Origin of the sequence: Psychrobacter sp. YP14 (genome assembly GCF_003209315.1) — a bacterium.
In the GTDB taxonomy this organism is placed as follows: domain Bacteria; phylum Pseudomonadota; class Gammaproteobacteria; order Pseudomonadales; family Moraxellaceae; genus Psychrobacter; species Psychrobacter raelei.
The window spans coordinates 634,387-749,729 of the sequence record NZ_CP029789.1; the positions used below are offsets into that span (position 1 = coordinate 634,387).

Annotated in this window: 94 protein-coding genes, 1 tRNA gene and 2 pseudogenes (2 of these 97 only partly in view); 54 read left to right on the forward strand and 43 right to left on the reverse strand. The window is 44.3% G+C overall.

Annotated elements, in window-relative coordinates; all coding sequences use genetic code 11:
• From ftsH to pgsA, 9 genes are all read left to right on the forward strand, one after another.
• Positions 1-554, forward strand: partial view of an ATP-dependent zinc metalloprotease FtsH gene (gene ftsH, locus DLE54_RS02740; protein WP_011959817.1) — the final stretch only. It extends 1,330 nt beyond the left edge of the window; only the last 554 of its 1,884 coding nucleotides appear in the window; its start codon lies off the left edge, out of view; it ends in the stop codon at positions 552-554.
• A gap of 166 nt (positions 555-720) precedes the next feature.
• Complete coding sequence (gene folP / locus DLE54_RS02745; protein WP_110816158.1) at positions 721-1,632, forward strand: dihydropteroate synthase; 912 nt, start codon at positions 721-723, stop codon at positions 1,630-1,632.
• 94 nt (positions 1,633-1,726) lie between these two features.
• Positions 1,727-1,999 (forward strand): succinate dehydrogenase assembly factor 2, encoded by a 273-nt coding sequence (locus DLE54_RS02750; protein ID WP_110816159.1) that lies wholly within the window; start codon positions 1,727-1,729, stop codon positions 1,997-1,999.
• A gap of 46 nt (positions 2,000-2,045) precedes the next feature.
• Positions 2,046-2,492, forward strand: a complete 447-nt coding sequence (locus DLE54_RS02755) for a hypothetical protein (RefSeq protein WP_110816160.1) — start codon at positions 2,046-2,048, stop codon at positions 2,490-2,492.
• 133 nt (positions 2,493-2,625) lie between these two features.
• Positions 2,626-3,315, forward strand: a complete 690-nt coding sequence (locus tag DLE54_RS02760; protein WP_011959821.1) for a YidB family protein — start codon at positions 2,626-2,628, stop codon at positions 3,313-3,315.
• Positions 3,316-3,552: 237 nt separating this feature from the next.
• Positions 3,553-4,245, forward strand: coding sequence for a tRNA (adenosine(37)-N6)-threonylcarbamoyltransferase complex dimerization subunit type 1 TsaB (tsaB, locus tag DLE54_RS02765; protein ID WP_011959822.1), 693 nt, complete (start codon positions 3,553-3,555; stop codon positions 4,243-4,245).
• 81 nt (positions 4,246-4,326) lie between these two features.
• A complete protein-coding gene (locus tag DLE54_RS02770) occupies positions 4,327-5,178 on the forward strand; it encodes an undecaprenyl-diphosphate phosphatase (RefSeq protein WP_011959823.1) in 852 nt (283 codons plus the stop codon).
• Positions 5,179-5,259: 81 nt separating this feature from the next.
• On the forward strand, positions 5,260-6,138 hold the full coding sequence (locus DLE54_RS02775; protein WP_110816161.1) for a class I SAM-dependent methyltransferase: 879 nt from the start codon (positions 5,260-5,262) through the stop codon (positions 6,136-6,138).
• Between the two features lie 103 nt (positions 6,139-6,241).
• Complete coding sequence (gene pgsA, locus DLE54_RS02780; RefSeq protein ID WP_110816162.1) at positions 6,242-6,904, forward strand: CDP-diacylglycerol--glycerol-3-phosphate 3-phosphatidyltransferase; 663 nt, start codon at positions 6,242-6,244, stop codon at positions 6,902-6,904.
• Between the two features lie 128 nt (positions 6,905-7,032).
• Here pgsA and DLE54_RS02785 read toward each other — a convergent pair whose 3' ends face one another.
• On the reverse strand, positions 7,033-7,527 hold the full coding sequence (locus DLE54_RS02785) for a pyridoxamine 5'-phosphate oxidase family protein (RefSeq protein ID WP_011959826.1): 495 nt from the start codon (positions 7,525-7,527) through the stop codon (positions 7,033-7,035).
• 424 nt (positions 7,528-7,951) lie between these two features.
• Between DLE54_RS02785 and purL the strand changes: the two genes are divergently transcribed.
• Complete coding sequence (purL, locus tag DLE54_RS02790) at positions 7,952-11,977, forward strand: phosphoribosylformylglycinamidine synthase (RefSeq protein ID WP_110816163.1); 4,026 nt, start codon at positions 7,952-7,954, stop codon at positions 11,975-11,977.
• Between the two features lie 126 nt (positions 11,978-12,103).
• Here purL and DLE54_RS02795 read toward each other — a convergent pair whose 3' ends face one another.
• Complete coding sequence (locus tag DLE54_RS02795) at positions 12,104-12,310, reverse strand: hypothetical protein (RefSeq protein ID WP_110816164.1); 207 nt, start codon at positions 12,308-12,310, stop codon at positions 12,104-12,106.
• Positions 12,311-12,534: 224 nt separating this feature from the next.
• On the opposite strand from DLE54_RS02795, the gene DLE54_RS02800 reads away from it, so the two are divergent.
• Both DLE54_RS02800 and DLE54_RS02805 read left to right on the forward strand, forming a co-directional pair.
• Complete coding sequence (locus DLE54_RS02800) at positions 12,535-14,475, forward strand: acyltransferase family protein (RefSeq protein WP_110816165.1); 1,941 nt, start codon at positions 12,535-12,537, stop codon at positions 14,473-14,475.
• Between the two features lie 250 nt (positions 14,476-14,725).
• A complete protein-coding gene (locus DLE54_RS02805; RefSeq protein ID WP_110816166.1) occupies positions 14,726-15,532 on the forward strand; it encodes a M48 family metallopeptidase in 807 nt (268 codons plus the stop codon).
• Positions 15,533-15,601: 69 nt separating this feature from the next.
• On the opposite strand, the gene DLE54_RS02810 is transcribed toward DLE54_RS02805, so the two are convergent.
• Positions 15,602-16,528, reverse strand: coding sequence for an N-acetylmuramoyl-L-alanine amidase (locus tag DLE54_RS02810; RefSeq protein ID WP_011959831.1), 927 nt, complete (start codon positions 16,526-16,528; stop codon positions 15,602-15,604).
• A 479-nt stretch (positions 16,529-17,007) separates the two neighbouring features.
• Between DLE54_RS02810 and DLE54_RS02815 the strand changes: the two genes are divergently transcribed.
• Positions 17,008-17,454 (forward strand): DUF2147 domain-containing protein, encoded by a 447-nt coding sequence (locus DLE54_RS02815; RefSeq protein WP_011959832.1) that lies wholly within the window; start codon positions 17,008-17,010, stop codon positions 17,452-17,454.
• A gap of 174 nt (positions 17,455-17,628) precedes the next feature.
• Here DLE54_RS02815 and DLE54_RS02820 read toward each other — a convergent pair whose 3' ends face one another.
• The 7 genes from DLE54_RS02820 to map form a co-directional block, all read right to left on the reverse strand.
• A complete protein-coding gene (locus DLE54_RS02820) occupies positions 17,629-18,171 on the reverse strand; it encodes a DUF421 domain-containing protein (RefSeq protein ID WP_110816167.1) in 543 nt (180 codons plus the stop codon).
• A gap of 80 nt (positions 18,172-18,251) precedes the next feature.
• Entirely contained in the window at positions 18,252-20,285 is a 2,034-nt protein-coding gene (locus tag DLE54_RS02825) for a D-alanyl-D-alanine carboxypeptidase/D-alanyl-D-alanine-endopeptidase (RefSeq protein ID WP_110816168.1), read from the reverse strand.
• 129 nt (positions 20,286-20,414) lie between these two features.
• A complete protein-coding gene (locus DLE54_RS02830; RefSeq protein ID WP_197708903.1) occupies positions 20,415-21,020 on the reverse strand; it encodes a 3'-5' exonuclease in 606 nt (201 codons plus the stop codon).
• Between the two features lie 64 nt (positions 21,021-21,084).
• Positions 21,085-23,130: a DUF294 nucleotidyltransferase-like domain-containing protein gene (locus DLE54_RS02835; protein ID WP_011959836.1), complete on the reverse strand. Its 2,046-nt coding sequence runs from the start codon at positions 23,128-23,130 to the stop codon at positions 21,085-21,087.
• Between the two features lie 140 nt (positions 23,131-23,270).
• Entirely contained in the window at positions 23,271-24,500 is a 1,230-nt protein-coding gene (dapC, locus tag DLE54_RS02840) for a succinyldiaminopimelate transaminase (protein ID WP_110816169.1), read from the reverse strand.
• A gap of 60 nt (positions 24,501-24,560) precedes the next feature.
• Positions 24,561-27,260: a [protein-PII] uridylyltransferase gene (gene glnD, locus DLE54_RS02845; RefSeq protein WP_110816170.1), complete on the reverse strand. Its 2,700-nt coding sequence runs from the start codon at positions 27,258-27,260 to the stop codon at positions 24,561-24,563.
• A gap of 169 nt (positions 27,261-27,429) precedes the next feature.
• Entirely contained in the window at positions 27,430-28,230 is an 801-nt protein-coding gene (gene map / locus DLE54_RS02850) for a type I methionyl aminopeptidase (protein ID WP_110816171.1), read from the reverse strand.
• A gap of 659 nt (positions 28,231-28,889) precedes the next feature.
• Between map and rpsB the strand changes: the two genes are divergently transcribed.
• The 3 genes from rpsB (at position 28,890) to DLE54_RS02865 (ending at position 31,804) form a co-directional block, all read left to right on the forward strand.
• Positions 28,890-29,678: a 30S ribosomal protein S2 gene (gene rpsB, locus DLE54_RS02855; RefSeq protein ID WP_041773277.1), complete on the forward strand. Its 789-nt coding sequence runs from the start codon at positions 28,890-28,892 to the stop codon at positions 29,676-29,678.
• A gap of 192 nt (positions 29,679-29,870) precedes the next feature.
• Positions 29,871-30,749, forward strand: a complete 879-nt coding sequence (gene tsf / locus DLE54_RS02860) for a translation elongation factor Ts (RefSeq protein WP_110816172.1) — start codon at positions 29,871-29,873, stop codon at positions 30,747-30,749.
• A gap of 176 nt (positions 30,750-30,925) precedes the next feature.
• Complete coding sequence (locus DLE54_RS02865; protein WP_110816173.1) at positions 30,926-31,804, forward strand: hypothetical protein; 879 nt, start codon at positions 30,926-30,928, stop codon at positions 31,802-31,804.
• 158 nt (positions 31,805-31,962) lie between these two features.
• Here DLE54_RS02865 and ppc read toward each other — a convergent pair whose 3' ends face one another.
• Complete coding sequence (gene ppc, locus DLE54_RS02870) at positions 31,963-34,761, reverse strand: phosphoenolpyruvate carboxylase (RefSeq protein ID WP_110816174.1); 2,799 nt, start codon at positions 34,759-34,761, stop codon at positions 31,963-31,965.
• A gap of 86 nt (positions 34,762-34,847) precedes the next feature.
• Positions 34,848-35,153, reverse strand: coding sequence for a monooxygenase (locus DLE54_RS02875; protein ID WP_011959844.1), 306 nt, complete (start codon positions 35,151-35,153; stop codon positions 34,848-34,850).
• Positions 35,154-35,368: 215 nt separating this feature from the next.
• Between DLE54_RS02875 and DLE54_RS02880 the strand changes: the two genes are divergently transcribed.
• Positions 35,369-36,331 (forward strand): DMT family transporter, encoded by a 963-nt coding sequence (locus DLE54_RS02880; protein WP_110816175.1) that lies wholly within the window; start codon positions 35,369-35,371, stop codon positions 36,329-36,331.
• A 115-nt stretch (positions 36,332-36,446) separates the two neighbouring features.
• Here the strand turns inward: DLE54_RS02880 and DLE54_RS02885 are convergent, their stop codons facing one another.
• From DLE54_RS02885 to DLE54_RS02895, 3 genes are all read right to left on the reverse strand, one after another.
• Positions 36,447-37,826 (reverse strand): solute carrier family 23 protein, encoded by a 1,380-nt coding sequence (locus DLE54_RS02885; protein ID WP_011959846.1) that lies wholly within the window; start codon positions 37,824-37,826, stop codon positions 36,447-36,449.
• A gap of 288 nt (positions 37,827-38,114) precedes the next feature.
• Complete coding sequence (locus DLE54_RS02890) at positions 38,115-38,666, reverse strand: protein disulfide oxidoreductase (RefSeq protein WP_011959847.1); 552 nt, start codon at positions 38,664-38,666, stop codon at positions 38,115-38,117.
• A 35-nt stretch (positions 38,667-38,701) separates the two neighbouring features.
• Positions 38,702-40,339 carry a carbon-nitrogen hydrolase family protein gene (locus DLE54_RS02895; RefSeq protein ID WP_110816176.1) on the reverse strand — a complete coding sequence of 546 codons (1,638 nt, stop codon included), beginning with the start codon at positions 40,337-40,339 and terminating at the stop codon, positions 38,702-38,704.
• A gap of 641 nt (positions 40,340-40,980) precedes the next feature.
• Between DLE54_RS02895 and DLE54_RS02900 the strand changes: the two genes are divergently transcribed.
• Positions 40,981-41,610, forward strand: a complete 630-nt coding sequence (locus tag DLE54_RS02900) for a BLUF domain-containing protein (protein ID WP_110816177.1) — start codon at positions 40,981-40,983, stop codon at positions 41,608-41,610.
• Positions 41,611-41,724: 114 nt separating this feature from the next.
• Here the strand turns inward: DLE54_RS02900 and DLE54_RS02905 are convergent, their stop codons facing one another.
• The gene (locus tag DLE54_RS02905) at positions 41,725-43,239 is read right to left on the reverse strand and encodes an FAD-binding oxidoreductase (protein ID WP_227535457.1); all 1,515 of its coding nucleotides are present in this window, start codon (positions 43,237-43,239) and stop codon (positions 41,725-41,727) included.
• A 367-nt stretch (positions 43,240-43,606) separates the two neighbouring features.
• Between DLE54_RS02905 and serA the strand changes: the two genes are divergently transcribed.
• The 4 genes from serA (at position 43,607) to DLE54_RS02925 (ending at position 47,060) form a co-directional block, all read left to right on the forward strand.
• Positions 43,607-44,833, forward strand: a complete 1,227-nt coding sequence (gene serA, locus DLE54_RS02910) for a phosphoglycerate dehydrogenase (RefSeq protein ID WP_011959851.1) — start codon at positions 43,607-43,609, stop codon at positions 44,831-44,833.
• 326 nt (positions 44,834-45,159) lie between these two features.
• Entirely contained in the window at positions 45,160-46,047 is an 888-nt protein-coding gene (locus tag DLE54_RS02915; protein WP_110816178.1) for an MBL fold metallo-hydrolase, read from the forward strand.
• Positions 46,048-46,358: 311 nt separating this feature from the next.
• Positions 46,359-46,727 carry a hypothetical protein gene (locus tag DLE54_RS02920; protein WP_110816179.1) on the forward strand — a complete coding sequence of 123 codons (369 nt, stop codon included), beginning with the start codon at positions 46,359-46,361 and terminating at the stop codon, positions 46,725-46,727.
• A gap of 42 nt (positions 46,728-46,769) precedes the next feature.
• Entirely contained in the window at positions 46,770-47,060 is a 291-nt protein-coding gene (locus DLE54_RS02925; RefSeq protein WP_110816180.1) for a hypothetical protein, read from the forward strand.
• On the opposite strand, the gene DLE54_RS02930 is transcribed toward DLE54_RS02925, so the two are convergent.
• The 6 genes from DLE54_RS02930 to gmk form a co-directional block, all read right to left on the reverse strand.
• The gene (locus DLE54_RS02930) at positions 47,054-48,127 is read right to left on the reverse strand and encodes a cation diffusion facilitator family transporter (RefSeq protein WP_110816181.1); all 1,074 of its coding nucleotides are present in this window, start codon (positions 48,125-48,127) and stop codon (positions 47,054-47,056) included. The genes DLE54_RS02925 and DLE54_RS02930 overlap by 7 nt on opposite strands.
• A 130-nt stretch (positions 48,128-48,257) precedes the next feature.
• Positions 48,258-50,582: a primosomal protein N' gene (locus tag DLE54_RS02935; RefSeq protein WP_110816182.1), complete on the reverse strand. Its 2,325-nt coding sequence runs from the start codon at positions 50,580-50,582 to the stop codon at positions 48,258-48,260.
• 99 nt (positions 50,583-50,681) lie between these two features.
• The gene (locus tag DLE54_RS02940; RefSeq protein WP_011959856.1) at positions 50,682-51,077 is read right to left on the reverse strand and encodes a Rid family detoxifying hydrolase; all 396 of its coding nucleotides are present in this window, start codon (positions 51,075-51,077) and stop codon (positions 50,682-50,684) included.
• Positions 51,078-51,132: 55 nt separating this feature from the next.
• Entirely contained in the window at positions 51,133-53,316 is a 2,184-nt protein-coding gene (locus DLE54_RS02945; RefSeq protein ID WP_011959857.1) for a RelA/SpoT family protein, read from the reverse strand.
• Positions 53,317-53,887: 571 nt separating this feature from the next.
• Positions 53,888-54,148, reverse strand: coding sequence for a DNA-directed RNA polymerase subunit omega (gene rpoZ / locus DLE54_RS02950; RefSeq protein WP_011959858.1), 261 nt, complete (start codon positions 54,146-54,148; stop codon positions 53,888-53,890).
• A 138-nt stretch (positions 54,149-54,286) separates the two neighbouring features.
• On the reverse strand, positions 54,287-54,901 hold the full coding sequence (gene gmk, locus DLE54_RS02955) for a guanylate kinase (RefSeq protein WP_011959859.1): 615 nt from the start codon (positions 54,899-54,901) through the stop codon (positions 54,287-54,289).
• Between the two features lie 218 nt (positions 54,902-55,119).
• Here gmk and ispH point away from each other — a divergent pair, with 218 nt between their 5' ends.
• From ispH to DLE54_RS02980, 5 genes are all read left to right on the forward strand, one after another.
• Entirely contained in the window at positions 55,120-56,076 is a 957-nt protein-coding gene (gene ispH, locus DLE54_RS02960; RefSeq protein WP_110816183.1) for a 4-hydroxy-3-methylbut-2-enyl diphosphate reductase, read from the forward strand.
• A gap of 31 nt (positions 56,077-56,107) precedes the next feature.
• Positions 56,108-56,920, forward strand: coding sequence for a thioesterase family protein (locus tag DLE54_RS02965; protein WP_110816184.1), 813 nt, complete (start codon positions 56,108-56,110; stop codon positions 56,918-56,920).
• Between the two features lie 233 nt (positions 56,921-57,153).
• On the forward strand, positions 57,154-59,115 hold the full coding sequence (gene htpG, locus DLE54_RS02970; protein WP_227535459.1) for a molecular chaperone HtpG: 1,962 nt from the start codon (positions 57,154-57,156) through the stop codon (positions 59,113-59,115).
• 200 nt (positions 59,116-59,315) lie between these two features.
• Positions 59,316-60,539, forward strand: a complete 1,224-nt coding sequence (gene pncB, locus DLE54_RS02975; RefSeq protein ID WP_110816185.1) for a nicotinate phosphoribosyltransferase — start codon at positions 59,316-59,318, stop codon at positions 60,537-60,539.
• A 251-nt stretch (positions 60,540-60,790) separates the two neighbouring features.
• A complete protein-coding gene (locus DLE54_RS02980) occupies positions 60,791-62,530 on the forward strand; it encodes an AMP-binding protein (RefSeq protein WP_197708923.1) in 1,740 nt (579 codons plus the stop codon).
• A gap of 173 nt (positions 62,531-62,703) precedes the next feature.
• Here the strand turns inward: DLE54_RS02980 and DLE54_RS02985 are convergent, their stop codons facing one another.
• From DLE54_RS02985 to DLE54_RS03020, 8 genes are all read right to left on the reverse strand, one after another.
• Positions 62,704-63,381 (reverse strand): HupE/UreJ family protein, encoded by a 678-nt coding sequence (locus DLE54_RS02985; RefSeq protein WP_110816187.1) that lies wholly within the window; start codon positions 63,379-63,381, stop codon positions 62,704-62,706.
• Positions 63,382-63,496: 115 nt separating this feature from the next.
• Positions 63,497-64,156: an urease accessory protein UreG gene (gene ureG, locus DLE54_RS02990; protein ID WP_110816188.1), complete on the reverse strand. Its 660-nt coding sequence runs from the start codon at positions 64,154-64,156 to the stop codon at positions 63,497-63,499.
• A gap of 97 nt (positions 64,157-64,253) precedes the next feature.
• Positions 64,254-65,099 carry an urease accessory protein UreF gene (locus DLE54_RS02995; protein ID WP_110816189.1) on the reverse strand — a complete coding sequence of 282 codons (846 nt, stop codon included), beginning with the start codon at positions 65,097-65,099 and terminating at the stop codon, positions 64,254-64,256.
• The gene (ureE, locus tag DLE54_RS03000; protein ID WP_110816190.1) at positions 65,092-65,682 is read right to left on the reverse strand and encodes an urease accessory protein UreE; all 591 of its coding nucleotides are present in this window, start codon (positions 65,680-65,682) and stop codon (positions 65,092-65,094) included. Before ureE ends, DLE54_RS02995 begins: the two co-directional genes overlap by 8 nt.
• A 98-nt stretch (positions 65,683-65,780) precedes the next feature.
• Positions 65,781-68,006, reverse strand: a complete 2,226-nt coding sequence (gene ureC, locus DLE54_RS03005) for an urease subunit alpha (protein WP_110816191.1) — start codon at positions 68,004-68,006, stop codon at positions 65,781-65,783.
• A 116-nt stretch (positions 68,007-68,122) separates the two neighbouring features.
• Positions 68,123-68,425 carry an urease subunit gamma gene (gene ureA, locus DLE54_RS03010; protein ID WP_007394072.1) on the reverse strand — a complete coding sequence of 101 codons (303 nt, stop codon included), beginning with the start codon at positions 68,423-68,425 and terminating at the stop codon, positions 68,123-68,125.
• Positions 68,426-68,630: 205 nt separating this feature from the next.
• Positions 68,631-69,674: an urease accessory protein UreD gene (locus DLE54_RS03015; RefSeq protein WP_110816192.1), complete on the reverse strand. Its 1,044-nt coding sequence runs from the start codon at positions 69,672-69,674 to the stop codon at positions 68,631-68,633.
• A gap of 309 nt (positions 69,675-69,983) precedes the next feature.
• Positions 69,984-71,621 carry a purine-cytosine permease family protein gene (locus DLE54_RS03020; protein ID WP_227535461.1) on the reverse strand — a complete coding sequence of 546 codons (1,638 nt, stop codon included), beginning with the start codon at positions 71,619-71,621 and terminating at the stop codon, positions 69,984-69,986.
• Between the two features lie 425 nt (positions 71,622-72,046).
• On the opposite strand from DLE54_RS03020, the gene fghA reads away from it, so the two are divergent.
• The 5 genes from fghA (at position 72,047) to DLE54_RS03045 (ending at position 74,970) form a co-directional block, all read left to right on the forward strand.
• The gene (fghA, locus tag DLE54_RS03025) at positions 72,047-72,901 is read left to right on the forward strand and encodes an S-formylglutathione hydrolase (RefSeq protein ID WP_110816193.1); all 855 of its coding nucleotides are present in this window, start codon (positions 72,047-72,049) and stop codon (positions 72,899-72,901) included.
• Between the two features lie 79 nt (positions 72,902-72,980).
• Positions 72,981-73,691 carry a ribulose-phosphate 3-epimerase gene (gene rpe, locus DLE54_RS03030; protein ID WP_110816195.1) on the forward strand — a complete coding sequence of 237 codons (711 nt, stop codon included), beginning with the start codon at positions 72,981-72,983 and terminating at the stop codon, positions 73,689-73,691.
• A gap of 69 nt (positions 73,692-73,760) precedes the next feature.
• Entirely contained in the window at positions 73,761-74,099 is a 339-nt protein-coding gene (locus tag DLE54_RS03035; protein WP_110816196.1) for a hypothetical protein, read from the forward strand.
• A 44-nt stretch (positions 74,100-74,143) separates the two neighbouring features.
• Entirely contained in the window at positions 74,144-74,455 is a 312-nt protein-coding gene (locus tag DLE54_RS03040) for a hypothetical protein (RefSeq protein ID WP_011959868.1), read from the forward strand.
• A 188-nt stretch (positions 74,456-74,643) separates the two neighbouring features.
• Complete coding sequence (locus tag DLE54_RS03045) at positions 74,644-74,970, forward strand: hypothetical protein (protein ID WP_110816197.1); 327 nt, start codon at positions 74,644-74,646, stop codon at positions 74,968-74,970.
• A gap of 123 nt (positions 74,971-75,093) precedes the next feature.
• Here the strand turns inward: DLE54_RS03045 and rpmG are convergent, their stop codons facing one another.
• Positions 75,094-75,249 carry a 50S ribosomal protein L33 gene (gene rpmG, locus DLE54_RS03050; RefSeq protein WP_007394061.1) on the reverse strand — a complete coding sequence of 52 codons (156 nt, stop codon included), beginning with the start codon at positions 75,247-75,249 and terminating at the stop codon, positions 75,094-75,096.
• A gap of 66 nt (positions 75,250-75,315) precedes the next feature.
• Positions 75,316-75,552, reverse strand: a complete 237-nt coding sequence (gene rpmB, locus DLE54_RS03055) for a 50S ribosomal protein L28 (protein WP_011959870.1) — start codon at positions 75,550-75,552, stop codon at positions 75,316-75,318.
• 480 nt (positions 75,553-76,032) lie between these two features.
• On the opposite strand from rpmB, the gene DLE54_RS03060 reads away from it, so the two are divergent.
• The gene (locus DLE54_RS03060; RefSeq protein ID WP_227535464.1) at positions 76,033-77,574 is read left to right on the forward strand and encodes an MFS transporter; all 1,542 of its coding nucleotides are present in this window, start codon (positions 76,033-76,035) and stop codon (positions 77,572-77,574) included.
• Between the two features lie 112 nt (positions 77,575-77,686).
• Here the strand turns inward: DLE54_RS03060 and DLE54_RS03065 are convergent, their stop codons facing one another.
• Entirely contained in the window at positions 77,687-78,478 is a 792-nt protein-coding gene (locus DLE54_RS03065; protein ID WP_110816198.1) for an inner membrane protein YpjD, read from the reverse strand.
• Between the two features lie 462 nt (positions 78,479-78,940).
• Between DLE54_RS03065 and ffh the strand changes: the two genes are divergently transcribed.
• Positions 78,941-80,488, forward strand: coding sequence for a signal recognition particle protein (gene ffh, locus DLE54_RS03070; RefSeq protein WP_110816199.1), 1,548 nt, complete (start codon positions 78,941-78,943; stop codon positions 80,486-80,488).
• A gap of 276 nt (positions 80,489-80,764) precedes the next feature.
• Positions 80,765-82,495, forward strand: coding sequence for an ABC transporter ATP-binding protein (locus tag DLE54_RS03075; protein ID WP_110816201.1), 1,731 nt, complete (start codon positions 80,765-80,767; stop codon positions 82,493-82,495).
• A 19-nt stretch (positions 82,496-82,514) separates the two neighbouring features.
• Here DLE54_RS03075 and DLE54_RS03080 read toward each other — a convergent pair whose 3' ends face one another.
• From DLE54_RS03080 to metH, 3 genes and pseudogenes are all read right to left on the reverse strand, one after another.
• The gene (locus DLE54_RS03080) at positions 82,515-83,933 is read right to left on the reverse strand and encodes an MFS transporter (protein WP_227535468.1); all 1,419 of its coding nucleotides are present in this window, start codon (positions 83,931-83,933) and stop codon (positions 82,515-82,517) included.
• Between the two features lie 260 nt (positions 83,934-84,193).
• Positions 84,194-84,361, reverse strand: a pseudogene (locus DLE54_RS03085) (bile acid:sodium symporter family protein); the annotation flags it as partial.
• Between the two features lie 542 nt (positions 84,362-84,903).
• Entirely contained in the window at positions 84,904-88,722 is a 3,819-nt protein-coding gene (metH, locus tag DLE54_RS03090) for a methionine synthase (protein WP_110816203.1), read from the reverse strand.
• Positions 88,723-89,044: 322 nt separating this feature from the next.
• On the opposite strand from metH, the gene DLE54_RS03095 reads away from it, so the two are divergent.
• Entirely contained in the window at positions 89,045-89,695 is a 651-nt protein-coding gene (locus tag DLE54_RS03095) for a fasciclin domain-containing protein (RefSeq protein WP_110816205.1), read from the forward strand.
• A gap of 73 nt (positions 89,696-89,768) precedes the next feature.
• Here DLE54_RS03095 and DLE54_RS03100 read toward each other — a convergent pair whose 3' ends face one another.
• Positions 89,769-91,316 carry an alanine/glycine:cation symporter family protein gene (locus DLE54_RS03100; RefSeq protein ID WP_110816206.1) on the reverse strand — a complete coding sequence of 516 codons (1,548 nt, stop codon included), beginning with the start codon at positions 91,314-91,316 and terminating at the stop codon, positions 89,769-89,771.
• Positions 91,317-91,876: 560 nt separating this feature from the next.
• Between DLE54_RS03100 and DLE54_RS03105 the strand changes: the two genes are divergently transcribed.
• The 3 genes from DLE54_RS03105 to DLE54_RS03115 all read left to right on the forward strand — a co-directional run bounded on the left by DLE54_RS03105 (position 91,877) and on the right by DLE54_RS03115 (position 94,670).
• Positions 91,877-92,488, forward strand: coding sequence for a LemA family protein (locus DLE54_RS03105; protein ID WP_110816207.1), 612 nt, complete (start codon positions 91,877-91,879; stop codon positions 92,486-92,488).
• Positions 92,489-92,746: 258 nt separating this feature from the next.
• A complete protein-coding gene (locus DLE54_RS03110) occupies positions 92,747-93,937 on the forward strand; it encodes a TPM domain-containing protein (RefSeq protein ID WP_110817288.1) in 1,191 nt (396 codons plus the stop codon).
• A gap of 157 nt (positions 93,938-94,094) precedes the next feature.
• A complete protein-coding gene (locus tag DLE54_RS03115) occupies positions 94,095-94,670 on the forward strand; it encodes a TPM domain-containing protein (protein ID WP_110816208.1) in 576 nt (191 codons plus the stop codon).
• Between the two features lie 130 nt (positions 94,671-94,800).
• Here the strand turns inward: DLE54_RS03115 and DLE54_RS03120 are convergent, their stop codons facing one another.
• Positions 94,801-95,550: an NAD-dependent deacylase gene (locus DLE54_RS03120; protein ID WP_110816209.1), complete on the reverse strand. Its 750-nt coding sequence runs from the start codon at positions 95,548-95,550 to the stop codon at positions 94,801-94,803.
• Between the two features lie 61 nt (positions 95,551-95,611).
• Between DLE54_RS03120 and DLE54_RS03125 the strand changes: the two genes are divergently transcribed.
• Positions 95,612-96,037, forward strand: a complete 426-nt coding sequence (locus DLE54_RS03125; RefSeq protein WP_110816210.1) for a hypothetical protein — start codon at positions 95,612-95,614, stop codon at positions 96,035-96,037.
• 33 nt (positions 96,038-96,070) lie between these two features.
• Here DLE54_RS03125 and DLE54_RS03135 read toward each other — a convergent pair.
• Positions 96,071-97,174: pseudogene (locus DLE54_RS03135) on the reverse strand (RNA-guided endonuclease InsQ/TnpB family protein).
• 266 nt (positions 97,175-97,440) lie between these two features.
• On the opposite strand from DLE54_RS03135, the gene DLE54_RS03140 reads away from it, so the two are divergent.
• A complete protein-coding gene (locus DLE54_RS03140; protein WP_110816211.1) occupies positions 97,441-98,415 on the forward strand; it encodes a hypothetical protein in 975 nt (324 codons plus the stop codon).
• 145 nt (positions 98,416-98,560) lie between these two features.
• Here the strand turns inward: DLE54_RS03140 and DLE54_RS03145 are convergent.
• A tRNA-Arg gene (locus tag DLE54_RS03145) sits at positions 98,561-98,637 on the reverse strand.
• 408 nt (positions 98,638-99,045) lie between these two features.
• Here DLE54_RS03145 and DLE54_RS03150 point away from each other — a divergent pair.
• From DLE54_RS03150 to DLE54_RS03205, 12 genes are all read left to right on the forward strand, one after another.
• Positions 99,046-99,696, forward strand: coding sequence for a c-type cytochrome (locus tag DLE54_RS03150; RefSeq protein WP_110816212.1), 651 nt, complete (start codon positions 99,046-99,048; stop codon positions 99,694-99,696).
• Positions 99,697-100,066: 370 nt separating this feature from the next.
• On the forward strand, positions 100,067-101,032 hold the full coding sequence (locus DLE54_RS03155; protein ID WP_011959887.1) for an ABC transporter ATP-binding protein: 966 nt from the start codon (positions 100,067-100,069) through the stop codon (positions 101,030-101,032).
• Positions 101,029-101,844 carry an ABC transporter permease gene (locus tag DLE54_RS03160; protein WP_011959888.1) on the forward strand — a complete coding sequence of 272 codons (816 nt, stop codon included), beginning with the start codon at positions 101,029-101,031 and terminating at the stop codon, positions 101,842-101,844. The genes DLE54_RS03155 and DLE54_RS03160 overlap by 4 nt, the downstream gene beginning before the upstream one ends.
• 142 nt (positions 101,845-101,986) lie before the next feature.
• A complete protein-coding gene (gene queF, locus DLE54_RS03165) occupies positions 101,987-102,889 on the forward strand; it encodes an NADPH-dependent 7-cyano-7-deazaguanine reductase QueF (RefSeq protein ID WP_110816214.1) in 903 nt (300 codons plus the stop codon).
• A 1,080-nt stretch (positions 102,890-103,969) separates the two neighbouring features.
• Entirely contained in the window at positions 103,970-105,685 is a 1,716-nt protein-coding gene (locus tag DLE54_RS03170) for an acetolactate synthase 3 large subunit (protein ID WP_197708924.1), read from the forward strand.
• Positions 105,685-106,179, forward strand: coding sequence for an acetolactate synthase small subunit (gene ilvN, locus DLE54_RS03175; RefSeq protein ID WP_011959891.1), 495 nt, complete (start codon positions 105,685-105,687; stop codon positions 106,177-106,179). Before DLE54_RS03170 ends, ilvN begins: the two co-directional genes overlap by 1 nt.
• Positions 106,180-106,288: 109 nt before the next feature.
• Positions 106,289-107,305: a ketol-acid reductoisomerase gene (gene ilvC / locus DLE54_RS03180; protein ID WP_011959892.1), complete on the forward strand. Its 1,017-nt coding sequence runs from the start codon at positions 106,289-106,291 to the stop codon at positions 107,303-107,305.
• Between the two features lie 190 nt (positions 107,306-107,495).
• Complete coding sequence (locus DLE54_RS03185; protein ID WP_110816216.1) at positions 107,496-107,909, forward strand: hypothetical protein; 414 nt, start codon at positions 107,496-107,498, stop codon at positions 107,907-107,909.
• Positions 107,910-108,321: 412 nt separating this feature from the next.
• Positions 108,322-108,537, forward strand: a complete 216-nt coding sequence (locus DLE54_RS03190) for a cold-shock protein (protein WP_007394029.1) — start codon at positions 108,322-108,324, stop codon at positions 108,535-108,537.
• A gap of 508 nt (positions 108,538-109,045) precedes the next feature.
• A complete protein-coding gene (locus DLE54_RS03195; protein ID WP_011959894.1) occupies positions 109,046-109,795 on the forward strand; it encodes an electron transfer flavoprotein subunit beta/FixA family protein in 750 nt (249 codons plus the stop codon).
• A 182-nt stretch (positions 109,796-109,977) separates the two neighbouring features.
• A complete protein-coding gene (locus DLE54_RS03200) occupies positions 109,978-110,910 on the forward strand; it encodes an electron transfer flavoprotein subunit alpha/FixB family protein (protein WP_011959895.1) in 933 nt (310 codons plus the stop codon).
• Between the two features lie 225 nt (positions 110,911-111,135).
• Complete coding sequence (locus DLE54_RS03205; protein ID WP_110816217.1) at positions 111,136-111,687, forward strand: GNAT family N-acetyltransferase; 552 nt, start codon at positions 111,136-111,138, stop codon at positions 111,685-111,687.
• A gap of 88 nt (positions 111,688-111,775) precedes the next feature.
• On the opposite strand, the gene DLE54_RS03210 is transcribed toward DLE54_RS03205, so the two are convergent.
• The 3 genes from DLE54_RS03210 to trxB all read right to left on the reverse strand — a co-directional run bounded on the left by DLE54_RS03210 (position 111,776) and on the right by trxB (position 114,781).
• Positions 111,776-112,612: an arginyltransferase gene (locus DLE54_RS03210; RefSeq protein WP_110816219.1), complete on the reverse strand. Its 837-nt coding sequence runs from the start codon at positions 112,610-112,612 to the stop codon at positions 111,776-111,778.
• Positions 112,613-112,630: 18 nt separating this feature from the next.
• Complete coding sequence (aat, locus tag DLE54_RS03215; RefSeq protein ID WP_413775369.1) at positions 112,631-113,338, reverse strand: leucyl/phenylalanyl-tRNA--protein transferase; 708 nt, start codon at positions 113,336-113,338, stop codon at positions 112,631-112,633.
• Between the two features lie 414 nt (positions 113,339-113,752).
• The gene (gene trxB / locus DLE54_RS03220; RefSeq protein WP_110816222.1) at positions 113,753-114,781 is read right to left on the reverse strand and encodes a thioredoxin-disulfide reductase; all 1,029 of its coding nucleotides are present in this window, start codon (positions 114,779-114,781) and stop codon (positions 113,753-113,755) included.
• A 376-nt stretch (positions 114,782-115,157) separates the two neighbouring features.
• On the opposite strand from trxB, the gene DLE54_RS03225 reads away from it, so the two are divergent.
• Positions 115,158-115,343 carry the beginning of a DNA translocase FtsK gene (locus DLE54_RS03225; protein WP_110816224.1) on the forward strand. The gene runs 2,997 nt beyond the window's last position, so only the first 186 of its 3,183 coding nucleotides appear in the window; the start codon lies at positions 115,158-115,160; the stop codon falls past the right edge of the window.

The following is a 115,343-nucleotide window of genomic DNA, read 5'->3' on the forward strand; positions in this document are numbered from 1 at the left end:
GGGCACTGGGTGTGACTTGGCAGCTGCCTGAGTTTGATCAGACCAGCTTAGATAAGTCAAAGATGTTGAATGATATTGCGATTTTATTTGGCGGGCGTATTGCAGAAGAGGTCTTTGTTAATCAAAAGACCACAGGCGCATCAAACGACTTTGAACGTGCGACTAAAATGGCGCGCGCTATGGTGACCAAGTATGGCATGTCAGATGCATTGGGAGTGATGGTTTATGAAGATGATGATGCCTCTCAAGGTTATTTCGGCGGTGGTGCCCGTGCTATTTCTGAAGCCACACAGCAAAAAGTGGATGAAGAGATCCGTCGTATTTTAGAAGAACAGTACGCCATCGCTCGTGAGATTATCGAAGCCAATAAAGATAAGATGCATGCTATGGTTGAAGCGCTGATGAATTGGGAAACTATTGATAGAGATCAATTGCAAGATATCTTGGCAGGTAATGAGCCACGTGCACCTCGCAATTATCAAGAAAAAGATGTTACCCCAAAAAAGGAAGTCAGCTCTTCAGGTCCAACACCGCCACCTTTACCTGCAATGTAGTGTATTAGACTATCTCACAACTTGTAGATTTAAGTGGTCGTAAACAAGGTCTTTTCTCAATGAAAAGGCCTTTTTTTATGCGCCGCCACCGGGCGACATATCTGTTAGAATAGCGGATGAAATCTATGGAGTATTTGCCAGAATAATTATAAACAGATGAGCCATTATGCAACTACATTGTCTTCCCAATATTAAAATTAAAGCGCCTTTATCTACCAAGCCAGGTATCGCTAGCGGCTATAAACAGCTAGACTTGTCTCAGCCTCAAGTAATGGGTATTTTGAATGTGACCCCTGACTCGTTTTCTGATGGCGGGCAGTTTAATAATATCGAGTCGGCTATACGGCACTGTGAACGCATGATTCAAGAGGGTGCCACTATTATTGATATCGGCGGAGAATCAACTCGGCCAAATGCCAGTCCAGTGAGCGAAGAAGAAGAATGCGCGCGCGTAGTGCCTGTGGTTGCAGCGATTCGTGAACGCTTCGGTGATAAGCTGTGGCTGTCTATTGATACCAGCTCACCGACAGTGATTGAACAGGCGGTGCACGCGGGTGCTGACATCTGGAATGATGTGCGAGCATTGACTCGGGAGGGCGCACTTGAGATGGCGGCCAAGCTCGATATCCCTGTGGTACTGATGCACATGCGCGGTGAGCCTACTACCATGAATGCCAAAGCCCATTATCAAGATGTGATCAGTGAAGTACTTGATGAGCTTAAGGTACGAATTGAGGCAGCTCAGCAAGCTGGCGTAAAAGCACATAATCTCATTATTGATCCAGGCTTCGGCTTTGCTAAAGAGTATGAGCACCACAAGCGGTTATTAAATCATATGTCGCAGTTGCATCAATTGCAGTTGCCCATCTTATTCGGTGTCTCACGTAAGCGCTTTTTAGGTCAGGTGCTAACCCATACCGGCCTCGGTATCTTTGATGATCATATGGCAACTGATAGAGATGGCGTGGGTATGGTTGCAGCATTATTAGCAGTACAGCAAGGCGCTAGTATTATACGCACTCATAATGTCAGATTAAGCGTAGAGGGTCTGGCTTTGTGGCAGCAATTGAGCCAATAACAATACATTATAAATTTTAAAACCGTACTACCTCAAAGCATTGGCTTTTATCGCTATATTATTTTTATTTTTTTTACTTAGTTAGGAGTGTCTTATGAGCACACAGCCCGAGCCCACCAATGAACAAAGACGTGTTATCTACCAAGCTCGCCGCGGTCTAAAAGAGCTGGATTTTTATATTGATCCTTACGTCAAACAGTACTATCTAACCGCAGATGAAGATGAGCAAGCAACCTTTGCTAAGCTACTGACTTATGAAGACCCTGATTTATTGAATTATTTCATGAATCAAGATACGCCAGACGATGCCAAAGTGAGTGAGCTGGTATTAAAGCTCAAAAAACTGCAGCATGGTGATCTATCTTAAATGCTCAGTCTATAAATACCAACGCCTGCCGTAAGGTATGTTGTTTATGAGCCGTCAACTCAACTCTTGCATTGCCGCAAAGAGTGGTTGGCGGCTTTTATATGCCACAACCTTTTTGGCTGTGCCGGTATTGTTGATAGTGACAACCTTGGTGACTTGGGCCGGGATTATGGTGCTGCTTTTAAGCAGTGCACTGCTTGCTATGGTGTTCTACGTTCATGATACACCGTTACACATTAGCGTCAGTGATTGTGATGATATGACAAAAGGCTGGCAGCTTTTATATAAAGCTGGGGCAAATGCTAAGGCGGCTGGTGCAGCGCCGGTACTTTGGGAGGCAAAGCTGGTAAGTGCCAATGCTTTACGTCACTGCTTGCAGCTGAGCTTTGTGACTCATTATCCTATTGTGCAAAAAAAGACAGTCGTGCTTTGGCAAGATCAAGTTCAAGCGGATACTTGGCGGCGCTTGATGGTATTGGCTCAGTGGCACTAATAACGCAGCACCATCTTCTGATATACAAATTACATAACAAGTAATTGTAATTGCTAACGCACTAAGCGCTAAGCTTTGCTATAGTAGTGGCATGTTATTTGTAACCTATTTTGTAAATTACTAAGGAGATATTATGAGTCTACTCGGCAATCTAATCACTCAGGTGGCACGCCAAGCATTGGATCCTAATGAAGCCAAGCGCAATCCGGTTAATCAGCGTATCGAGCCACGTGCTACCGGCGGCTTAGGGGATATTTTAGGGAGTGTTTTAGGCGGCAACAATCAAGCGCATCAAAGCCAAGCACAGGACAATGGCTTTGGTTTAGATGACCTATTAGGCGGCGTTCTGGGTGGTAGTATGGGCGGCAATCGCAATACGGGTGGCTTAGGCAGTATCTTGGGTAGCGTCTTAGGTGGCGGTAGCATGGGCGGCGCTCGCGCAGGTGGTGGTAAAGCCATGTTAGTAGCGGCGCTGATGCCTATTGCACTTAATTGGATTCAACGCAATGGCGGCTTGTCTGGTGCTTTATCTAAGATCCAAGACTTAGGCTTTGGCCATCAGGCGCAATCTTGGCTGAGCAATGAGCAACAAAACCAAAACCTTGACCCCAACCAAATCAATAAACTATTTGATGAGCAAGAGCTTGAGCAAGTTCGTAGCCAGACAGGCGCAGATGATACAGAAGTACGCCAAGGTTTAGCCGAGCTATTGCCTGAGATTGTTAACCAATTGACCCCAAACGGCGGCTTAGATAAAGAGCAAGAAGCCAACCAAGAGATTGAAGATATCTTACGTCAAATCTCAGGCAGCTTGCCAAAATAAGAGATGAGTCTTGATTGGCGGTTAATAACATAAAAATGGTCAAAACCAGATTACTAAATGAGTGGTCTGGTTTTTTTAGTTGATAGCAAATGAGGTGGGTTGCATAAATGGAACCAACTACTGATTTATCAAAGCCATGTGCAGTGGTATGATACTGCCACTTATTTGGTTCACTCAAGATTAGATTTTTTGTCTTATATTTTTGCTTGTATTTTTTAGTTGTATAAAGAGGCTCCCATGTTTTTGGCAATAGATACCGTTTTTGATCAATGTTCTGTGGCGATAGTGAGCCAAGATTTACAAGTAATCAGTGATCACACCGAAACCGGTAAACGTGATCAAACCCAGCAGATATTGCCTATGATTGACAGCGCTTTACAGCAAGCGGGAATTAAATTGGCAGATATTACGGCGTTAATTTTCAACCGTGGCCCTGGCCCTTTTAGTGGTATTCGAATTAATACCGCAGTAATACAAGCGTTGTCTGTGGCGCATAATATTCCTTGCGTTGGGGTATCAAGCTTAGCAGCCATTGCACAGGCGGCCTTTGATAAACAAGGTGTGCAGCAGGTCTATGCCGCGTTAGATGCGCGCATGAAGCAGGTCTATTTTGGAGAGTATCAGCTTGCCCAAATGCAAGGCACGCCAGATGTTCAGGTGATGACTCAGGTAGAGGGCAGTGAGGAGAGGTTGGTTGATTATGATCAAAGCACCGATAAGGCGCTGCCTATTGCTGGTAACGGCGCCACTTTGCTGCATGCAGTGGAGGATCAACCTTTGTTTGCTGAGATTATTCCTGATGCGGTGAGCTTAGCTAAGCTGGGTATTGCCCAGTATTTAGTATCAGGTGGTGTCAGTGCAGATCAAGCTCTGCCTGTTTATTTGCGCAATAATGCTTGGAAAACACTCAAAGAGCAGGGCAAAGCTTAAGTCACACAGAAAAGTTGGTCTAAGCGACAGGTTTAGTTGAGCGAATTTTTTATTTTTCTTATTTTATAGTGAGCACTTATTTTGGATTTACTACTCATTCTCAAAGCCGTCATCATGGGTATCGTCGAGGGCATTACTGAGTTTTTGCCCATATCCAGTACCGGTTATCTGATTCTCTCTGCCGACTTGATGAGCTTTTGGACCAAAGAAAAAGCCGATTTATTTATCGTAGTCATTCAGCTGGGCGCTATCTTGGCAGTCATTTATGAGTATTGGGGGCGCTTATGGCATGCTTTAATGGGTCTGATAACGGGTAAATCTGAAGGTCCTAATGCGCTAAAAAACCCCCGTCAGCTGGGGCTTAGCCTGATTGTGGCGACCATTCCGGTGATGCTTGTCGGCTTTACGTTAGCCGATCAAATCAAAGAGTATCTATTTAACCCTTATACTGTAGCGATTATGCTGATATTAGGGGGCCTGCTTATCTTCTATGTTGAGCGTAAGCAGATTCCGGTGATTGCTGAAGAGGCAGAAGATGTGAGTCTAAAAACAGCGCTACTGATTGGTCTTATGCAGTGTTTGGCGCTTATTCCTGGTACATCGCGCTCAGGCTCTACCATTATCGGTGCGCTATGGCTGGGTGTGTCCCGCAAGGCTGCGGCAGAGTTTTCTTTTTTCTTAGGCATCCCCGTGATTATTGGTGCCGGCTTGCTGGATTTATTAAAACACAAAGACGTACTCAGTAGTGGTCAAGATTGGCTGATACTGGGTGTTGGGGTATTGGTATCCTTTGTGGTGGGTTTGTTGTGTATCCGCTGGCTGGTAGATTGGGTAAGTCGTCGTGACTTTACCATATTTGCTTGGTTGCGCATTATCACAGGTATCATAGTGCTGTTGGTGGCTTGGATATTTGGTTATACCATTCAGGGTTAATCGCCTTAATTGAGAAGGCATTAATTTTCAAAATATCAGCTTTCAAAATATCAGTTTGCAAAACAGGGACTTACGCCAGCCATGACTTCGCCTATATCTTGTGTGACGCTTATTTATCCTCAGTCTATTGCTGAGCAGGCCTTGATACTGATTCAAGCGTTGCAGCAGCTGATAGTAGAGGCTAAGCTGCCGCTGAGTATCGAGGCGGTCGCCAGTGAGCAAAAGCTGACTCAAAAAATACGCAAACAGCTTAGTCAGCAGTATCAGCAGCCGCTACTGGTGATAGATGACAAGCAGCAACTGACCTTGCTGACTAATGGGGTGAGTGTCTCGCCAGAATGGAATAGCCTACAGCGTCGAGTGGTCAGTGCCGGCAGAAAGTCAGAATTGCTGCTGCAAGCCACCAAGCTTACTGCCAGCAGTCGGGTGCTTGATGCCACTGCAGGCTTTGGTCATGACAGTTTGATTTTGGCCAGTAGTGGCGCCCAGCTTACCTTACTTGAGCGCAACCCCTTGATGGTATTATTGCTCAAGTATGAGCAGCAGATGATGGCCAAGCAGCCCAATTGGCAAAAACTGATGGCGCGCTTGCACATAGTTTGTGCAGAGTCTACTGAATATATGCAGCCTGCACCGACTGCCTGTGACTTGCAAGCCCAGACTATCAGCCACGCCTTTGACGTCATCTATCTAGACCCTATGTTCCCAGAGAACAGCTATGCGCATAGCTCTAAAGGTGCTAAGGTGGGTAAGCATATGCAGGCGCTACACCAGATTGCTGAGCCACCTAGCCTTAAAGAAGAGCAGGCCTTATTAAGCCTGGCCTTATCTTTTGTGGCCCCTGGGGGACGAGTGGTGGTCAAAAGACCAATACAGGCACCTGTTTTTGCCTCACAAGCTGCCAATGAAAGTTGGCAAAACGACGTGGTACGCTTCGATGCCTACTTTACCTATTTATAGCTTATTAAGTTAACAATAGTGTTTAGATATGCCCGATTGGGGCTTACTAAATCTGGGTATAAATGCTAAGCTAGATTAAATCAAACGCTGTCTAAAAGTTATTATGAGCCCAACACCTATACAGTCAAATTCACAATCTAGCATTTTTAATTTGCCTAATAACTTAACCATCGCCCGTATTGCGATGATTCCGTTGTTTGTGGCGATCGCCTATTGGCCGCCAGCTTTAGGTATTGGTGTGCCGATGATTTCGGACAATACCATTGCCAATATTGGTATGAATATGGATGCGTTTAGTGACAGCATGCTGCGCCATTTGCTGTTGACTTTATTGTTTGTGTTGGCAGCCATTACCGACTGGTTAGATGGTTATTTGGCCCGAAAAATGAATATCGTATCCGCCTTTGGTCGCTTTTTAGACCCAGTGGCAGATAAGCTGATGGTGGCTGCGGCGCTGATTGTATTAGTGCAGTGGCATCCTAATATTATTATGGCCATTGCCGCCATTGTTATTATTTCACGTGAGATTGCGGTATCTGCGCTGCGTGAGTGGATGGCAGAGCTTGGGGCCCGTACTAGCGTGGCGGTGTCCTATGTGGGTAAGTTGAAAACTACGTTCCAAATGATAGCCATTACTGTGCTGCTGCTTAATATAGAGTCACTGGAGTTGTTAGGCTATGGCTTGATGGTGGCAGCGGTTGTATTAACCTTATGGTCTATGATGATCTATATGCGCGCGGCTTGGCCTTATCTCAAACAAAACTAGTCAATTACTTGCAGCTGAGCGATGAGTAAATCAAATCCACAGCTTACCAATCGCTAAAAGCCCCAACCAATTGCAATTGGTTGGGGCTTTTTTGTTCATATTTTGAGATGAAGCTGAGCTGTTTTGGCTTAAAATTCAACAGAACCATTGTCGCCTAAGCTGTCGGCTATTTTACCATCTTGAACAGCTGCTACGGCCAACTTGGCGGCATTAATAATACCGTTGCCACTGCGCCAGAATTCAGCACCATTCGGCACCACTTTAATCAGCTGCACGTTTTCATCTTCTTTGCCATGCTCATAAAAGGCATTGTAAATAGGGGACCACAGCTCATCAAGCTTGGCTTTATCATCTACCAGTTCCGCCTTACCATTAATAGACACATAGTCTTTGCCATCTTGGCTAACATAAGATAAATTTACTTGCGGATTGTTGTTGATATTATCAACGGCCTGAGTGGTTTTATCACCAATAAACCATATCTCACGGGCGCCAAGGCTGGTCTCACTTGTGGTCATAGGACACGCGTGCAAATGCCCCTCTGTAGTAATGCTGGTGAACATTGCAAACTTAACCTCTTTTACAATCTCACGAATAAGGTCAATGTGGTCTTGTTTACTCATAATAATTTCCTTATATCAAAATATCGTTATTGGTTTATTGTCTTTGAATTTTTATAAATATCTTTAACACAGTGTTTATGCTAAATGGCTGGTCAAACAAATGATACCCTGACCCTGTAAGAGCACGTGAGCCTTTGTAAAAAAGCGGCTTATTTAGTTAATTTAAGTAAGATTATCTTTTGGTTATCTAATAATCACTGTACTAGATGCTGCTAAAGGGTAGATAAAATAATAATTGCCATCAAAAGCTGTTTTATGAGGTGGTTCACTAGCACCTTAAGCGTAACTTCTTGCTATAATAGCCAAGGATTTTATGGACTGCCAAAAGCTTGCCTTATAAATAGGCGTATCAGTTCACTGTGACAACTTTTGTTTTCATTAATCTCGTTTCTACACTCTACTCAGACACTGCGGAATTTGCCTTATGATGATCCTCGCTGGACACCGTTTTTTAACCGAGTTCAAAGCCCAACAATTAATTGAGCAGTTAAATAGCCAGACGGCCCTCAAGGTGACAGGTATTGATACACAACAAGTGTACGTCCTATCACGCGAACTTAACGATGCTGAGCGTAAAAAGGCTTTAGACCTATTAAATCAAGGCGAAGAAGTGGCCGCTATCACAGCCACTGCCGGCCAGTGCCAAGTCATCGTTAGCCCACGCTTTGGTACCATTTCTCCTTGGTCAAGTAAAGCCACCGATATCTTTAATAACTGTGAGTTAGCAGTAGAACGTGTTGAGCGCGTTATCGTATTTACCTTAACTGGCGAGGATTTGCCATCGAAGCTACCAAAACAAGCTGAGCAAATCTTACATGACCGTATGACCCAAAGCTTAGTTTATGATTTAAATCAGTTGAGCCAATTATTCGATGATCATACACCAGCGTCACTCAAGCATGTGGATATCATTGGCCAAGGCCGCAGTGCCTTAGAAGCGGCGAACCGAGAGTTTGGTTTTGCGCTATCGGTAGAAGATATCGATTACTTAATGCAGGCTTATGGTGAAGAGCTTAAACGTAACCCTACAGACGTTGAGCTGATGATGTTTGCTCAGGCCAACTCAGAACATTGCCGTCATAAAATCTTTAACTCAGAGTGGACGGTTGACGGTGAAGTGCAGCCCAAATCACTGTTTAAAATGATTCGCAACACCCATGAAAAAAACCCTACCGGTATCTTGTCAGCTTATAAAGACAACGCTGCGGTGATGCAAGGCTTTGAAGCTGAGCGCTTTTATCCGCTGCCTCAAAAAGAGCTGGGCGAAGATGTTTTATCCTCACAAATGCACCAGTACGACTTTCATAATGAGCACATCGACATCTTAATGAAAGTCGAAACGCACAACCATCCCACCGCTATTGCTCCGTATGCCGGCGCATCAACCGGTGCTGGTGGTGAAATTCGTGATGAAGGTGCAACCGGCCGAGGGGGCAAACCAAAAGCGGGCTTAACTGGATTTAACGTCTCACACCTACACCTGCCAGATATGCCAGAGAAGTGGGAGCAATCAGGTCAATTTAGCACTAAAGACTATGGTAAGCCGGAGCGCATGGCGTCAAGCTTAGAGATTATGACAGAAGCGCCGCTAGGCTCAGCCAATTTTGCCAACGAATTTGGTCGTCCTAACCTTTGTGGTTATTTCCGTTCTTTCCAATTAGATACCAGTGCCAATCAAGATGGTAGTGAGATGCGCGGTTATCATAAGCCGATCATGATTGCTGGTGGTTACGGTAACATCAAACGCAACTTGGTTGAAAAAAACAGCATCCAAGAGGGCGACTTACTTATCGTCTTGGGTGGCCCTGCGATGCAAATCGGTCTGGGCGGCGGTGCAGCCTCATCAGTAGACAGTGGTGAGCTTGATGAAGGGTTAGACTTTGCTTCTGTACAACGTGATAACGCTGAGATGGAGCGCCGTTGTCAGGAAGTGATCGATCGCTGCTGGGCGCTTGCAGGTAATGACATTGAGGCGAGCGCTGCCAGTAAAGATGGTAACCCGATTGTGTCTATCCATGACGTGGGTGCAGGCGGCTTATCAAATGCTATGCCTGAGCTGGTCAATGATCACGACATGGGTGCGGTGCTAAACTTACGTCAAATTCCTTCACTAGAGGCGGGCATGTCACCGATGGCCATCTGGTCAAATGAGGCGCAAGAGCGTTATGTGCTTGCCATTCGCCCTGAGAGCGAAGCCTTATTTGATGCCATTTGTAAGCGTGAGCGCTGCCCTTATGCCATCTTAGGTACCGCAACCGCCATCCGTCAGCTGCAAGTGGATGATGCATTATTAGACGAGCAACCGGTTGATATGCCGATGCAAGTGTTGCTTGGCGGTACACCGCAAATGAAGCGTACCTTCGAGCGTGAACAAAAAAACCTTGCCCCGCTTGATTTCGCTGATGCTGGTGACAGCTTTGATATCAAAGAGGCGGTGCATGATGTGCTGCGTCATCCAACGGTAGCCAGCAAGTCATTCTTAATTAGTATTGGCGATCGCTCAATCACAGGTATGGTAACCCAAGATCAATACGTGGGGCGTTATCAAGTGCCTGTGGCCGACTGTGCGGTAACCAGCTCAGGTTTACTGGCCAATACCGGTGAGGCCATGAGTATGGGTGAGCGTCCACCTGTGGCATTAATCAATCCTGCCGCATCGGCACGCTTGGCAGTGGCTGAAGCCATCACCAACATCGCAGGCGCGCGTATCGATAAGATTTCAGACATTACGTTATCAGCTAACTGGATGGCCGCTTGCGGTGAAGATGTCGAAGACGCAGCCTTGTTTGATGCAGTATATGCCGTAGGTGAAGAGTTGTGTCCTGCCTTGGGCATTGCAATTCCAGTAGGTAAGGACTCATTATCTATGCGCGCAGGCTGGAGTGATGAGGTGGATGGTCAAGCCGTGGATAAAGCTGTTGTGAGCCCCATGAGCTTAGTCATTACTGCCTTTGCGCCGGTGATTGATGTCAATAAAACTTTAACGCCTGAGTTAAAAAATACGGATGCTGCTTTATACCGTCTAGATTTGTCGCAAGGTAAGCTGCGATTGGGTGGCTCAATCTTAGCGCAAACCCAAAGCCAGTTGGGTAATGAATGCCCTGATTTAGCCAGCCCTCAAGATTTAATTAATTTCTTTAATTTTATCCAGGCCGGTAACCAGCAAGGCGTTATCAGTGCTTATCACGATATCGGTGATGGAGGCCTATTGGCAACAGTGGCTGAGATGCAGTTTACTAATCGCTTGGCGATTAACCTAAACCTAAGCAATGACAACCTCTTAGGCCAGCTGTTTGCTGAAGAACTTGGTGCAGTGATCCAAGTACTGCCTGAGCATATTGACGCTGTTATGGCGTTGGCTGAAGAGCACAACGTTTCGGCAATGTTAAGCCTCATTGGTCAAACCATTGAGACCCCAGTAGGCGGCGCCAATCAAGATAAATTAACCCTAATTACGCCGCTACATCAAGGCGATGATGCCTTGGTATTTAGCCGCAGTGATCTACAGCAAACTTGGACTCAGGTGAGTTACCAGATTGCCAAACGCCGTGATAACCCAGAGTGCGTGCAGCAGGAGTTTGACTTAATCGCTGACCCTAATCACCATGGTCTGATTGCTCAAGCTAACTTTGATTTAAATCAAAAAGTAGATGAGCCTTATCTCAACAGCCGCCCCAATAAGCCAAAAGTGGCTATCTTGCGTGAGCAAGGTGTGAACGGTCAATTAGAAATGGCAGCCGGCTTCGTGCGTGCAGGATTCGATGCAGTTGACGTGCATATGAGTGATCTACTTGAGGGTCGTATTGATTTACGCGACTTCAATGGTTTGGTGGCCTGTGGTGGCTTTAGTTACGGTGACGTATTGGGTGCAGGCTCAGGTTGGGCCAACTCAATCTTGTTCCATGACGAGCTGCGTATGCAATTTGTGCGATTCTTCACTCGTCCGGATACTTTCAGCTTAGGCGTGTGTAACGGCTGTCAGATGATGGCTCAGTTAAAAGACTTAATCCCAGGCGCGGAGAATTTCCCACGTTTTACTTACAATAAGTCAGCCCGCTTTGAAGCGCGTACTGTCAACGTAAAAATTGAGCGCACCAAGTCGATCTTATTAAAAGGTATGCAAGACAGCATCTTACCCATCGCTGTGGCACACGGTGAAGGTTTTGCTACCTTAAATGAGTCAGAGATTGACGGTATGGCCAATCATGGTCAGATCGCCATGCGTTATGTCGATAGCCAAGGTAATCCCACCGAGACTTACCCATTGAACCCGAATGGCTCATTGGGCGGTGTGACAGGTATTTGTAGTACTGACGGTCGTGTCACCTTAATGATGCCACACCCTGAGCGTACGCTACGAGCAGTTAATCACAGCTGGAAGCCAGATGAGTGGGATGAGGACGGCGCGTGGATGCGTATGTTCCGTAATGCCCGTGCTTGGTTACGCTAGTATTGTTTTGACGCTACTTTTTTAACCAGAGTAGAGTAAATCTAACGTTTAATAAAAAGGTGAGTCATAAAATGGCTCACCTTTTTTATTGTTTTTTTATTACTGATATCACACAAGAGATTGGCTTTAATCCTTGTGCCCATCCTTTGCTTGCGCCTGCGCAATCAACTCTTTGACTCGCGCACTTTCCTTTAGCACACAGGCGTCATAGGCGGACAGCTCTTTTGCCTCTTGCTCCGCCTGTGCTTGCGCTAGACTTTCTTGTTCTGCCTTACGTTTAAAATAAGCTTCTAGCGCTTCAGGCTGTGAGTAATCTGGTTGTGAGTCACTCATGACAGGCTCCTTTTTAGGTAATCTACAGTAGGTATTAGTGATCTATTTTATCATCTTAATGTTGCCAATTAGCCAGAGCGTTACCTGCGGTTACTGGGAGCGTTTTTACTTGATACCACCATTATCAAATACTAGCCTACGCTTTGTAGTGGCTATGGTTATAATAGCGAGTATTTGCCTTTATTCATGCGTCAATAAAACTTATCAATCAATAGAATCAACTTATGAAATTTAGAACAGATATCAACGGCTTAAGAGCAATTGCGGTAATAGCGGTTGTGCTATTTCACTTTAATCCTGCATGGATGCCTGGTGGCTTTGCTGGTGTTGATGTGTTTTTTGTTATCTCAGGTTTTTTGATGACAGGCATTATTTTTCGCGGGCTTGAAAATAACCGCCTTTTACTGTCCAAGTTTTATATGGCACGTGCCAATCGGATTGTTCCTGCATTAGCGGCACTGTGTATTAGTTTACTGGTATTTGGTTGGTTTTATCTGATTCCCTTAGATTACAAAATATTGGGGCGTCATGTCACTAGTAGCATTGGTTTTTTCTCAAACTTCACCTATAACGATGAAGCAGGGTACTTTGATACTGCTTCACACCAAAAGTGGCTATTACACAGCTGGTCATTATCTGTTGAATGGCAGTTTTATATCATCTACCCATTAATCTTAGTATTATTGCGTAAAGTTTTTAGTCTACAGACACTAAAGCGACTGATATTGGTTTTAGCCGTTATTGGTTTTGTCTACTGTGTTTATGCGTCTTACGATACCCCAGATAGTGCCTATTATCTGCTGTCGTCAAGAGCGTGGGAAATGATGGTGGGTGGTATTGCCTACTTATACCCGCTTACCATCCTACACCGTTATAAAAAATACGCCCAGTGGATAGGCTTAACTGCTATAGTCGGCTCTTATTTATTGATTTCCGCTGAGAATGCCTGGCCAGGTTACCTAGCCTTAATTCCAGTATTAGGCACTTTTTTAATCATTCAAGCACAGCGAGAAGAAGGGTTAATCAGTCGCAGTATGGTTGCACAAAAACTGGGTACATGGTCGTACTCAATTTATCTGTGGCATTGGCCATTAGTAGTGGCGATTTATTACTTTGAGCTACCAAGATACAGTATTTTTATTGGCGTGATGCTATCTGTGTTTTTAGGCTTTATCAGCTATCATTTTATCGAAAAAAGAAACTGGCACTCGGCATATCAAAGCATGAAAAAGGTGCTTACCTTTAAGCCACTATATATGATGATACTGATTGCCATTGTTGGGCGGGCAGCGTATAAATCAGAAGGTTTCATTTGGCATTATTCGCCTAGTGTCATTGCAGCAATTGAAGAGGCAGATAATAAAAATCCTTATCAGTGTATGCTAGATGAAAAATTTCCTTGTTATATTGGCAATAAGGATAACATACGCGCCATTATGGTTGGAGATAGCCATGCAGACGCTATAACCACTGCTTTAGCGGATGCTTTTGACTTAGATAAGGAAGGCATCATTGCTTTAACAAGAGCTTCTTGTCCTTTCATATTAGATGCTCATATTCGTGAGAAAGGAGTAGCCTGTCAGCAGGAAAATTTGAAACGACTTGAGTTCTTACAACACAATTATCAAGACATTCCTGTGTTCTGGAGTGCTAGAACAGCGGTATATCTGCATGGGCAAAATGATCCTGAACGTATTATCAATTCAATAGATACGCAGCCATTAATCTATTTTGATAAAGAGTATCAAACAGCGACACCTGATCTGTTATCACAATTTGATACCAACCTTGATAGAAGTATTCAACAAATATCTGCTAATCGAACTATTTATGTGGTGCTACCAATACCTGAAATGCAGCAAAATATTCCTAAGAGGGTGAGCCGAGCACTATTATTAGACAAGCAGCAAGCCGATGTCGCTTTGCCCCGCCAAGCCTATGATAACCGTAACAAAGAGGCATTAAGCATTCTTTATAACGTAGCCAGAATGGATAATGTCCAGCTATTAGATCCAGCCCTGTATTTATGTTCTGAAACTGCTTGTATGGGTGAGTACCAGGGTCGGCCCATTTATTATGATGGTGACCACTTAAGTGAATATGGCAACAGATTGCTAATCCCCATGTTTAAGCAAGCATTATCTGAAAATAAAACAGCTCCTTAGTGAAGGGATAAGTGAGTATTTTTTATTATAATAAAAATAACTGTTAGTAGTTAAACTTAATGGTAGACAGGTTTTTAGTTATGTGATAATTTTATTATTGGCAATAATTTAGACATATTAGTTACATAGAATCAACATATATTATAGAAGCATCAACGTTGACTCCTCGGTTTTAAATTTCTTTAAAACCGCTGGTTTTGTAAGGGCCTAGATATTTTCCCCAATAACTTCTTTTTTATAAGGATATTTTATGGCTGTATTTGGCAAACTGAAAATCTCTATCTTAACCGTAACTATGACCACTTTGGTGGGCTGTGCAACCGTCGCTGATGTAGCCGGATATAACACGGCAGCACTCAACGAGGATGCAGCAAAAAGCTACAGTCAAGTAGTCTCTAAAGCAAGCAGTCAAGGGGCAGTGGATAGAACGTCGAGCACAGCCGTGCGAGTTAATAGGGTCTTTAACCGCTTAAGACCTTATGCAGATCGTGCCAATGCCACAAGTGTTCCTTTAGACTGGCAGCTGACAGTCATTCGCTCATCTGAGCTTAATGCTTGGGCAATGCCAGGCGGTAAGATGGTGGTGTATACCGGTATTGTAGAAAAGCTTAATCTCAATGATGCAGAGATTGCGGCCATTATTGGTCACGAGATGACGCATGCCTTACAAGAGCACAGCAAAAAAGATGCAGGGCAAAAGATTTTAACCGGATTGGCATTGCAATTAGGGGGTGCAGCGATACAGTCTAAGACCGGATTAAGCGCAGACTCTATCGGTATGCTCAGTGATTTAGGTATCGACAAGCCATTTTCTCGCAGTCAAGAGTCACAAGCTGATGCCGGCGGCCTGCATCTAATGTCTCAAGCGGGCTATAACCCAGAGGCAGCCATCTCTGTGTGGAAAAAAATGGAGGCGGTAAATGGTCGCAGCAATGCGGTTGTTACCTTAATGTCTACTCACCCAAACTCTCAGCAGCGTATCAATAAAATACAAGCACTATTGCCTGAAGTGACACCAATCTATCAAGCCGCTGCTAAAGCCCCTAATGGAAAATAAGCAATTTCGGCTCATCGCTATTTAGTCTATAAGCAGGCCGTGTACCAGCTTATAGGTTCATCAAGGCGCTTAATTTGAAGGATGATACTTCTTATTAAGCGCTTTTAAAATAGCATAAGTTTCTAAGTCCATTTGTCCGGTAAGCTTCTGTGGCCGAAAATGTAATTGAAATGCATACACCACATTGCGGCTAGATCGGTCCCATTCATCACTAGGCGTGATGTCGTAGCCATAATCGCTGAGCATCTGCTGAATGTCGGCAACAGTGGCTGATTGAAAAGAGCCTTCTGTCATAAATTGCTGCTTATCGGCCTCCTCATACCACGCCCCAATGCCATATTCTTTATACAGTCGCTCCCAAGGAAACTTAGCCCCAGGGTCAATCTTACGAGACGGTGCCATATCAGAGTGACCGATAATCAACGTTGGTTCTATCTCATACTTTTGCGCTAAGTCTTGTACCAGCTGGGCAATTTTTTTAATCTGTATGTCCGTAAATTCAACATAATGCTCGGCAGGATGATAACCATCATTGTCGGTATTTTTGGCTTTGCGAAACTGCTGTTGGATGCCTTCATTAACGATTTCTATGCCAATTGAGGTGTCATTTAAGATACTTCTACCAGCAAAGCTACCTTGTCCTGCATGCCAAGCCCGCTGGTTATCGGGCACCAGCTGATAAATAGGTTTGTCATCGGTGATTGGGATTAGATAGTGGGCACTGACATTGGCCGTGGTCAAAATGCGCAGTGACTCAGGCTCATTTTCAGCAGTGTAATGCAATACGATATACTTAATACGCTGGCTTTTGCCTTGGGCCTGATAGCTTTGTGAATCAATCGCATAAGTTGTAGCAGGTAGACCCATACATCCTGATAACGTTAAGCTCACTGCTGCCAAACTTATGATACCAAGGGCAGTATTTAGGCCATGACAATAGGCTTTAGCTCGATAAAAGGCGGGGGTATGAGGTGCGTTAGGGCGAAAGTTAAGCATAAATTTTTTCTGTCTTTGTGTAGGATAAAAGAGGGGGCTATTTTAGCTTTAATGGTAATGAGTTTGTATGTAGACAAGCAAAACCGCGCAAGGCAAGCTAGTCTAGCGTGTTACTAATCTCAAAGCTTCTGCCGATAGACAGGGTTAAGAGCCTCTGTAAAAGTGGCTTAAATACACAGCTTAGCAATAATACTGCGCGATTGTTTCACTAATAAGTAGATTTTATACGTTAACAGTGATTTAAGTTTAATTATATTATTTTGTCTCGACAACTTAGTTTTTGGACGGTATTATCGGGTTAATCAAGTTTAGCTGGAGCTTGAGTGTTCACTAACTATTCTGAATTCATACTCGGCTTAATGCTAGGTCTTTTAGATATGTTTTTTAGATATTTAGTTATGAATATTGCTGTTATTTGATTCAGCTTTTTTTAACTTTTAACCTTAAATGGATTTGTATTTTTTCGAATTGGAGTCGATATGAAATTTCTTACTACTTTACTGACCACCACGGCCCTGACAGGCCTAATGTCCACTGCGGCAATGGCAGCCTCATTGAACAACACTCAATGGCAATCTATAGATGACAAAACCGGTGAAAAAAAAGCCGTTATCAAAATGACGGAGTCTAATGGTGTAGTAACCGGTACAATTGTGAAAGTTAACGATGCGTCAAAGGCCAAAGAAGTTTGCTCAAAATGCTCAGGCTCATTAAAGAACAAACCGATCGTGGGTTTACCTATCTTAACCGGTCTTAAAGCGGATGGTAATAATAAATGGTCAGGTGGCGATCTGGTTGATCCAGAAACTGGCAAAGTTTATGGCGGTAAAGTCACTCTAGCTGACAATGGTCAGTCTTTGAAGCTTACTGGTAACATCAAGCACACACCTTTTAAGCGCAGCCAAACTTGGACACGAGTCAAATAAAATCATAACTAAGTTGGCTGAGTAACAGCCGCTTAAGTAAACACAAAAAAGGTTAGATGGCCAAGCTGTCTAACCTTTTTTGTGCAGATGTGGTTTGCTGCTGGTTTGTAGGCTGTGCTGGTTTGTAGGCTGCATTGGTAGCTTGAGCGGCCTAAATATCGTATTGGTACACTCTTAGTACAAAGGTTTGAGCGTATCTGAGGGCTTTATATTACCCTGTTCATCTAGTCTGTCTAAGGGGTCTCGCTTTGGAATTATGGTGAGCTTGGCATCGCTTTCAAACACCACAGCTGCTACCTGATCATAATCATGAATCCCTTCACTGCGCATGGCGCATTCAATCTCTTGGCGGGTTAAGCGCTCTTTGCGCATGGCTTCTGGTAGAAACTGGCCTTGATAAAACACCACGCGTGGTTCGGAGACGATGAAGTTTGCAAACTCAGGTGAGATAGCGGCGTATTTGGTCACTAAGTACTGTAAGGCTAATAGGCTCACGATGGATGCCATGCCCTCAACGATGGGGACGTTATCAAGCACAATGGTACTGGCGCCGATAGACCCAATCATCACAGTCACTACCCAGTCGAAGTTGTTAAGCTGTGAGGTAGACCGCTTGCCTGATACCTTGTGAAACGCCACAATGCAGATATAGACAATAACTGACGATAGCACAATGCGTATCAAGGTCTCGCTACTGTCAAAAAATATATTCTGCATGAGGTACTCCTTGGTCAAAGCGTTAAAAACAGCCAAGCGATTAAAACAGCAATAATAGTTTAGATGACCATTGCAGGTATTTAGTGCTTGGCTGTCCAGTCTAGCATGGTATCAAGCACATAACGGGCCTCGTAGGTATTTAAAGGTGCTTGGTTGGTGCTGCCATTGATAATACCGACCACAATATAGTCCTGACCAGATTTGCCATGTACGTAGCCTGCCATGGAGGTGACGTTATTTAAGGTGCCCGTTTTAATCCAAGCACGGCCAATGGCTGCTGAGCTGGGTAAACGCTCAGCGTGCTCAGTAATGGTGCCACTAATGCCGGCCACCCCTAAAGAATTGACATAAGTGTCAAAGTAGCGGTGGTTGTAGGCGAACTGCAGCAGATCAGCTAGATTTTCAGCAGTCACACTACAGTCGCGGCACAGTCCTGAGCCGTTAGACATGACAGGGGCGGGGGTCGTAAGATTTTTTTGCCACCATTGGTTGATGGTGCCCAGTGCCTTGGTGTAGTTAGAGTAGCTGTCTTTTTGTGGTTTTATAGCGTGGCCTGTGGTATCAGGTGCAGCGCTAGGGTCTGAAAATAATGGCAAAGTCAGCGTTAGCTGCTCAGTCATGACGTTATTGGAGTAGTGATTGATATCGAAAATTTGCTGCGATAAAGGCAGCGAAGGATAACGTACAAAAGGCAGCGGCGAGGCGGGGAGAACAGAGACAGATTGTGCCAGTACGGCGTTTTTATCGGTGCTGCTGCTCATGTCTAAGTAAGTGCCAGCGCTTGTCTTAAGCGGCGTTTCGGTATTGATCATATCGCCCGCTACGGTGTTACCGAGGCCCAAAAACTTAATAGAGCCTGATAAGGTATTGCCCAGACTTAGCCACTGGCCTTTGACCACTCGTTTAGCGAAGTCTTTGGCATCAGGATAGGCGATATAAAAAGTGCGAGCACCGCAAGAGGTAGGCAAGCTTTTATTAAATTTTAGGCCTTGTGCTTGCCATATGGGTGCCAAGCTTGAGCGGGCCGATGAGCAGTTACCTAGGCTCGCTGTGGGTAAGGTTGTGGGCAGATCATAATCGGCCATTAGCGGTTTATAGTATAGCTTGGCAGTGCCGCGCTGAGCATCATTTAAAAGTGGGACAGCGGTGAGCTCTAGGGTGCTGAAGTTAACCAATAAGCCATCTGGGCTGGCATTATAAGGGCGCAGTGGATCATTATCAAAAGCGGCCGGATCCTTGGTCACACCTTGAAATACGGAGCTGTCTAATACAATGTCGCCTTTGATGTGCTGAATACCGGCCTGTTTTACCTGCTCTAATAGTTTATTTAAACGCTGAAGGGTCAGCTTAGGGTCACCACTGCCTTTGATGATTAAATCACCATATAAAGTATTGGCTGAAATGAATCCTGTGTGATAGGCCTGAGTGACCCAAACAAAATTGGGGCCGAGCAGATCAAGCGCAATAAAGGTAGGGATCAGCTTCATGGTGCTGGCAGGGGTACGCGGTAATTCAGATAAATGACGCAGCGGATAGGCTAAGGGCTGATTGTCGTCGACAGTGCTTGGATTGACAGCAGCTAGGGCGTCACTGGCTGACTCATGGGCAGGGGTATCGATTAAGCCCTGAGTCAGCGCTGGGTTGTTATGAGCTGGGGCACTTGATTTATTCTGAGATGCAGTACTTGAGGCTGGCGCAGTTTTTTTCTCGGCAGGGTTTGATTGAGCAGGCTGAGTTTGCAGCTTCTGGGCGGCAATTTTTGAGGGCGAAGCGGTGCTTTCAAGCTCAGGCGGCAGCTCATCAGCATCAACCAAATCTGGCTGCTCAGCCTTGACTTTCTGGACTAGATTAAGCGGTACTACCGCCGGCAGACGGCTTTTTACAGTTTTGGTACTGGTGGTAGTGTTATTGTCTGCAGTAGCGGTTACCGGCATAATCACTAAACTGATGTCATCGGTGCTAATGTGAGCACGATTAAGCGCCGCTTCCACAGGTGCGGGTAGCTGAGCATACAGTAAGGGGCTAATCCCTAAGCACAAACCGATAGCCGTTGCCATCTTGGTTAAGGTTTTGGCAGGCAATAAGTCACAGAAGTTATATCTAGGCACAGTCATAAGCTTACTAAGTATCAGTTGATTTAAGGATAAAAAAACAGGGGTGTCATGAGCGGTTATTATAACTGCTGATGAGGTCAATAAACACTGACGCCAAAAATAAATAGGGCCAGAGCAAATAAGCTTTCGTTACTTTAATAGTAAAAAAGCCATGGCGGTCATAATGGCATCATTATAGGCATCATGGGCAGCCATATCAGGCAACTTGAGCTGCTGACAAATGGCGCTAAGGTGCGAAGATTGATGAGGTATGCCTTGGGTGCGGTTACCGCTGTAGCGATTATAAAGCGTACGAATATCAATAACTGGATTAGGCAGATAAGTACCCATATAAGCTTTGACTAACGGGTTTAAAAAACTGATGTCTAGCTGAGGACAAAACCCAACGATGGGGCGATTACCGATAAACGGCAGCAGCTTCGCCAACATTTGCTCATAACTTAAACCATTTTCGACATCTATCGGGCGCAGGCCATGAATGATGATGGTGTCCTTGGTGGGCATCACCGGCGGGCGACAAATAAGATGAAGCCCCTGTCCGGTATCGATGACAGACCCGTTAATATGAATGGCTGCGATAGACAGTAAATGGTTTTTTTTGGCGTTAAGACCGCTCATCTCACAATCAATGGCCACCCACTGATTCTCCACCGGCGGCTCAAACATCTCATTGAGCTCAGGTCGTAGCAGGCGCTTTTGGTACCAACTGGATTTTAGGTGCTGCATAAAGCTCATAATCAGACCTCCAAGAGGACACAGATAGCAAATTAAGACAATAGCAGATAGGGATGGTTTTTCGCTAAGCGACTTCGAGCTGATAACGTTGACGCAGCTCATTTTTGAAACTTTTGACCACGTTTAGGCACTCTTTTAACAGATCTCTTTCAAGCGCGGATAGGCTTGAGGGATCAACTTGGCGGGCCAGTCGGTCTTCTGTGGCCAAGGCAATATCCAAACGACGAGCCATAAAAAACTCCAGCGCCTCATTGAGTGTCTCTGCCCGATTATGCGTCATGACGCCAGCGCGCGCCAGCTCTTGTAGCCGAGCCTTACTGCTTGTGACATCAAAGATGTCGTTTTCTAAGGCCAGTGCTCGAATGCCGTGTACCAAAGGAAATATACCCGCTTTTTTTAGATCAATATCTTGCGCCATGGGCTTACCGATAAGCGGCATAAATTTTTTCCACCACTGATTGATATCGCCAAATTGCAAAGCGGCCTGAGCAAAGCCGCGCACGAACATGGGGTCTGTGCTGCGATGCGCCACTTGGATATGTTTGCGTAGGCTCTCAAGTAGGCGCTCATCGCCGCATACGTAAGAGGCATCTAGTAGACAAGATAACCAAATGGCGTGCTGCGGCTCACGCTGATTAAACCAGATTGAAATCTCTGACTTAAAGCGGTTTAACGACTGACGCCATAAGGGATTGCTCATCATGATGTTCCCCTCACACAGTGGGTACCCCATTTCTGCCAATACGTGATTGAACTTCTGGGCATAATCGGCCAAATTGGAGTCATTAAAGCCATTACGTATAATTAGCGCATTGTCTTGGTCAGTGCGCATAATTTGCTCGCCGCGGCCCTCGGAGCCCATCACGATAATGCAGGTGTTCTCATACACCATATCGGGCACGATAAGTCGCCACAATTTGGCAAAGACATGGGCATTGAGCGCTTGTACAATGCGGCTAATTACCCCGATTTTGATGCCATTGTTGTGTTGTTCTCGAATGTATTGGCCAATCTGTTCTACCGGACCTTTGAGCATGTCTATACTACGGGCTTGCTCAATTTGTAAGGTAATAAGCTGAGAGTGATGACTCAAAAACGCCAACAAGTCACTTTGACCCAGTACCCCGATCACTTCTTGATTTTCATCAAGTACTGGTAAACGGTGGACTCGGTAGCGAATCATCGCCAGCAGCGCCTCGCTAATGTCTTGATGATGGTCGATGGTGTGTAGCTTGAACTTGGCATAATCTCGGCATAAAGCTGTGCTCATATCCACCCTTTCACTCACAGCTCGGCAAATATCGGCATCTGTTAAAATGCCTAAGTTACTTTGATGGGAGCGGGTGGGGTGGCGCTCCACGGTAGGGATGCGCTTGACCAAGACATGCTTAAGCCCAGCTTGGGTCATGGTGGTGGCAGCATCTACCAAGGTGGCGGTCTCTGCAATGGTATGCACGTCAAGCATGCGAATGGCAGTGACTGGCTGTAGCATAAGCTGCTGCGACTCAGCTTGAGTGGCGGCAACAGAAGCATTTAATACATGGCCATTTAATACATCACCATTTAATACATCGGCTGAGCCTTGGGTATCTAGGGAGTCGGCATGACTGAGCGTGCGAGTAGTGCGTAAGGCGGGTTTTTGACTGCGCGCGCTATACGCCTGCATACGCTCAGCCAACTCGCCGCTGAGTAAATTTCTGATATAACGATTTTGTACCGATAGTCTGTCTATCGCTGCTGGATTCACTTGCAGCAGCAAGCTGTCTTCAACGGCTTGGTAATGATAGGCATCGCTTGGGTATGCGTCTTTTGTTGAGTGATTTATCGGTGTGGCGGCTGGTATCGGTAGGTGTACCTCTTCATCTGTGGGTAGCTTGCGGCCATCGAACCAATCATTGCTAAGTGCTGTGGCGACAAACTCACCTAGTGTCTCACCTGCTAGGCTTTGCTGGATACGCCCTTTTAGTACCACATAAAAATAGGCAGTATCTGCGATGCTTAACGCCTCATTTTTAGCCAAATAGCGGATTTGAGTTTGTTTTTTTAGACTTTCACGCTCATTTGAGCTCAAAACGTCAAAAGGAGGCTGCGTAAAGTCTAGCCTGGTCATAAACCACTCCCTGGTTATGTCGAATAAATTACATAGGGTACACATCTTATTTTAGCAGGCATTGTACCGCTTCTTGAGCAATGACGCACGGCTTATCTGGCGCCTGTGCTTTATTGAAGCACAGGCTGTGGAGCAAAAGACTAAGGCTGTGCCAATAATCCTTTGATACGTTCAATGGCTTGCCGGCTTTCATCGACACTGGCCACCAGTGCTAGGCGGACAAAGCCTTTACCTGGATTTACGCCATCAACTTCACGTGACAAGTAACGTCCTGCCAACGCATTGATATTGACCTGCTCATATAAGGCTTTGACAAAGGCCTCGTCATCTGGCTTGCCTTGTTCATCGACAAAGGGTGGGGGTACTTGTACCCATAAATAAAATCCAGCATCTGGTTTTGTAAGAGTTAATGCCTCACCCAGCTCACTGATCCATAAATCGAACTTTTGGGCATAAAGCGTGCGGTTGTGCTCAACGTGTGCTTCATCTTGCCAAGCAGCGATAGAGGCCAGTTGGTGATGAATGGGTAATGCGGCGCCTTGATAGGTACGATATTGCAGGTACGGCTGTAATAAGCTGGCATCACCTGCGATAAAGCCTGAGCGTAGCCCTGGCAGATTTGAGCGCTTGGACAACGAGTGGAACACCACGCAGTTTTTGTAATCATCGCGGCCCAGCTGCGCACACACTTCAAGTAGCCCAACAGGAGGCGACTCAAAATAAAGCTCGCTATAGCACTCATCACTGGCGATGATAAAGTTGTGTTGGTCCGACAGCTCAATCAATGCCTGCCAATCATCGGCATCAAATACTGCTCCAGTGGGGTTGTTGGGGCTACACACAAAGACCAGCTGGGTACGCTCCCAAACGTCACTTGGCACCGAGCGGTAATCGCCCTTGAAATCATTATCCGCAGTACAAGGCACAAAATAGGGCTCTGCGCCGGCAAGCAAAGCGGCACCTTCATAAATCTGATAAAAAGGGTTTGGCATGACAATGAGGGGTTTATCAGATACATCATTGCCTGCGTCTAAGTTAATAGCGGCTTGCACGAAGCTAAATAAGGCCTCACGAGTACCCATCACCGGGATAATCTGTGAGTCTGCACTGATGCGATTTAAGCTAAAGCGGTGTTGTAGCCAATCAGCAATGGCTTGGCGTAGCTCAGGTAAGCCACTGGTTGAGGGATAGTTTTGTACCTTGATTAGGTTGTCCGCTAGCGTCTGTAACACAAAAGAGGGCGGCTCATGCTTCGGCTCGCCAATACCAAGCTTGATGGTTTCAAACTCAGGGGCTGGGGTAGAGTGTGCCAATAAGGTAGCCATCTTGGCAAACGGATAAGGGTGCAGCAGCTCTAATTTTGGGTTCATGATGGACCTATTTAAATATAGTGGTTAAGGTGCACAGACAATAACAGGTTTGTAAACCGCTCAACAGCTCGGTGTAAGCACGTCAATTAAGGTGGTTCTTAGGCGCTCAAGCTTAGCGTCACTGAGCATATTATCCTCAATGTCACTAATATAAAACATATCCTCAGCACGCTCGCCTAAGGTAGTAATGCGCGCGGCATGGACCTCAATGCCCTCGTTCAAGAATACCTGACCAATGCGCGCCAGTAACCCCGGCTGATCTAGGGTAGTTAGGCTCATCACATGCTGGCGACTGGCTTCATTATAGTTAAAATCAATGGTGGTGGGTACTTGAAAGTTCTTTAAGCGCCGTGGTAAGCGCTTTTGAACCAGCTTGGGCGTTTCAGGGTTTTTAAAGGCGTCAATTAAGCGGCGGGTCAACTCCTCACGCGATTCAGGGTCAGTCAATAAGGTGCCATGGCGATCAAGTAACACATAAGAATCTAAGGCAAAGTCGCGCGTGGCAGTAATAATACGTGCATCGAGCACATCTAGATTCATTTGATCAAACACCGCCATAGTCACTGCAAATAAGTTGGCCTGATCTTGGGTGTAGATAAAAATTTGTACCGCATCGAGTGCCAATTCTCTATGCTCACGCAGCACAATTAAGGGCTCACTGTTGGCATCGGAAGCACGGCCAATAGGGGGGTGATTTAAGATGGCCTCAGTATGCCACATAATGGCTTCTGGGATTTCACGTAAAAAATACTCATCGCCGAGCTCATCCCATAGTGCCAATACCTCCTCACGGTTCATGTGCTGATTGTCGACTTTATCCAGCATGGTCAGTGCCTGTTGACGAGTGGTGGCAATCATTTCTTGACGGTTGGTGGGCGCATCTAAATCGGCACGTAAAATACGCCGAGTTTGGGTATATAACTGCTTCATTAAGCTGGCACGCCAGCTGTTCCATAGCTGAGGATTGGTGGCGTTCATGTCTGCAACGGTGAGTACATACAGGTGATTTAGATGAGTGACATTACCGACCAGATTGGCAAACTTAGTCACCACTTCAGGGTCAGAGATGTCTTGTTTTTGTGCAGTCATCGACATGAGCAGATGATATCGAGTCAGCCAACCAATCAATTTGGCATCGGCCTCACTCATGCCATGGCTGAGACAAAACTCAATGGCATCACGCTCTCCAAGCTCGCTGTGATCACCGCCGCGGCCTTTGGCAATATCATGGAAGATAGCTGCCAGTACAATAATCTCTTTACGCTCGATGCGTTTGTAAATAGAGCCTACCAGTGCAAAGTCATCTTGGTATTTGGGGCTGGTAAAGCGGTGCAGCATACGAATAAGTAGCAAGATATGTGCATCCACGGTATAGCGGTGGAACAAGTCATACTGCATCAGCCCAATTAAATTGACAAATTGCGGCATATAGTTGGCCAGCACCCCGTAGCGCTTCATAATACGTAGGCGATGAAACAGGTAGTTTTGCTCTTTTAAATTATCTAAGAACAGCTTTTTGTGCAATGGGTTATCACGATAGTGCTGATCAATGCCTCGCGCCGCAATTTTTAGCGCGCGCAACGTGCGGGTGCGGATATGCTTAATGCCATGCTGACCCATTAATAAAAACATCTCTAAAATGGCTTCAGGATGCTGAGCAAATACGTGATGGTGGGCAATGGCAATATGATCACCGACTCGGTTAAAGCGGGCATTTAATACTGATTTTTCGGGACGCTCTGATTCAGGTAGACGCGCCTCAATTAAGGTCTCGTAATAGTGCGAGGTCAGCATTTCAGACAGGGTGGAGATTTGCATGGCGCAGCGGTAATAGTCGCGCATGAAGTTTTCTACGGCTGCATTAGGCTCATCTTCCTCGCTTTGCTCATACCCCATACGCTCCGCGATGTCACGCTGATAATCGAACAGCAGTTTGTTTTCATTGCGGCCGGTTAAATGATGCAAATGATGACGGATGCGCCATAAAAACCCTTCCGCAAACATCAGCTCATCGAATTCTTTTTCGGTCAAAAAGTCCTGCGGTACTAAGTCGTATAATTTGGTAATGCGAAAATAGCGTTTGGTAATCCAGCCAATGGTATGGATGTCACGCAGACCCCCTGGGGATTTTTTGATATCTGGCTCAAGATTATATTCAGTGCCATTATGAAGCAAATGACGGGCGCGGGCTTCGGCCATTTTGGCATCATAAAACTCTTTTTGAGACCAAGTTTGTTGCACCACGTTGTTAGGGATGGCGCTTAAACTGTCGTTGCCGATTAATAGGCGTGCTTCAAGTAAGTTGGTGGCGACTGTGATGTCTGTGGCCACTTGCAGACAATCCTCTATGGTGCGCACTGCAATACCCGGCTCAATACCCACATCCCATAAGCGCGCCACAAAGCCATCTACCTTTTGTGAGGTTTCAGTACTTAATGTATCGGGGGAGAGTATCAGGATATCCACATCGGAATAAGGCGACAGCTCACCTCGGCCATAGCCGCCCACAGCAAATAGCGCCAAATCCGTTTGCGTCAGCTCATGTAACTTAAACAGCTCAATCAGTAGGCTATCAATGGACGCAGCTCTCGCCTCTACCAAGTGACGAATATCGACCCCTTTTTCCAACGCCGTGGCAATGTCCGCCTCAATTTGCTTGAGCCAATCGGGTATCCCCAAATTGCGAGATTGAGCTTCACTGTGCGCGGTCAAATCAGGCAAGGGCGTGATTAAGGAGTCGGTGGGATCGCTAATAAACATGGTCAGTTCCAAACAGGGTATAGGGTCTTAAGATAATAGCCAATTAAAGTGGCGCAAGTCATTTATAACATAAGTTTTTTTGTGACATAAGTTTAATTAACGCCTCAAAAGTATCACCTCTTTTATTTTGCCAAAAAAAAGACCACCGAAGGCAGTCTTTTTTATCACATTAGGCGGTTAAGAAGCTTAAATCTTCTTCAGGACGGGTCGTGAATACCTCACAGCCGTTATCAGTGACCATTAAGGTGTGCTCCCACTGTGCTGACAGCTTACGGTCTTTAGTAATGGCGGTCCACTGGTCTGGTAAGATTTTGGTCTTCCAGGTGCCTTGGTTAATCATGGGCTCAATGGTAAAGGTCATACCGGTTTTTAATTCCATACCCGTTCCCTTACGGCCGTAATGCATCACTTGCGGCTCATGGTGGAAGGTATTACTGATACCATGACCACAGAATTCACGCACAATGCTAAAGCGTTCAGGCTCAACCACTTCTTGGATGGCCGCACCGATATCACCAAGATGTGCGCCATTTTTGACCACACTCATACCTGCATATAACGCTTTTTGTGCCACGTCACAGATACGCTGCGCCATGATAGAGCCTTCACCGATAATCCACATTTTTGAGGTATCGCCATAATAGCCATCTTTAATCACAGTCACATCAATGTTAATGATGTCACCGTCTTTTAAGATTTTATTATCGGCTGGGATGCCATGACACACCACGTGGTTTACCGAAGTACAAATCGACTTAGGAAAAGGCGGGTGGCCGTAGTTTAAGGGTGCAGGAATTGCGCCTTGGACATTAACGATATAGTCATGAGCCAACTGATTTAGGGTCTCAGTGGTCACGCCTTCTTTGACATGCTCATCAAGCATAACCAAGACATCACTGGCAAGTTTACCGGCGATGCGCATTTTTTCGATGGCTTCTGGGCCAAGTATTAAATTGTCTGTATTACTCATAGTATTTTTGTTTTTCAAGTTGGTTAGAAAAATAAAAGACGGCTGATGTATCAGCGAGGCATAGCATTGGCCACGCGCAGGGAGGATCAGGGGTCTGATAACGAAAGCGGCTTACTTTGTACTTGCCGCGCTTAACTCTTTATACTGACGATAGTGATAAAAACTAAAGCGATAAAAAAAGCGGCTTGGACAAATGCTATTTTAGCAAGTTTCCCATTATACCATAGCTATAAGACAGCCTTGATGGTGGTTTTTTTATACCTATGTTATGCCAAATCAATACAGCACCTCTTAAAATCTTGCCAAAGCGAAAACCTACAAAAACATGGGCGCAGCAAAGTGCAGCGCAGTGGCAATAACACTTCTATATTGGCTTAATATATGGTAAAATACTGACCTTATTTTCTTTGTTGTCTGCTGCCTTGCCCAAAAGCCTGTGGCATCAGGCTCAACGTAAAATATAGATGAACTTATTAACCAATGACACACACATTGCGCTAAAAAATGGCTGGGTGTTTGTCGGCTTGACTAATTTGCTTTGTTGTTTCCTATTGCAGATGATTTATTTATCACGGTAGGGCGGGATTGAGCAGATGCGTGTCGACAAATCGGTGATTTTTGCAGTGTGGAGGCATAACCCAATAACTAAGGAATTTTACATGTCAAACAGTCCAACTAATATGCCAATGCGCGACCTTCTACAAGCGGGTGCTCACTTCGGTCACCAAACTCGTTTTTGGAACCCAAAAATGAACCAGTACATCTTTGGTGCGCGCAACAAAATTCATATCATCAACCTTGAGCACACTGTTAAAGCATTCAACGAAGCGTTGACTTATGTTAACGGTTTAGCGGCTAAAAACAACAAAGTATTATTTGTTGGTACTAAGCGTGCAGCAAGCGGCGTAATCCGTGAGCAAGCTTTACGTGCTGGCCAGCCATACGTTGATCACCGCTGGTTAGGTGGTATGTTGACTAACTGGAAAACACTACGTCAGTCAATCAACCGTCTAAAAGAGCTAGAAAAACAAGCTGAAGATGGTACTTTCGCTAAGTTAACTAAGCGTGAAGCGTTAGAGCGTACCCGTGCTATGGAAAAACTAGAGCGCTCTTTAGGTGGTATTAAAAACATGGGCGGTCTACCTGACGCAATCTTCGTTGTAGACGTTGATCATGAAGCCATTGCTATTAAAGAAGCTAAAAACTTAGGTATCCCAGTTATCGGTATCGTTGATACTAACTCAAACCCAGATAACGTTGACTACATCATTCCAGCTAACGACGATGCTATCCGTGCCGTAACGTTATACGTTACTCGTATGGCTGATGCGATCATCGCTGGTAAAGAATACGCCAAAACCCAAGCTGGTGGCGCTGCTGAAGCTCCTGCTGCTGAAGACGTTCAAACTGAAGAAGCTGCAGCACCTGAAGCTGATTCAGCTGAGTAATTGAATTAAGTAGCAGAGGAATTGAGAGTGGGTAACGTTTGACATAAACGGTGACCTAATCTCATAAGTATTCTATGACTTATTGCGGCATGATGTGGAAACCCTCGTCATGCCCTTGTCATTTTATAAACTTACACTGCTTATTTATATTATAATTTTATACACCATAACTACTCAAATAGAGGAAAAAATATGTCTAAGATTTCTGCTAAATTAGTAAAAGAGCTTCGTGACCGTACTGGCCTTGGCATGATGGAATGTAAAAAAGCGCTAGAAGAAACAAATGGTGATGTTGAGCAAGCGATCGACAACCTACGTAAATCAGGTCAAGCAAAAGCGGCTAAAAAAGCAGGTAACATTGCCGCTGACGGCGCTATCGTAATCGCTCAAGAAGGCAACAAAGCTATCTTACTAGAAGTTAACTGCCAAACTGACTTCGTCGCTAAAGATGACAACTTCACTGAATTTGCTAATAAAGTAGCTGAATTAGCCCTAGCTAACAACACCACTGATGTTGCCGCTATCTCTGAGCTTGACTACGGCAATGGCCAAAGCGTTGAAGAAGCTCGCGTTGCTTTGGTTCAAAAAATTGGTGAAAACATCCAAGTACGCCGTGCAAAAATCATCGAAGGTAACAACCTAGCGTCTTACCGTCATGGTCTACGTATCGGTGTGGTTGTATCAAGCGAAGGCGGTCAAGAAGACAGCGGCAAAAACTTAGCGATGCACATCGCAGCGTTCAACCCAGTAGCCGTTAACGACACTGACGTTCCAGCTGATATCCTAGCTCGTGAAAAAGACATCGCTGAAGCCAAAGCTCGTGAATCTGGTAAACCTGACAACATCATCGAAAAAATGATCGAAGGTGGCCTACGTAAGTACCTAGACGAAGTTGTATTGGTTCGTCAAGCTTACGTCATGGACAACGAGAAGAAAGTAGGTGATGTACTTAAAGCTGACGGCGTAACGGTTAAAGACTTCGTACGCTTTGAAGTTGGTGAAGGTATCGAGAAAAAACAAGAAGACTTCGCTGCTGAAGTTGCTGCTGCCCAGGCTGCTGCTGCTCAATAAGCGCATGAATATAAACAATCAGATGTTTGATTGTTTTGCTTCAAGAAAGTCCATCACGTTGTGATGGGCTTTTTTTTGTTTTTGTCTAAAAATAAGCGCACTATACCTGCGCATATTTAATGCTATTATATTAAAGGTATTTGATAGAGTTTATTTAACTGGATGAAACAAAAATCATGGCTGATGCGGATGTCACTTTTAGCGATTTAATTAAAAGAGGGCGGCAATGCTTTGCCTATCCTTCAAGGCATGCCGAAAAGCGCATTAGACAACGCACCTCACTGACGCCAAAAGAGCTGATGCTTTTGCTCGATGAGAATGTGTGTGTTGATATCAGTCAGAAATATGGGCTAAGCAAGCGTCATTTATTGTTTTATAGCCCGAAAGATAAATACTATTATGTGGCTCTACAGAATGTGAACACAGGCAAAGTCATCACTGTGTGGCATCTAAACTACCATCGCCAATTGGCATGGTCAGTGACCCAAGAGCAGTGCGCAAAAGCCCGTAAGATTTATCATGACTATTTATGTGAGCAGCAAACTGCTAAAGCAGATGACAATGAACCATTATCATGCCAGCCAGAAGCAACAGCCTGTAGGAAGCAAGCCAACAAAAGATGCAAGCAAGTCACGGCTTTTAAACGGGTTTATAAGGTATATGTCAAAGCGTCTTATATCTGCGAGTCGGGGCAAGCCAAAAGAAAGACCTTGCTAACACTAGAGGTTGATTATTATATTAATGACTTTGAACGCAGTATTAAATCACTGCTAAAACAGGACGAGACGCTGTTTGATAAAATCAATCATCAAATTTGGCGCAAACGCCTGTTTCACGAGAGTATTTACGCCATTGTTTTTGTGAATAAAAAAGACCTGACCGACACCTATTTAATTGATGTCAGGCCGCACTGGGTCGCTCTAGAACAGGCGCAAAAGATTGCCCATAAGCGCAAAGTCATGAATCGCTTATTGCTCGATTATCAAACCCCATATGTCTCTTTGCCACTACCCATATCAATGCGGCTACTGCGGCTGCCTATGCCTACAAGCTGACCATAATAGTCAGTCAGATAACACAGGTTGATGCTAAAGCACTTGAGCGTGTTGTTTGATAACATGTTTTGGCCTTTTGATTGACATAAGAAAGCCCTTCACTCACTCAGTGAAGGGCTTTTTCATTGTTTATCTTTCAATGTTTCAATGTTTTAACGCTAACCGGTATTGCGAAGACCGGCAGCCAAGGCGTTGATGCTGCGAATTAATGGGTCTTCGACACTGATATCATCGTTTTGAGTATGGCCTGATGAGGTATCTGGCGCCTGCTCGTTGTTTTGACGCAATCGTTTTAGCAGCTCAATTTGAATGTAGTTAATTGGGTCTAAATAAGCATTGCGCCATTCAAGTGAGCTCGCCAATTCTTGTTGATTCGACAGCAGCGTGTCTTGATTCAGTAAAGAGTTAAGACCTTGCTGTGTTAGATCATGCTCATCAATGACCGCTTGCATGATACGCGCGCGTAGCGTCTCATCTTCGCAAAGCTGACTGTAAGCTTGAGCGATGCTCATCTCAGACTTGGTAAAGGCCATCTCAATATTACTGATAAAGGCGTTAAAGAATGGCCAATTGTCATTCATCTCCTGCATCAAGGCTTCATCTTGCTTAACGCTATTTAATGCACTGCCTACGCCATACCAAGCCGGTAGGGTAAAGCGAGCAAGTGACCAACCAAATACCCAAGGAATGGCACGAATGGTGGATTTACTTGGCAAGCCTTTTTTGCGGTGGGCAGGGCGTGAGCCGATATTTAACAAAGAAATCTCTTGTACCGGCGTGGCCTGGGAATAAAATTCATAAAAGCCTTTGGTGTTATCAGTTAATGCACGGTACTGCTGCTCACCGGCTTCTGCTAGGCGGGCAAATAAGGCCTCATAGCTGTTTAATTGCTTGGGCTGCTCTACAAAGCGCGACGAGGTGGCTTTTAGTGCGCCGGTGATGCCCATGGTCAGCTCAAACACAGCGGTGTCCGGATTGGCGTATTTGGCATACAGCACTTCGCCTTGTTCGGTGAACTTAATTTGGCCATTTAAAGTGCCGGCAGGCTGTGCAGCAATGGCTTGGTGAGTTGAGCCACCACCACGGCTGACCGAGCCGCCGCGGCCATGGAACAGACGGGTATTAATGCCATATTTTTTGGCAATCTCAGTGATGGTCTGCTGAGCGCTATAAAGCTGCCAAGCTGAGGTAATAATACCGCCATCTTTGGAGGAGTCTGAATAGCCCAGCATAATCTCTTGGGTATTGCCTGACTGTTCAAGCAATTTGCGGTACAAAGGATTGTCAAGCACCGCAGGTAGAATATGATCGATATTCTTTAAGTCTTCAATGGTCTCAAACAAAGGCGCCACAGGAAGTGCTGCGTACAGCTCGCCTGAGTCATTAATGCCAGATAGGCCAGAAAAGCGCATCAGCAATAACACCTCAAGCAACTGACTGGCATTGTTGGTCATGGAGATGATATAGCTGCCAAAGGTGTCTTCACCCACCAGTTTACGCAGTTTGGCAATGGAGTTTATTAGCGCAAGCTGTTCTTGGGTTTGCTTGGATAAATTATCTACATAAATCAGTGGCGTACCTGGCTGCTCAAGCAAGCGGGTCAGCCATTGTTGACGTTCAGTTTCACTTAATTGACGATAATCAGGCAGGTTTGAGGCGTTATCAAAGATATCGGCAATCACTTCGCCATGATAGCCGGAGTCTTGGCGGATATCTAATGCTGCCAGATGAAAGCCGCAAGTTTTGACAAGGCGAATCATATCGAGCAGCAGTCCCTCAGCATGCGCCTTATCATGAGTACTTAAGCTTTCACGGATTAGGCGCAAATCATCGAGCAAGGCTTGTGGATTGCTATAGGCATCCGCTGCTGCCTCAGGTTTATTGCCTTGGCTTTGAATGTGCTCATTGGTTGCGGCAATTTTGGCCAAAATGATGGACAGTAATCTGCGATACGGCTCGTTGTTATAGTCATCGGGATTGTAATAAAAAATTCTCTCATCCAGCTCGCTGTAGTGCTTAATGCGCTGATAGATCTTAGGGGAGATACTGGCAATGGTATCGCTGTGAATCAGCTCACGACGTAGCTTTCTTACCATAACCTGATAGTGACGCAGCACAGTATTGGCGTGTAGCAGCACCGCCATCTCTGTGGTCTCATGAGTCACAAAGGGGTTGCCATCTCTATCACCACCAATCCAAGAGCCGAAGCTTAAGAAGGCAGGTAGGGCATAGTCACTTAGTTCAGGATAGACATCGACAATGGCATTTTTTATATTGCGATAGACCTGAGGAATGGCGGTAAATAAGCTGGCATTAAAATAGTGTAGACCGTTATTAATCTCATCATAGACCAAAGGCTTTCGGGTACGCACTTCATCTGATGACCATAATAAGTCAATGGTTTCGGCTGTTTTTTGCTTGGCCTCTTGATACGCCAAAGAGCCTTCAGGCAGATCGTTGAGCGCGGTACTGTGCGCATATAAAGTCTGCAAGATATTCATGGTGGTACGGCGGCGAGCCTCGGTCGGGTGGGCTGTGAATACGGGGATAAATTTGAGCTGATCAATGAGCTCTTTGATTTGATCGGCTGCAATATGACGCTGTTGGCACTCAAGTAAGGTATGACGAAACGAGCCTTCCCAAAAGTTTTGCGACTGCTGCTTTAAGGTGCGACGCTCTTCACGCAAGAAGTTCTCTTCTGTAAGATTGGCTAAGAAGAAATAAATAGAGAAGCCGCGGATGACGTTTTTTAAAGTTTTATTATCCAGTGAAGCAATAAGGTCAATGAGCTTTTGTTTGTTAGCGGGATTGGGATCACGGCGTTCTTGAATAAAGCCCTTACGCAAGGTTTCGATGGTTTGTAGCGTGTCTTCGCCAGATTGACGGGCGATGGCGTCACCCAAGAATGAGCCGAGTAACCTGACACGTGAGCGTAGTACCTCATTGTTCGATGGCATGTGTTCTTCCTTAAATAATGTATTTTACTTTTTGGTGGGGCGGGTTGTTTATTTTTTGGTAAGGTTTAATGGTTAAGCGTTAAGGCTTAGTCGAATGTTGCGTGGCAAATCGTGCTGAGTGCCTCATTGATGACAAATACTTTGGCTTTGATATCACTAAAGCCAAAGCTGCTCAAGCGCTCGGTGTGTTTGTCTAAATAGCGGTTGGCATCTGCTAAGTTATCAAAGACGTAAATACCACCAGCTTCTTGAGTGTGTTCATTTTCGGTCCAGATTTTTGAAATCAGGCCAGCTTCAGTGGCAATGTCTTCAGCGAGCGGCTTCATGGCTTCATAGAACGCTTCACCAAAGGGACCTTGATAGGGAAAGTCTATTTGTAATAAGTATTTCATGTTTAATCCTTTTGATAAATAACGTCGTAAATAAACCCTAAAACACGCCCATGTCCTCAATTTTAGCTAAAGGCTGTATCGCCTATTTAGATTAAGGGTATACTGCGTTATATTCAACCCACTTTAAGCTTATTTTGCAACACATTTAAGTCTGGGAATTTTAGAAAAATATTGGCCCTAAGTGGCCGATAGATTTGAACGCGCTAGGTTGGCATATGATAAAAATAAAGGATGCGGGCCAATTACCGGCCATAGGATTGGTCATTGGGTGCGTCATTTTTGGACTAGGCAGTCTGATTGTGGCTCATGTGGATGTGGGCGGCTATGCCATGGCCTTTTGGCGATTGGCCATATCCGGAATAGTGTTTACCTTATTGGCCGCTGTGTTCGGTCAAAAAATGCCAGTCGACAAAGGCAGTCAAGCCAATAAAAAAGCATTTATATTTGCGCTGCTGTCGGGGGTGTTTTTAGGGTTTGATTTGGCGCTGTGGCACGAAAGCATTTATGCAGTGGGCCCAGGCATATCGACCTTGTTAAATAGCTTACAGATTTTCTTTTTAGCAGCGCTTGGGTTTTTGTTATTTAAAGAGCGTCAAACCATAATTCAGCTCATCAGCCTCGTCATTGCGCTGGCAGGCGTCGTGTTTATTGCTAGCCCTGAGTTTGCCAATAACAATCATGCCTCTTACGGGTTTATCACCGGCATCGTCTCAGCGGCTATGTTAGCGGCCTCAATGACTTTTATCCGCTTAACTCATCAAAACGCGCCCACACCGATTTTTATCTTGATGCAGCGTATTAGTATTGGTGGCAGTCTGGCAATGCTTATCCCCATGTTTTTATTTGATGCTGGCAAAATACTACCCAACTCTTTGGCGGAGATAGGCTGGATATTGATATATGGAACGGTGATGCAGTGCTTGGCATGGGGACTTATCGCCTACTCAATCCCTAAGCTGTCTTTGGCATTAACCGGACTGCTGCTGCTGACAGAGCCTGTGGCTGCGTTATTTATTGATTACTTTTGGTTAGATAAGCCAATCAATACCATCCAATGGACGGGAGCTGCCCTGACTATGTTTGCCATTTATTTAGGATCATTAAAGCCCAAGCCCTTTAATGAGACACTCAAGCTGCGCCGCTATCGATTCTTTGCAAAGTTTTATCGGCGCCGTTAGTAGTCACATCAACCGTTAGAAGCTAAGTAAATAGCTATTCAGTTAGGACTGCCAAAAAAAGCCGAGCTCTGACAGCTCGGCTTTTTTAACGGTAGATATTGAGCTTAGACAGACACTATTTGGTATTGGCAATCTCACGGTTAAATAGCGCATTTAACACGATGGCAGTCAAAGTCGCCGTACCGATACCGCCCAAGTCGAAGCCGCCTAGATGCAGACTAAAATTACCAGCGCCCATAATGACGGTCACTGCAGCAATAATAAGGTTGCTGTTTTTGCTAAAGTCGATTTTGTTGTCGATCCAGATTTTGACACCAGCTACTGCAATGAGGCCAAATACCACGATAGAGGCGCCGCCCAATAATGCAGGTGGGATGCTTTGAATAATGGCACCAAATTTCGGTGATAATCCTAAGAAAATCGCCACCACACCGGCCATCACAAAGATAGTGGTGCTATATACTTTGGTTACCGCCATTACCCCAATGTTCTCAGCATAAGTGGTCACACCTGTACCACCAAAGCCTGCTGAGAAGGTAGTGGCCAGACCGTCTGCAAAAAATCCGCGACCAATATACGGGGTCACATGAGATTTGGTCATGCCCTCTACCGCTTTAAAGTGGCCTAAGTTTTCGGCAATTAAGATAAAGGCAATTGGCGCAATTAATATAATGGCATTTAAGCTAAACTCAGGTGTATGCGGGGTAGGTAGACCAAACCAAGCTGCTTGTTGTACATGGCTGAAGTCAATCGGCGTACCAAAGCCCATCACATTGGTGACGATAAAATAAATGAAGTAGGACAATAATAGGCCGACCAAAAGCAGTAAGCGGCGCATCATGCCTCGGGTAAAGATGGCTACGCTACTGATCAGCAGCACAGTTAAGGTGGCCATCCAAGCGTCAAACTGATTGGCAGATACCCCTTGTACCGTCACAGGGGCTAGGTTTAAGCCGATAATCATCACAATGGCGCCAGTCACGACAGGCGGCATCAGCTTTTCAATCCAGTTGGTGCCCACTTTCATAACCAACAGACCCACGGCAGCATAAATCATACCACACACCATAATGCCGCCCAGCGCCACATTTAGGTTGGGGTTAGGGCCACTGCCAGCATACGCAGAAGCGGCAATAACAGGTCCGATAAACGCAAAGCTTGAGCCAAGGTAGCTTGGCATACGACCACCGGTGATAAAAAAGAACAAGATGGTACAAATACCGGACATCAAGATGGCCAAATTGACATCAAAGCCCATAAGTAGCGGAGCCAATACGGTAGCGCCGAACATGGCAAAGGTGTGCTGGACACCGAGCATAACGCTTTTGGCAGGTGGTAAGTATTCATTAATGGCCACAGAGTGTTGGTCTAAATCCCCCTGAAACGGCTTCCAATTAGGAAACCATTTACCATTACTAAAGTCTGCATTGTATTCGTATAAAGGGGTGGGTTCAGAGCTGTCTGTGGGTTTTGCTTCTATAGGGCGTGGGTCCATAGGGGGTCCTTAACATTGGTCATGAGGGAACCTACCCCCTTAGGGCAGGCAAACTGCGCGTATTATAGACCAAGTTTATGGCCTAAGTACGAAAAAATAAGCCTTTGGAATGAGTTTTTGTCAGATAAAAAGGCGCCAGTTTTTGACAACAACCAGCACTAAACTAAGCAGTTTGGCAGCAAATAAATGATTTAATACAAAAAAAGCCGGCATCAAGCCGACTGTTTATTGTATAGATTGTTTGGTGTTAAATTTAGGTGTTGTTATGATGTGCCCGCTATGTGAGGCTCAACTTAGTAAGCTTGATAACCAAAGCCGCAAGCGTAGCGACCACTCGGGCTGTATGCCGGTGAGACCTTGGGTCATCTTACCGTCTTTTAAAATGACATATGAGGGAGTCACTTGGCCTTGCCACTGCTCGAACATCTCACCTGATTCGTCATTGATGGTAACAAAGTTAAAGTTATGCTCATTTAAATAAGCCCCCAATTGCTCGTTGCTGCCGGACTGTGTGGCAATAGTCACCACAGGATAGGCACTGCTTTGTGCTAAAGCATCAATGGTGGGGGAGGTGAGCTTGCACACGCTGCACCATGTACCCCAAAAATAAACCAAGACCGGAGCGTTATAACTTAAGGCTTCAATATCTACGCTTTGAGCTTGATAGTCTGTCAATTGCAGCTGCGGCGCCGCAGGCATTACCGGCTGACGCCACCAGTTAATCAGCGTATAAATCACTAAAAATAGCACCAGGTATTTGAGTATGGACCATACCCGTCGCCCCCATCTTGATGCCTGGGTGGGCACAGCGGCAGAGTCGATTACCTTGGTATGATTCATTACTCTCTCTTAGTGATTGTTGTTAAAATTAAACGTTATGAAGGTTTGGTGGCTCTATCGTGCAGAGGATCGCCATCTCGAACACTGTGAGAGTTATCCTTTAGCGCCTGCTTGCTGCTTTCCTCTACCGAATTTTTGGCCTTTTTCTTCCATTTTAAGGTAAATAGATCGTCACGGCGGTCCTTGAGGTTATTCACTGAGCCTTCATTACGCACATGGATAAGCTTATCTAAGTCTAAATCTGAGAAGAAGACCATCTCAGTATTGGCAGTGGTTTCGGCCATGATGGCATCATGGGGAAAAGCAAAGTCTGAGGGTGAGAACACAGAGGACTGGGCGTACTGAATATCTAAGCTTTCAACTTGTGGTAAGTTGCCCACTGAGCCACAGATCATAACATAGCACTCGTTCTCAATCGCACGGGCCTGAGCACAATGGCGGACACGTAAATAACCGTTTTTGGTATCGGTCCAAAAAGGCACAAACAAAATATCCATGTCCTCTAATGCCAGTAAGCGGGCAAGCTCTGGGAACTCTACATCATAACAAATTAAGATGCCAATGCGGCCAGCATCTGTATCAAACACCTGTACTTTGTTACCGCCCTCGATAACCCAAGCACTACGCTCATGCGGCGTAATATGAATCTTACGCTGCTCCTCTACGGTACCATCACGGCGACACAGATAGCTGACGTTATATAACACCTCTTCGTTTTCATCAAACAAAGGCATAGAGCCGGTAATGACGTTAACGTTATAACTGACCGCTAGATTTGAAATTTCATTTTTGAACCACTCAGTATAGTCGGCCAAAAAGCGGATGGCGATGTTTTGGTCAGTCGACTCACACAGTCCCATTAATGGGGCGTTAAAGAATTCAGGTAAGCAGGCAAAGTCTGCATTGTAATCGGCCATGATATCGACGAAGAACTCCACCTGTTGTAGCAGCTCTTCAGGGGACTCAACCTCACGCATTTGCCACTGAATACCGCCAATACGCACATCAGTCTTGCGCGTGTTGGGCTTATAATCTTGCGGCTCATAATAAATATTGGCCCACTCAAGCAAAGTGGCAAAGCCTTTAGACTGCTTATCATCGGGCAAGTAGCCGGTCAAAATACGTTTAACGATAAAACCATTAGACAGCTGGAATGACAACGTGGGGTCATAAATCTCGCGCGCTTCTACCGCATCGATATATTCGCCTGGCGTTAAGTCTTGATGGTCATGATATTTTGGGATACGTCCGCCGGCCAAAATGGCGCGAAAGTTCATCTGACGGCACAGCTCTTTGCGCGCATCATACAACCGGCGACCAAGACGATAACCTCGATAATCAGGGTCAATTAAGGCATCGATACCGTACATGGCATCACCTTTTGGGTCGTCTTTAATGATCTCGCGTTGACCCAGTAAGTCGTCGTAAGTGTGCGGGTTTGAAAAACGCTGATAATTGACCCGCATGGTCAGCACCATCCCGATTAACTTGTCATGGTCAAATAGCGCAATTTGCCCTTCAGGAAAAGAGTCAATAAGAGTATGGACTGTGGTCTTAGACCAAGCGCCGCCCAAGTTGGCATAAACGCGGTCCATCAGTAGCTTTAATTGTGGGTAATCTTTTTTCTTAATTTCAGCTATTTTTAAGTGAAAGTCTTCGGTTTTTGCAGTCATGAATATACTCGTTCAGTAAAGGTAGTAAGAGGTACGGGTGATATCTGATGTGATATCTGATGTGTTAATTGATGTTGTCAAAGATGCCGCAAAAAAATAAGGCATCCATTAATAAGCAGGCGCTTAAAAATTAATCAGCTATCAACATAATAAGTAGATGTTTAGCGCTTAGGTCAGTTTTATGGAGGTAGCGCTTTGAGCTACTCTCAAAAGTAGCGGGCAAAAAGTAGCGGCTCTAAAGTTAGTAGGTAGAGTTATAACGATTAACCTCCTCTAGAGCGCTATCTACTGGATATGCTTAGTATTATAAAGGGCTCATAGAGGATAAAAACTGCAAAATTGTAAAGTAAGTTGGCTTTAAGTGGCAGGCAATTGCGGCAATCACCACTGTCAATTCTGACAAACAGTGATAAAAGCTAACAAGGCATTAAGCAGTCAGGCGCTCAGTTATATGCCTTGTCACAGTCAGAGGCTAGGGCAGAGAGCAACTAAGCTATTGATAGCAGGTGTTTTTTTTGAGTTATTAAATACTATATAAAAAGAGTAATTTATTGTATGATTAACATTAATTAATGTATACGTTATTTTATTGATTGTAATTGTAAAGGTTCGACAGTTATGGCGTATTAAGGACGGTAACTATGCCTCTTCATGAAGAAAATACAGCAAATACTCTAGATGAAATTAGTGACGATAGCCTAATTCGTTTGGTGTATATAAGCAGCCTGACTTTAAAAAGTCGCTTTAAGCCGGCTATTTTTGAAACTGTAGAGCAAGAGGCTAGACAATACAATCAGCAGCACGGTATCACTGGAACGCTGTGCTATGGCAATGGTCATTTTTTGCAATGTTTAGAGGGCAAAAAGCAGGTACTGCTGCCCATTGTGCAGCATATCTTCGATGATAAGCGCCACAATAATGTGAAGATTTTGCTGATCCAACCAATCACGTCACGTGACTTTGATAACTGGGACATGCGTTTGGTGTTTTTAGAGCGTTGGCTGTGGTCACCTAAGACCAAAAAGCAGGCCAATACGTTATCAAGGTTTCTACCCTTTCGGCCACATAAATGGAGCACCGATAATACTGAGCAATTTTTATCGGCCATCCAAAAAATTCAAACCCCGCCGCATATTAGAGATTCAGGCATTACCCTAAATGCTATGGGCAATATGATTCAGCACTTAGTTGGGCCACACCAAGCGTTTATTATCGTACAGCTTATTTTAGGAATACTGGCAGTGATGTCCATAGCACTGCTGTTTGGTTAGTTTTTGGCGCTGTCTTTATCTTTATTTATAGACAAGCAGCCAACAGCTTTGATCAATAAAAAAGACGCCATATGGCGTCTTTTTTATTGATTTTAATGCGGACAAAGCAGGATTTTACACATCAAAAATCTTACCACGGTTCATAATCGCATTAGGATCAAACACTTGTTTTAGTGCTTTTAAGTACTCAATTTCGCTCTCGCTACGGGTGTAGTTCAAATAGGGCTTTTTGGTCATGCCCACACCATGCTCGGCAGACACCGATCCGCCATATTTTTGTACTGTGGCAAACACTAGATCATTAACACTTTGGCATTTTTCAAAGAACTCATCTTTGGATAAATTCTCAGGTTTTAAGATGTTTAAATGCAAGTTACCATCACCAATATGACCAAACCAGCAAATCTCAAAGTCCGGGTAGTTGCTGTTGACCACACTCTCAATATCCCTGATAAACTCAGGCACATAGCTGATCAGTACTGACACATCGTTTTTATATGGGGTAAATACTGAGATGGTCTCTGAGATATATTCGCGCAGTTTCCACAGCTCAGCGGCTTGAGATAGGTTTTGACTCATGACACCATCGACAATCCAGCCATTCTCCATGCACTGCTCAAACATGGCCATCGCCTTATCCATAATAGGCTCATAGGGGGCCTCAAATTCAAGTAGGGCATAATATTTGGTGTGGGCTTCAAAAGGCTCTTGTACATGACCTGTGGCCATCAGCTTCTCAATAGCCACATCATCGAAGAACTCAAAGGCAGTCAAGTCAATTTGAGACTGAAAAGCGGACAGCACATGCATCACATGCTCAAACTTATCCATGCCAAATACCATCACCGTCAAATCCTGCGGGGCACGTTCAAGCTTGATTTGTGCTTTGGTGACAATGCCTAACGTACCTTCTGCACCGATAAACAAATGACGCAAATCATAACCGGTGGCATTTTTTATCATACCGCGGTTGAGCTGTAAGATATCACCCTTACCAGTGACGACTGTAAGACCCAGCACCCAGTTACGCGTCATGCCATAGCGAATTACTTTGATGCCGCCGGCGTTGGTGCCGATGTTACCCCCAATTTGACTGGAGCCTGCTGAGGCAAAATCCACAGGATAGTATAGGCCTTTGTCTTCAGCGAACTGCTGTAGCTGCTCGGTGATGACACCCGCTTCAATCTCAACCATTCTATCGGCGGGGAAAAACTCACCAATTTTATTCATTTTATCAAGGCTAAGTACAATCTCGCCATGACTGGCCACAGCACCGGCAGATAATCCAGTACGGCCACCACTTGGGGTGATGACTATGCCATATTCATTGGCCAGCTTCACCACGCTTTGGACTTGCTCGGTCGATTTTGGAAACACAATCACAGAGGGCGCGGGCGCAAAATGCTTGGTCCAGTCTTTGCCCCAATGCGCTAAGCTTTCTGCATCGGTTTTTATTTGACTGGTTTCAAAGCCGTGATTGGCGGTCAAATTGGCAATCAGGGCCGCCACAGTAGCCGGATTCGTAGCGCTCTGAGCAGCCAAAGAGGGCTCATTTATTTGGGATTGATCCGCGCCATGCGACTGTTGATGAGCAGCGGTGGGGGAGGTTACAGAATTCGATGCAGTCATAGGGGTCTCTGTAGGCAATATTCTAAAAAGTTAAAGAAGTAAACGTAAAAAAACTATGAACAGTGAAAAAAGTTAATCAAAGGATGAACAAAATAAATAGCATAACCTAAAGTTAAGCATTATAGTCATAAATGGCAGGGGTTTATTCGTAATTTAACCTGCCAAAATAACAAAATATGTTATAAGATAGTTGTATTATGACACACCGAGCTGAACGTTTGTAAGTCACCTTGATGGTAATAAGCGCTTGTGTGGTCATATGATTTGTGCGTTTTGTGACGTTATATTTTAATTCGACGCTTTTTATGATAAAGGGGCACAGTGAGATCACTGCTCCCCATTACCCATCCGAAATAAGGGCTAAGACATGGCATTATCGCTTGAAAAAGATAAGATTCGTTTTTTACTTCTAGAGGGGTTGCACGAGAATTCACTAAAAGTATTAAACGATGCTGGCTATACCAACATTGAATATTTATCACACGCGCTAGACCCCGAAGAGTTGGCTGAAAAAATCAAAGACGCCCACTTTATTGGCATTCGTTCGCGCACTCAGTTGACCCGTGATATCTTAGAACAAGCGGATAAATTAATTGCCATTGGTTGCTTCTGCATTGGTACCAACCAAGTGGATCTAGATGCCGCTCGTGAGCTTGGTATTCCTGTCTTTAACGCCCCTTATTCCAACACCCGCTCAGTGGCAGAGTTGGTCTTAGCCGAAGCGATTATGTTATATCGTGGTATCCCCGAAAAAAATGCTGTGGTTCATCGCGGCGGCTGGGGTAAGTCTGCTAAGAACTCACATGAAGTTCGCGGTAAAGTGATGGGTATCGTGGGCTACGGCTCAATCGGCTCACAGTTGTCTGTATTGGCTGAGAGCTTGGGCATGAAAGTCATCTATCATGATGTGGTTACCAAGCTACCCTTAGGTAATGCCGTTCAGGTTGGCAGCTTAGAGGAATTATTAAACAAAGCAGATATCGTTACCCTGCATGTGCCCGACCTGCCCAGCACACGTTATATGATGAAAAAAGAGCAGTTTGATCAAATGAAAGAGGGCAGCTATTTTATCAATGCTGCTCGTGGTACTTGTGTTGAGATTGATGATCTTGCTGCTGCACTTGAGTCAGGCCGAGTGTTAGGCGCGGCTGTAGACGTGTTCCCTAAAGAGCCAAAATCAGCAGATGAAGAATTTGAATCACCACTGCGTAAGTTTGATAACGTTATCTTGACGCCTCATATCGGTGGCTCAACTCAAGAAGCTCAGGCCAATATTGGTCTTGAAGTGGCTGAGAAATTTGTTAAATATTCAGATGCCGGTGATACCACCACTTCTGTGAACTTCCCTGAAGTCAGCATTCCAGTCAAAGAAGGCTCGCACCGTTTGCTACATATTCACAAAAACGTACCGGGTGTATTGTCGCAAATTAACTCATCATTCGCGTCAGCGGGCATCAACATTTTAGCCCAAAGCTTGATGACAGAAGGCGATGTGGGTTATTTGGTAATGGATGTCGACAACCGCAACTCACAAGAAGCGCTCGATAAGCTTAGAGATATTGAAGAGACCATTCGCGTTCGCGTCTTGTTCTAATCGTCTCGATGACTTGACCTCTGTTAGAAAAAAGCTGGCTGCGGCTGGCTTTTTTTATGCCTGCTGGTTTTATCCGCTTCACAAAGGGGCAGATGTTGTTGTGATAAACCAGAAGTTTGTGGTGGAGACACAGTGCGCATGACACAAACTCAGACTTGGCGTGATAGGTTGCCCTGCGTCGGATGAGAAAGTAAAAGTAGGGGATATCAAGCAGTTACTATGCTTAACTATATAATATTTATTTATATAGTATAATGATAGGTATAGTAAGCGTAACGCTGCGCTTAGCCATTTATAAATCAACACCACAAAAGGAGCGCCGGACAATGGAGATTAAATCATTCTTGCATGAGGACACCGAAACGTACACGCACGTATTAATCGATACCGGCAACAAGGTGTGTGCCATTATAGATCCTGTGCTTGACTATGACTTTAAATCGGGTCACACCAGCACCAAGTCAGCTGAGCAAGTGGTGCAGTTTATTAATCAGCAACAGCTTAACGCTGCCTATATTATTGAGACCCATGCTCATGCAGACCATTTATCAGCGGCTCAATATTTAAAGCAGCAGCTGGGCGCACAGCTGGTAATAGGCAAACCCATTACGGAAGTGCAAAAGATTTTTAAACACGTGTTTAACTTGGATATGGGCTTTAAAACTGATGCCAGTCAGTTCGATAAGTTAACTGAAGAGGGCACCCAGTTTATGCTCGGTGATATTGAGCTGACGGTGATGCATGTGCCTGGACATACGCCAGCAGACATGGCCTATATTGCCAAAAATACGGCAGATACCATGCAGCCATTGGCCATATTTGTAGGGGATACTTTGTTTGCTCCAGATGTTGGCACCGCACGTGTTGATTTTCCGGGCGGTGATGTTGATGCGTTATACGAATCTATCCAAAAGATTCTAGCGCTGCCTGAGGATACGGTCATTTATCTTTGTCATGACTATCCACCACAAGACAGAACGCATTCACCAGTGACCACGGTTGGGGCGCAAAAAGCGCATAATATCCATGTGCACCAAGGCATTAGTCAGGCGCAATTTGCAAAAATGCGCACTGAACGGGATGCCACCTTGCAGATGCCTCGATTGATTATTCCCTCTGTACAAGTCAATATCCAGGCAGGACATCTGCCTGAGCCAGAAGACAATGGGGTGCGTTATCTTAAGGGGCCGCTAAATTTATTAGGACAGTCATAGCCATCAATCATGGCCACCAATATGCGCTGTCATCATGCAAGGTAGCGCTCATAGATAGTACACGACATACAAGCATGGACAGAATAATAAATAGCGGGGGCACTTATTTATTCGCCCCTTAGTTTGTGCTAGTATAGTGACTCAAAATCGTGGGTTTAATTGCTTTGTGCTCAGTAAATACTGTGACCACCAAGCATTGCAACTTCCAGCACGATGTAAAATAACTCTGGTAAAGCGCATGAGCCTATACTCCGACAAGGTCCATTTGTGCCCACTATGATTCATTTATGTCGGAGTATTAGGAGTCACTTATGTCTGCATCCTCTTCATCTTCTACTGCTTCCTGCCTTGAGCCTACCGCAGCGGGTACTTTTTTGTATGCCCGTCGTTATATTCCGCGTTGTGAGTTAGCTAAGCTTGCCCTTGAACAAATGCAAGCCCTGCATTTGCGCGGCATTGATATTATCAGAGCCATGGGCTATCCGCCTAAACATACCTTTGCGGCCACAGACCGACTGCGTTATGTCTTATGTAGCCCAGTTTTGGGCTTAGATGGCAGTTATATTGACCCGTTTTATGATGCTAATGACTTTTTAGAAATCTTATTTGATATCCTCAAGCTTCCTTCTGAGCAGTATAGGGCTGAGATGGAGACCATTCGTCAAACATGGGCTCAGTAAATACTTACGGTGTGTTATAGCGTATAACAATGGGAGAGTGGTGTGTTAAAGATACTCAAATATAAAGATGATGACAGCCTATTTGATATTCTCTTGATCACATTTGCAAGGTTGGTATTAACCGCAGGCATGTGTATGTTTGCTTTTTATTTGGCTTTTGCGTCAACAATGGGGCCGACCATAGCCCCTGATACTTGGATAGCAGGTATCGAGCTTGATATGATTATTCGTATCGGTATGCTATTGACCGCAGTAGGGCTCACCCTATTTGCGATATCTTGGTTTATTTACCCATTACTGCGCTATCTTTATAAAAGAACAGTAAATCATTGATGATGATGGTGATGATGAGCTGCACTATTGGCTGGAGCCTCATCTAGACCACACACAATCGCGTCTAATCGGTTGTGCGGATGCTCAATAGACTCAACTTGAATGGTGGTGTGACTAATGCCTAACGCCTCAAGGCTATGCTCTAAATCATGAATAAGCTCACTGGCTTCAAGAATACGCATGTCACTATTGACCACAACGTGACAAGACAGCGCATGGATGCCACTGGTGATACTCCAAACGTGAAGGTCATGTACCGTAATGATATGCTTGTGGCTCTCGATGGTTTGCCTTACCTCATCTAATGATATCTCTTCTGGAGTGCCCTCCATAAGTATGTGTGTTGAGGCTTTGACAACTCGAAACCCACTCACCAAAATCAAAACAGCGACGATAACAGACGCGACTGGGTCAGCCCACCACCAGCCCATCCACATCATAGACAGCGCGGCGATAATGGCTGCCACTGAGCCCAGTAAGTCGCCCAGTACGTGCAAATAAGCACTGTGCATATTTAGGTTTTTTTCGCCAGATTGAGCCTCACCGTGCCCATGATCGTGGTCATGAGCTGCGCTGCCTCTATGTAGCAGCCAAGCCACCAATAAGTTCACTACTAAGCCAATACTGGCAATAATGAGCATACCTTGAGAGGCCACATCAGGTGGCGAATTAAAGCGTCCGATGGCCTCCCATACAATCATCAAGGCAATGATAATTAAGGTGGCACCATTGGCCCCAGCCACCAAAATCTCAAAGCGCTTATAGCCAAAGGTTTTTTCATTGCTTGCCTGCTTTTCACCTATTTTAAAAGCCAGCAACGTGGCGCCCAAAGCCGCGGCATCAGACAGCATGTGGCCGGCATCAGACAGCAGTGCCAAGCTGTGAGTTAATAAACCGCCTATAGCCTCTACCAACATAAATCCGCTGATAATTAAGAAGCTAAACCATAAGATACGGCGCTGCTTACTCATATCACGAGCTGTGGGTTCATCATGAAAGTGCGGCGGGTCATGAGCAGCTATGGGGTTGTCAGGGTGAGTGTGGTGTGGGTCATGATGGGCGCTCATAAATTGCTCCTACGATGAGGTTTGATGGCCATAACTTAAGACCAAAACTAAATAACAGTTTACCCAGTTTCAGTGTTTATTAAAGTATCAGATAAGTAGAGCGCTTTTTATGCTGTCATGCCGGCGTGAGCTACCAGCCGATCGGGTCGATATCCAATGTCAGCTTTAAGTACTTGGCAGAGGGCAATTGTAGGACTTGAGGCCACCACAGGTTTAATACCTGATGCAGGGGGGCGCGTTGTTTTGAGAGCAATAGGAGCTGAGTATGATAGCGGCTATTCTTTAGCTTCATGGGGGCATCTACTGGCCCTAAGATACTCAAATTATGAGGGGGTAAAATAACGACCGCATCTTTGAGTACTTGAGTGGCACGCTGTAATGTCTTGGCCTCACAGCGAATCAACGCAGCATAGGTATAAGGCGGTAGGCCTATCATTTTGCGCTCTTTTAATAGCTCTAATGCAAAGGGCTGATAGCCATCACGTACCAGCTTGCGCAATAAGGGGTTTTCTGGTTGCACGGTTTGAATTAACACTTTGCCAGGCTTACTGCCCCGTCCTGAGCGTCCTGCTACTTGCACAATTAGCTGCGCTGTGTGCTCGGGCGAACGAAAATCAGGTGATAAAAATCCGCGATCGGCATTGGGCAGACACACCAAGGTGACATTAGGGAAGTGGTGTCCTTTGGCCACCATTTGTGTGCCCACTAAAATGGCTGGTTTACCGGTATTAATGCGCTGATAAATCTCCTCCCAGCTGTCCTTGCGCCGGGTAGTGTCTCGATCTATTTGAATGATGGGATAGGTGACTTTGCTGGTTTGTGGGTTTGAAAATAGCGCATGTAAGCTCTCAGTTAAGCGGGTGGTGCCCATGCCCACCGCATTTAAGTTGGGGCTATGGCACTCAGGGCAGGCAAGGGGAATAGAGGCCTGCCAGTCACAATGATGGCACTTAAGATAGCTTGGCTGCTGGCTGTTAAGCTGGCTGTGATGTAAGGTCATATGAGCCTCACAGCGCACACAATCTGCTTGCCAGCCACAGGCATCACACAACAGTATAGGGGCATAACCGCGACGATTTAAAAACACCAGTACCTGCTCGCCGGCCTCTAAGGTGCTGCGAATAGCGGCGATGGTATCATCGGTAAGCCCCGTATTTTGGGAGCGCTCTAAATTTGGCAACAGTTGTCTTTGTTTGTCCTCAACGGGCATGTCGCTGTATTTGGTTGGGGTGTCTCGGGCATCGACCAAATACAAACTGGCCGCTTTGGCATGACCGGCACGCTCCGTGAGCATAAGCTCAGTCAGTTTGCCTTCTTGCACCAATTTTAGATGCTCAAGCGATGGCGTGGCAGTACCGAGTACCACAGGGATACCCAGTTGATAACCACGGTATAAGGCCACATCAGCGGCATGATAGCGCAAGGTATCTTGCTGTTTATAAGACTGATCGTGTGATTCATCGACCACGATAAGCCCTAAGTTCGCGAAAGGGTGCAGCACTGATGAGCGGGTACCGATGACAATTTGAGCCCGCCCTTGACGACAATCCTCCCAGCCATGCATGCGCTGGGTGTTATTTAAATTAGAATGCAGCAGCAATATATTGGCTGAAAAACGCTCGGCAAAACGGGCACGGGTCTGCGGTGTTAGGCCAATCTCGGGCACCAAAACTAACACTTGCTTACCCGCCTGAAGCACTGACTGCATGGCTTGCAGATACACCTCTGTTTTGCCACTACCGGTGACGCCGTTTAGCAAATAGCCGCAGTAAGTATTGGTGTTAGCGGTATGGATGATGGCATTAACGGCCAGCTTTTGTTGCTCATTTAAGTCCAGAGGCATTTTGGCCAAGCTGACCGGTGCTGGGTCTGCTTGAGGCTGCAAATAATGCTCAATAAGGCCGTTTTCTTCTAAGCGCTTTAAAAAAGGACGCTCCATGCCCTCAAGTAACAAAGTCTCCTCACTGGCGCCATGAGTACCATGCAGTTTAAGCATTGCAAATTGTTGTTTTTGTTTGTGCGCATTGCTATTAAAGTTGGCATCACTGACATTGGGTCGAATGCGCCAGTGAGTCACCAGTAAGTCTAGCGGCTTGCCTTGGCGAATTAAAGTCGGCAGCATCACCGATATGACATCGCCTAAAGGGTAATGATAATAACTGGCCAGCCAGCGTGCCAAAGACAGCATAGCGGCATCTAAAATAGGTGTCTCATCCAAGCATTGCTTGATGGGCTTGAGCTTATTTAGCGGTATGTCGCTGCTTTGTCTGTCGATATGTGCCACGACGATACCAATTAAGGTTTGTCGACCAAAGGACACCTGTACTCGGCTGCCTATTGGCGGCATAGGGGGAGCGGTTTTGGCACAATGAGCGGGATTGCTTGAAGCAGGTATGGGTGGAAGATAATCAAACTCACGATAAAGAGGCACCGGCAGGGCGACACGAATCAGCATCTGGGGGTGTTCTCCTTAAATAAAGCGGTTATAAACTCAAAGTTGCCTTCGAGTTTATAACCTATTTTGTACTTACTTTTAACCTATGACAGCTTAGGCTTAGTCTTCGATAAATAAGATAGACTCAATTTCAACGATGCCGCCTTTAGGAAGTGCTGCCACTTGTACCGCAGCACGAGCAGGATACGGTTCTGCCAAACGCTCAGCGAATACTGCGTTTAGCGCTGCAAAGTCATTTAAATCAGTCAGTGATACGTTAAACTTAACCACATCGCTTAATTTGCCGCCAGCAGCTTCACAGATGGCTTCAATGTTGTCCATAACTTGCTTAGCTTGGGCATCAAAGCCTTCACGCAGCTCCATAGTTTCAGGATCAAAGCCCAGTTGACCTGAGATGTATACCAGGCTGCCACCGGTTGATGGGATTTTTACCGCTTGTGAATAGGCGCCAACGGCTGCAGGGGCTTTATCAGTATGAATGGTTTGACGTGCCATAGTTATTCTCCTTGAGTATTATGACTTATGGTTATTGTTGATTTTAAAGGGTGCTTTATAAGCGATATAGACGACGAATGCTACCAAAGCCCACATGAGGGCGCAGCGCTTCAATGCCTTCTAATACATGACTGCGACTACGCACAACCACGTGTATTATCGTTGAATCTGTACGAATATCAACTTTTTCGATACCAATATTTAGCTGACGCAAGGTATATAACACATGCGATACCTGCTCATCATTGAGTGCTAGGTTAATTTTTAGATAAGCGGTGAAGTGCGGGCGCTCACTGGGATGGGTGATGCTTTTTTCAATCTGCTCTTCGCTGTACCAGTTTAATTGCACCAGCTCATAAGGTTTTTCGGCATATTTATTCACGATAGAGTAGCAGCGATGGCGGTGCAGCACTAAGCCGTGCATGGTCAAATGACCGATGATGGGATCACCAAATATCGGGCGACAACAGCCGGCGAAATGCACCTCAACACCGTTGGCGTTAGACAGCAGCTGATTGGGTCGATCAAAGCCTCTTTTGCTGGCTTGTTGGTGGGTCTTAGTCACATCATCACTAAACAGTCTAGACACTACCAGCTGTGGTAATAAGGCCCCAGCGCTCATGTTCTCAAACAGCTCTTCTTTGGCGCTGACATTCTGCCATTTTAACAAATCATCCCAGTCGGCTTCAGTCAAGTCATCTAGCGACTTACCATAGGTCTTTAGAGCCCTATCTAGCGCCTGCTTCCCATGTTGCTGTTGCTCCTCTATGGGCAGACTACTAAACCAGCGCTTAAGCGCGCGCTGTGCCTTACTGGTGACAACTATGCCTAGCCACTCAGCTTTTGGCTTGGCTTCTGGATCAATCTCGATCTCTACCGTTTCACCTGATTTTAAGATAGAGCCCAATTTGGCATTTTTGCCGTTAATTTTTGCGCCCACAGCCACGTTACCCACTTTGGGGCCCACCGCATAAGCGAAGTCTAAAGCAGTTGCACCACGCGGTATCTCGTAGGCTCGGCCTTTGGGGCTGTAGCACAAGATTTTTCGGGTATTTAAATATGAGATAAGCTCATCAATGGTCTCAACCATTTCATCATAGTCTGGATCGCCGGTTTTCTCATTTTCATTATAGTCGAGCAGCTCTTTCATATTACGAAGCGACGCTTTAATAACTGAGCGGCTAAGCTCAGAGGCTTGCTCAGCACCAATAACGCCCAAACGTGATACGGCCTGCATCTTACGGGTCAGCAAGGTGACTTTAATGATGTCGTTATCACGCTTATAAGTCAAGGTGAGCGACTGATTGCCGCCGGGCAGAGGATGACGGATATTGTCTTCAACGTAGCGGTCAGCGATGCGGTATTTTTTGATTAAATAATCCGCCAATAAATCACAGTCTTCAATGGTCGTGGTGACAATTTCAAAGGCATAGTGGCGCAATAAGTCATCAATCTCACCGCGGTTACGGAAGAATTGACGGTACATAATGACTTGGTTTTCTAAGACACGCACATGTCCTGAAATGTGATGCTTGTCCAGTACGTAGTTAAGATACTGCTGAATGGTCTCTTTTTGATATTTGCGCCCTAAGCCATGTTGTAAAAGCTTATCGGCCATCTTGGTATACATCACCGGATCTAGGTTTCGGTAACACAAGATTTCCATATAATCGGCGATATCATTAATCCCCATCAGACGGGCAAAGGGAACATAAAACTCAAGCGTCTCAGAGGCAGTAGCCCGCTGCTTTTCAGGGCGAACTGAATCTAGCGTTGACATATTATGCAGGCGATCGGCCAGCTTGATAATCAGTACCCGAGGGTCATCTAGGGTCGCAGATAAGATTTTATGAAAGGTGGCCGCCTTGTTTTGGCGCTTATTGTGATTGGAGGATTTAAGCTTGGTCACGCCATCGACTAAGCTTGCTACAGTCGAGCCAAACAAGCGGGTGATTTCCTCAGAGGTCACCTCGGTATCCTCTACCGTATCGTGCAAGATAGCCGCAATGATGGTATCACGGTCTAGGCGAAAGCCCGCTAAAATCTCAGCCACAGCGATGGGGTGAGTAATATAGGGTTCACCGGATTTTCTTTTGTCTTTAATGTGCGCTTTATCCCCATAAGCACAAGCTTGTAGTACTTCTTGTTTTTCTTTATCGTTTAAATACGCCACAGCCCGCATAAGATTACGCTGCGCCTCATCAACTAAGTGATGGCTTAGCTTGGGGAGGTTTTTCATATAAGCGGTTTGATTTAATTGCTCATCACCGTATGAATCTGGCAGAGTGATATCTGGACTAATTGAGGTATCCACAATATTATCTGCGTTGGCAATATTATTGATGACATTGCCATCAATGTCAGTATTTAGGGGTTTAATCATATCAGTTTCAAAATTAGATGAGGTTGAGCCTGCAGTTGGGGTAGGAGTCAAACGATCTTGTAAAGGCAACATAGTTTTATCATCCATCAGCTAGGCAACAGTCAATTAAAAACAAGCGGTTCGTGGTCGTGCTTATCTCGTTATATTTATATGGGGATAACTGGTAAAAATAAAAATCACGCACCATGCCTTAATTAATCTTAAAAAAGGCAGTGTGTCAACTATTAACCCCTTATTAGCAAAAAATTAGCAAAAATAAAATAATAACTTGGGGGCTTTGACTAAATTTGGCACCCCAATAAGCTGCAGCATATAAAAAACCACGATCTGCAAGATGCTTATCGTGGTTCTTTATTTAACTGGCTTCATAAAATAAGAGCCGCTTTAGCGTTGATGGTCTAAGTGGCCGCTTATCTTAAGGTTTAAACTAGAAGCCTTGACCGCCACTTAATGCCAAATCTAATGAGTTCGTCGCAAAATGATGATCCGGTTGGTTTAGGATATCTTTGGTCACTAGGCCGGCAGCAATTTCACGCAGCGCCAATACAGTTGGCTTGTCATTGTTGACTTCAACTAACGGCTCAGAGACGCCTTTGGCCAGTTGATGAGCGCGCTTGCTGGCAACCAATACCAGCTCAAAGCGGTTGTCTACTGCATGTAAGCAGTCTTCTACGGTTACACGTGCCATAAAGTCCTCTTGTTATCACTAAGTGATATGTAAAAATGCGATAATTAATCAGCTATTATAGCAAGATTTCGCCCTTAAGTGGGTAGCTTTATTTTAGGTAGAAGCAGGCCGGCTTAGGGCGGATATTGCCAAAGCTTATTATTCAGTGATTAAGTCTTTGATAACTTCAGCATAACGCGCTTGCTGGCGGGCGAGCGTTTGACGCTTGGCCACAATAATTGCTTTTAACTCAGACAAAGCGGCTTCAAATTGATCATTAATCACCACATAATCGAAGTGCACGTATTGCTGCATTTCAGTCACCGCACCAGCCAAGCGCTTTTCGATTACCTCTTGGGAGTCTTGACCACGTGAGGAGAGGCGCTGACGTAACGTGGCCTGGCTTGGTGGCAAAATAAAAATCATGGTCACATCCTCATACAGCTCTTTAACCTGTAACGCGCCTTGCCAGTCAATCTCTAAGATCACATCGACCCCAGACTCAAGCTGCTGGTTTACGCTTTGGCGTGACGTGCCATAATAATTATCAAAAACCTGCGCATGCTCCAAAAACTCACCGGCCTGAATGCCCTCGATAAACTTGGCTGTATCGGTAAAATGATAGTGCTGGCCATGGATTTCACCGGGACGCGGCTCGCGGGTGGTGTGTGAGACGCTGACAGCCAAATCATTGGTGGTGGCGATAAGCTGTTTAACTAAAGATGTCTTACCTGTGCCTGAAGCGGCTGTGATAATAAAAAGGGAGCCTTTCATAAAGTGATTCTCTATAGTGGATAAAGGAAGGTGCGCCAAAAAAGGAATATGAAAAATAGGTGTATATTACGAATAAATCAGCGCCAAGATGCCTTCTATTTTAGCGGATATGTTAAAGTAGTCACAAAATAGTTTGTCTAATGCATAGAAATAAGCCGATGGGCTTAGCTGCGTTTTTCACATTTTATTTCTTCGATTATCTATTGTGAAGGTCTGTTATGCAAATTTATCTTGCCAACCCTCGTGGGTTTTGTGCCGGTGTTGACCGTGCTATTGCTATTGTAAATCAAGCATTGGCACGCTTTGAGCCGCCCATTTATGTACGCCATGAAGTGGTGCATAACAAATTTGTGGTGTCTGATTTGGCCAATCGCGGCGCGGTGTTCGTAGAAGAATTACATGAAGTACCCGATGGCTCTATCGTTATCTTCTCAGCACATGGGGTGTCAAAAGCGGTAGAAGATGAGGCTGAGCGCCGAGATTTAACGGTATTTGATGCGACCTGTCCTTTGGTAACCAAAGTGCATATTGAGGTGGCCAAGTTCGCCCGTGAAAAAATGGATGCGGTGCTTATCGGTCACCAAGGTCACCCAGAAGTTGAGGGCACCATGGGCCGCTTTAGCGCGCAATATGGTGGCGAGATTCATCTGGTAGAAAATGAGGCAGATGTCGAAAAATTAGAAGTGAGTGATCCTGATCGTCTGGCTTTTGTGACTCAGACCACCTTATCTATGGATGACACAGCAGTGGTCATTGATGCGCTGCGCAAAAAATTCCCTAACATTCAAGGGCCACGCAAAGATGACATCTGTTATGCCACCCAAAACCGTCAAGATGCAGTCAAAGACTTAGCTCAGCGCTGCGAAGTGGTATTGGTGGTGGGTTCTCCCAACTCCTCTAACTCAAACCGTCTACGCGAATTAGCGGAGCGTATGAACTGCAAAGCTTACTTAATTGATAATGCCGGTGAGATGAAAAAAGAGTGGTTTGCTGGGGTGGGCGCTGTGGGTGTCACCGCCGGTGCATCAGCGCCAGAGATTCTTATTCAAGAGGTGTTAAATCAGCTTCAACAATGGGGCGGAGATTTACCTGATGAGCTCAAAGGGATTGAAGAAAATGTAACCTTTAGCTTACCAAAAGAGCTGCGCATCCCCGTAAAAGAGGTGGGTTTATAAGCCCATTGGTTTAATAAATTAAGGATGATTTATGACGTCATATTATCAGTGCATCAGCCGTGAACAGCAACAAGACGGCAGCTGCACAGCGCATTACCAACCTACCATCCATGCGCAAGGGGCATGGAATGAGCACGAGCAGCACATGGCTCCAGCCACCGGTATTTTGGCGCATGAGCTTGAGATTTTTGCGCCTCAGCCGCATCTGCGTATTGCGCGCATAAGCCTTGATATCTTGGGTTTAATTCCCTTACAAGCGTTTAGTATTACCACTCGCAGCATCCGCCCAGGCAAAACCATCGAGCTTATTGAGGCGGTGATGAGTAGTGGGGGTCGTGATTGTATTATCGCCAGAGCTTGGCGGCTGATTAGCCAAGACACCTCAAATATTGCCGGTCTTGAGGACCACGCACTGACAGCGTCACCAGAATCTTTACCCATTTGGCCAGGCATGAGTATTTGGCCAGGTGGGTTTATTGCCAGCACCACAGCGGTCTCAGATCCTGAGCGTCGTCCGGGCAAAGGTGTGGTCTGGTTGACCACCGCTTATGATATGGTCGAGGGCAAGGCCACAACCGACTTTGTGCGCTTAATGGGGCTGGTGGATACCGCCAATGGTGTGGTCCCTCGTAATGGCTTACAGCTTGCCGAAACCAAATTGGCTTTTCCCAATACCGACCTACAAATTCACATGCACCGCCTGCCTGAGGGCAAATGGTTGGGGATTGAGGCGGTGCAGCAATACGGTGCTGATGGCATTGGCTTAACCAGTGCAGTGTTGCATGATAAGCGGGGGCCTTTTGGTCGTAGTGAGCAGATCTTGACCTTGCGGCCCATGGTATAGTCAGCCAAGCCTGCATGGCTCAAAATGAGTTAAGAGTGACGCATAACGCCGATTTATTAAAAGTCGGCGTTTTTTTATGACGCATAATCACAAACCTAGCTTGAAAAAACAGCACCGTGCCCCTATTAGTTAGGTAACCCAAACGCCAGGTCGTAGCTTCAATAGAGGTATATGATAACGGGCGAGATAGCCAATAGGCATAAAAATAATTATGGACAATCCAAGAGGAACCCATGAGCGAAAATAAACACATGAGCGAAAATCAAAACGCCACTCAGCACGTTTTCGAAGCAGAAGTAGCACAGTTGCTGCATTTAGTGACTCACTCACTGTACTCAAACTCTGATATTTTTGTGCGTGAGTTGGTATCAAACGCATCCGATGCTTGTGACAAATTACGCTTTGAAGCCACCAGCGATGACAGTCTTTATGAAGATGATGGTGAGCTAAAAGTTCGCATCGATATTGATACCGAGGCTAAGACCATTACCTTTATCGACAATGGTATTGGTATGAATGAAGCGGACACAATTGAGAACTTGGGTACCATTGCCAAATCTGGTACCAAAGCATTCTTAGAGCAATTATCTGAATCACAAAAGCAAGATGGTCAATTAATTGGTCAATTTGGGGTTGGTTTTTACTCAGGCTTTATCGTTGCAGACACGATTACTGTTGAATCACGTAAAGCGGGTGAGCCTGCAGATCAAGGCGTACGCTGGGTATCTGACGGTACTGGTAAATTTACCACTGAGAGCATCACCAAAGACAGCCGCGGCACCTCTATCACGCTACATCTAAAAGATGAGTTCAGTGAAGGCGAAGACAACTATCTAGACCGCAACAAGCTAAAAGCTTTGGTCAATAAATACTCTGACCATATCAGCCTGCCAATTCAGATGCGTAAAGAGGTGTGGCAAGAGGAAGTGGCCGAGGAAGGTGAGGATGGCGATACACCCACTGACGGCGAAATGGTAGTGACTGACGAGTGGGAGACTATTAACAAGGCTAGTGCACTTTGGACCCGCTCAAGCTCTGAGATTGAAGACGAAGAGTATAACGAGTTTTATAAAAACATCAGCTACGACTTTGAAGATCCCTTAGCTTGGACTCACAACCGAGTTGAAGGCCGCGTGCAATACACACAGCTGCTGTATATTCCCAAAAAAGCCCCATTTGATTTATATGCCCGTGAGCAGCAGCATGGTCTAAAGCTGTATGTAAAACGCGTATTTATTATGGATGACGCAGAGCAGCTGCTACCTATGTATCTGCGCTTCGTGAAAGGGGTAATTGACTCTCAAGACCTACCACTGAACGTTAGCCGTGAGATTTTGCAAGAGTCTCGTGATGTTAAGTCTATTCGAGATGGTAACGCGCGCCGTGTGTTGACACTATTAGCAAGCCTTGCAAACAGTGAAGATAGCGATAAGCAACAGAAGTTCAAACAGTTCTACAGCGAGTTTGGCGATGTGATCAAAGAAGGTCTTGGTGAAGATATGAGTAACCAAGAGCGTATTGCTAAGCTGCTGCGTTATGCCACCACCACCACAGACGGTTTAGAGACTGGCTTTGAAGACTACAAAGCCCGCATGAAAGAGGGCCAAAAAGCCATCTATTATCTAACCGCTGAGAATTTAGCTGCGGCCAAAAACAGCCCACAATTAGAGCTGTTTAAGAAAAAAGGCATCGAAGTTATCTTGATGACCAGCCGCGTTGATGAGTGGGCAATGAACTTCTTAACTCAGTTTGATGGCACGCCACTACAAAACATTGCCAAAGGCGCTGTGGACTTAGGTGACTTGCAAGATGAGGCAGAAAAAGAAGAAGTCAAAAAAGCCGAAGAGAGCTTAAAGCCTGTGGTAGATAAGCTAAAAACTGCGCTGGGCTCACGTGCCAAAGATGTGCGTGTGTCAAATCGCTTGGTTGATAGTCCAGCGATTTTAGTCACCCCAGAGGGAGAGCTGTCACCACAAATGATTCAGATGCTCAAGCAAATGGGCCAAGAAGTGCCAGAGACTCAGCCTATCTTGGAGGTCAACCCCACCCATCCGCTGATTCAAAAGCTTGAATCAAGTGAGCAGTTTGATGACTTAGCGCAGGTTATCTTCGATCAGGCACTATTGGCGGAAGGGGGACAGTTAGAGGACCCATCGGCCTATCTAAAACGCATTAACGAGCTACTGCTTAAATAGCCTTAGAAAATAGCGTTAACCGTGTTGATAATAGTGTTTATAATGAAGAGGACTCAGTATAGCTGGGTCCTTTTTTTATGGAGAATGGGATGGCGGGGGTTAAATGACAATGCCAAATAGCATTAATGGGCCGAACAAGTCATAATATTACGATGAATAAGATTGTAAAGACTGGCTGATTTTAAATTTTGAGCGAAATTATGACAAAACCTATTACTCCAATAATCACCTCGTTGCTTGATAATGACTTGTACAAATTTACCATGCTACAAGCCATGCTACATCAGTTCCCACAAACCCATGGTGTGTACCGCTTTCGCTGCCGCAATTATCAAGACACCGCTTATCCGCTGGCGGATATTAAGCCGGCTCTAGAGGCTCAGCTTGATCACTTGTGTCAGCTAAGCTTTACCCAAGATGAGCTGGATTATCTGAGTGGCCTGCGCTTTATTAGAGCAGATTTTGTAGATTATCTGGAGCTATTTAAGCTAAAGCGTCGCCATATTCACGTGAGTATTGATGACAAGAACCGCTTAAATATCGATATCGAAGGCCCGATGATTCAGGCGATGTTCTTTGAAGTGTTCGTCTTGGCCATCGTCAATGAGCTGTATTATCAGCAGCTGACCACGCCTAAGATTATTGAAGAGGGAGAAAGACGTCTGCAGCAAAAAGTAGACTTGTTGCAACGTTACGCCGGCGAGCAAAGCCGCAGCATGCCGCCGTTTATCATCGCTGATTTTGGCACCCGTCGCCGTTTTAGCAAGGCCTGGCATACCCATGTGGTTGAAACCTTGCATAAAGCGGCACCGAGTATCGTACGCGGTACCTCTAATGTATATTTGGCCAAAAAATTAAAAATCACGCCGATTGGCACCATGGCGCACGAATTTATGCAGGCCTTCCAAGCGCTTGATGTGCGTTTGCGTGACTCACAAAAAGCAGCACTTGAGGCGTGGGTGCATGAGTATCGAGGCGACTTAGGTATTGCTTTAACCGATGTTGTGGGGATGGATGCCTTTTTACGTGATTTTGATCTGTACTTTGCCAAATTGTTTGATGGACTGCGTCATGATAGTGGCGACCCTTATGCGTGGGGCGATAAGGCAATTAACCATTACCGCCAGCTTAAGATTGATCCTAAGACCAAAGTACTTACCTTCAGTGACGGCCTGCATATTAAAAAAGCATGGCAGCTGCATGAGTATTTTAAAGAGCGTATTCAGACAAGCTTTGGTATCGGTACCAATTTGACCAATGACATGGGACTCACCCAGCTAAATATCGTATTAAAGCTGGTGGAATGTAATGGTCAGCCCGTGGCCAAGCTGTCTGATAGCCCAGGCAAAACCATGATCCACAATGACACCTACTTGGCCTATTTGCGTCAGGTATTTGATATAAAAGAAGAACAAGACCAATAAGCTATGCGCACCACTTTTAGCAAGCTTACGCGTTAAAGATAGGCACAAGCTTTAACACTTAACTTAGCGACAGGGCTCTTATGGGCCCTTTTTTTATGTCAAATAGCACTTTTATTATTTTAAAAGTTATGAGTATAATGAGATTACTGGTTTCGTTTTACTAAACTATTGTTTAGCTTAAATGATGCTTAGCGCAGCCAGTATTATTAACAAGGACGTTAATAGCGATGGACTATCACAAGGATGAGACTATGTTTAGACAGTTATTAGAGCAGCGTTTTCCTAATGCAGGCTCACGCCATGCACCACTTCAGATGAGCCATGATATTGGCGCCACTGATACCCCGCTGATTGAATCTACCATTGGCGATTACTTTGACTCTGTGGCCAATCAGACGCCAGACAAAGAAGCCTTGGTATCTTGCCATCAACATATTCGGCTCACCTACCAGCAGCTGCAACAAAAATCGAATCAATTGGCCAGCAGCATGATAAGGATGGGATTGCAAAAAGGGGACCGCGTAGGCATCTGGTCGCACAACAATGCCGAATGGTTGCTAATGCAATTGGCCACGGCCAAATCGGGCATCATTTTGGTGAATATCAATCCTGCCTACCGTATATCGGAGCTTGAGTACGCGCTAAATAAAGTGGATTGTAAAGTTTTGGTATTTATGCGTCATTTCAAGACCAGCGATTATGTGCAGATGGTGCAACAAATGGCACCGGAGATGTGTCATCAAAGCTATGAGTGCTTAGCGCTCAATACATTGCCCAATCTAAAGCGCTTAATTTGGATAGATGCCCCAAATAGCGATGAAAGCTTTGGATTTATGCAAAAATTCTCTGATTGGTTGGCTGAAGGCGATGCAGATGATCCCAAGCTTACCGAGCGTCAAAATCAGCTAAACGCCAATGACGCGATCAACATTCAGTTTACCAGTGGCACGACAGGTACGCCCAAAGGGGCCACACTGACCCACAGGAATCTGCTTAATAATGCCTATCATCTGGGCGAAACCTTGTGTTTAACCGCTGAAGATAAGCTGTGCTTGCCACTGCCGCTGTATCACTGCTTTGCGATGGTACTGGGTAATCTAACGATGTTATCGCATGGCGCCACCTTGGTGTATCCTAGCAGCAGCTTTGACCCATTAAGTGTGTTGCAGGCTATTAATGAGGAAAAATGTACCGTGCTGCATGCCGTGCCCAGTATGTTTTTAGCCATCTTAAATCATCCTGATTTTGCCCGCTTTGATTTAAGCAGCCTTCGTACTGGTGTATCTGGTGGGGCAAGCTGCCCACGAGAGCTTATGCAGCGTATTATCAAACAGATGCATATGAGTGAGTTGACCATTGCCTATGGTATGACCGAGACCAGTCCTAAAGCCACCCAGACCTTGCCAACCACGGAGTTTGAAAAGCGCATTGCTACTGTGGGGGTGGTGCAGCCGCATCTTGAGGTAAAAGTGGTGGATCCACTCAATGGCCAAACCTTGCCGATAGGAGAGGTGGGGGAGATTTTGACCAAAGGCTATGCGGTGATGCAAGGCTACTGGAATGACCCAGTGAAAACTGCCGAGGCCATAGTTGATGGCTGGATGCATACCGGGGATTTAGGCAGTATGGATGAGCACGGCTATATCACGGTGGTGGGACGCAGTAAAGATATGATTATTCGAGGTGGGGAAAATATTTATCCCATTGAAGTGGAGAACTTCTTATACCGTCATCCTAAGATTGCCGATGTGCAAATCGTGGGTGTTCCGGATGCTCATTATGGTGAGGTACTGGCGGCTTGGATTATTCCTAAAGCAGGCGAAACCCTCACTGAGCAAGAAGTACGAGATTTTTGTTATAACCAAATTGCTCACTTTAAGATTCCCACCTACATTCGGTTTGTTGAGCAGTACCCGATGACAGTCACCGGTAAAATTCAGAAGTTTAAAATTGTGGAGATGATGAAAGAAGAGTTGGACGTAGTAGCATAGGCCTAATTTTATGATTAATCTTTAATACGCAGTATATTCTCCTCGCTATTATAAAGCCCAGCCTGAATTTTCAGACTGGGCTTTGTATTTGGTTTCAACTAAGCGATATATGAATGATACATTTTCTATAAAACAATTCACCTTTGTCAAACGTGCTACTAATAAATGTGCTGCTAACTAAATAATACAGCGCACAAGCCGACGACAGCTAAAAGGCGCTGAACAATCAAACTGTTTTGAACGTGTGTGCTTAGGTATTTAGCAATAACATTACCTACCGAATAAAGAGCAATCATGCTGACAATCATACCAATAAAGAAACCAGTGGTTATACTGTTCGCAGGAACTTCTAGAGCATGTGCGGCGCCATGGAACATGGCTAAAGCACCAAAACCCATAATAGCTAAGTTATAGCTCTTATTAACGGAAGTACTAGAGCTCTCAGTTAAGACGGGATTAAAGTGACGGCTCATAAGCGCGGCAGTCAGCAGTATAATCGATAAAATGATACCTCCCTCAATATAGAGGTTATTTAAATTAAAACTCAAACTAAGTGCGAAGCCTGCTATTAAACCGATAGACAATGACACCAGTCCTTTTTTAAAGCGGTTCATTTGAGTGAATAGTACACCCATGCCCAACGCTAACATTAAATGATCAAGGCCAGTCAATGGATGCATTAAACCTGATAATACAGAAGATAAAAAAGATCCCTGTGAAGTTAAAATATCATGGCCAGGATGTGCGAAAGCCAGTGTCGGTAATAAAGTGAATAAGGTTATTAAACTAAAAGTTGCAGTTTTATTAGCGGTAGCAGGTAGTCTAATTAATGGTAATTTATTTATAGTCATTATAAATTCCTTAAAAATAGGAGTAAGTCGATTTTTTCACTATTAGATTTCCTGATTATCCTGTTCGGTTATCCAATAGTGAGATATAAAAATATGAGTACGGCTACTAACAGCTTTATACAGTACCGAGCATGCCTTTGTCTTTAATAAAGGCAACAATTTCATCCAAGCCTTCACCCGTTTTCATGTTGCTAAAGACCACGGGCTTTTCGCCACGCATTTTTTTTGCATCACGAGCCATAACTTCCAACGAGGCCCCTACTAAAGGCGCTAAATCTGTCTTATTGATAATAAGCAAGTCAGATTTCATAATACCTGGCCCACCTTTGCGTGGTATTTTATCGCCAGCCGAAACATCAATAACGTATAGGGTTAAATCAGAAAGCTCTGGACTAAAGGTGGCCGCTAAGTTATCACCACCTGATTCAATAATAATGAGTTCTAAGCCTGGAAACTGGCTTTGTAATTCAGCAATAGCAGACAGATTAATAGATGCATCTTCACGTATCGCTGTATGAGGACAGCCTCCCGTTTCGACCCCACGAATGCGTTCTGCAGGCATGGCATTATTGCGGGTCAAAAACTCTGAGTCTTCTTTGGTATAAATGTCATTGGTTACCACGGCCATATTTAACTCATCACGTAAACTTTGACAAAGTCTTAGCGTTAATGCTGTTTTGCCAGAGCCAACTGGTCCACCAATGCCAAGACGTAGTGGGGATAGTGCGGTAGGGTTTTGACTCTTTGAGTGTTGAGTTTTGGGAGTAAGTGCCATGAATAATTCCTTAATTTAATTTTAATAGATGTTTTTTTAAAACAGCTAGTTTTAAGAGAGTTGTTTTTAAGATAACTATCTTTCGATATAGCGACGACTATGACCGAAATAATCGACTATATTGTCGTTCGTGCTGACTAGACAGCTTTGCCAAATAAGGCAAATTGGCTGACATATTCAGCTGTTTACAAAAAAAGCTTATAGAACGCTGATTTTTATTAAAACTACTGCATGGTTCTAGCTGCGGTGTCTGATTTAGATAAAACTGATAGACCTCACTGACCTGAGTCGCTATCGTATTGCTGTAATTTTCTAGTTGATTCTGCAGTTGCCAAATAATGCGCTGTCCTACCATTTGTCCAAGAGGTACCGTTTTAACCGCAGCCAGTACCATGTTTTCAATTTGACCAAAAGCATAAGTGGTCATGGCTTGCTTTGGGCTAATCTGCCAATGAGCACAGATATTAGCAAAAAGTGGTAGGAACCCGTGTCTAAGTAGCTCGTCTGGTACATTTAAATCTAAAACTTCATCAAGCCAAGCAGAAAGAGAAATGGCTAACTGGCTAGACTCAAAGACAAACTCTTTACTCTCGCGGCTAGCGTGATAGTCAGCCGCCAGTGCTTGTGCTAAAGGTTCATTATCATTAGTAAGTGCAGTAACCATCAGTGCCAAAGTTGGCAATTCATAACCTGTCAAAGCCAACTGCAGATAATCACTCATAAATTCCAAAGTACTGCTCTCGTCATAAATTAGTCCTGCTTCAATAGCAGGTTCAATGCCCTGAGAGTAAGTATAACTACCGATCGGTAGATTACTCGATGCGAGCATCAATAAACGACCCGTGACATCAATGGGTTGAGCAGGGCTATCTATAATAGTCTGACTCTCTTTAGGCTGATCGGCTGTTAAAGCCGCTGGCATGTTAGCAGTCGTCTCAGTCATGTGAGTGGCTATGTCCGGCATTATGGCTATGGTGATGTTCATGGTCATGTGCGTGTACATGAGGATGACTATGCTCAGTGCTATGATTATGTTCAATGCCATGACTATGACTGTGCGCATGCCCCCCTTTATAGGCACCCGTCTCAGGTTCGAAAGGTGCTTGAACCTGCCTTGTATGCAGTCCGAGATTTTGTAGCATTGATTCCAACACATGATCCGGTTCGAAGTACAAAGCGTCAGGAGTAATCATAAGTGGCACATGACGATTACCTAAGTGATAAGCACCTTTCATGAGGTTGAAACTATCCTCTGCAGTGACACAAATCAACGTCTGATCGGCAGCTATTACTTGGATTAGATCGCCTTGTTGATTGGATAATACGCTGCCACTTTTTAAGGTTTCTGTACGAGGTAAATCAATACCTAGCGACTCTTGACGTTCATTATTCGCCTTGAATCGACTACGCTGTCGAGTGTCAAGATCTAAACAAAGATAGTTTTTATCCTGTATTTGAGTTTCAAGACGTGCCATTTGTTCTGCTGTTAGGTCACTGGTACTAAGACGTTGGGTATATATTTTCATAATTATCTGTAGGCCGCTATATGGGTTGAGTCGATCAATATAACTTGTAGATCACGGTCTACAAGTTATTGATTGAACAAGATTAAAAATGCTTATGACTAGAAGAGAAAGTAGCGCTGAGCCATAGGCAACTGGTCCGATGGTTCACACGTTAACAGTTCGCCGTCTGCATGAACTTCATAAGTTTCAGGATTAATTTCCATTTTTGGACAATGGCTGTTTAATTTCATGTCGCTTTTACGTACTTTTCGAATATTGTGTACAGGCTGAATCATTTTATGAAGTTCTAACTGTTCTGCGACGCCTTTATCTATAGCAGATTGAGATAAAAAGGTAATACAAGTTTGGGCGACTGCTTTTGGTGAGCTAGCAAACATGCTGCGGTAATGAACTGGCTGAGGCGTAGGGATAGAGCCATTTATGTCCCCCATTGGCGCCGCTGCAATAAGCCCGCCTTTGAGGATACAGTCTGGTTTAACGCCAAAGAAAGCAGGGGACCATAAAATTAAGTCAGCCCACTTTCCAATTTCGATTGAGCCAACAATATCGCTGATACCATGAGTAATAGCAGGGTTAATCGTGTATTTAGCAATATATCTTTTGATTCGGAAGTTATCATTATCTTGATCAAAATCAGTTTCGCTAAGTTTAAGATGACCGGCATCTTGCTCGTCTTTAGCAGATGTATCTGGCATAAGATGACCGCGCTGAGCTTTCATCTTATTGGCGGTCTGCCAAGTACGAATAATGACTTCTCCCACACGTCCCATTGCCTGCGAGTCACTACTCATCATGGAGATAGCGCCTGTGTCGTGCAAAATATCTTCGGCAGCAATGGTCTCTTTACGAATACGACTTTCAGCAAAAGACACATCTTCAGCAATGGCAGGACTCAGATGATGACAGACCATCAGCATATCAAGATGCTCATCGATGGTATTTACCGTAAAGGGACGCGTAGGGTTGGTAGAGGAGGGTAGAACGTGCGATTGACCAATGGCTTTTAAGATGTCGGGTGCATGACCACCACCTGCGCCTTCAGTATGGAAAGTATGGATACAGCGTTCTTTAAAAGCGCCCAATGTACTTTCTAAATAGCCGCTTTCGTTTAAGGTATCAGTATGAATGGCAACTTGTACATCATAGTCATCGGCTATGCTTAAGCAGTTATCAATGGCTTGTGGCGTCGTACCCCAGTCTTCATGAAGCTTTAAGCCGACGGCACCTGCTTCTATTTGTTCAACAATTGGTTGCGGTAAGCTGACATTTCCTTTGCCCAAGAGTCCAATATTCATCGGTAGACTATCGGTCGCTTTTAACATACTTTGAATATGATAAGGCCCTGGCGTACAGGTAGTGGCTAAGGTACCTTGAGCGGGTCCTGTACCACCACCAAACATAGTGGTGACCCCTGACATTAGGGCAGTCTCACACTGTTGAGGTGCAATAAAATGAATATGGGTATCGATACCGCCAGCGGTCAAGATTTTACCTTCACCGGCTATAATTTCAGTCGCAGCACCAATTGGTAGGGTAACTCCGGGTTGGATATCTGGATTTCCCGCCTTACCAATGCCTCTGATACGTCCGTCTTTAATAGCAACATCAGCTTTATAGATACCCGTATAATCAACAATAAGTGCATTAGTAATAATCGTATCTGGCACCTCATTAGCTAACAGTTGCGACTGTCCCATGCCATCACGGATAACCTTACCGCCCCCAAATTTGACCTCTTCACCGATACTGACATTAGCGAAAGACTGGAGGTTAGATTCTGAGGATTTCAAACTATCGTCTTCACTACCACTAATTAAGATAGAGTCAACATTGGAGTCTAATGAATGAGTTTTATCAGTATCGATATCATGATCAATCTGACTGGTTAAATCGTATTCAACTTCAAGCCAAAGGTTGGTATCGGCTAATCTTACTTTATCTCCCGTTGTGGGGCCAAAATGCTCAGCATGGATACGGCGGTCGATAAGTTTTTGGGAGGTACTTCCCGTTCTCTTAATGTCTACAGGCCCCATAACACGTCCTGCAAAGCCATAAACTTCTCTTTTACCGGCGATAGCGACTAATTCAACTTCACGAGCCTGACCTGGCTCAAACCTTACAGCAGTACCCGATAATATATTTAAACGATAGCCCCTGGTTGCTTCTCTATCAAAGCTTAATGCATCGTTAACTTCATAAAAATGATAGTGAGATCCTATTTGAATAGGACGGTCACCCGTATTGACAACTTCTATGGTTTGCACGCTGCGGCCTGCGTTTAAAGTCATTTCTCCGGCTTTTATTTTATATTCGCCTGCTTTCATAGTGTTCCTTAGTTTTTATTTTATGCAGTCTTTAGGGGTCTGGAATGAGATTAATATGCTGCTACAACTTTAGGTCTTTGATATCAGAAAATAGAATTAATGACACAATAGACCCGCTATACGATGGGATTGTGCACGGTTACAAGCTTAGTCCCATCAGGAAAAGTAGCTTCAATTTGTACGTCCTGTATCATATCCGGAACACCTTCCATTACATCATCAGCAGTAAGATAGGTTGTGCCTTCACTCATTAGCTGCGCCACGCTTTTACCGTCACGAGCGCCTTCCATAAGTAGCATGCTGATGTAGGCGATAGACTCAGGGTAATTAAGTTTAACCCCACGATTTTTACGGCGTTCTGCAACCATGCCAGCAGTAAATAGCATTAATTTATCTTTTTCAGTCGGGTTTAATTGCATGGAATATCCTTACTATTTATAAGTTGGTAAAGTTATATAAGAAACTCATATCTATGGACCAAAAAACCTGTATAAGAAACTTATAATTAAGTAGACGAATTTTTAATTTTTAAAAACTGTGTCACTTTAAAAAGTATTAAGTCGTTGAAGAAAGAGCTTTAAAGCAAACAGAGGTTAGTTAAAGATTAGGTGAATTAAAGGCCAACTAAGTGTCCCAAATTCTTGGGCGATGAGGCTGCAATTGATACCATTTTTCTCTCAATAGTTCACGAACCTCATAAAATGCTTCAAAACAAGCCCGTACATCTCCGCCTATATATCGGCAGTTAATCGCTTGATAGTTATGAGTACTTTCAATAGGCAAATTATGTTGATCTATTAACTCACGTAATTCAGTGATGGTCTCATCTAAAAACTGTCCCAACTTCAAAGGGTTACTTTGTGCCTCGCTATCTAATACATCTACGCTAGGTACTGCCCAAAATGATCCATGCACATGTTGTTTGTTTAGTCCAAGCGGTGACTGAAACCAACGAGAATTTGCAACTTGATGGGTATGTTCGCTAACTAATAGCTGGCCGTCTCTCCATATTTGCAAACGATTGTTATATTGACCATTAGCAAAGGTCTCGTTATAAGCTTGGCGACCAAAAACAGCGATATCCCAAGTCATTAAACTGGCTGTGGGCGCTAAATCAAAATGGCTACAGGCATTTGACACCGAATAATCAAAGTAAATACTTTCTTGAGGTAACCATTCTAGAGTAGCATTATCAGCCAGTTGTACTCGGATGTTTTGTTCTGCTTTCGGCTTGGATTTGATAGGGTTAGAGAGGGATTGTTGACTTTGTAACTGAGATTGTGGTGAGTTAGTAGATCTTAGTGATTCACGTTGTCCATACCATTTACCTGCCCCTGGGGTGGTAATAACGGCATAACTATAAGGTTTCAAATCGAAAGTCATGGCCAATTTATCACCATCAGCGATTCCTGCGGGAGGATATAGCACATAAATGTGGCAAATGCCGGATTGGGATATTCGTTTTTTAGGTGATGTGTAGATTGTCTGATGGGGATTTAAGGAAGAGGTTTGATCAGGGGAGGGGCATTCAATATCTGTCTTTTCAGGTTCAGGGTACAAGGGGCGTTGTACCATTAATGCGCCTTCATGTAAGCGGTGGCATAACCGAGTTTTTTGGGAACTGACACGATAGTCAAAGCTAAGTTCTAATGAGGATTGCCAAGTCAAAGTAAAGTTCCTAAAAGAAGATAATCTTTATGGTAGGGAGTGTCATTATAGATGAGTTACATAATAGGGTGAGACAGTTTATATTTTTTGTTTTGTTAATTAATCTTGTTACTAGGTTTTAGGTATTGATTAACTTGTGGTCAACTGCTTATAGACAACTATATGTTTCTTAGTCAATTGTCTGCCCATTAATCTAAATATTTTTTTAGTGCAAACAAATAAATACCCATTGTGAGCAATCATAATAGATATTTATTTGTTTTCATTGACATATTTTAATGATTAACACTTGCTGTCTTTAAACTTTATTTAAGCGCTTTTTTCCAACGTTTTGCAAAGTGAGCAAACGATGCCATTGTGTTGAGTTGAATGTAATACATCAGGGCGTTCATATTGCTGTTCACATTCTACGCAATGATACAAAGTAGCCACTGGTGTACCTTCCATATCGAAACGTGATTCTTCAATGCCATCGTCATTTTGTTTTAGATAGTATTTACCCTTAGTAATAATAGCCATTAAAGGGGTCAGTACAAAGCCGACTACCAAAGCGATAATAGGAGAGTATGGTGCTAGGAAATCGCCTAGAACCCCAAAGAATGCCAAGATAGATAGGCCTGCTGCTACACCAAATGCCACCAAACCAACTGGGTTAAAATCATATAACATACCGCGGCGGAATTCAGGCTCTTTCGGAGACAGTCCAAGTACATACTTATTGATCGCAATATCAGTTGAGACCACCACAATCCAAGCAATCGCGAAGTTAGAATAGAAGCCTAGGATTTTACCTAGAGCTGAGAACATATCCATTTCCATTAATAACAAGGCGATAGACACGTTGAAAATAACGAAGATAATGCGACCTGGATAGTGTTTGGTTACTCGAGCATAGGCACTGGTCCAAGACAATGACCCAGAGTAAGCATTGGTAACGTTGATTTTAATTTGTGAAATAACCACTAAAATAACGGCCAAAGCAATGGCAAATCCACCAGGAATGATATTTTGGAATACTGATGTAAACTGCTGTACCGGCTCAGTAATGACATTGTCGGGTAGCATATTGGCCATTAAATAGAAGGCCAAGAAAGCACCTGTAACTTGTTTGATGGCGCCTAACACCACCCAACCTGGTCCTGCTGACAGCATGGCAACCCACCAAGACACTTTGTTTTCTTCCGTCTTAGCAGGCATGAAACGTAGATAGTCAATCTGCTCACCGATTTGCATAATCAGTGCCAAACAGACGCCTGCACCTAGCATAACCGCAGACATATCGAGACCTGTATAGTCGCCATTACCGGAGAATGCGGCCCAGTCATTGACCATACTTGGGTTTTGGAATACTAAGTAGGCTACGGGGCCGACCATTAGAAATAGCCATAGTGGGGTCGTCCAGACTTGTAATTTACTAAGTGCCTTCATACCAAAGACAACCAGAGGGATTACCATGACACTAGATAGAAGATATCCTAACCATAATGGTACCCCGAGCCCCATTTTAAGACCTTGCGCCATAATAGCGCCTTCCAATGCGAAGAAAATAAAGGTAAAACTGGCAAAAATGATACTGGTGATTACTGTTCCATAGTAGCCAAAACCTGCACCTCGCGAGATTAAATCCAAGTCAATATTATAGCGAGCCGCATAGTAAGAGACCGGAATACCGGTTAAAAAGATAACCACTGCGGCCAACAGAATGGCCACAACTGCATTGGTTGTACCATAGGCCAAGCCAATACTGGCACCAATGGAAAAGTCAGCCAAATAAGCGATGCCGCCAAGTGCGGTAATGGCCACCACACCAGGGGTCCATTTACGAAAGCTATGTGGGGCATAACGTAAAGTATAATCTTCTAAGGTTTCGTTAACGGCAGAATTCGCAGGTTCAGCTGGGTTTAATGGCGCGTCATTAATAATTGGAGCGGTATCTTTAGGGTTCATAGTACACACCTTATGGCTCGATTGAATGATAACTTAAACCTAGAGAAACTAACGAATATGTTGGCTTTAAGATTGGCTAGGTTTAAGAATAAAAACAAAGGGTTAACGGGTTAACTTATTAAAAAAGTTGCAAATTGTGTACCACGTTAAAAATAAGACAATCGCTATTATTTGCACCTAATTAAGGCACGAATGCGCCATAGTGGACGATATATCGCCATACTGCGGATACAATTAAGGAAACCTATACCTTTACGAGGGCTTACTTTTAAAAGTAGAGTGCTATGTTAGAATCACTATATAAATTGATAGATAAAAATTTCATTCTCATTTTGGCCCACGCCAAGTCAAATCATCGGGTTTAAAAGGTGTTCTATAAACCTGTACTATTTATAAGTCATCTTGTTTAAAAAAGGATGTTTCATATGTCAGCGTTAACATTACAAACTAAAAACCGTTGTTTTAATGGTGAGCAGCGTTATTACTCGCATCAATCCTCTGTGACCAATACAGAGATGAGCTTTAGTATTTATTTGCCCGATGAGGCATTGGCCGGCCAAACTTGCCCGGCGTTATTGTACTTATCCGGCTTGACCTGTAGCCCAGACAACGTCACTCATAAAGCACACTTTCAACAAGAATGTAGCGAGCTTGGCATGATCTTTATAGCGCCAGACACTTCACCTAAAGGCGAATCTGTGCCCAATGATGAGCGCTATTTTGTCGGTCAGGGGGCAAGCTATTATGTGAATGCGACTGAAGATAAGTGGTCGAAGCATTTTAATATGCACAGTTATATTATTGACGAGTTTTATGAGCTGATTCGTAGCCAGTTTGCTATTAGCAGTGTGGGTATCACCGGTCACTCTATGGGTGGGCATGGCGCGCTGATGTTTGGCTTTAAATACCCCAGCAAGTTCATCAGTGTGTCTGCCATAGCGCCTGTTTGTGTTGCCAGTGAGTCTGATTGGGGGCGCGCCGCCTTTAGCGAGTACTTTGGTGCTGAGTCAGAGCAGACATGGGCACAGTTTGATGCGGTAAATATCGTTGAAAAAGCAGGCAAACAGTATCCGTTTATTTTAGTTGATCAAGGCGCAGCAGATGACTTCTATGTAGATGGCTACTTGCGCCCAGAGGCTTTGCAAAAAGTGTGTCAGCAGGTTGAGCAGCCATTGACCTTGCGCTACCATGCCGGCTTTGACCACAGCTACTATTTTATCCAAAGCATCATTAATGACCACATTGAACATCATTATAACGCCGCATTAACTGCCATATAATTGGTATAATAGCTGGGTTTAATGGCCATTAAGCCCAGCGACATTTCTTTTATTCTCCTCCAATTCTTAGAGAAACAGTATGAGCAGCACCCAATCAGCAGCTACCCCACGTGAGTATCTAATAGCCCCCTCCATTCTTTCTGCAGATTTTGCCCGCTTGGGTGAAGAGGTAGAGACGGTATTGCAAGCTGGGGCCGATGTGATTCACTTTGATGTGATGGACAATCATTATGTGCCAAACCTCACCTTCGGCAGCATGATTTGTAAAGCACTGCGTGATTACGGCATCGACGCGCCCATCGATGTGCATTTAATGGTATCACCGGTTGACAGTATGATTGAGCAGTTCTTAGAGGCCGGTGCCAGTATCATCACCTTCCACCCTGAAGCAAGCAATCACATCGACCGCTCATTACAAATGATCAAAGATGGCGGTGCAAAATGTGGTTTGGTATTAAACCCGGCCACGCCGCTGCATTATCTAGATTATGTGATGGATAAAGTGGATCAAATCTTATTGATGAGCGTCAACCCAGGTTTTGGTGGTCAGTCTTTTATTGACGGTACGTTAGACAAGATCAAACAAGTGCGTCAGCGTATCGATGCCAGCGGTCGCGACATTCGTCTAGAAGTAGATGGCGGCGTAAAAGCCAATAACATTAGAGCCATTGCTGAAGCGGGCGCTGATATGTTTGTGGCAGGCTCAGCCATTTTTAATCAGCCAGACTATAAACAGGCCATTGATGAGATGCGCCATGAGCTAAGTCTAGTGGGTGCCCATCAAGCCTAGTTTTTATCAAATTAGCTCAAGGATTTGATTTAATCTTTGGTAAATGGGTCATAAGCGAGGACAGATAAGATGACAAATAATGAGTTGATAGATAAAGTGGCAACGCAGCAGACCTCGCCCGGCTTGGTGCCTAAGGGATTTACCATAGGGCTGGCAGTTTTTTCGTTGATTTTGAGCGTATCAGGCTATGTATTTCGAGCCTTAGTGGGTGACCCCATAGGCGAAATCTTGCGCCACGCCGCCCTATTGGTGCCCACTTTTGTTCTGGTAATTCCGCTAGGCTTTTGGGTGGGGTCATTGATTATGAATAAAGTCAAGGGGATGCACATTCAAAGACGCAATGCATTAACCTTAGGTTGGCTAATCTCTTGTGTCACTTTACTATGGTTGATGGGCACTTATAGCTAATCAAATCCCCCTCTAACAAAACTGGCGTTAATAAAGGAATCCTCTTGTCAATTTTTGATCGCAATTCATTTTATTACCCTTATCCAGAAACCATTCCTAAGGGGCTTATTAAAGCCCTGATTATAGGCTGTATGCTGCTAGGATTATCGGGTCTGCGCCATGCACCAGGCTGGCAGGGCTGGCTTGCGGTGTTTGAGAACTGGCTGGTAATGTTAATTATTTTCCCCACTGCCACAGCAGTGGTTGCCCTGCCTTTTAAATACCGCGATCCAAGTTTTGAGCTAAAAAATGCCTATTACTTAGGTATGTTTGTATCTTTTTTGTTCTATTTGGCCAAGCTGCGTTATTGGCGATAGCTTATCTGCTGCATATTATACCGGCCTATAGTCGGCTGAATAATGGCGATCTTAGGCTGTTAGAGTATGGCTGATGAGTGCTCAAACCTAGCTTATGAGTGATATGTTGCAACAAATACCCCTTGAAATTTGTTCCATTAGCGTCCATTGTTAATAGATACACATATGCTATAAGAGGGAGATAGGGCATGGTATTTGATTTTGAAAAAGACAACTTAGAAGTTGAAATTGACGCTGAGACAGGCAAACGTAGCACCCGTAGAGGATTTGCTCAAGAGACCATCTTAGAGTTGGTGGAAAACGAGAAGGGTCAAATCGTCCTACGTGATTCTGCAGACGCTGAGGATCCTTTGGTCACTATCGCATTTTCTGACAAAGTAAAAGAAATGCTAGAGGGTGAAGCGCAGTTTATTGGTCATAAGATGATTCATGCTGCCATTCAGGCTGTGATGCAAAAGCAGGTCAGTCAGTGGCATGCCAACGTCTATGATGAAGAGCCTAAACACTACAGCTAAGATTTGCCTATTTTATATTTGTCTAATTTGATACAGCTTTTAAAGTGATAACTGATGAACCAAAAAAAGAGGGGGTTATCTAAGATAACCCCCTCTTTTTTGCTGTATCAAATAGTCAAAAAATTATTTGATTTTAGCTTCTTTGAAAATAACGTGCTGGCGTACTTTAGGATCAAACTTTTTGATCTCCATTTTGCCAGGCATAGTACGTTTGTTTTTGGTAGTGGTGTAGAAGTAACCGGTACCAGCAGTAGATACTAACTTAATCTTGTCTCTCATGATGCATTCCTATAAATTTGTAAAGTAAGAGGGCTAAAAAAGCCATCTCGTTAGTCATTTAAAAGACTAAACTTTTTCACCCTTGGCACGTAAATCAGCAAGTACTTTATCAATACCGTGCTTATCGATGATACGCATACCTTTAGTAGAAACACGAAGACGAACAAAACGGTTTTCAGATTCTACCCAAAAACGATGGTTGTGTAGATTTGGCAAAAAGCGACGGCGGGTTTTGTTATGCGCATGCGAAACATTGTTACCCACTTGAGGGCGCTTTCCTGTCACTTGACATACTCGAGACATGACGGACTCCTAATAAAGTTGTAAAGCATCACTATGGCATGTCAATCATGCCCAATAAGAGAGGGGCTCTACCTACTCAAGATAACGAATCACAATGCGGCTATGGACACAGAGGACTGCAACTTGAATAAAATGTTAACAGAAAGATGGTGGTCGTACCCTTTTATCGCCACAACGAAAGGTGGGTGACCAGGATAAAATTTTTAAGGGCGTATTTATACCACACAATCAGTTTTTTTTCAAATTAATTGTGTCGGCATTATCGCATACTTCACTCCAAACATTAAGCCAAAACACATATTATTTATACGCCAACTGGCTATTTTTATAAAATAAGGCCAGCTAAAATATAGATTGGGCTAAAATGAATGGGTGGGCAAAATAAAAGTGCCATGTTCAATCAAGCTATTATAGCAGATAATATCCCTCCCGTTGCTATAGCCGCTATGGCAAAAGCTATAAAAAATTAGGCAGATCGTCATGATGCCCCCTTCTTCATCCTCTAGCAGCAGTACCGATTCAAGCGTGTACACTAATGTTGATCCAACAGGCTCTGCGCTTAATTTAGCAGATAGTGGACCACCTGAATCACAAAATGATGGTCCGCCTTATACGCTGCTTACTGTGTTATTGACCTTATATTTCGCCCAAGGCTTACCTTCGGGCTTTATAACCCAAGCCTTGCCAGCCATATTGCGTGATTATGACGTGTCCCTTGAGATGATTGGCTTGTCTGGGCTACTACTGGCTCCTTGGGCGCTGAAGTTTTTGTGGGCACCTGTGGTTGATCAGTACTTCTCACCTAAGTGGGGACGCTCACGCAGCTGGATATTGCCGCTTCAGCTGTTGTCAGCAATGATAGTGGCCGCAGTGGGCTTATTTAATCCGCAGCAGTTAAGCACGCCGCAGACCTTGTGGGCTCTATATGCTTTACTGTTTTTTTTGAGTTTAATTGGTGCCACCCATGATGTGGCAGCCGATGGGCTTGCGACCCGATCTTTAAGTCAATTGGTGCGCCAAAGCAGCGACAATAAAGCGATAGAGGCGACAAGTACAGCCCATAACCCTTACCAAGGCATGGGCAATGCCGTGCAAGTGATAGGTTATCGCTTAGGGCTTATCTTGGGTGGCGGGGTGTTTTTATTGGTGCTAGGCAACTGGTCCTGGCGTTATAGCTTTTTTGCTATGGCGGCTCTGATTGTGCTTAATACCTTGCCGATTTGGCGCTACCCTGAGAATAAGCACATTGCTATTAGTCAGCATCAAACACAAGCCAAAACAGATCGTATGTTGTCACAGATAGGCCATCAGAGGCAAGCTTCTAGCACCTCTGATGAAACTCTAGCCGAGCCTAAAGCGCGCTCTGTGGCTCATTATTTAACAGACAACTATGGTTATTTTTGGCATAACCGTGAAATGCGCGCTTGGCTTACCGTGCTACTGAGCTTTAAGATAGTCGATGGTATCTCAAGTGGTATGGTTAAGCCAATGATGGTGGATATGGGTATACCCACTGGTAGTATAGGGCTGTGGGTGAGTGTGCTTGGTTCAGGGGCTTCCTTACTTGGGGCGGCACTGGCCGCTTGGCTGCTAAAACGTATGGCCCATCACACAGCACTGCTTAGCTTTAATGCATTTCAGGTAGTGACTACAGGGCTTTATGTACTGGTGGCAATAGGCTTTGAGCATCCTAATTGGCTAGGTGTTGGGGCAGGTGCATCCATACCGTTTTGGTGGACCTATGCTGCCAATGCTGTAGAGCATATGGCTGCGGCAATGGCGCTGGTGGCGATGCTGACTATGGTGATGCATTATGCCCGTCACCAGAAGGCGGGCAGTGACTTCACCACTCAGGTGTGTCTGCTCACCGTGTTTAGCGGTGTCAGTCACTTAGTCAGTGGATTTATCGCTGCACAATTGGGCTATAGTGGCCACTTTGTGCTTAGTGTGGCGGTGGGTGTGCTGTGTTTGTTGCCCATTATTTATTGGCGTAGCGTCTTTGTTAGATCAGCCACTGATTAAAGTTTATGGCTTAGACAAGGCATTTAACTTAGCATTAATCAATAACTAGGCATGAATAAATAGCGTACTTGAATGCCGTCATAGAGGCCACAGTGTGAACAGGTATGAAAGACTAAAGTAGCATCTCTAGCACAAACTTGCTGCCGATAAACCCAATGGCTAACACAACAAAGGCAATAATGGTCATATTGGCTGCTCGGCGTCCACGCCATCCATATTTCCAATGACCAATTAATAAGCCGCCGAATAACAGCCAAGATAAAATACTCAGCACCGTCTTATGCGCAATGTGCTGCGCCATAAGGTCACTGACATACATAAAGCCGATGGCAAGCGCTGCGGTTAATAAACCAAAGCCCACCAAAATCATATCAAATAATAGCGACTCCATGCTTTGTAATGAGGGCAGTTTATTAACCCAAAAACGCTGCTTGGTCTTATGCTTAAGCTCTCGGATTTGAAAGCGCAAAATCAGCGCCTGAATGGCAGCCATTAGCAGCACACAATAGGCGGCGATTGACAATATAATATGCGACTCTAGCCCTGGGGTAATGTCGGTGAGTGGCGCATAAGGGGCGACACCAAAGTATCCCAAGCTTAGGCCAATAATCGCTGTGGGTGTGGCAAAAACACCCAAACTTAAAATGGGTCGATAAAAGCAAAACAGCACATAAAACAACATGAAATAAAAGCTGGTTAAGCTTGCGGTGTTAAAAAGGTTAAAATTTAAGCCATAGATGGTAAAAATATTGGGGTATAAGCTTATGGCATGTGCCACCAGACCGACCATAAGCATGCCTAAGGTGAAGCCTTTAGCAATGGGCTTGATGCGAACCAAGGCCCAGGCCAAATGAAAGCTTACAATAAGATAGACGATAAGTGCGATGAGGTAGGCAAGCAACACGGTGTTTTGGTCCCCAAATAAATCGAGTTAACAAATTAGGTCGTAGAATGTTTGATATACTATATATGTTATTCTGTGGCGGGTCTTAAATAATGGCCTGTACATTTTGGCTTAACAAGCACTGACGCAGCCCTCTGACTTAATGATACGCTAATTTAGCATAGAATGACTCTTATTTGCGATTGCTATACAGTTAAACTTTTGCTTTTGCTAAAATTAGCCATTTCAGTAAGCTGCTGCCTTGAAATAGTGGGTTTTAAACCAATAAATCAATAGAGCCAGTAATGCGTTTGCCAATGATGGGTTTAAAAGGCGCGAGCAAAACCAATCACCCTTATAAATAAAGTGTTATCCCAATTAAAGTCTTACTTATTAAGCACTGCCCCAATTGAGCATGACCTGATTTGATTAATTCTTATTTTACAGCCTTAAACTTTATTAACAATTTATCGAGAAAACCCTATGTTTGATACCTTAACCGAAAGACTCTCTGGCAGCCTGCGTAAGATTTCAGGCTCAGGACAGCTGACCGAAGACAATATTAAAGACACGCTGCGTGAAGTGCGTATGGCGCTGCTTGAGGCCGATGTCGCTCTACCTATCACCCGTGACTTCGTTAAGCGCGTAAAAGAGCAAGCGCTGGGTCAAGAGGTGTTAAAGGAATTGGCCCCAGGTCAAGCTTTCGTCAAGATTGTCTATGATGAATTAACGGAAATGATGGGCAGTGCCAATCAGCAGCTAGAGATGACCGGTAAGCCGCCTGTCGTCTACTTACTGGCTGGTCTGCAAGGTGCCGGTAAAACCACCACAGCAGGTAAGCTTGCTAAGTACTTACAAGAGCGTCATAAGAAAAAAGTGATGCTGGTCTCAGCCGACGTTTATCGTCCGGCAGCCATTAAGCAGCTAGAGCAAGTGGCCGCTCAGGTAAACGCTAAGTTTGTAAACTCAAGCAGTGATGAGAACCCCATTGATATCGCTAAGCGTGCCATCGAAGAGGCCAAGCTGCAGTATCAAGACATCCTAATTATCGATACCGCAGGTCGCTTGCATATCGATGAAGATATGATGGATGAGATTAAAGCATTGACAGCAGCGGCCAATCCTTCTGAAACTCTGTTCGTTGTTGACTCAATGACCGGTCAAGATGCGGCTAATACTGCCAAAGCCTTTAATGATGCACTGCCGCTCACTGGTGTTATCTTAACCAAGACTGATGGTGATGCCCGCGGCGGTGCGGCCTTATCTGTGCGCGCCATTACTGACAAGCCCATTAAATTCTTGGGCCGCGGTGAAAAACTCGATGCCCTAGAAGCTTTCCACCCTGAGCGTATCGCTCAGCGTATCTTGGGCATGGGTGATGTTCTAAGCTTGGTTGAAGAAGTTGAGCAAAAAATCGACCGTGACAAAGCCGAAAAAATGGCCAAAAAAATCCAGAAGGGCGGTGAGTTTGACCTTGAGGATTTATTGACTCAGTTCCAACAGATGAAGAATATGGGCGGTATGAGTGGCTTCTTAGATAAGATGCCAGGCATGAGCGGAGCAGGTATCAAAGAGGCACTAGAGGAAGCCAAGCCAGAAGAAAAAGTAAAAGAGATGGAAGCGCTGATTAACTCTATGACCCCTTATGAGCGCAAAAATCCTGATAAGATTAACCCAAGCCGTAAGCGCCGTATTGCAGCGGGCTCTGGCAAACAAATCCAGGACATCAACCGTTTGCTTAAGCAGCACAAACAAATGGCAAAAATGATGAAGATGCTGTCAAAACCTGAAGGCCTAACCAAAATGATGAAAGCGGTTCAAGGCTTAACCGGTATGGGCGGCGGCGGTGCTCAAGGTGCAGGCGGTCCCTTATTTGGGGGTGGTAACACAAGTGGTAAACCTACTCAAGGTGCAGGCGGCATGCCACCCTTTGGCCTAGATCCGAATAATATGCCAAGCAAAGAAGATATGGAGCGTCAACTGAAAGACTTAGAACAACAGCTGCCTCCTGATTTTAAAAAACGCTTTTAAGTCAGTAGGTTGATTATATGACTGACTTTTAGCTCATTCGATAAAGACCAGATCGCTTGATCTGGTCTTTTTTTTATGAGTGATATCACTTTTGTATTGCACCGCTTTTTATTTAATATCGATATTGAGCCGTTATTATTTACTTTTCAACTCATAAGGACATCCAATATGGCACATAAGATGATGTATTGACGACATAGTGGGCAGTCATTATATTCAGATAAATAAGTTTAAATTGCAGACGGCTTATCAGTACATCTTAAAAGTGAAGAAGATATGAAACAAAAAATTTGCCTATTTTTTAGATCTATCGCTGAGGTTTTTTTTGCTACGCCAAAATACAATATTGTCATGGCAGTATGTATTTTGGCAATCGGGTTAATGCCGGCTATCAACGTTTATATTACAGGCCAGTTGGTTGCGATATTTGAAAATCCAAATGCGAATGAATCTGTTGTGAAAGTAATAGCAGTTTGGGGTGTCACTATGCTAATGCCTACTTTACTTTCCCCATTGGTTAACTACCTGCAGTCTCATATAAATCAGTTGGTTACTAATAGAGTCATGACTCGACTCATGGCAAAAAATGCATCTTTTCATGGGCTACATGCCTATGACAATCCTAAAATTCAGGATACAACCGCAGTTTTAAAAAGCCAGTCTAGATTTAGGCCAACGAATTTTTCAGTTAATTTAGTTACTGTTATTCGGGAGCTGATCACCGTATTGGCGCTATGTGTCATGCTGTTCTCTATTAAATGGTGGATTCCTGTTGCTATCTTGATATCCTTTATACCTCTTGCCTATAGTAATTTTAAAGTTGCATCTTTTAGCTGGCAAGCGTTAATGAAAACAGGCAAGCAGAGCCGTTTTATGGATTATTTCTCATCCTTATCTTTTTCTAGAGAGGCCCAAAAAGACATTCATTTATTTAATGCACACCGTTTGATGATTGATAAATATAATGCGGCATTTAATAGCGTTTATAGCGAGTTAAAAACAGCGCGATTTCAGGTATTTACCCAGCCTATTCCTTTTCAATTTATCACCATCATCATCGTTAGCTTTATTTTATTCTCGCTGTATGATCAAAGCCGAGCATCTGCCATTACTATCTCGTCTGCAGTTGTACTATTACAGTCTATTTTTATACTAAACAATCGTATTGAAGGACTGATACAACATGGGTCTTTGCTGTATGAAATATTAGATTATTTCAAAAAGTATTTTGCTTTTCTCGACTATAATCAGGATATAGAAGATGGTCATTTGGATCTCAATGAGATTAATAATATTGAGTTTGTTAACGTAAGCTTCCAATATCCAGATACAGATAAACAAGTCATTCAAGGAATTAGCTTTACTGCTAATAAAGGAGAGTCGATTGCTATTGTTGGTCATAATGGCGCTGGTAAATCGACATTGGTACACTTACTGTGCCGATTTTGGGATGTTAGTGACGGTCAGATATTAATAAATGGTCAGAATATCCGCTCATATAAAATAGCGGCATTAAGAGGCTGCATAGGTGCTGTATTTCAGGACTTTTTTAAATTTAATATGACGGTTAATGAAAATATCACTTTCGATGATCATTTAGCGCATGAACCTGAGCAAGTCAGAGAGGTGTTAGGATTATCTAAGGGCTTTGATTTAGACACCCTTATTGGTAAGTCTTACGGAGGTATTGAGCTATCCGGTGGACAATGGCAAAAGCTTGCGATACTAAGATGTCTGAACTCAAATAGTTCGTTGATAATTTTGGATGAGCCAACATCCGCGATAGATCCAAAGGCAGAAGTGAGTTTATATGAAGATTTTAAGTTACTTGCAGAAGGTCGGCTTAGCTTTATGATTACCCATAGGTTGGGTTCTATTAATGGGGTTGATAGAGTATTGGTAATAGATAAGGGTAGGCTAGTTCAAGATGACACACCTGCGAGTTTAAAAAATAGAGCAGGCGTCTTTCAAGAGTTATGGCGTTTGCAATCTAGCTTATACCTTTAATATAAACCACACTTTATCATTACAAATGATATTTTTTGTGCATACTGCTAGGATTAGTATGCAATTCACCAAACGTTTCGCGCTGATGTAGATGAAGACCAACAATAAAGGAGAGCATACCAATAAAAGTAAGGTATAAGGCAGGCGCAAAACTAATGTGTTTGGTTGCGTAAAATAAGAATAAGGGCAGTACAGCGCCTAAGATAGCAGATATCACGTTATAAACTACCGATACCGCAGTTAGACGCATATTGGTGGGGAATACTTGTACAAAAATCGCAATACATAGCCCAATCATCCCTGTGCAAAACCCTAACAAACCATACATGGGTAATACATAAATTTCATGCCCATTGTCAAGATAGGCATAAAGCACCCAAATCTGCACAATTAAGGCCATCGATGCCAACATGAAAACTTTACCCGTCCCCATTTTATCCGCCAAGATGCCATAAATGACACAGCCCAATATTTGCATCACCAAGGCCACTAAGCTTGCATTAATTAAGAAAGAGGGATCGTTGTAGAACTTAAGCTCTATAAGTTTGGGCAGTAACAGCATGATGACCATGATTAAACTGGCGCGAACAAAGGATAAAACAATGGATAGCATCAAAGCTGATGAGCGCGTAACGAAAGGCTGGGTCTCTAAGGTAGATGGATTGGCGCTCTGATTATTGTTAGCATTGGTAAAAATAGGGGTCTCTTTTACATGAGGCCATATTAGAAAAGACAAACCACCAAATAGGCCGCCTATCAGGGCCGGTATACGCCAACCATAGCTGAGCATCGCCCCAGAATCTAGTGTTCCTGTCAGTACTTTTGCACAAGTAACCGCCAACATAGAGCCAAAGATACCCCCTGCTACGGCTAGGCTACAGTAAGTTACCAGGCGATTTTTTGGAGCATGCTCAGCGATAAACACCCAGCTAAGTGGGGCATGGGCTCCAAAAGCTATACCTTGTAGTATGCGAATAACCAGAAATAAAATCGGTGCTACAACCCCGATTTGTGCATAAGTGGGTAAAAAAGCGACCAGAAAAGTTGTTATTGATAAAAAAGACACACTGAGCATTAAAGCTGGCTTTCGGCCTCGTTTATCACCATATCGACCTATCAATAAGGCACCAAGCGGGCGTGATAAAAAGCCAACACTGACAAGTCCAATCAGCTTTAATTGAATTAAGAGTGCGTTATCTGTGGCAGGAAAAAATACGGTACCAATGGTTGGTGCTAATTTAAGATAGATAATAAAATCAAATGCGGCAAGGGCATAACTTAAGCAAATAAAGATTATTTGATTACGAGCTACCTTACTGTCGTCACAAAGAAGCTCAGCGATATCTCCTTTATTTAATGCCGCATCTCTAGTACGAATAATATTCTCCAATGAATCTTGAAATAAATCTTTAATACCTCTTACAATGAAACTATACAAATTATACTCATAATTACACTGTAATGTATAGTTACTTTAAACAATAATATAAGGGTTAGTCTTAAAATACTGATTTTAAATACACCACCATTAGGGATAACGCTAAAAATACTAGTAATAAATAGATTAGATTGGCTTAAATAATATAAAAAATGAACTGAACTAACTCTCGATTTCCAGGCATAAAAAAGACACTGCGCTTGGCTTAGTGTCTTTTTTTTAGAGAATATGAAGAGTTAAAGATATTGCTGCTGTATCGACTATGCTTTATCTTTACGTACAAAGAAGTTCGCTACCAGTGCACCACTGAAATTGTGCCACACACTAAATATCGCACTTGGCAGGCTCGCTGCAGGGTTAAAATACGTGGCTGCAAGCGCTGCACCAAGCCCTGAATTTTGCATACCTACTTCAATCATAATTGCACGGCGCTGAGTAGCGCCCAAATTGCAAAGGTTTTGCCTATCCACTGCGAGGCTTTGGCGATTGCTTGCACGATATGACTCCTGACTCATAAACAAGGGTGACATTTAAATTACCATGCTTTAAAGCCAAGAGTTATGAAAGTATTCTTTGTGGAAGTGAGAAATAAGTTGGTGGTTGGTTTGAGTCGATAGGTGTGAAAAGATTTTCGGTGGTTCGTCCTGCTATCCGCTATTGTTAGGGCTAAAACTCACCTAAGGCGGGGTTTGCGGCTTTAAAAAGAGTAGGTTGGTGTCGAGGTACGAGACCCAACGTTAAATTGCATATAGTATTACGGAATGAACGAAAACCATTATTCGTACTGTGAATAAAGGGCAGTTTGATAAATACGATTCTATTGATGATTTATATCAGGTGTTGTTTTTAAATGTGTAAGCATTATTGTTGTATTAAAACTGGGTGCTTAAATAATAATTTTTTAAGCTAGTAAACCAAAAAGCGGGCTCCATTTGCGAAGCCCGCTTTTTTAATATTTATCTAATCAACTTTACGTTAAGTTAGGATTTAACCACTTCTCAGCAGTCTTCATATCCCAATCCTTACGTTTGGCATAGTCCTCTAGCTGATCACGATCAATTTTACCCACATTAAAGTACGTGCTCTCAGGATGCGAGTAATAGAAGCCGCTGACTGAGGACGCCGGCCACATCGCAAAGCTTTCGGTCAGAGTGGTACCAATCGCATTGGTGGTGTCTAACCAATCAAACAGCTTGCCTTTTTCGGTGTGCTCAGGGCAGGCAGGGTAGCCTGGTGCTGGGCGGATGCCGACATATTTTTCTTTAATCAGCTCTTCATTAGTCAACTGTTCAGTAGGCTGGTAACCCCAGTATTTGGTACGAATCAGTTCGTGTAAATGCTCGGCAAAGGCTTCAGCTAGGCGGTCACATAAGGCTTGTACCATAATGGCGTTGTAGTCATCACCGGCCTCTTTGTAGCTGTCAGACAGCTCTTGGGCGCCGACGATAGAGACCGTAAAGCCGCCAAGATAATCATCATAGTCCTCAGAGGGAGAGATAAAGTCCGCCAAGCTATAGTTTGGCTTGCCACTGGCTTTGTCCGACTGTTGACGCAGATGCTCAAACACATGAGTGGGCTGACCACCAGCGCTTGGCTCTTTGTCATACACGGTCACGGTATCATGATCGGTACGGCGGGCAGGCATGATTTTGAATACCCCTTTTGGCGTAACCAATTGCTCATCGATGAATGTTTGCATCAGTGCTTTGGCATTGGCAAATAGGTCTTTGGCTTCCGCACCGACCACCTTATCATCGAAGATTTTTGGATATTTGCCGACCAATCCCCAAGAGACAAAGAAGGGCGTCCAGTCAATATACGGCAGTAAATTTTCGATAGGGTAGTTATCAAAGATGATTTGACCTTGCTCGTTGGGTACAGGCGGGGTGTAGTTGTCCCAATCAAATTTAAAGCCTTGTTCTATAGACTCTTGGTAGCTGAGTTTGGCCGCTTTTGGTTTACGATTGGCCAAGCGCTCGCGTACTTTTTGGTACTCTTCGCGCGTCTCACGAAGCAGCTCTACTCGGTGCTCTTGAGACAATAGCTTGGTGACTACGCCCACAGAACGCGACGCATCGGAAACGTAGATGACCGCATCGTTTTGATAATTGGGTTCAATTTTTACCGCAGTATGCGCTTTGGATGTCGTCGCGCCACCGATCATTAGTGGCAGGGTCATGCCACGCTCTTGCATTTGTTTGGCGACATAGACCATCTCATCAAGGCTTGGGGTAATTAGACCCGACAGGCCAATGATGTCCGCCTTTTCGGCAATGGCGGTGTCCAATATTTTGTCGCATGGCACCATCACCCCAAGGTCGACTACGTCATAACCGTTACAGCCGAGTACCACGCCAACGATGTTTTTACCGATATCGTGCACGTCGCCTTTTACTGTGGCCATAACCACTTTACCTTTGACCTCACCTTCGACTTTTTCGGCTTCAATATAAGGGTTTAATACCGCAACCGCACGTTTCATCACTCGGGCAGATTTCACCACTTGTGGTAAGAACATCTTACCGGCGCCAAATAGATCGCCGACCACGTTCATGCCATCCATGAGTGGGCCTTCAATGACGTGTAGTGGTTTTGGGTATTTTAGGCGTGCCTCTTCGGTATCCTCGTCGATATAAGTGGTGATGCCTTTGACTAAGGCATGCTCGATACGCTTTTCGACCGATTGCTCACGCCAAGACAAGTCAATGGTACCATCGTTCTTTTTACCACCGGCCACATAAGCTTCTGCTATCGTCATTAAGCGTTCGGTGGCCTCTTGACCAGACTCGCCCTGATTACGGTTAAGCATCACATCTTCAATGGCGTCACAAGCCTCTTTTGGAATCTCATCGTACACCTCGAGCATGGCAGGGTTGACGATACCCATGGTTAAGCCTGCTTGAATTGCATGGTATAAGAATACGGCGTTAATCGCTTCACGGATGGGGTTGCCGCGGAAGCTAAATGACACGTTTGACACACCACCTGACACCATGGCGTTGGGTAAGTTATCAGTAATCCAGCGGGTGGCATTAATGAAGTCTGCGCCATAGTTGTTGTGCTCGGTAATACCTGTCGCTACCGCAAAGATATTGGGGTCAAAAATGATGTCTTCAGAGGGGAAACCCACCTCATTAACTAAGATGTCATAACTGCGCTGGCAGATTTCAATTTTACGCTCATAGCTGTCAGCCTGACCGTCTTCATCGAAGGCCATAACAATCACTGCCGCACCATAACGCATACATAATTTGGCATGCTTCACAAACTCATCATAACCCTCTTTGAGCGAGATGGAGTTCACTACCGATTTACCTTGAGTGCGCTTTAATCCCTCTTCAATGATGTCCCATTTTGAGGAGTCAATCATCAATGGTACACGGCTAATGTCCGGCTCGCCGGCCACCAAGTTTAAGAAGTGAATCATCGCACCTTTGGAATCGAGCATCCCCTCATCCATGTTGATGTCGACAATTTGGGCACCACCATCCACCTGGTTACGTGCCACATCTAACGCTTCGGTGAATTCACCGGTTTTGATCAGGCGTAAGAACTTTTTGGAGCCGGTCACGTTGGTACGCTCACCGACGTTGACGAATAAGCTATCTTTAGTAATGGTAAACGGCTCAAGACCGGATAAACGACAGGCAGGTGCAATGGTGGGGATCTGGCGTGGTGGATATTTTTGCATCACATCATGGATGGCTTTAATGTGCTCAGGACGAGTACCACAGCAGCCACCGACAATGTTTAGAATACCTGATTTACCAAAGCCATCAAGTAGCGCCGCGGTTTGCTCTGGTGTCTCATCATATTCACCAAACTCATTGGGCAGGCCAGCGTTTGGATGTGCTGAGATATAAGTATCTGCAATATCTGATAAGGTTTGGATATGCGGTTTTAGCGCATCAGCACCGAGTGCACAGTTAAAGCCTACCGATAACGGCTTGGCATGGCGGATTGAGTTATAAAAGGCTTCGGCAGTCTGACCCGACAAGGTACGACCAGAGGCATCGGTAATGGTGCCTGATATCATTATGGGCAACTCAAAACCAATTGTCTCAAACACGCCGGTCACCGCAAAAATCGCCGCTTTAGCGTTTAGCGTATCAAAGATGGTCTCGATTAATACCAGATCGATACCACCCTCAATTAGTGCAAATAAGGCTTCGGTATAATTGTCTACCAACTCGTCAAAGGTGACGTTACGATAAGCGGGGTCATTGACATCTGGAGATAACGAACAAGTGCGTGAGGTGGGGCCAATAACCCCTGCCACAAAGCGTGGTTTGTCAGGATTTTGCGCCGTAAATTCATCGGCCACTTCACGGGCAAGACGGGCTGCCTCTTTGTTAATCTCAGGAACCAAGTGCTCCATCGCATAATCTGCCATAGATATCTGAGTGCCGTTAAAGCTGTTGGTCTCAATAATATCGGCGCCTGCTGTTAGGTGATCACGATGGATGCTTTTAATGAGTTCAGGCTGGGTCAAGACCAATAGGTCATTATTACCTTGTACATCTTGAGTAAAATCAGCGAAGCGCTCACCGCGGTAATCAGACTCGCCAAGCTTAAAGGTCTGAATCTGGGTACCCATGGCGCCGTCTAGCATTAAGATACGCTGATTTAGCTGTTCTACGATGCGCTGGCGGGCGGTAAGTTGCTGCTCTTTAAAAGGAAACTTAGCCGGCGGCACTAAATTAAAATTATCTGGATTATGCCCTTTTTTTATAGCAGTTTCGGGAAGATCTTTTTTGGTATTGTGTTCGGGATGGGAGCAGTTGGCCATAGCACTATCTTATACAGTAGGTTAATAGGGGAAAATAAGAGGTAAGCCTTTGGGGGTGGCCCGCAGCTAAAATTTTTAAGATAAGCTAGTGTAGCATACTGCTTAACAATATCTAATTCCTAGCTGGTATAAACGCAGCCCAGATATGGCAAGTAGCTGTTATCACAAGCTTTAAGCCGCAGCTAACTGCACAGTGTATAAATAATAAATAGCCTTACTGGTATTTTATACAGCACTGCTTTAGGATAGAAATGAAGATATCAAAGCTGATCGGGCTTAGGATATATGCCCATAAACCAGATAAACAAGGAGGTTTACCCTTATGGCAACAATGCCTACGATAGCCTTAGGGAGGCTGTCGGCTATTGGACTGACACTGATATCGATATCGATAAGTGCTCCGGCCTCTGTGGTCAAAGGAGATGTCTACTCAAGCTTAGAGCCGACTACAAAGCCTGCCACACCGCTATACTCTGTACCAACAACTGCTCTGTTCAGTCAGCCCAATCGTCCTAATAACGTGCAGCCTTTTAGTTATGATGCTTCAGAAAATGCGTTAGAAATGGCCAGACGAAATCCCAACCTTTCTATTTTGGTCGAAGCCATTGAGGCCGCAGGATTGAGTGGGGCACTTAGATTTGCAGGCAAAAACTACACGATTTTTGCGCCGGACAATACAGCTTTTGAGGCTTGGTTTAATCAGACCACGATGACCAAGCAAAAGCTGATGCAAAATAAACCTCTACTGCGCATACTGCTGGCTTATCATGTGGTCAAGACCCCCAAGCCCCTTACTTTAGCTCAGATGCATGCAAGTCGCTTGACCACATTTAACAATCATCAGCTTATAATCACGGATCAAAAGATGATTAAAGATGGCATAGGGCGGACCGCAGCCATTAAAATTGCTGATATTGCGACCCGTAATGGCACCGTACATGTGATTGATAAAGTGCTGTTTCCTGAAGGTTAGTGAACAACCTGTACCATAAAAAAACCCGATACTCGTATCGGGTTTTTTGGTACTGGGCGGTTAACGCATGAACTTATTTAAGATCATTTTTACGATTAGATTCTACAGTTTGCTTGTAACGCTCTTCCCAGTAAACCGCATTTTTGATACCAAATTTCTTAGGATCAAATACAAAGCGTTTGTCGGAAGTACCGCCACCTGCTTTCAACTGAGCTTCATAGTCTCTAAGCATGGTAAGCGTAGGTTTTGCAACAAAGAAGATAATGATAATACCCACAATGTTCAACCAAGCCATTAAGCCAACACCCACATCGCCTAGACCCCAGATATAACCTGAGCTATTTAAGGCACCATAAGCCACCATAACCATAATCATCAGTTTCACGATAAATAGGCCGGTTTTACTGGCGTTTTTACCCATATAGCGCGTTAAATAAGAGATGTTAACTTCAGCAATATAGTAGTAAGCAAGGATAGTGGTAAAGGCAAAGAAGAATACAGCCAATGCGATAAATGAATCACCTACCGTACCATATACCGATTCCATAGCCATCTGTGTAAAGGAAGGTGAGTTGATTTCAACTTCAGCTGCTATGTTTTGTACAATGAACTGACCATCAGGTAATGCACCTTGGATATTGTACATACCAGTTGATAGAATCATAAAGGCTGTGGCAGAACACACCAATAAAGTATCTACATAGACTGAGAACGCTTGAACCAGACCTTGCTGTGAAGGGTGATCCACGGCGGCGGCAGCGGCGGCGTGAGGGCCTGTACCTTGACCGGCTTCGTTAGAGTAAATACCACGTTTTACACCCCAACCAATAGCAGCACCGAAGCCTGCTTGAGCTGAGAACGCATCGCTAAAGATCATGCCGAAAACTTCAGGTACTTTGCTAAAGTTTGTGAACATGATTAATAAGGCTAAAACAACATAACCGACAGCCATAAAAGGAACGGCATATTCAGCAAAGTTAGCAATACGCTTAATACCACCAAAGATAATAAAGCCTAATACTAATAAGATGATGGCCAGAGCAATAAGACGGGTTGACCCCACTTCCATACCCATTAGCGTCATCAAGCTACCTTCACCTGTTACCTGAGCCACCGCGTTAACAACACCGTTGGCCTGTACACCTGGTAAGAAAATACCACAAGCGATAATTGATGAGATAGCAAATACAATCCCGTACCATTTTTGACCTAGAGCGCGCTCGAAGTAATAAGCGGGGCCACCACGATATTCGCCAGTAACCACATCACGCTCTTTATAAATTTGACCTAGCGTTGATTCGACATAGGCAGTAGAGGCGCCTAAGAAAGCAACAATCCACATCCAAAATACGGCACCTGGACCACCAAAACCAATGGCAGCAGCAACACCGGCGATGTTACCCATACCAACACGACCTGCTAGTGCCACAGCGAGGGCCTGAAAAGAAGAAATACCATCATTGTCAGGTTTGCTTTTGAATAATAAGCGAAGCATCTCTTTAAAAAGACGTATCTGAACAAACCGCGTCATGATTGAATAAAATAAACCTGCACCTAAACATAGATAGATAAGGGCAGGACTCCAAATAATATTATTTAAAGCACTTACGATGCCTTCCATAGTGTGTTTCCTAGTGTTAAACAAATGAGGAACATGCCTGTCTCTCAATTAATTGTAATATCCCAAAGGTGTGTACAGCGCTTATTTAATTAATAGAGCCATAATAAAAACTAACCAATACAATTATATAAACACAAACACGTAAGCAGACAGTACGCGGAGTTGAGTGTAAGTAAACTTAGACTAATGTTACTCAAATGTACGTCTTAGTAACTGCAATTTGCCACAAAAAAGTTTAAATTGCCAGATTATTTTTCATACTAAAAAGATTTTCTTTATTCATAAAACAGTCTTTTTTTGTATAGTTATCCCCGAAATCTGTCTAAATAGTTAAGTATTGCGGTTGTAATTAAGTAACAAAAAATTGTATTAATTGTGCTTTAGCCTAATACAACAGTACAATTGCAGTACCTTAACTATTAAATTTAATTAATTTAAAGGACGTAGGGCAGGTGGTTAATCATCGTAAAGATCAAAAGCCTACTTTAGAGCGAAAAATATTTTTTAGATAAGTAAAAATTGTATAGTTAAATTCTAATTTGAAAAATTCTGGAGCCATTATGTCACGTAAATCAATTTTAAAGCCGCTGATGCTATCAACTGTACTGGGTATGTCAGCCATGAGCTTATCAGGATGTGGTTATAACAACTTACAAGCCCAAGATGAGCAAGTGACCGCCGCTTGGTCTGAGGTGGTTAACCAATATCAGCGCCGTGACGACTTAGTACCGAACTTAGTCAAAGTGGTTAAGCAATATGCTGACCAAGAGCAAGAGGTATTCACTCAGGTCGCTGCAGCCCGTTCAAGAGCCGGAAGTATTCAGCTGACGCCTGAGGCGTTAAATGACCCGCAAGCTATGGAGAATTATCAAGCCGCTCAGGCAGAAATGACAGGAGCCTTATCACGCTTGATGGCAGTCTCTGAGCGTTATCCTGAGCTTAAGTCAGATAAATTATTCCAAGACTTACAAGCACAGTTAGAAGGCACTGAGAACCGTATTACTGTGGCGCGTAACCGCTATATTCAAGAAGTTCAAAGCTATAACACCACAGTTCGTCAGTTCCCAACCAATATCACTGCCAAGGTGTTTGGTATGGACACCAAGCCTAACTTTACCGTTGAAAACGAAAAACAGATTTCAACCGCACCAGATGTTGATTTTGGTGAGTAATATAAGCTACGAGTAGTATAAGTGACTAGTAATATAGGTAAAAAGTAATATAGGTAAAAAGTAATATAGGTAAAAAGTAACTTAAATCGTTGGTCATAGCTTAGGCCTTTAGCGATATAAGATAAGCGGTCTATGGGTTAAGCGGCCCATAGGCTGTAGCCTGATGAGTCAGCCACTGCTGTTATGCTGTAAAAGCACGAAGCAGTTGGCTGGCGAGTTAGTAAATAAAGTGAATAAAATTAAGTGGTGATGATGCGCATGCAAAAGTTGAAACGTAGCTGGTCCATACTGTCTTTAGTTGTTGCGACCCTATTAGTGACGCCCATAGGTTTGGCTGCCAATACGGAAGCAACGAGCACTGCATCGTCTCAATCTTCTCAGCAATTTGGTGACCAAAGTGTTGAGGATATGGTGGCCATTGCCAAAGCCGGTCAGCAAAATGAAGCCATTAATGATGCAGTGTTCGGCAATGAGGCCATTACTGACAACCTGCCTAATATGGGTGAAGCCCGTGCCGAAGATAACGCACAAGCCGGCAGTAATGCCAATGTGGCCACAGCCGAACCCCGTCAATCTACTGCGCAGAGTGTCGATAGCGATAAGCTGATTTTAAACGCGCCTGTGGTCGATCAGGCCAATATCTTTACCCCGCAAGAAAAGCAGTTGTTAACCCAAAGACTGCGTCATCTGTATGATCAAGGTTTGGCACAAGCTGCCTTAGTAACCGTGCCCTCTACCAATGGTATGAATATTTTTGACTACAGCTTACAGGTTGCGGATAAATGGAAGTTGGGTGATAAAGATACAGATGATGGCTTATTGATATTGGTATCTGTCAATGACCGAGACATGTACATTTTGTCAGGCTACGGCCTTGAAGGTGTACTGCCGGATGCTATCTTGAAGGGGATTATCCGAGAGGATATTACGCCATCGTTTAAGCAAGGTGATTATGCAGGCGGGCTGGTTAAGGGTATCAATCGCATTGAAGAGCGTCTGGTCGCTGATCCGGATGTTTTGGCACAATCGGATAAACTGGCCAAAGAACGAGCTCAGAATCAATCGGCCAGTGATTCACCCTCCTTATTTGGCACCTTTATTATTGCGATGATTTTTGGGTTGTTTATTACCTCGGTACTGGGCCGTATTCTAGGCTCATTTGTTGCCACAGGTGGTTTTATTATGTTGGCACTGACCAGTGGTGCGGGCCTGATTGTCACCTTATTTATGGCTGTCTTCTTATGGTTATTCTTGATTACCCGCAGCTCAGGTGGTGGAAAAGGCGGCGGTAGAGGGGGACGTGGTGGCCGCGGCGGTGGCGTGGTATTCTTCCCAGGCGGCGGCTTTGGTGGCGGCGGCGGTGGCTTCGGCGGTGGTGGTTTTGGTGGCGGCGGATTCGGCGGTGGCGGCGGCGGATTCGGCGGCGGTGGCGCGGGCGGCTCTTGGTAGTCTAAAATAAAGTAGCTGCCATTATCATCCTATTTTGCTGTCTATGATATATAGACGATAAATGAGATATAGAAGCCAACTGCGACATAGAATATAACTGACAATAATTTCGACTTAGATTGGCATATCTGCCTATAAGCTTTGAGGTAACTGTAAGATGCAACAAAACGCAAAGCCCGACTCAACTCCTGCTCATCCAAATGTGGCTGAAGGGCATACTGTGGTCAGTGAGCCAAGCTTTGCTAGATGGTGGCGCCAGGTGATGTTTGTGCCTATCTTGCATAATCGTTGGCTGAGCGATACCGTCATGACACGTCTGACGAATAAAGTCACTGAAGCTGAAAAAGGCCACCGTGGTGAGGTGTTTTTGGTGATAGAAAACCACCTGCCCATCCACCTAGCATACCGAGTTGGCAGTCGAGAGCGAGCTATTGACTTGTTCAGTGAGTACCGGGTTTGGGATACTGAGGAGAATACGGGGGTACTGGCTTACGTCAATTTGTGCGAACACACTCTTGAGATTGTCGCCGATAGAGGAATTAGCACCCATGTTAGCCCGACGGTGTGGCGTGCTATGTGTGATAAGGCCAGTGCAGGTATGGCCAAAGGTAACATGGAGCAAAGCCTGACCGATCTGCTTGATGAAATAGGAATTTTATTGCGTCAGCACTATTATCTTGAATATGATCCAGCTGGTAATGAGCTGTCTGATACTGTGGTATTTTTAAAATAGTCTTGGTATTTTTAACACAGTCATCGTACTCAATGCTGTTTGACATGCTACATTGTGTCCAACAAACCCAAAAGGCAAAACTGATGTGCTTAGCCTTTTGGGTTTGTTGCTTTGAATTATTGTGCTTTACTCATTTATCTTGTAAAGCTGCCAAAATTCTTGGCAGAATTTCACCGGCTTGACCAGCCAACACCACATCAACTAATGGGCTTTGGGTCGGATTTAAGTTAATCTCAATCACCTTAGCGCCCGTCTGCTTGGCCAGCTGTGCTAAGCCAGCAGCGGGATATACCAAGCTTGAGGTACCAATACTTATAAACACATCACAGTGCACTGCAGCCTCTTCGGCATACTGCCAAGCCCCTTGTGGCAGCATCTCACCAAACCAAACAATATCAGGGCGAATGTGACCACCGCACATTGGGCAGCTTAATAATTGTAGGTCGTTATAGTCGATGGCATCACTAAAGCTTGCGTCACATTGACTGCATTTGTTTTTCCATAAGTGGCCGTGTAAGTGTATGGCCTGACTGCCTGCTTGTTCATGTAAGTCATCGACATTTTGGGTAATAAGGCTGCAATCTTTATGGTTATCGGTGGCCCACTGCTGTAGATTAGCTAGGGCATAATGGGCTGGATTGGGCTGTTTGTCTTGTACCAAGCCGCGTCGCCACTGATACCACGACCATACTGTCTGAGGGTCTTTTTTAAAGGCATTAATATTTGCTAAGTCTTCAGCTCGGTAATTCTCCCAAAGTCCGGTTTGTTTATCACGGAAGGTTGGAATACCACTTTCGGCAGAGATACCCGCTCCAGTCAGCAAAAAAATGCGGTTAGCCTTAGATATCAAATGAGTGGCTTGATTAAAATCTTCAGTCATAAAACACCTATATATCAAAGGATTTGTGTATCATAATAGCTTATTACTAGGGGGATGAGTTATGAATCAGACAATAAGTGGCACCATGTTACTGGCAGCTGTCGTCATGATTGGCTTAATTTTGTTTGCCATTGCTTATTTAAAAAAGCCAAAGTCTGCACAGACTACCAGCGCTGCTTTGCAAAAATCCAAAGGTGCAAAAGGCACCGGTAAGCCGAAGTTTAACAGTAAATCTGGAAGCTTTAACAATAAGCTCAATCCACAATTGGCAAAGCTTAAAAAGCAAGTTATGCAAAATTTTCCTGACTTTACCACGTTGCTACGTCAGCAGCACTTGGTGTTAGAGCGCAATGCCAAAAAAGTGGCTCTGCTCACCTTAGATGCTAATGCTGCTTTAGGTCGTCGCCGTTTGGGAGATGTTGTCGTTATCAACTTTCATCAATTGCCTAGTGTGGAGGAGCTGAGAATCGAGCTCAGCGGTCTGTAAGATACAGGAGGCTGTTTTGACTTCCTCCCCTCGCTAAAGTGAGGGGATTCCTACAGCTAGACGGCCAAGCCCGACCGCAAGAATGTTCTTAGCAGCATTGATATCTCTATCATGCCATGTGCCACACTCAGCACACCTCCATCCTCTTATTCCAAGACCTGCTCTACCTTTTGGACTACTGGACATATCGCCACAGTGCGAACAGGTTTGGGTAGTGTAACTCTCATTCACTATCTCAAACTGACAACCTGCATGCTTGCATTTATATTCCAGTTGTCTTTTGAGTTCAAACCATCCTGCATCGTATGTCAATTTAGCGAGCTTGGTCTTTTTATTGGTAAATGAGCGTGATTTAACATCACCAACCACAATTAAGGCGTTGCTCTGCACTAACTGGGTGGTAAATTTATGAATTGCATCTAATCTTGAGTTTTTGATTTTGGCGTGTATTGCTTTGATACGCTGTTTGTTTTTCGCTCGTTGAGCTATTGCAAGCTTTTTAGCCCACTTTTGCGTTTGTTTAGTTGTCAGCTTGTCACCGTTTGAGGTGGTAGCAGACTCTTTTAAGCCTAAGTCAATACCAACGCTGCCTTTGCCACTTGCTTGTCTAGGAAAATCTTTGACGGTAATACAGGCATACCAACGATGACGGCTGTCTTGCACTATCTCAAGCGTGTTGATTTGATATAGGCTTGGATTATAGCTATCGAATACGTCTATGATTACCTTTTGACCTTTACAGAGCGATAGCTGTATGGTTGATTTAAGTGTTTTCTTCCCCGTTTGTCTTGTATTTAGATACTTGATGGCAGATTTCTTAAAAGGTATCCAGCCAAGTGATTTACGTTTGGCATTAGGTCTATTAGTACGCCAATTGAGTTTGGCTTTTTTAAACTGCTTACGAGATTTGGCATGAGTTTCGTTGATGGCTTGCAGAGTTTGCGAGTGCAAGCCTAAATACTCTCCACTGCCTTTGGTGTATTGGCTTAAATCATAGGCCCAAAAGTACTTACCTGTGCGTCTTAAATGCTCAAAGCTTAACGCATTAATATAGTTCCACGCCTAGTTAACACTCCCAGCTAGTTTGTTTAGCTGGTTTACGTGTTTGTCTTTGATGCGTAGCTTGAGTGTTTTCATAGGGTTAGTATGGCGAGGTTAATTTTAACTTGCAATACTTTAAATACTGATAACGACAGTGTGTGTCGCCTTATATCCACCCCTGAAGTGGGTGGTTTTACGGCGACCGGTGATAAAAGCCTGAATTCTGAGCACATAAAGCGGCTCTACAACATACTGGCTATGCGTTTGACATTACAAAAAATGTATGGCTATATGCCAATACAGCTTTAAAGCCTGCTATAGCAAGGCTTTTTTTAATTTTTACTCTACAGGCTTATTTGATTATGCGATGGCAAGATGAACAGACTCAACAGGATGTTAAGTTGAGACAAAGCAACCGACCAGATACTGGGTTTTTGTCTTGGTCGAACTATATAAAGGTGCATAAAGAGGATGCTGCTAAGCGGTATGAAGTGGCACAAGCTTTTTTGCCGTGGCCGCTGGGCTTTAAAGAGTCGGTGCTGGCCTTAAGAGCGCTTATTAGAGATAAAAAAAAGCAACAGGTTGACTTTGAGTCTGAGCTGCACTCTTTATATCACTTAGCAGCTTGGGAGTCCTTCTATCCTAAGCATTCCACAGCACTTGATGAGCCAGGCTTCAAAATATTTGATTATATGCCTGGGGGTATGATTACGGCTTTGGAAATAGAGTATCAAAAGCTTGGGTATGAACAATTAAAGCTGATTAATAAGACCGATGCCAAGCTGTTGGTGCAGTATTATGGCGAGCCGCAGCAGCACAGCACCTTATATGCCTTATACCCTAAATTGTGGCAACAAGCTGAAGCTCGATATGCTAAGAGCTTGGATGCCAGCAATAAGGCGGCGGATATTCAATTAACCTGCCAAGCGCTGACTCAGCCAAAAGCTCGGGGTAATACGCACAATACCTCTACTCAAGCCAGTATGCTGCCTGCTTCTGGTCTGAGTAGTGCCTCAAAAAAATATGATGCAACAGGCAAGGTGATAGCACCAGCTGCGAGAGCGCCTAGACCAAAAAAATATCCCAAGCTACAAGCACAGCATAAGTTGGGTCAGCGCCCAAGTAGCAAGCATAAGTATCTCAATAAAGCTGCCAAAGCCAAGCAGTTGTCTCTACTGATGGTACAGGCCATAAAAGATCGGACGATATTACAACAACGGTTGTCTCATATTAATGTGGCCAATATCAAGCAGACCCTTTCCAATAAAAAGCTGTTGTCTGTATTGGGCGTAAGCTATCTGGTGGTTAACAGAGCCAGAAGGCTGCGTACTAAATGAAACTGATTTACAGCAAGATAGGGCTATGTACAACATTCTATAGTTGATAGTATGTAATCAAAAGGGATGTCAAAAAAACCAAAGTCTTGCAAGATAAAGACTTTTAAGCCATAGAAATAATAGGGATAGGATCAAAAGAGGGGAGTGGTGCGCTCGGCGGGAATCGAACCCACGACCCTCGGCTTCGGAAACCGATACTCTATCCAACTGAGCTACGAGCGCATACTTTGAGGTTTATTGAGTTACCAACAGGCAGATGTTGACAAACACCCAGCTTCTTTTTTTGATGAAGGCTCCTCAAGGCCGCTAGTCTAGCAAAAACCAACAAAAAAACCAATCTTATCGCGCTTAATAAATGACAAAGCCTAGGATAATTTGATACATTAGCCACCAATCCTGTTATTTGCACCAGTAAATTCGATAAAAAATGGCTGTTTGTCGAAACAGTCATCATAGAAACATGGCTTTTATCCCCCATTTCCCCTTATAATATGAGGGAAAAGAATTTATTGCTGGTTTTATACTGATAAGTTAAAACAATTCACTCAATCATACACGACGGCCCAGTCAGCCAAGCGCCTATTAGCTGTAGCCACTGAGGCACGTCGCTCTAAAAAGAGATTGTGACGCATGAAAAAAATCGCGATGTTATCCGCCGCCGCCATTCTTGGTCTTTCAGGTATTTCTTTAAGCCAGGCTGAAGATGCTGCTCCTGCAGCCGCAGCTGATCAAACCACGCAAGTGGCTGCCGAGACAACCGATGCCGCTGCTGAAGCTCCTGCTGATGCGGCCACTGACGCAGCTACTACAGACGATGCTGCTGCCACTGATGGCGAAGCCGCTGCCGACGGTGAAGCCGCACCCGCTGCTCCTGCTGCACCAGAAGAGCCTATTCCACAAGATACACCTCAAGTTAAAAAACTTATCGCCTTATATCCTAAGCTAATTGAGCGTATCCAGCCTTATGGTAGAGTATGTTTCGATGGCGATGACAGCTGTGATATCACTTTAACCGCTTCAGGTGCCTCTGCAGATGGTAAGCCACGTGACGGTAAAGCAGTTTATGAATCTATCTGTCAAAACTGCCACGGTAGTGGGGTATTGGGTGCACCTAAATTTGGTGATAAAGGCTCATGGGCACCTCACGTAGCTAAAGGTAAAGCCACACTTTATGATCACGCTATGAATGGCTTCAATGCGATGCCTGCTCGTGGTGGTGCTGATATTCCTGATGAAGAAGTACACAACGCAGTTGACTACATGGTTGAGCAATCTAGCTAATTATTGAACATAAAATTATTGGCTATAAATAGGCTAAATGGATAGCACTTAGCCTACCTAGTTTCTCACAATCATCCCTAAGACGCTTACTTAACGGTGAGCGTCTTTTGTCGTTTACTATAATTTGCCATGAATGGTCCTATAACGTTCATCCATAGTTCAGATAACTGCCCTTAATCGCCGGAATTAAAGCCGGCTACTAGCTGTTTTGCGATAACAGGGCGTGCCAATGTTTATTGCTGTTGCCAATTTGTGAGTATGTCACTAGTTGGGTTTAATTTAACATTTTAGACACCATATATAGCAGCTCTCCTTACTCTAATTATCTTTTAATCCTACTCCTTTTAAAAGTTAGCAAAAATGTGATTTTATGACTACAACAACTCCAGCATTACAAATTGAGAATCTCTCAAAAATCTATGGCAATGGCTTTACTGCGCTAAAAGATGTGAATCTGACGGTGCCTCAAGGCGGATTTTTTGCGCTGCTTGGACCGAATGGGGCAGGAAAATCGACCATGATTGGCATTATTAGCTCACTGTTTAAGCCCACTGAAGGTAAGGTAAAAATCTTCGGTACGGATCTGTTGGCCAACCCCTCTATTGCCAAGCAGTATTTAGGTATCGTGCCGCAAGAGTTTAACTTCAACCAGTTTGAGAAGGTGGAAGACATCTTAATTACTCAAGCTGGATATTTTGGTATTGCTGCTAAGGATGCCAAGCCACGAGCCAAAAAGCTTCTGACTGCACTGGGTCTTTGGGACAAGCGTGATAATAAATCCCGTGAGCTCTCTGGTGGTATGAAACGTCGACTGATGATTGCCCGAGCTTTGATACACAAGCCTAAGTTGCTTATCTTGGATGAGCCGACTGCTGGGGTAGATATTGAACTGCGCCGCTCGATGTGGGAGTTTATGCAGCAGATTAATGAGGAAGAAAATACCACCATTATCTTGACCACTCATTACCTAGAAGAAGCTGAGCAGTTGTGCCGCTATATAGCCATTTTGGATCATGGTGAAATCCGTATTAATACCGAGATGAAAAACCTATTGGCACAGTTGTCGGTCGAAACTTTCGTATTTGATTTAGAAAAGCCGCTGCAAGGTACCGTTAAGCTTACTGGCGTGACGGCGATTAAACAGCCTGATGATCAAACCTTAGAGGTGACTTTAACAGAGGGGGAGTCGTTGAACAGTGTCTTTGTTCAGCTAAGCGAGCAGGGTATTGAAGTGTCGAGTATGCGTAATAAAGCCAACCGCTTAGAGGAATTATTTATGCGCTTAGTAGAGCAGGGTGTGGCGGGCAAAGACAGCATGAAGGAGGTGGGATTATGAGTCACAACACCAACACAGCAACTCGCCCACAGGATGGGTTAACAGTTGCTCAAAAGTGGATTGCTTTTCGCACTATTTTGGTAAAAGAAGTACGCCGTATTTTACGTATTTGGCCCCAAACGCTGCTGCCTCCGGTGATTACCATGAGCTTGTATTTTGTCATCTTCGGTAAGATGATAGGCTCCCGCGTTGGCGAGATGGGCGGGGTGCCTTATATGCAGTTTATTGTGCCAGGCCTGATTATGATGTCGGTCATTACCAACAGCTACTCAAACGTGGTCTCAAGCTTTTTTAGCGCCAAATTTACGTCAAGTATTGAAGAGCTTTTGGTATCTCCGGTATCTAAGCATTCCATATTATTAGGCTATGTTGGTGGCGGTGTTTTCCGTGGTTTAATGATTGCCATTATTGTGTCTATTGTGGCGCAATTTTTTACCAACTTAGGCATTGAGCACTGGTTTGTGATGATATTTACGGTGCTTGGTACCTCGGTGCTATTTTCATTGGGTGGTTTTATTAACGCAGTCTTTGCCCGCTCTTTTGATGACATCTCAATTATTCCAAGCTTTGTGCTCACCCCATTAACTTATTTGGGCGGTGTGTTTTATTCACTGGAGAATTTGTCACCTTTTTGGCAAAACGTTTCGCTACTCAACCCTATTGTGTATATGGTGAACTCGTTTCGATATGGCATCTTAGGGTATTCAGATGTGAATGTGTGGGCATCCATGGCGGCCATATTCGTCTTTTGTTTGATTTTTTATGTCATCGCTTATCGTTTATTAGATAACGGCTCACGCTTAAGACTGTAAGCCTAAGACAGCTTGTCAATTATCAGGCAGATTTTGAATCAAATGCCGTATTTGCTTTGGCGTAACCTGTATTAACCCAAGCTTAAACCGCTCAAACCTCTTAAGATCTTGAGCAAACACATCAATTAGTAAGGATAAGATTATGAGCATTCATGGCGTCTTAGGCGAAACCACCAGCTATCCAAAAACCTATCAGCCCGATACCCTTTATGCCATTGCACGCTCTTTAGGCCGTGATGCCATTGGTTGGGATGATGATAAATTGGCGGTGGGTGTAGATTGGTGGCATGCTTTTGAAATTTCATGGCTAAATCCTCAAGGCATCTCGCAGATGGCGGTAGCGCGCTTTTCTGTCCCCGCTCATTCGCCAAACATTGTTGAATCCAAGTCTTTAAAGCTGTATTTAAACAGCTTAAACTTCACCGAGTTTGACAGTAAGGCTGCGGTCGAGCAAACCATTGCTAAAGATTTATCAGCCTGTGTGGGTGCTGATGTGGGCGTTGAGCTGTTTGATTTAGATGCCATTAGTGCTGGCGATACACACCATTCAGGATTTTTGATTGCGCATCCGCAAGGCAAATGCATCGATAACGCATTGCAAGGCGCTGCTGTAAAAATTGAGCCGGTTGAGCACCCTGATGCCCGCTTATTGTCCACACATGACACGCCAGTCAATAACAACTTAGCCGGCGCTGAGCCAGTATCAAGCTCGACGGCACAAGACTATCAGCTGTACTCAAATCTGCTGCGTAGTAATTGCCCGGTGACCAATCAGCCAGACTGGGGCACGTTATCAATTGAAATGACCACTGATGTGGCTGTCGATGAAGCCAGCTTATTGACCTATATTTTAAGCTTCCGTCAGCATAATGGCTTTCATGAGCAGTGTGTCGAGCAGATTTTTAGCGATGTGAGCCGCTACTTTAAGCCCTCAAAACTTATGGTACGGGCTTGGTATACTCGTCGCGGCGGTATTGATATTAATCCTTGCCGAGTTAGTGACCCAAGCTTATTACCAGCGCCTAGCCGTTTGGTACGTCAGTAATTAGCGTCTCTTTTGAGGATAAAAATAGCGCTATATTAAAAAAATATTAAGCCAAAATTAAGGGGGAGTAGTGGGGTAATATAACCAATACTTTCCCTTATTTTTTTACTGATTAAAATTAGTAGGGTTTATTATTAAATTTATTTAGTTGACATCCCCTGCAAAACATCCGATTATAGGATTTTGATTAGTCAGTTAGCCTTCTCTATCGAGTTAGGTAACTTTAACGTAGCAACTATTGTTGGATTACCGTCCGCTATAGGGTGGCTACTTTAAATGTGATGAATTAAGCCGTTTTTTTTTGTGTTGTCATTGGTTTGACAACGGCTATTTATAGCAAGCTGCGGCCTCTGTTTCAGGGACTTATCGGTCTACAGTGACTAAGTAATCAATCTGAATTTGGCATGTCTTGTTGGGAACGCGCCACTTTTAATTTAGATTGATGGCTATTAGATAATCTTTAACCCGATTTGTGGGTGTGATAAAGAGCCATATGCAGGCCCATCTCGCCAAATCACCAATCTTGTTAAACGACCACCTTAAGTCTTACTGCTCTGGTAAGACACTGCTGTAACCAGCAAAATTAGGTTCACTGTATCTTTAAGCGCTCATATCACATGGCTAATGCCTGATGGTATTTTTTGTCATGTCTATAGGGTTATTAAATTGTATGGATATGACTTATAAAATGTGCTTAAAATAATAATTTGAGTAAGGTTTAAATAATTTTTAAACCGCCATTCAAAGTATGAGGTGTATACACTTGGTATGCTTTGCTGACCGGCAACTTTTATAGCGTGTGATTAAACGGTTACCCAGTTTTGGTGTTAGACAAAAATGCGAATAACCGGTTTAGTTATCACACCACTTTTATCATAAGCTTTTTAACAGGGCGCTGTTAATAATAAAGATTGATGATAAGGGTGATAAAAGCCTTAATAACATCCCGCAATAACAAAGGTGATGACAGTGACCCAAACAACCCAAAGCCCTAACATGACAGGGCACACTCAGACAGCGCACGCGGCCATTAATTTTGGCAAAAAGCGTGAACTTTTAGAAAATGGCGATGGGCCAATCATGCTCTCTGGTGGCGAAATGCTGGTCCAGGCCTTAATTGATCAGGGCGTTGAGTATATTTTTGGTTATCCAGGTGGTGCGGTATTGCACATTTATGATGCCATATTTAAGCAAGATGCCATTGAGCATTTACTGGTGCGTCATGAGCAAGCCGCTGGTCACATGGCGGATGCTTATTCTCGCAGAACGGGCAAAACAGGTGTGGTATTGGCCACATCAGGCCCTGGCGCTACCAACACCGTCACTGCTATTGCCACCGCGTTTATGGATTCTATCCCTATGGTGGTCATCTCCGGTCAGGTGCCTAAGTACTTAATCGGTGATGATGCTTTCCAAGAAACAGACATGGTGGGCGTGTCTCGTCCGATCGTAAAGCATAGTTTCCAAGTGCGTCATGCCAGCGAAATACCCGGTATTATCAAAAAAGCATTTTATATTGCAGAGTCCGGCCGTCCAGGTCCTGTGGTCATCGATATTCCCAAAGACACCACTGCGCCGCATGAAAAATATGAATACAACTATCCTGATTCAGTCAGCATGCGCTCCTATCAGCCTTCAGTAAAAGGCCACAGTGGTCAGATTAAAAAAGCCATTGAGACTTTATTAGGCGCCAAACGCCCCATCTTATATTCAGGCGGCGGTGTGATTATTGGTAATGCTCACAAAGAGCTGACCGAGCTTGCTCATAAGCTCAACTTACCCGTCACCAATACTTTAATGGGTTTGGGCGGCTTTCCAGGCTCAGACCGTCAGTTCCTAGGTATGCTAGGTATGCACGGCACTTATGAAGCCAACATGACCATGCACCATGCCGATGTTATCTTGGCGGTGGGAGCGCGCTTTGATGACCGCGTGACCAATAATGTGCAGAAATTCTGTCCAAACGCCACCATCATTCATATCGATATTGATCCGGCCTCTATTTCTAAGACCATCATGGCCGATATTCCTATCGTTGGTGATGTAAAGTCGGTATTGAGCGACATACTTGAGCAGCTAAAAGGCGATGACAAACAGCTAGATCAGCCCGCCTTACTTGACTGGTGGTCGCAGATTAATGAATGGCGTAAGCGTCATGGACTACGTTATGACACCAATACAGATGAAGGCATGAAGCCGCAAGCTGTGGTTGAAAAATTGTATGAGCTGACTGAGGGTAAAGCGATTATTACCAGTGATGTGGGTCAGCATCAGATGTTCGCTGCCTTATATTATAAGTATGATGAGCCGCGCCAGTGGTTAAACTCAGGTGGCCTTGGCACCATGGGTGTGGGCCTGCCTTATGCTATGGCAGCCAAATTGGTTGAACCTGAGCGTGATGTGGTGTGTATCACCGGTGAAGGCTCTATTCAGATGAATATCCAAGAGCTGTCTACTTGCTTCCAGTATGGTTTGCCGGTGAAGATTTTATGCTTAAATAACGCTCAGCTGGGCATGGTAAAGCAGTGGCAGGATATGCTCTATGAAGGCCGCCATGCTTCATCTTACATGGAGTCACTACCTGACTTTGTGAAACTGGCTGAAAGCTATGGTCACGTTGGTATCAAAATTACCGACCCAGAAAAGCTTGATGAGCAATTGGCTCAAGCCCTTGCCATGAAAGATAAATTGGTATTTATTGACGTGTATGTGAACCGTCATGAGCACGTTTATCCAATGCAGGTTGCGGGTCAGTCGATGCGCGATATGTGGTTATCTAAGGGGGAGCGTACCTAATGCAACAACATCTAATCTCTGTACTAATGGAAAACGAAGCTGGGTCGCTTTCACGCCTTGTTGGATTGTTTTCGCAGCGTGGCTATAACATCGAGACACTAAACGTAGCCCCAACAGAAGACGAAACCATCTCACGCTTGACGTTGACCACCAATGCCAGTGCCGAAAAAATCGAACAAATTACCAAGCACTTGCACAAGCTGATTGAAGTGATTAAGGTCATTAACCTAAGCGGAAATGATCATGTTGAGCGTGAGCTTATGCTGATAAAAGTACGCGCCACTGGCAGTGCCCGAGCTGAGGTTAAACGTAGTGCTGATATCTTCCGTGCTCAAATTGTGGATGTCACCTCAAACATGTATACCATCCAGATTGTCGGTGATGAAGCTAAGCTTGATGGATTTATTGAAGTAATTGGCCATGAGCGTATTTTAGAAGTGGTTCGCTCAGGGGTTATCGGTATTTTACGTGGGGAGCGCACCCTTAGCGTTTAGTTAGGGAAATTTTAAGCTAAGCCAAAAAAAGGTGTTATATTTAAAGGTTGAATTTCAACATAATCAATTATTTTCAAGGTGATTGAAAGTATTTAAAAAGGACTAAATTATGAACGTTTATTACGATAAAGATTGTGACTTATCTATCATCCAAGCCAAAAAAGTAGCCATTATCGGTTATGGTTCACAAGGCCATGCGCACGCGCTTAACCTTCAAGACTCAGGCGTTGATGTGACTGTGGGCTTGCGTAAAGATTCAGGCTCTTGGAAAAAAGCGGAAAACGCAGGTCTAAAAGTTGCTGAAGTAGCACAAGCGGTACAAGCAGCTGACGTGGTTATGATTTTGACCCCAGATGAGTTCCAAAAATCTTTATACGAAGACGTTATTGAGCCAAACATCAAAGAAGGCGCAACCCTAGCTTTCGCTCATGGCTTCGCTATCCACTACAATCAAGTGGTACCTCGTAAAGATCTAGATGTGATTATGGTGGCACCAAAAGCACCGGGTCACACGGTACGCTCTGAGTTTGTTAAAGGCGGCGGTATCCCCGATCTAATCGCTATTTACCAAGATGCTTCAGGTCAAGCCAAGCAAGTGGCACTATCTTATGCCTCTGGTGTGGGCGGTGGTCGCTCTGGTATTATCGAAACCACCTTCAAAGACGAAACTGAAACTGACCTTTTTGGTGAGCAAGCAGTGCTTTGTGGCGGTGCTGTAGAGCTTGTAAAAATGGGCTTTGAAACCCTAACAGAAGCCGGCTACGCTCCAGAAATGGCTTATTTTGAGTGTCTGCATGAGCTTAAGCTTATCGTAGACTTAATGTATGAAGGCGGTATCGCTGACATGAACTACTCAATCAGTAACAACGCTGAATACGGTGAGTACGTAACCGGTCCAGAAGTTATTAACGAGCAGTCTCGTGAAGCTATGCGCAATGCGCTAAAACGCATTCAATCTGGTGAATATGCTAAGATGTTTATCACTGAGGGTGCGACCAACTATCCTTCAATGACTGCCCGTCGTCGTAATAATGCGGATCATGAAATTGAAAAAACAGGTGCTAAGCTTCGCTCTATGATGCCTTGGATTGGTGGTAACAAAATCATCGATAAAGAAAAAAACTAAGTCGCTTAGTTTAAGGTAGCACAATAGACTGGCTACGATGAGCCGTCGGCCCACATGTTATTAAGCATGTGGGCTTTTTGGTTTTCAGTGCGCTTGTCAGTGTGCTTGAATGACAAGAACAATAGCTCAATATACGCCCAATGTGGCGTGTAAAATACGGCAATTTTAATAATAAAAAAGAGATGGTGTTATGAATACGGCGTGGTTATCACAGATAAACCCTCAAATTATTTACATGATACTAAGTGCGGTCGTGGCTTTGCTTATTTGGATAGAGGGGGAGATGGTCAAAGCAACACTAGGTAAGCTGCCAAAATCTAGATTTTTTCATCTTATCTCAGTGATTGATACGCTGTGGTTTTTTGTCTCTATTTCGGTGCTTTACTGGATCGATTTAAATCCCTTAGCGATGACAGTGCCTCTGGCCTATGCCATTTATACCACTGGTGGCTGGATATATGGCACGGTACTGCTCAGACGCTCAGGTGGTATGCCTGACACGCCAGAGGATCTGGTTATTCCAAAGCCATTGGTTAGTTTTGGTCAGGCTTTTTCAGTGACCTTTTTTGCGCTTTGTATTTTTGTGCTGACTAAGACGTACTAGATCTGTATTCCTAGTACTGTATTCCTAGCATTGTATTATGGAAGCGGTCTTGGGTTGACACTGTGTTATGTATGGACTGAGAAAACTTATCAAAATTAGTTAGTCCGCTTTTACATTATTTACAGGAAACTAACTAAAAGCACAGATAATATTAGGACAAGTTGTTTAAAGCTGTTATACTAACACCCAGTAAGTAAGTTACTTTTTGAATGAATAGCACAGCTAGTGATTCAAACATGACTGCGTTTAATCGTAGCAATGTAATAGAAGTGGTTATTTATTAGAGTGAAGATTAGTCAACATTCTAATCGATACTGCTCGATTTACGTTTTCTACCGGTGTAATCCATTGAGGTTTGCCCAGTTAAAAGCATCATGACTATAGTTAAATCAATTTTATATTAGGAAAAGTTATGTCAGAACGTGTACAAGGTACTGTTAAGTGGTTCAACGAAGCTAAAGGTTTTGGTTTCATCGCACAAGACGATGGCGGCCAAGACGTATTTGCTCATTACAGTGCTATTCAAGGCAGCGGTTTCAAAACCCTAGCCGAAGGTCAAAAAGTTACTTTCGTATTAGGCCAAGGCCAAAAAGGTCCACAAGCTGAACAAATCGAATCAGCTGAATAATTTCTTGTAGGCTTAGACCTACAAATGAGTATTAATCATCTCAATAGATGATGGTACTTGAAAGAGACAACCCATAGGGTTGTCTCTTTTTTTTGTTTGAGGTTTAATAACGCTTGAGGTTTAATAACAGGGTTTGGATTAATTTAGCTCAGTTGGGTGTCAAGAACAGCTCACCCATAAATTTATGACCCTTTATTCACGCCAATGGCTTGACCTTATTGGGCTGCTCACGCAATATAATGATGTTTGATAATAAATCTTTATTTATATTGCCTTGACTACAAAAAAATGGTTGGCATAAAGGTTTAACAGTTGTGTACACTAAGGGCAGCTTTAATTAATGGGGCGAAATTTCTGTTAATTAAATCCTACAAATTGTTATATATATTAGACCCTATATTGGCTAAGATATATAAGAATAATTTACAAAGTACCAGGTAGGCCTTTAAACTTGGTGCGTATAACTGGTTAATTTTAATAACTCATAACATTAATAAACGAGGAACGTATGAAAGCATTAGTCGCTGTTAAGCGTGTGATTGACTATAACGTAAAAGTTCGCGTTAAAGCTGACAATTCTGGCGTAGATCTTAGCAACACTAAGATGTCAATCAACCCATTTTGTGAAATTGCTGTTGAAGAAGCAGTACGTTTAAAAGAAGCGGGCATAGTTGACGAGGTTATCGTTGCCTCTATCGGTCCAAAAGAAGCACAGGAACAAATCCGTGCAGCTTTAGCACTAGGTGCTGACCGTGGTATCTTGGTTCAAACTGATGAAAAACCATATCCTCTGCAAGTTGCAAAAATCCTAAAAGGTATCGCAGAGCAAGAAGCGACTGACATCATCTTATTAGGTAAACAAGCGATTGATGACGACAATAACCAAACCGGTCAGATGCTTGCCGCATTGATGGGTATCGGCCAAGGTACATTTGCCTCAGAAGTTAAAGTTGAAGGCGACAAAGTAAACGTTACTCGTGAAATCGACGGTGGTCTACAGACAGTTGCTCTATCATTACCTGCTGTGATTACAACTGACCTGCGCTTGAATGAGCCACGTTACGCAAAACTTCCAAACATCATGAAAGCCAAGAAAAAGCCTCTTGATGAAAAAACACCAGCGGATTTTGGTGTAGAGATGGCCTCTAAGCAAGAGATTATTAAAGTAACGCCACCACCTGAGCGTTCTGCAGGCGTTAAAGTGGGTTCGGTGGACGAGCTAATCGACAAACTAAGAAATGAAGCAAAAGTTATCTAATTTTTGAAACTAACTTCACATAAATTTGATTAGTGGTGTCAGTTGATTGTCGGCGTTTAGCATTATAAATACTCATAAACATGCAGTTTATGCCTATTAAATTAAATAAGACTAAGCCTTGGCAGCAACCAACAGTTACCCAATCACACTCTCATCTCATTATTTGAAAGGATAATATTCACATGGCAATTTTAGTATATGCAGAACATGATAATGCCGAGCTAAAAAAGGCAACGTTAAGCACAGTGACCGCAGCTTCACAGATCGGTGGTGACATCCACGTATTGGTTGCAGGTTCTGGCTGCAAACCTGTCGCAGAACAAGCGGCTAAAGTCGCTGGTGTTAGCAAAGTAATTTGTGTAGACAGTCCAGCTTATGAATATCAATTGGCCGAAAACGTGGCTTTATTGGTTAAAGATTTAGCGGGCGACTACAGCCACATCGTTGTACCAGCGACCACTAATGGTAAAAACTTCTTACCACGCGTAGCGGCTTTATTAGATGTCAGCATGCTGTCTGATGTGATGCAAGTTATTGATGCCAATACTTTTGAGCGTCCTATCTATGCTGGTAACGCATTGGCCACGGTTAAAACCTCAGAAGACAAGGTTCTTCTAACTGTACGTACCACAGCTTTTGATGCTGCGGCTGCTGAAGGTGGCTCTGCAACTATCGAAGAGCGTAATGACACTCAAGATGCAGGCAAATCAAGCTTCGTAAGCGAAGAGCTTGCGAAATCAGATCGTCCAGAGCTAACTTCTGCTGAAATCGTAGTGTCTGGTGGCCGTGCCCTAGCCAATGGTGAAAACTTCACCAAATACATCGAGCCACTAGCAGATAAGCTAGGTGCTGCTATCGGTGCCTCACGTGCCGCAGTTGATGCAGGTTATGTTCCTAACGATATGCAAGTGGGTCAAACGGGTAAAATCGTGGCACCAAGCCTATATATCGCAGCCGGTATCTCTGGTGCCATCCAGCATTTAGCAGGTATGAAAGACTCTAAAGTTATCGTTGCTATTAACAACGATCCAGAAGCACCGATTGCAAGTGTTGCTGATTACTTCTTAGAAGGTGACTTATTCACAGTACTTCCTGAGTTGACCAGCAAGCTGTAATGTTAGCCAAAACTGAGTACCAAGCTGTCTAAGACAATGCACTTTGTAGTGCTGCCTTAGTCTGGTTTGTTGCTTAATTTGGTGAATGGCCCTCAATCGAAAGATTGGGGGCTTTTACATTGACAGCTTTTACAGCCAAGCCAATTCATTTTATGCGCATTTACCATTTTAGTGGGCTTATCTTTGCTCATAAACTACCAAATCTACTAATAAGAGCCAATGCCAATGCCAACGAATCGACCTGTATCTATAGTACCCGTAAAAAACACAGCGCAGGCGGCTGACTGGGTCAACCAAATTGCCGAAATAGAGCGTTTGGTGCAGCCACAGGATGCGTGGGATGAGCAGTCAGTGACCAAGCTTTTGCACCAAGACATTAATCATGGCTGGGTGGTGATAACTGAGGCAAAGCTAGAGGATAACGGCTCCTCAAAGCAAACATCGCCGCAAGCCATCCCGCAGACAGTTACTGTGGCTTACTGCCTAGTTAGCACCGTGTTTGAAACCGCAGAAATCTTAAGAATAGGCACTCATCCTGACTTTCAGCGCCGTGGTTATGCCCAATCCTTAATTGAGCAACTGATTGCGCAAATGCCAGATAAAGGACTTGATAGCATACTGCTGGAAGTCCGAGCCGATAATGAGGGGGCCATTAGGCTATATCAAAAGATGGGGTTTGAGGTGATTCATACTCGAAAAGGTTATTACACCTCGTCAAAGCCCTCAGGTGAAACTGAGCGCTGTGATGCACTCATTATGCAATACACACGGGCGTAACAGATACACGGGCGTAAAAGGCCAAGCTTAATCACTCCTGCTTACGAAGCAGCTACTAATCAATACAGCTATTAATGATTAAAGGTGACTAGTTATTAAAGGTAAGCGGCTGAGTAGCCAGTAGCTCAAGGACTTGCTCTGGGGTAGGGGCGCTCTCAAAATACTGCCAATGCCCGTGTATCAAAAGCTCAATGGGGGCGTAGTTGGTTTTATAGCGCATCTTTTGGACGGTGGGAATCCAAAATCCTAAGTAAGCATACGCTAGCCCTAAGCGCTGGGTCATCTTAATCTGTTGTAAGATGCAGTAGACGCCTAGGCTACGCGAGTTATAACTGGGGTCTGGGTCAAAAAAAGTATAGATGGCAGATAACCCATCACTTAAGCGGTCAGTTACGGCCACAGCAATCAGCTTATTATTGGGCTCACGAAACTCTAGAAATAAAGTGTCGGCCGGACTGGCTACCAAGAACTGCTCAAAGGTATGTAGACTGGGAGGGTACATATCGCCATCAGCATGACGGGCGGAGATGTATTTTTGATATAACGCATAATGCTCGTGGGTGGCGCTGGCAGCCGGCCTTAGCTGTAGGCTAACCTGAGCATTTCTATTGAGTATCTTACGATAGCGTCTTGACGGCTCAAACTCATTAACCACCACACGGCTTGAGATACATTGCTGGCAATGGGGACAGTTGGGCCGATAAAAGGCTTGACCGCTGCGGCGAAAGCCTTGTTGACACAGCTCGGTATAGCGCTCAGGGTCTATAATCTCGCCTGATTCTAATAAAATAAAGTGCAGCTGAGAGGCACGGTCAGGCAAGTAACTACATAGACTTGGCGGTGATAAATTAACCACAAGATGCGCCTGTGAGGCAGCATTACTGGTGGGAGTATCATGGGTTACGTCATCAGCGTAAGGATGCATCTAAGGTGACCTTGTGGCTTATTGTGGCTGAGGTTGAAAGCGTTGCAAGAGGGCGTTTACCGCATAACGGGTAAGCGAGAAGTCATGCCAATTAACACCAGCCTTGTGCGTGAGCTCAGATAACACGGTTAAAAAATCTTCACGTGGCATAATGACTGCCCCCAAGCTTTGTAGATGGGGATTGGGTAGTTGACAATCTATCAGCTGAACCTGAGTGTACTGGCAAAACTGAGTCAATGCCCAAAAAGCAACTTTTGAGGCATTACTTTTATGATGGAACATCGATTCGCCAAAATAAATTTGCCCAATTTTTAGTCCATACAACCCGCCTATAAGCTGCTTGTCCTCCCAGACCTCAATACTGTGTGCGTAGCCTAACTGATGCAGCTGACAGTAAGCCTCAATCATTTCATCGTGAATCCAAGTGTCTTTAGCATAGCTACGTGGCAGGCTGCAGGCGTGTATCACAGACTCAAAGTCGCTATTAACTGACCACTGCCACTGGCTATTTTTGGCCAAGCGCTGTAGGGATTTGCTAGGCACAAAGCTGTCAGGTGCTAAAACGCAGCGCGGCTCAGGGCACCACCACGCAATGGGCTCATCTTCATTAAACCAAGGAAAAAGCCCTTGAGCGTAGGCGGATAATAAGGTCTGAGGGGCAAGATCGCCGCCCATGCCCACCAGCCCCAGACCCTCTGGGTCTACCTCACTGGGATTTGGAAACAGATAGGGGCTATCAAATAGGGGCGCCTGCGCTACGTTATCAGTCGCAGTATGGCCCGGTGCTTGGGTATAATTTGGATCATCTGTGGTCACAAAGGCATCTATTAATAGCTCATTTTTTAACAGGTCAAAGAGTAAATAACGATTAAGATCAACATCAGAATAAAAACTTGATATGTCTCAAGATATTTGATGCAGATGAGATGTTTTATGCTGATATAGTAACAAGCTTAATGCGGCAAGTATATCCATTAACTTGGGCGACTGATTGAGACCTATCGTGTAAATTGCTAAAAAAAGGGCGCAACCCTAAGTGAGTTGGCCCTTTTATGTGTGTCTGTCGCGCCCTAAAATAAGCGTATACCTGATAAGCTAGGTCTTAGCGCTTGGCATTTGGCACTTGACACTATGAGACAGCTACAGATTGGCGTTGGCATCTGCGCTTAAGGTTGAATCATAGGTGTGTTCTGTGGCAGTGGCCACACCGATTGAATCTAAGTATTTTTCAGCATCTAAAGCTGCCATACAGCCTGTACCGGCAGAAGTAATGGCTTGACGATAGACATTATCTGCCACGTCACCTGCCGCAAAAACCCCTTCGACACTGGTCTGAGTGGCATTGCCTTTGGTCCCGCTGTTGACCGTAATGTAGCCATCTTTCATCTCTAGCTGACCGACGAACATATCGGTATTGGGCTTATGGCCGATGGCAACGAACATACCCATAACGTCCAGCTGCTTAGTACTGCCATCTTTAGTGGATTCAATGATGATACCGTTTACGCCCATGTCATCACCGACCACCTCTTTGACTTGGTGGTTCCATTCGATGCTGACGTTGCCGTTTTTGGCTTTTTCGAACAATTTGTCTTGTAAGATTTTCTCAGAGCGCAGGCTGTCACGGCGGTGAACTAAGACCACCTCTTTGGCAATGTTGGATAAATAAAGGGCTTCTTCTACCGCAGTATTACCGCCACCAATCACCGCAACCTTTTGGTTTTTATAAAAAAATCCATCACAGGTGGCACAAGCGGATACCCCCAAGCCTTTAAACTTAGTCTCAGATTCTAATTGCAAATACTGAGCCGACGCACCAGTAGCGATAATGAGCGCATCACAGGTGTAGGTACCTGAGTTGCCCTGAAGTGTGAATGGTCGCTCAGTTAGGGTGACCGAATTGATATGGTCATTGACAATCTCAGTACCAAAGCGCTCAGCGTGTGCTTTCATACGTACCATTAAGTCAGGGCCGGTGAGACCTTCGGCATCGCCTGGCCAGTTGTCTACCTCAGTGGTGGTGGTTAACTGACCGCCCATCTGCATGCCTGAAATGATGACAGGCTTTAAGTTAGCGCGCGCCGCATAAACAGCAGCTGAATAGCCGGCAGGGCCTGAGCCTAAGATAATGAGTTTTTCGTGACGAGGTGAGGTGTTCTCTTGTGTCATGAAGGTTCCTTAATGGTTATAAATAAGTAATTAATAAATGCTAAGTACAACAATTTAAACGCTCAAAATAGCAATAAAAACAGCAAATAGGCCGAATTTAAAGCCGCTTGAGAGATGCGGTGATGCCTTGTAATCGGTTATTAAGTCTGGGGTTGGTTAATACCATGAGGCCAATGGCGGACAATAGCAAATGAGTTTTAGTCATGATATTTATTTATGTGATAAATAAGCTAACAGATGCTCGAAAGTAGAGCACAATTTGCTATTATAGAGGGTTATACAGACTAGGTTAAGCAAAATTGCTTATAAGCCAGTGGGCATAAGCTATCGGCGACCAGTTTTATTGTCTATAAGTTTCAAATGTTGGGAAAAATTAATGATAACGGCACACCTTATTTACACGCTAAAAAAAGTTACTTTCACCTTACTTGCCGTCATGCTCGCAGCTTTTGTGTTCGTTATCTTGCTTACTTACACACCCAATGACCCTAGCTGGTCACGTATCAGCAGTGATATGGGGCAGATAAGCAACATGGGCGGGGCAGTGGGGGCGTGGGTCTCC

Coding starts and splice junctions, on each gene's coding strand:
- folP (WP_110816158.1), top strand. CDS start 721: ATGCAACTACATTGTCTTCCCAATATTAAAATTAAAGCGCCTTTATCT.
- DLE54_RS02750 (WP_110816159.1), top strand. CDS start 1,727: ATGAGCACACAGCCCGAGCCCACCAATGAACAAAGACGTGTTATCTAC.
- DLE54_RS02755 (WP_110816160.1), top strand. CDS start 2,046: ATGAGCCGTCAACTCAACTCTTGCATTGCCGCAAAGAGTGGTTGGCGG.
- DLE54_RS02760 (WP_011959821.1), top strand. CDS start 2,626: ATGAGTCTACTCGGCAATCTAATCACTCAGGTGGCACGCCAAGCATTG.
- tsaB (WP_011959822.1), top strand. CDS start 3,553: ATGTTTTTGGCAATAGATACCGTTTTTGATCAATGTTCTGTGGCGATA.
- DLE54_RS02775 (WP_110816161.1), top strand. CDS start 5,260: ATGACTTCGCCTATATCTTGTGTGACGCTTATTTATCCTCAGTCTATT.
- pgsA (WP_110816162.1), top strand. CDS start 6,242: ATGAGCCCAACACCTATACAGTCAAATTCACAATCTAGCATTTTTAAT.
- DLE54_RS02785 (WP_011959826.1), bottom strand. CDS start 7,527: ATGAGTAAACAAGACCACATTGACCTTATTCGTGAGATTGTAAAAGAG.
- purL (WP_110816163.1), top strand. CDS start 7,952: ATGATGATCCTCGCTGGACACCGTTTTTTAACCGAGTTCAAAGCCCAA.
- DLE54_RS02795 (WP_110816164.1), bottom strand. CDS start 12,310: ATGAGTGACTCACAACCAGATTACTCACAGCCTGAAGCGCTAGAAGCT.
- DLE54_RS02800 (WP_110816165.1), top strand. CDS start 12,535: ATGAAATTTAGAACAGATATCAACGGCTTAAGAGCAATTGCGGTAATA.
- DLE54_RS02805 (WP_110816166.1), top strand. CDS start 14,726: ATGGCTGTATTTGGCAAACTGAAAATCTCTATCTTAACCGTAACTATG.
- DLE54_RS02810 (WP_011959831.1), bottom strand. CDS start 16,528: ATGCTTAACTTTCGCCCTAACGCACCTCATACCCCCGCCTTTTATCGA.
- DLE54_RS02815 (WP_011959832.1), top strand. CDS start 17,008: ATGAAATTTCTTACTACTTTACTGACCACCACGGCCCTGACAGGCCTA.
- DLE54_RS02820 (WP_110816167.1), bottom strand. CDS start 18,171: ATGCAGAATATATTTTTTGACAGTAGCGAGACCTTGATACGCATTGTG.
- DLE54_RS02825 (WP_110816168.1), bottom strand. CDS start 20,285: ATGACTGTGCCTAGATATAACTTCTGTGACTTATTGCCTGCCAAAACC.
- DLE54_RS02830 (WP_197708903.1), bottom strand. CDS start 21,020: ATGAGCTTTATGCAGCACCTAAAATCCAGTTGGTACCAAAAGCGCCTG.
- DLE54_RS02835 (WP_011959836.1), bottom strand. CDS start 23,130: ATGACCAGGCTAGACTTTACGCAGCCTCCTTTTGACGTTTTGAGCTCA.
- dapC (WP_110816169.1), bottom strand. CDS start 24,500: ATGAACCCAAAATTAGAGCTGCTGCACCCTTATCCGTTTGCCAAGATG.
- glnD (WP_110816170.1), bottom strand. CDS start 27,260: ATGTTTATTAGCGATCCCACCGACTCCTTAATCACGCCCTTGCCTGAT.
- map (WP_110816171.1), bottom strand. CDS start 28,230: ATGAGTAATACAGACAATTTAATACTTGGCCCAGAAGCCATCGAAAAA.
- rpsB (WP_041773277.1), top strand. CDS start 28,890: ATGTCAAACAGTCCAACTAATATGCCAATGCGCGACCTTCTACAAGCG.
- tsf (WP_110816172.1), top strand. CDS start 29,871: ATGTCTAAGATTTCTGCTAAATTAGTAAAAGAGCTTCGTGACCGTACT.
- DLE54_RS02865 (WP_110816173.1), top strand. CDS start 30,926: ATGGCTGATGCGGATGTCACTTTTAGCGATTTAATTAAAAGAGGGCGG.
- ppc (WP_110816174.1), bottom strand. CDS start 34,761: ATGCCATCGAACAATGAGGTACTACGCTCACGTGTCAGGTTACTCGGC.
- DLE54_RS02875 (WP_011959844.1), bottom strand. CDS start 35,153: ATGAAATACTTATTACAAATAGACTTTCCCTATCAAGGTCCCTTTGGT.
- DLE54_RS02880 (WP_110816175.1), top strand. CDS start 35,369: ATGATAAAAATAAAGGATGCGGGCCAATTACCGGCCATAGGATTGGTC.
- DLE54_RS02885 (WP_011959846.1), bottom strand. CDS start 37,826: ATGGACCCACGCCCTATAGAAGCAAAACCCACAGACAGCTCTGAACCC.
- DLE54_RS02890 (WP_011959847.1), bottom strand. CDS start 38,666: ATGAATCATACCAAGGTAATCGACTCTGCCGCTGTGCCCACCCAGGCA.
- DLE54_RS02895 (WP_110816176.1), bottom strand. CDS start 40,339: ATGACTGCAAAAACCGAAGACTTTCACTTAAAAATAGCTGAAATTAAG.
- DLE54_RS02900 (WP_110816177.1), top strand. CDS start 40,981: ATGCCTCTTCATGAAGAAAATACAGCAAATACTCTAGATGAAATTAGT.
- DLE54_RS02905 (WP_227535457.1), bottom strand. CDS start 43,239: ATGACTGCATCGAATTCTGTAACCTCCCCCACCGCTGCTCATCAACAG.
- serA (WP_011959851.1), top strand. CDS start 43,607: ATGGCATTATCGCTTGAAAAAGATAAGATTCGTTTTTTACTTCTAGAG.
- DLE54_RS02915 (WP_110816178.1), top strand. CDS start 45,160: ATGGAGATTAAATCATTCTTGCATGAGGACACCGAAACGTACACGCAC.
- DLE54_RS02920 (WP_110816179.1), top strand. CDS start 46,359: ATGTCTGCATCCTCTTCATCTTCTACTGCTTCCTGCCTTGAGCCTACC.
- DLE54_RS02930 (WP_110816181.1), bottom strand. CDS start 48,127: ATGAGCGCCCATCATGACCCACACCACACTCACCCTGACAACCCCATA.
- DLE54_RS02935 (WP_110816182.1), bottom strand. CDS start 50,582: ATGCTGATTCGTGTCGCCCTGCCGGTGCCTCTTTATCGTGAGTTTGAT.
- DLE54_RS02940 (WP_011959856.1), bottom strand. CDS start 51,077: ATGGCACGTCAAACCATTCATACTGATAAAGCCCCTGCAGCCGTTGGC.
- DLE54_RS02945 (WP_011959857.1), bottom strand. CDS start 53,316: ATGAAAAACCTCCCCAAGCTAAGCCATCACTTAGTTGATGAGGCGCAG.
- rpoZ (WP_011959858.1), bottom strand. CDS start 54,148: ATGGCACGTGTAACCGTAGAAGACTGCTTACATGCAGTAGACAACCGC.
- gmk (WP_011959859.1), bottom strand. CDS start 54,901: ATGAAAGGCTCCCTTTTTATTATCACAGCCGCTTCAGGCACAGGTAAG.
- ispH (WP_110816183.1), top strand. CDS start 55,120: ATGCAAATTTATCTTGCCAACCCTCGTGGGTTTTGTGCCGGTGTTGAC.
- DLE54_RS02965 (WP_110816184.1), top strand. CDS start 56,108: ATGACGTCATATTATCAGTGCATCAGCCGTGAACAGCAACAAGACGGC.
- htpG (WP_227535459.1), top strand. CDS start 57,154: ATGAGCGAAAATAAACACATGAGCGAAAATCAAAACGCCACTCAGCAC.
- pncB (WP_110816185.1), top strand. CDS start 59,316: ATGACAAAACCTATTACTCCAATAATCACCTCGTTGCTTGATAATGAC.
- DLE54_RS02980 (WP_197708923.1), top strand. CDS start 60,791: ATGTTTAGACAGTTATTAGAGCAGCGTTTTCCTAATGCAGGCTCACGC.
- DLE54_RS02985 (WP_110816187.1), bottom strand. CDS start 63,381: ATGACTATAAATAAATTACCATTAATTAGACTACCTGCTACCGCTAAT.
- ureG (WP_110816188.1), bottom strand. CDS start 64,156: ATGGCACTTACTCCCAAAACTCAACACTCAAAGAGTCAAAACCCTACC.
- DLE54_RS02995 (WP_110816189.1), bottom strand. CDS start 65,099: ATGACTGAGACGACTGCTAACATGCCAGCGGCTTTAACAGCCGATCAG.
- ureE (WP_110816190.1), bottom strand. CDS start 65,682: ATGAAAATATATACCCAACGTCTTAGTACCAGTGACCTAACAGCAGAA.
- ureC (WP_110816191.1), bottom strand. CDS start 68,006: ATGAAAGCAGGCGAATATAAAATAAAAGCCGGAGAAATGACTTTAAAC.
- ureA (WP_007394072.1), bottom strand. CDS start 68,425: ATGCAATTAAACCCGACTGAAAAAGATAAATTAATGCTATTTACTGCT.
- DLE54_RS03020 (WP_227535461.1), bottom strand. CDS start 71,621: ATGAACCCTAAAGATACCGCTCCAATTATTAATGACGCGCCATTAAAC.
- fghA (WP_110816193.1), top strand. CDS start 72,047: ATGTCAGCGTTAACATTACAAACTAAAAACCGTTGTTTTAATGGTGAG.
- rpe (WP_110816195.1), top strand. CDS start 72,981: ATGAGCAGCACCCAATCAGCAGCTACCCCACGTGAGTATCTAATAGCC.
- DLE54_RS03035 (WP_110816196.1), top strand. CDS start 73,761: ATGACAAATAATGAGTTGATAGATAAAGTGGCAACGCAGCAGACCTCG.
- DLE54_RS03045 (WP_110816197.1), top strand. CDS start 74,644: ATGGTATTTGATTTTGAAAAAGACAACTTAGAAGTTGAAATTGACGCT.
- rpmG (WP_007394061.1), bottom strand. CDS start 75,249: ATGAGAGACAAGATTAAGTTAGTATCTACTGCTGGTACCGGTTACTTC.
- rpmB (WP_011959870.1), bottom strand. CDS start 75,552: ATGTCTCGAGTATGTCAAGTGACAGGAAAGCGCCCTCAAGTGGGTAAC.
- DLE54_RS03060 (WP_227535464.1), top strand. CDS start 76,033: ATGATGCCCCCTTCTTCATCCTCTAGCAGCAGTACCGATTCAAGCGTG.
- ffh (WP_110816199.1), top strand. CDS start 78,941: ATGTTTGATACCTTAACCGAAAGACTCTCTGGCAGCCTGCGTAAGATT.
- DLE54_RS03075 (WP_110816201.1), top strand. CDS start 80,765: ATGAAACAAAAAATTTGCCTATTTTTTAGATCTATCGCTGAGGTTTTT.
- metH (WP_110816203.1), bottom strand. CDS start 88,722: ATGGCCAACTGCTCCCATCCCGAACACAATACCAAAAAAGATCTTCCC.
- DLE54_RS03095 (WP_110816205.1), top strand. CDS start 89,045: ATGGCAACAATGCCTACGATAGCCTTAGGGAGGCTGTCGGCTATTGGA.
- DLE54_RS03100 (WP_110816206.1), bottom strand. CDS start 91,316: ATGGAAGGCATCGTAAGTGCTTTAAATAATATTATTTGGAGTCCTGCC.
- DLE54_RS03105 (WP_110816207.1), top strand. CDS start 91,877: ATGTCACGTAAATCAATTTTAAAGCCGCTGATGCTATCAACTGTACTG.
- DLE54_RS03110 (WP_110817288.1), top strand. CDS start 92,747: ATGCAAAAGTTGAAACGTAGCTGGTCCATACTGTCTTTAGTTGTTGCG.
- DLE54_RS03115 (WP_110816208.1), top strand. CDS start 94,095: ATGCAACAAAACGCAAAGCCCGACTCAACTCCTGCTCATCCAAATGTG.
- DLE54_RS03120 (WP_110816209.1), bottom strand. CDS start 95,550: ATGACTGAAGATTTTAATCAAGCCACTCATTTGATATCTAAGGCTAAC.
- DLE54_RS03125 (WP_110816210.1), top strand. CDS start 95,612: ATGAATCAGACAATAAGTGGCACCATGTTACTGGCAGCTGTCGTCATG.
- DLE54_RS03140 (WP_110816211.1), top strand. CDS start 97,441: ATGCGATGGCAAGATGAACAGACTCAACAGGATGTTAAGTTGAGACAA.
- DLE54_RS03150 (WP_110816212.1), top strand. CDS start 99,046: ATGAAAAAAATCGCGATGTTATCCGCCGCCGCCATTCTTGGTCTTTCA.
- DLE54_RS03155 (WP_011959887.1), top strand. CDS start 100,067: ATGACTACAACAACTCCAGCATTACAAATTGAGAATCTCTCAAAAATC.
- DLE54_RS03160 (WP_011959888.1), top strand. CDS start 101,029: ATGAGTCACAACACCAACACAGCAACTCGCCCACAGGATGGGTTAACA.
- queF (WP_110816214.1), top strand. CDS start 101,987: ATGAGCATTCATGGCGTCTTAGGCGAAACCACCAGCTATCCAAAAACC.
- DLE54_RS03170 (WP_197708924.1), top strand. CDS start 103,970: ATGCTCTCTGGTGGCGAAATGCTGGTCCAGGCCTTAATTGATCAGGGC.
- ilvN (WP_011959891.1), top strand. CDS start 105,685: ATGCAACAACATCTAATCTCTGTACTAATGGAAAACGAAGCTGGGTCG.
- ilvC (WP_011959892.1), top strand. CDS start 106,289: ATGAACGTTTATTACGATAAAGATTGTGACTTATCTATCATCCAAGCC.
- DLE54_RS03185 (WP_110816216.1), top strand. CDS start 107,496: ATGAATACGGCGTGGTTATCACAGATAAACCCTCAAATTATTTACATG.
- DLE54_RS03190 (WP_007394029.1), top strand. CDS start 108,322: ATGTCAGAACGTGTACAAGGTACTGTTAAGTGGTTCAACGAAGCTAAA.
- DLE54_RS03195 (WP_011959894.1), top strand. CDS start 109,046: ATGAAAGCATTAGTCGCTGTTAAGCGTGTGATTGACTATAACGTAAAA.
- DLE54_RS03200 (WP_011959895.1), top strand. CDS start 109,978: ATGGCAATTTTAGTATATGCAGAACATGATAATGCCGAGCTAAAAAAG.
- DLE54_RS03205 (WP_110816217.1), top strand. CDS start 111,136: ATGCCAACGAATCGACCTGTATCTATAGTACCCGTAAAAAACACAGCG.
- DLE54_RS03210 (WP_110816219.1), bottom strand. CDS start 112,612: ATGCATCCTTACGCTGATGACGTAACCCATGATACTCCCACCAGTAAT.
- trxB (WP_110816222.1), bottom strand. CDS start 114,781: ATGACACAAGAGAACACCTCACCTCGTCACGAAAAACTCATTATCTTA.